The sequence below is a fragment of the Microbulbifer mixtoriginis (SeqCode) genome (assembly GCF_052466865.1).
Map to the genome: position 1 here is coordinate 3,374,546 of NZ_CP174293.1, position 115,343 is coordinate 3,489,888.

The window sequence follows — 115,343 nt, forward strand, 5'->3', positions numbered from 1 at the left end:
GTTATCGGTGGTAGTGAGCACGGCGATGTCGCCGATAAAGTGGCGGTATTGGGTTTCACCGCCGCCGGTAATCTTTTCGAACAACTTGTCGATATATAGGGTGGTCTTGCCGCTGGTTTGGTTCACCTGCTTGTAGCGCATCTGGTCGGCGCCGTAGTAGAAATACAGGTTGGCGCCGTTGCGGTTGATGCGGGTGGGCTTGTTAAAGGCGTTGTACCAGATCTGCTGCGCACCATTTTCATGGGTGCGGTTGCCGTTCTGGTCGTAGCCATAGGTCTTGGTGCCGCCGCCGATCAGGCTGACGCTCTTCACCGCGCTGGGGCCACCACTGCTGCCACCGGTGTAGCTAAAGCTGCTGGCGAAGTCATCTTTCTTCAGCAGGTTGCCGATAGCATCGTAGTCGTAATCGATACTGGGGCCGTCGGTACGGGTGCTGTAATCCAGGCGATTGAGGACATCGTAATAATGGCTGAGCCTTCAATTTCAGCACCGATGTAACCATTTTCCTTTAACTCATCCAGATCAAAGTAGTCATTTGGATTCACCGGATCAATCTTACCGACGATGGGCCAGACACCATTTTCCAGCAAGTCCGGTGTTGTAAACTGGACCGCAATCAACCGTGAGGGAATTGCCTCTGCTACATCGAAGTCCCTGCCAACCCGCAGGTCATAAAAACCACAAATCACGCTGTTGAGCGCCTCTTTAGTAATTTCTATCACCTGTCCAACACCGTAGGTTTCTTTGTCCTCCAGAGGGATTAAAAATACATCTCCTGAGTCGAACTTTACCGTTTTTTTTGCCAATTCAGCTGAGATCCAAAACCAAATCAAATTTATTTAAAAAATCTTTTATTTGCTCCAATAGAATAGAGTCCACATCAGACATCTCAACAGTATAAAACTTAATACCAAACCTATACGCTAGACATTCGCAGAACGATTCGCCATTAATCGATACAGAAAAAGAAAGTGCAGGCAAATTAAAATCACACTCTTCAATAATTTCCGTAAGAAATTTTTTGCTGAAAGAAGAAGATTCATTTAAAAGCTCTTCCTTTGCCCATTGGGCTCTCTTCGAGTAACGATCAACTTGGCTTATAGTTACATATGAAAAATGTATTTTTGCTTGCTCCACTACAGCCGCAGGGTTTATCTCTATCCCCTGGGCTCCAGAAAATTTTCCACTCCAGACATTTAGCTGCATCATTTACCTTAGCCTTTCATCCTCAAATACACCTGGACCGACTTTATCAAAGTCTTCTTGTTTTACTCTATGCTCTTGATCGTTATCAAATCTCTCCCCGGGCCTTGGATTTAAGCGAGAAGTTAATTCTGGCAAATTACTTCTCTCAGCCTTTAGAACAACCGGCTCCAGATCTGTCCTCCCTTGCTCCATATTACGCATCGCTGTTTTCCCTTCTGCAAACTCAATTGCATCCTGCTTATTAGTCGTTACAGAAAATCCTGCTTCATCATTAAGTGAATCTGCACTCCGATTTCGATCTACTCGCAATCCTTCCTCTTTGATACTTTTCGCGGATTCACTATCAGTGCCATGCCAGACAGTGTTTTTTGTTCTAGAAGATTGAGAGCCAATATCAGAAGCTTGCTGACTACTACCTTTGTCAGAAACAGAACCATTGCCATTGCCGTTTGACGACTGGGATCTTCCACCACCCTTCCGGCCTTTTTTGCCACTTTCAAGACGTTTTTGTATCGCCTTTTCCGCAGCGACTGCTGCTGCAGTCGTAACGCCAACTCCAGCAGCTACTTCTCTGATGAAAGTCTTTCCACTTTCAACAATAGCTTCCGTGCTGCTAGCACCTGCTTCAACCACTGCTCCATTGCAAGCTTGGCAGGCCAGCTCAGCAGCAATAACCAATTCCGCATTTTCCGGAGAGATAATACCTAAAGACTTCGCAATGCCGATACCAGCACCATAGGCACGATCACCGGGGGCATATCCACTTGGGTCTGTTCCCGCTAGCGGATTATTGAGGATGTAACTGTATGGGTTAAGTGCCTGCGAATCACCGGGCTGAACAATAATTGGGTCCACGCTCAAAAAGCGCCCAAGATTATAATCATAGGCCCGCCCATTCATATGGATCAACTCTACATCATCCAGATGCTCGTGATCCGTAAAGCCTCGGGTGCTGTATTCACTTTCCAGAATCGCGGTGTCTTTATCGAGAATATTGCCCTGTCTCGGCTTTCCGAAAGGATCAAAGCTGTGGCTTTCTTTTAGGTTACCGGCTTCGTCTCCCACGGCAGCAGCAGAGCCGAGGCGATCGCGGTGGCTGAAGCCGATTTTGTGGCTAATATCACTACCGTTATCGGTGGTAGTGAGCACGGCGATATCGCCGATAAAGTGGCGGTACTGGGTTTCACCGCCGCCGGTAATCTTTTCGAACAGCTTGTCGATATACAGGGTGGTTTTGCCGCTGGTTTGGTTGACCTGCTTGTAGCGCATCTGGTCGGCGCCGTAGTAGAAATACAGGTTGGCGCCGTTGCGGTTGATGCGGGTGGGCTTGTTAAAGGCGTTGTACCAGATCTGCTGCGCGCCGTTTTCATGGGTGCGGTTGCCGTTCTGGTCGTAGCCATAGGTTTTGGTGCCGCCGTTGATCAGGCTCACGCTCTTCACTGCGCTGGGGCCGCCACTGCTGCCACCGGTGTAGCTGTAACTGCTGGCAAAGTCGTCTTTCTTCAGCAGGTTGCCGATGGCATCGTAGTCGTAATCGATACTGGGGCCATCGGTACGAGAGCTGTAATCGAGACGGTTGAGGGCATCGTAGGTGTGATTTTCTACATTGAGTGCCGGAGTTTTTGAGGGCAGCTGCACAACCTGTTCTGTCAAGTTGCCGAAGCTGTCGTAACTGTAGGCAATGCCCTGGTGGTTTTGCACCAAGCTGTCAAAGGTGGTGCCGGCCATCTGCCCGGTTTCTGAATAGAAGCTACGGCCGATGGTGTAGTTTCCGGCGGCGATATTGGCAAACTCCCATTCACCCCAGGCATCCATCTGGGTGATTTCCCGATAGGTGTAGCCACTGGCGGCATTACTGATGCGGAACTGGTAACCGCTGCTGTTATAGCCGTATTTCAGGGTCAGCCCTGAGGGATAGCTGAGGCCTTTTAAACGGCCGAAATTACTGTCGTAGTGGTTGACTGTAATAAAGTCTTCGCCATCGATAGCCGTGGTGACTTTGTAGGGGCGGCTGAGCCCATCGTAGCTATAGTTGCGCGTATAGCTGGCATCGCTACGGCTCTCCCGAGCGAGCAGGCCTTTGCCGTTGGCGGCACTGTCGTATTTCCAGCTAGCTTCCTCTGTGCCGTTGACACTGCGGCTTTCCATGCGGCCAAGGCGATCATAGGTAAAGCTGGTGACATCCAGGTTGCCGTCAATCTCCGTTTCCACTTCGCCAAAACCGGTATAGGTAAACGATTTGGAACCCATATTGGGATCGTCCACCCATTCCTTTTGGCCGAGGGCGTTATACTTGGCGGTGATACGATTACTGTTGGCATCCTGTAAAACAATGGGATTACCGGCACCGTCATAGGCATAGCGGGTGGTGCCACTTAGAGCATCGACAGTTTCAGTGAGCTGCTGCAGGCCGTTGTAGGTGCGGCTCATGGTGCGGCCGTTCACCAGAATATCGGTGGTAAATCCACTGGCCTGCTCGTGGGTGTAGGTCACATCCAGCTGCTGGCCATTGGTCTGGTTTACCGTCTTGCGCAAGGCGCGGCCGAAGGTGTCGTAGTCCAGGTAGCGGGTGCCGTAGCTGGTGCCACTGCTGGCATAGTGCGGTACCGATTCGAAGGTGGTCTGGCCCAGAGCGTTATAGGTTACGGTTCGTGCAATCCAGTCGCTGCCGTCGAAGGCTTGCACTTCGGTGCGAATTACGCGGCCGAGCTGGTCGTGGTAGGTAATCTGCTCTGGCGTACCGGCCTGCTGCTGAATGGTTTTAAATACCGCGACGGGTGCGCGGCTACAGCCGGAATTACACCACTGCAGAGCAGTATGCCCATCCGGTGCAGCCTTGAGACCAAGCGCAGAAGGCGCAGTAACCTTAACGGCACGGCCAAAGGTATCGTAACTGTAACGAGTCGTTAAACCATTGGCATCGGTGACCGAGTCCGGTTGGCCGAACTTGGCGTTGGTCTCGGTAGTAACCGTATGGCCCTGGGCATTTTTGACCGTTTTGGGGAAGTAACCATCTGCACTAAACGCAGTAGTCTCTACCACCCGGGTCTTTGTCTCCCCCTCTGCAGAAGTAGTGATCTTGGTGGGCAGGCTGTAATTGTTGTAAACCGTATCCACTTGGGTCCACTTGCCATTAGACGGCGTGGTTTTTACCTGCTTGGGTTTGCGGGCGTTGCTGTCCCACTGCAGGAAATCCACCACTACGGATTGCTGGGTATCCGTATTCGCGGCAATAGCTACCCCTTTGCGGCTTTGGATGGATTTTTTGGTCACCGTCTGCTTTGAGGGTTTATTGATCCACCAGTTGGCCTCATCCCCAGCCGCATACTGGGTATCGGTAGTGGAAACCACAATATGAGAACTGTTGGCCTCCTCATAGCGGTTTTCCGCCAGTAACACATTGCCCCAGGCATCAAAGCTTGTGGTTTGGCTCTGGGTGTACAGATGCGTGCGGCTATTGCCTGACCTATTTAAAGTCCGATGAATCGAACTCTGCTTTTTAGGGCCAACAAAATAGGGGTCATTGGCTGAAACACTCCACGAATCCGTAAGGGCATCCACCACTTTCGGTGATGAATGCCCACCCTTCGCCCAGAACTGCCAGTGAAAACTGGATTCTTCAAAGGCATTCACACCACTGGTATCAGAAGAGCGATCCCCCAGCTCCCATTTACGCTGTTTATGCAGCTTACCGGCGAGTGGGAATATTTGGTGGAAGTCAGACTGGGTTTCGATATCTGCGGCCAGGTCTTCCTCAATAATGGTATGGAAACCCTGGAAACCACGGCCTTTATTATTAAATACCGCTCCCTTATATCGGTATTGCTTTTTGTTTAGGCCGCCCACACCATTGGATTGGCGATGCTCTGCCACCACGTACATGCTGGAGGTAAATTCAAAGTGATCATCCTGTACAGAGGAGGATAAGCTATCAAGGTAACCTCCGCGCTCGTAGAAAGGTTTTGCGCTGGAGTGATAGCGGTCATCGCGGGAGGATAAGGGGCGGTAGTGCCACTCATCGCGGGCACCGAAACCGTTTTCTACGGCAACAAGCATATCGGTGGGTTCGTATAGCTCGTTAGCCTGTGCTGATCCTCGGTTCCTTTGAATATATACCCCTTCCGAATGCCCTTGGGCATTGGGAACAGAGCAACTATCAGGATAATTGACACAACCGTAGGAATAGACAAAGTCCTGCAACCCATTGCCGAATGCATCTATGACCGCAGAGTTATAAGCTGTGCCTAAAATTTGAGGATCATATTGCTCTATCTTGTAGCTACCATCTGCCTGTTCAACAAATTGTAAGCCTTCAAAAGCGTATAGACTATTATCTACTTTGGAGACATCAAAGTTTTCAAAAATGGGATTGCCTGGAGTTGAGGAGTTAAACTTTCCATAGAGTTCATCACCACAAAACTCCGTTAAACTACCTCCGTCATAAGCCTTGTAGCAGCTCTCTACCAACCTCCTGGATGGGTAAATAAATCCAATTTTGCCGTTTGATCCCCTATCAAATTTCTTAAAGGCATTAACATACTTCAGCCCAGATAAAACCTCATAACTTCTATCACCATCAAGTTTTTTATTATAGAAATAACGCCTAGTAGGGAGAGAATTTCCTATAGAAGCAAACTCCCAATCGGTAAATGTTCCACCCTTATTCAGACGATAGTAAAGGCCGGACTCATCACCTCTCCAATTCACCCAGTCTTGAAGTCCATCTCCATTGATATCTAACAAATAATAGAAATATAAAGCGGTTGATTCATAAACTGGAACACCGACTAAAGAAGAAACAAAACTGACACCATTTGATGTGCGAGTAGTAAAGAGGTACTTAGAAGGGATTAATTGTGGCGAGCCAACATCACCAACACCACCCAAGTGCATGGTTGTGTTATAGACCAAGATATCTGGAAGCCCGTTACCGGTGATATCCCCAACAAACTCAACAGAGTTTCGGTGACTCCATTTATTTTTATCATATAAAAATGTAGTTACATATTGGCCATTATCTTTATAGGGTGACTGGGCATTACCCGTATGAAGGTATAAGTACAATTCATTATTGCTTAGAGAGTCGCCCCTGCGAATTTGTAAGTCTACCCAGCCATCCCCGTTGTAATCTCTTGCATCAAGAATATGATCCAAGCCTGGCAAAGCTATCGGCGTTGAAACCCAGGAGAAACTACCATCTCCGTTGCTAATACCGATCTGTAATTTTCCGGAAGCTATTCTCCAGGTATCGCTTTTACCATCACTATTTGCATCCAGTTCTACACAGCGAAGACTTCCAGGGTATGGTGTACAGCCTTCTGTATTGGCATTAAATGTGCCAGCCAACTGCCCTTCGGCACCAATGAAATACCCAGGCCAGTCTCTTACTCCATCCCCATTAAAATCTCCTCTCGGAGCTAACCGATCAATGCTCTTCGCCTCGGGGAAAAGCGCACCAATCGTTCGGCCACTATTCAAGTGGTTAGCTCCACTATACGTGGCTGACCCCAAAATTTCTGCTTGCTTGCTCGCTTCGGCATCAGCCCACTTGAAGGTGGTAGGTGCAAAACATACTCCACTTCCAGAGCAAAGGGTTACTACGTTTAGCAAACTACTTTTTGTGGCACCGCTCAACTTGTAATCAAAGCGGTATTCACGCACCTTTTCACCCTGAGAGTAAACAGCGATCTCACTAAGGCGCTTGGATAAGCGTGTTAGCCCTCCAGCCAAATAACCAGATTCAATATCCGGTCTTACGTCATTACCATACTCAAAACTGACACGGCGATCACCATTCTGCTGAGCGGCACCAGTGTAATAGATATCGGAGAGGTGATATTCCCCTCGCCCGAAATTCTTATATACATAGTTAATGGAATTGCTATTTGGAGCGGCGCGGTCCTGCTCGAAAGAGATACCCCACGATTTAATGGTGTTTACGCCCTGAGCAATATGGCGAGAATCAGCATTGTCCCCATACCGGCGAATCCGGCCATTTTTTAGCTCAACTTTAAACCAAGTGCTCCCACCATTAATGCCGCCGTATTGCGTAACCCTAGCTTGTGTATCTTGCTCAGTTTGATAGACAGCCCCTGAAGCCCCATAGCTTCCAGAGATCACAGCCAGCCTCTGGCCATCTAAACAAAGCCTGTCTGTGTTTGCGTAAAGAACAGGGATCGCCTGACCATCCTGCGCAAAAGTTTGTGGGCAGCGCGTTATTTGAGAGCCGGCAGCGAGTGACCAGCCTTTACCAAGCACACCATTCCCCGCACGGCTAGAATAACTTAAGGAGATTTCTGGCTGCATACCAGCACGGCCCGGTGGCAACTCGATGGGCAGCTGATAAGAAGCAGCCCCACCAGATGAGCCACCAGCACCCTTGATTACACCCAGCGTTTCTTGATGTGTACTTAACTGTACCGGGGAATAGCCAGCGTCTAGCAGAGCCAGGCTGCCAATCGGCTTGGCCCAACCAGGTGCAGTAGGATCTGGATCGGGAACCGTATAAGTGGTGGTTGTAAAGCTAGAGCACTTGCGATCACCAGGGGTATGGTTACATGCGCGAACATCAAAAGTATAAGGACCGTAGCTACCTATAGGCTGGGTAGCTGTTAATGAAGTATTTGCCGAGCGCCAGCCTTCCCCATTCAAACGAAATTCATATTCATCATCAAAACCACCTGTTACCTTATCCCAAGCCAACTGTATTTCCTGATTGACCCGCGTAGCGACAAGATTACTCGGAGCGGCTGGTGCCGGATGCTCAATGGTCAGCTTTTCCGATCTAACTGAATTACTGCAGCCACTGCTGTTGCACGCTTTGACTTCATACTCGTAGTTGCCATCTGGTTGCGGATCTGGCTTGTAGTTTTGAGAGGTCCCCCTATCCAACCATTCACCCCAGAAACCATTCTTACTTTCTCTTAGGGAATAGTGGTCAACTGTGCCGCTGGCAGGGGACCAATTGACACTGTAGCTTCCTTCATCAAAATCACCAGTAAAGGAAATACTGAAACTTGCCTGCGGGCTGTGCAATACCGATACAATGGCACCATTGCTCCAGTTATCACTACACCCGGCACTATTGCAATTTTTACTGCGGATTTCCCAGTTTCCATCTGTCAGACCGGTTACCTGGAAGTTACCATCCGTTGTCACGTATTCGGTAAAGCTGGTGTCTGCAGGCCAAGCGCTGCTACTAACTCGCTTCTGCCAACGCACCTTTTGAATAGGGTCTGCACTTGCAGAAGTAAATGCTGCAGAACCATCTGTGGAGTGGGTGTTACCGACCACTGATAGGCTCGGCTTGCTCGGCACAAGAACAATATCTACAGACGTACTTGTCGAGCCGATCGGATTCGGCTCGGTACACTTATCTGGGAAGCTTCCCTGAAGACAATCGTAACAATTGTAATAATAGTTGTAGCTGCCACTACTACTCACGGCATCTACAAAGGTGGCCCCATCGTTCACTGCAGCCTGATGAATCAGTGTGCCATTGCGTTTAAGCTCACAAGATATAGCCCCTTTCAAACCGGTATTAAACAGCAAAGTTACAGCCCCCTGCCCGGATACAGACTGCACTTTTAAGAGCGGCTGGCTCACCTGCACGGTTTTCTTGGCCGTGTAGGCGCTACAGGCATTAACTCCCTGGTACGCACTACAGGCTCGTACACGGTATGAATAAGAGCCGTTTAATGGCTTACTAAAACTCTTCGAGGTTCCCGTCAGCGTCCAGCTACCACTACCTGTACCCGTTTCCTCTAGAAAATACTGTTGTGCGCCGGATACGCTATTCCAGCTGACGGTATAAGAACCACTGGTAGTTGTAGCCGGCACAGAGAATCCACCCGGCATGGCCGGCGCACGGGAGACAGTGACATAGCTCGAATAGCGGTAGCTACCGGTCTGACCATTTTCTAATGCAGCAACCCGGTAACGATAAATACCGTTACCCCGCCCCGTGAGAGTTGTGTCAAGCTGTGCACCCCCATAAACCTGGGACCAGGATCCACTATTTTTTTGCTCCTGTACTACATAACTGGCCGCGCCAGAAACAGAGTTCCAAGAAACGGCTATGCTGCCATTAGTGGAAGTGCCTGGGACAGAAATAGATCCTGGTGTACGAACAACTGTGAGAGTTTTTTCGGCAGTGTAATAACTGCAGATGGTGTAACAGGCCCTAACACGATAACGATAGATGCCTGTGCTTTGAGCAGAGACAGATTTACTAAGAGCGGAACCATCATAAACAGTGATCCACCCTCCATTGTCTTTACGCTGCTGCAGTTGATACTTACTTGGTGAACCTGTAGCTGCCCCCCAACTAATGGTATAGCTACCTGTTGTATTTTTTGTGGAAAGAGAAATATTTCCAGGTTTTGGGATGGACACTGTTACAGAGAAGCTTCCTCTAGACCCCCATGGAATACCAGGCTCTGGCTCTGTACATCCAAAACGCCCCTGCTGTAGACAGCGAGCCTCTTTCATAGTCCAGTGCTCGATCCTATAAGTCCCAGGTGAACTTACAGTAATTGTTTTACTTCCACTCGAAGTTCCAACACTATATTTTTTTTCGAAGGTACCATTGCGATACACCCTTAACTCTGCCGTATCATGGAGGCTTGGTGCTGCGCTATATTTAGCTGTAAATTTCCCTGTGGAATTTGTGCTAGGACCGGATACCGAAGCCAGTGCTTGCAAGGAAATCGAGAGCCCCAAAATCAATCCAAAAAACCTGAGCACTAAAACTCCTCAACTCAATATAAAACCACAAAAAAATGATTCACTGCCTGTGCCACCAGAAGCAGGGCGCACGAGTATATCCATGCATTAGCACTTAGCCAATCACATTAAAAATATGGCTTTTCTCGATACCAAAAAGACAGGTTATAATAAATTGTCGAGGAGCTTAACTCGCAAAAGTTTATCCATCGCTTTCTATATTAATTTATTTAAATGAGCGATTTTCTCGCAATAAGTCAGCACACCGACTAAGCGGGCAATCAAACGGTATCAGACTAAAAAACAACCAACTCTTACGGACGCTTATCCATGAGGGGATAACCGCCCAAACCTTGAACATTTGTAGAGCTGACCTCCTGCACGGGGAATTACATTACAAAGAGGCAGGGAGAAAATCAGTCTTCAAAGGGGTTAACTTAAACCATCGGCTTCACACTCAATAATCTTACCTGAATCATACCCTAGCCCAATTGCACAAACGCCTGATACTGACTCAAAAACACCCGCCCAGAGAGCTTCTGTAAAAAACTACTTCTCTCCAGACAATCCATCACCGGCCCTTTAACTTCGGAGAGATGAAAACGAACACCTCTATCAGCCAGGTTCGCATTCATAGATTCCAGAACCTCCAAAGCACTCCAATCTATTTCATTCACTGCGCTGCACATCAGAATGACATGTTTTACCTGTGAGTTATTGGCAAGGCCGGTATAGATACGATCTTCCAATACGCCGATATTGGAGAAGATTAAGCGACCATCTACGCGGAAGGTGAGAATCTCGGGAACGGTCTTTACCTGGTGCCGGTGAATATTACGGAAGTGCTCGGTACCCTCCACCAGGCCCACTTCGGCGATATGGGGCTTGGAAGCACGATAAATAAATAATAATAAGGATGCGCCAACACCACAGGCCACACCGGGTTCGACGCCCATTAGCAGGGTAACGGCAATTGTTAGGGTAACGGCAATAAAGTCTGCTTTAGCAAAGTGCCAGGTTTTACGCAGGATGGAGAAATCCACCAGGGAGAGAACCGCAACAATAATGGTGGCGGCTAGTGTGGTTTTCGGTAAGTAATATAGAAAAGGAGTTAAAAAGAGTGCAGCCAGGGCGATACCCAATGCGGTAAACAGGCTGGCAAATTGTGTCTGCGCCCCCGCTGCATCATTCACCACCGAGCGGGAGAAACCACCGCTCACCGGGAAACCGCCAGAAATGCCTGAGCTTATATTGGCCATCCCTAGGGCAACCAATTCCTGGTTGCTATCAATTCTTTGCCTGCGCTTGGCGGCCAAGGTTTTGGCCACCGATATAGATTCTACATAGCCAATAATGGCAATCATTAGTGCGGGCACAAATAAAGATTGCAGCAGCGGCAGTGAGAGGTGCGGCAGTGATAGGGGCGGTAACCCAGCAGGAATAGCGCCTACCAAGGCCACTTGATGTGCTTCAAAATTTATGGAGATGGATAAGACGATAGTTACCAGTACACCCACTACTGGGGCCGCCTTGGCAAACAGCTCGGCATTGCTGCTAGACAAGCCCATTTTCTCCAGCCATTTTGCAGCAAGGGCCCTACTCCAGTAGAGAAAAATCAGCACCCCTACTCCGGTGATCAAAGCAAGGCTATTGATACTGTTCAGGTTCTGCCATAGTGATAGCAGCAGCTCCGGTGCGGTATCACCCTGGGCGGCCACCCCCAATAAATGCCGCAACTGGCTGAGGGCTATCAGTAATGCCGAAGCCGTAATAAAACCAGAGATCACCGGGTGGGAGAGAAAGTTCGCCAGCATGCCGAGGCGTAATGTACCCAGCAGAAAAAGTATTCCCCCGGAAAGCAGTGCCAGCGCGGCGGCAGCGCTCAGATAGTCCACCTCGCCCGTGGCGGTGACCTCTCCCAGGGCGGCGGCGCTCATCAGTGAGATCACCGCGACCGGCCCCACAGACAACGTACTACTGGAACCAAAAATACCGTAAACCACCAGCGGTACCATGCTCGCATAGAGGCCGACTTCCGCCGGCAGGCCCGCCAGCAGGGCATAGGCAAGAGATTGGGGAATCAGTAGCACTGTGACAATTGCGGCGGCGAGCAGATCGCGGTTTAAGGTGCGGCGGTTATAGGATTGAAAAGTAGTGAGGATGGGAAACCATCGGGAGAGTTGCTGCATAACCTTGGTTCACCTTCCACTCTGTTGTTTAACAACGCCGGTATCTCCCGCTTTATCACGGCACATCACGGGCATTTAACTGCGGCACACTTTCACAACTGTGCCGCAATTCTGGGTATGACCTAGCCGGCCATTGAAATGTCTTTATTAGGGCTCAATAGCAACCAGCGCGGCACTGACATCGAAGCCGGCCATCTGCGCTTGGCCGAACAAATGTTTTTTATCTGCGCCCATTAAAACTTTGGCGCCAGCCCACACCAGGCTGGAACGATTGCCGGTACGACAAAATGCATGGATTTTTTCGCCGCCCTGCAATACATCACGAAAGGCCTCACAGTGTTCCCGCGTCATTCGCCCACGGGTAAAAGGGATCGCAATAAAACGCAAGCCGGCGTCCTGGGCGGCCCGCTCCATAGCTTTGTAACTGGGGTGTACTTCACTCTCCCCCTCCGGGCAATTGCAAACCACCACCTGTACACCACTCTGTGCCAACGGTGCCATTGCCTCACAGGTAATATGTTCAGAAACACTCACCTGTTCATCTAACTTTTTAATATTCATAGTCGTCTCGAAATGACAGCAGTCCTCATTAAAATAGAACTACAGCGCTGGGATTAACTGGTTTTTTACAGCTGATTCAGCGGCACTTTTAAATAAACAGTGCCATTGGATTCCGCCGGGGGAAGTTGCCCTGCACGGATGTTGACCTGCACCGAGGGAATAATCAGCCGCGGCATAGGCAGACTGGCATCGCGCTTTTTACGGATTGCCACAAATTCGCTTTCACTAATGCCGTCGCGCAGGTGGATATTCTCGCGGCGCTGAGCACCCACCGTGGTTTCACACTGATAGTCCCGCTCGTCTTGCGGCGGGTAATCGTGACACATGAACATGCGGGTTTCGTCCGGCAGAGATAATATTTTTTTCACCGACAAATACAACTGCGCGGCATCGCCACCGGGAAAATCACAGCGGGCACTGCCCACGTCGGGCATAAACAGGGTGTCCCCCACAAATAGGGCATCGCCGATCAGCCAGGCCATATCCGCCGGCGTGTGGCCGGGACTATAAATCACCCGCGCCTCTAGTGCCCCCACCTGAAAAGTTTCACCATCTTTGAATAGGTGATCGAACTGACTGCCATCGGCAAGGAACTCCCGCTCCAAATTAAAGACCTCACGAAAAATCTTCTGTACCTGGCAAATCTGCTCACCAATGGCGATGCGCCCGCCCAATTGCTCCCGTAGGAAAGGGGCTGCAGAGAGATGGTCGGCATGGGCGTGGGTTTCCAGTATCCATTCCAGGGTGAGGTTCTTTTCGCGGATAAACGACACTATCGCCTGAGCACCCTTGCTGCTGGTGCGCCCAGATGCCGCGTTAAAGTTAAGCACGGCATCCACCACCGCGGCCGAGCCGCCGTCCCTGTCATACACCACATAACTCCAGGTTTCGGTCTCCTTGTCCAGGAATGGCTGCACCTGGGTGCCTTGCTCTAACTGCGACATTTTATGCCCTCCAAATTTCACTACCAGAACAATATACATTTTGATAATATATAAAACAATATATTATTGATCTGTAAATTATTGCCAGGCCAAGTTCATGCCCGATACCACAAACCTCGACTTAGACAAGATGCGTGATTCCGCCGGCCAAGCCGCGGCCATGCTGCGCTCCCTGGCCAACCAAGACCGCTTGCTGCTGCTGTGCCAGCTCAGCCAGGAAGAACTAAATGTAGGCGAACTTGAGGAGCGTCTGGGGCTTCGCCAACCCAGTCTTTCCCAACAGCTGGGGGTCCTGCGCCGCGAGGGGCTGGTAGATACCCGTCGGGAGGGCAAACACGTCTATTACCGGGTAGCCGATCCACGGGTACTGGCCCTTTTACAAACCCTCTACCAACTCTACTGCGCGGAGTAACCCCATGACCATCGACTGGACTGCTTTCACCCCAGCCACAGCACTCGCCGGCGGCGCTCTTATCGGCCTAGCCAGCATTCTGTTACTGATGTTTAACGGCCGCATCGCCGGTATCTCTGGCGTTTTGGGCGGCCTGCTGGAGGGCAACCCCGGTATCGGCTGGCGCCTGGCTTTTGTTATCGGATTGTTGGCTGCGCCGCTGGCCTGGCAATTATTTTTTGTCCTGCCACCCATAGAAATTGAAGCCGGCTACCCCACCCTAATCGCAGCCGGTCTACTGGTGGGCTTTGGCACTCGCTTGGGCTCCGGCTGCACCAGCGGCCACGGGGTTTGCGGTCTTTCCCGCCTCTCCCAGCGCTCTCTGGTCGCCACGCTGGTATTTATGGCTGCGGGTTTTGTCACTGTTTACGTTGTACGCCACCTGCTGGCCGCTTAAGCGAGGATCGAATTATGAAAACCACATTGACTGCACTGCTGGCGGGTTTGATCTTTGGCCTCGGGCTACTGTTATCTGGCATGGCCAACCCGGAAAAAGTCCTCGGATTTTTGGATATTGCCGGCGCTTGGGACCCCTCCCTGGCTTTGGTGATGGCTGGTGCCATCGCCGTGAGCCTGCCCGCTTTCCAATTATTTAAAGGCCGCAGCCAATCCCTGTTGAAGCAAACCATACAGCTGCCGACAAACAATCATATTGATCGCCGTCTGCTGATTGGCGGCCTGATGTTTGGTGCCGGCTGGGGGCTGGCGGGCTTCTGCCCCGGCCCGGCTATTGTGGCGAGTGGTGCCGGGCAGGAAAAAGCTCTGATATTCACCCTGGCTATGCTGGCCGGTATGGGGATTTTCAGACTCAGTGCCGGCAAGATGGTCCCGGCGCAAGGTTAAGGCCAAAGACTGTGGGCGGCGACTGCTACGAATAACCCGCGCCGCCGCAGCGGTCTATCTTGTTGTTTCAGGGCGCTCGCACAGCGGGTGCCGATACCCAAAAGATAAAGGTATGCGTGCGCACCAGCTGATCCCCTCCTGGCTGAAAAACTACCAGCCCAAGTGGCTGATAGGGGATGCCGTGGCCGCAATCCTCGCCAGCATGATGCTGGTTCCCCAGGCCCTGGCCTATGCGGCCCTGGCCGGCCTACCCCCCTACCTGGGCCTCTACGCAGGCCTGTTACCCCTGGTGGGCTATGCCCTGTTTGGCTCCAGCTCGGTACTCTCTGTAGGGCCCGTGGCAATACTGGCCCTGATGACCGCATCCGCCCTCACCCCCATCGCCACACCCGGCAGTGCCGAATATATCAACGGAGCCATACTGCTGGCCCTGCTCAGCGGGATCATGCTGCTACTGATGGGCTTTCTCGGCCTCGGCAGCCTCTCCAACCTGCTGAGCCTGCCGGTAGTCAACGGCTTCGTCTCCGGCGCCGCGGTGCTGATCATTGCAGGGCAAATAGCTCCCCTGCTCGGCACCAAGAGTGAGGGCCACACGGCCCTGGAGATACTATTGAGCACCATAGACAACAGCCCCATGAGCGACCCGGATGCAGCATTAATGGGGCTGATCGCTCTGTTCAGCCTGGTTGTCGCCCGCCTCGGGCTCCCCCTGTTACTGCGTACACTGGGCGTTGAGCGCACACGGGCAAAGCTTCTATCGCGCCTGGCGCCCATGCTGGTTGTACTGCTCTCCATCGCCCTTACCGCCATCTTTCACTGGGAGCAGGATTTACCCGTGGTGGGCGAAATTCCCGCGGGGCTACCGGACTTCACGCTGCCGGTTTTTAACCCCACCATGATTTATCAGCTGCTGCTGCCGGCCCTGATTATCGCCTTGATCGGCTTTGTCGAAAGCCTCTCGGTAGCCCATACCATCGCCCTGCGGCGGGGGGAGAAGCTCGACGCCAATGCAGAATTACGCGGCCTCGGCACCGCCAATCTCCTCAGCGCTTTTTCCGGTGGGTTTGCGGTAACTGGCAGCTTTGCCCGCACCGCGGTGAACGACGAGGCTGGGGCGAGATCACCACTGAGTGGCGTTATCGCCGCAATATTTATTGCCCTGGTACTGCTTTACGCCACCAAGGTATTCACCGAACTGCCGGTGTGCGTTTTGGCTGCAACGATTATTGTCGCGGCAGCCAATCTGATCGATTTGCGTGCGCTGGCGCACCACTGGCACTACGACCGCACCGATGGTCTGGCCATGGGTGGCACCCTGTTGGGCGTTATATTGTTTGGTGTTGAGGCCGGTATCGGCCTGGGTGTGGGGCTCTCTTTCGCCACCCTAATCTGGCGCGCTAGCCGCCCCCATATCGCCGTGGTGGGGCGCGTTCCCGGCACCGAGCACTTTCGCAATGTGCTGCGTTACACGGTAAAAACCCAACCAGATACCCTCTTCCTGCGCATCGATGAAAACTTGTTTTTCAGCAATATCAGCGCGATTGAAGACCGCCTGTTTGCGGAAGTTCAGCGGCAGAAAAGCCTGCACGACCTGGTATTGATCCTTTCTTCGGTCAACCGTATCGACAGCACCGCCATTGAGCGCCTGCAACAGGTCAACCAAGATCTGCTCGAGCGCAATATCCGCCTGCACCTGGCAGAAGTGAAGGGCCCTGTTCTGGACCGGTTGGGACGCTCCAAGCTGCTACAGGAATTAACCGGCCGGGTTTTTCTCTCCGCCTATATCGCCGAGCTGGCCCTGCGTCATCACAATATCCATGACGACGGCCAAGCCAGCACGCCACCCTCCCCCGCTGACCCCAGCTAACCCACAATTTGGTAAACTTGTCTGCCACCACTAAATACTGGCAAAATATCCAGTATTTGGGCGAAGGACACCATGGCTGGCGATACACTGACACAGGAACAGCAGGCCATTGCGGATCACTCCGGTGGCCATGCCAAAATTATTGCCGTGGCCGGCTCCGGCAAAACCACCGCCCTGCTGCACTATGTAAAAAATCGCCTGGATGCCGGCACGCCTGCCGCCCAGCTGCTGGTATTGATGTACAACCGCAGCGCGCGGGAAGATTTCGAACGCCGTATGGGCCAGCTGGCCAGCAACCATACCCCGGCAGCGCACACCTTTCACAGCATCGGCTACCGCCTCTACCAGCGCATGATTGCCAGCGGCCATATCGTCGCAGCGAATCTCAGCCCCCTGTCACAATCCAGTGTACAGCTACAAATCTGGAAGGCCATCGAGGAGTGTGCTCCCACCCATGAGCTGGAAGAAATTCGCGAGCGCAAACAATCGGAAATCGAGGCCGCAGAATTTTTTATCGACTACAGTAAAACCCTTCTCTGCGGCGAACACAGCGCGCTCAAGGAACTAAAACTCGGCGACGAATACGGTTATTTTTTACAGGTATTCCGCACCTTTGAAGATTGGCGCCGCAGCCAGGCGGCAGTGACCTACGCCGACTTAATTTACGACCCGGCAAAATTACTCCATGAAAAGCCGGAGCTGGCACAACAATACGGTGGAAATTTTGAAGATATCCTGGTGGACGAGTACCAGGACATCAATGAGATACAGCACTTTCTGTTGCGAGTGCTGCACGGCGGCAATGGCAATGTGATCGCCATTGGCGACCCCGACCAGACCATTTATGAGTGGCGCGGCTCCAAGCCGGAATTCCTACTCAAATTATTCGACCAAGATTTTCCACCGTCTCACATTTACCACTTGAGCCGTACTTTTCGCTACGGGCATCAGCTGTCCCTGGCCGCTAACCACTTTATTGAGAACAACCGCGACCGCGCCGAGATTTTTTGTATTTCCGCCGATGGTGAGCGGCAAACCCCTATTGAACTAGTAAACACCGACAAGGAAGGTCATTGGCTGGTAGAACACCTGCGCCGCTGCCAAAAGCAGGGCCAATCTTTGGCAGGCATCGCCGTACTGGTCCGCCTCTGGTCCATTGCCGCACCGCTGGAACTGGCGCTACTGGCCAACAGCATCCCCTACCATTCCGCCAGCCGCAACACGGTGCTGTCGCGCCGCGAACTGCGGCCACTGTTCTGGAGCCTGAATATCGCCTCGGGCCGCTTTAGCGAACTCCCGCCCAAGCGGCGCCAGCAAGGATTGTACGAATGGCTCACCGCCCCGCATGTGCGCATCCCGCGCAAAGTACTCGAACCCCTCTGCGCCGCCCTCGCCACTCGGGAGAAAGGCTGGGGCAAACAGCTGCTTGCGCAACTGCCCGAGAGTCTGAGCAAACCCCAAGCCAAACGCCTGCGCCAACGGGCAGAGCTTTTGATACAAATAGAGAGCTGGCGCGGCCACGCCGGCGAGCTGTTGCGCCGGCATATCGGTGAGCTGGAACTCCTCAGCGGTATCGCCGAAGACGCCTTCACCCGCCAGCAGGGTGAGGAGAGGCAGCAAACTATTCTGGCCTTCTGCCAATATCTGGATACCCTCAAGCAACCTCCAGCAGAAGCCTTGGCGCACCTGCAAGAACTACAACGGCAACACCGCGAAGGCGAGCAGACTGCCGCGGAGGCTATCCAAATTACCACCATGCACCAGGCCAAAGGGCTGGAGTGGGATCAGGTTATTATTCCCACCCTCACCCAGCACAATATGCCCTACCAGTCCCAGCGGGATTTCAGCACCCCCGCCTCCCTGGAAAGTGAGCGCCGCCTAATGTATGTGGCCATGACACGGGCAAAGTCCAAACTGTTTCTACTGGCCCCCACCGAGGAAGCCAAGCGCAAAGACCCCGATGCCGCACAGCCCTCGTTATTTATCGACGAAATGCAATTGCCCCTCAGCCAGCTGATGGCCCAGTGCCTGCGCGAACGCCCCGAGCATATCCATACCGATATCCCGGTCTCCCGCCAGGCCCTGCGCTACCTAGAAGCCTGCGACTACAACCCAACACTCAGCGCACCCGCCGCCCCCATACGCAAGCCCAGCCAAGGCGAGGCCCTGCGCCACAACAAGCTCGGCCAGGGGCGGGTTTTAAAATGGGAGGATCAGCGTGTGGAGGTGCAGTTCAGTGATGGTAAAACACGGCGCTTCGACTGGGACACCCTGGCCCGCTATTTGGTGTAGCGCTTGGCAAAATCAGTATGTATGGGGTAAGACAATGATTTGTAACGATTTTTTTAAGAAAAATAGTTGACTTGGGTAAATCGTCTCTATAATATCCGCACCCGTAACGCGCTCGTAGCTCAGCTGGATAGAGTACCTGGCTACGAACCAGGCGGTCGGAGGTTCGAATCCTCCCGAGCGCGCCATACAAAGCAAAGGGGCTGTAGGAAACTACAGCCCCTTTGTCGTTTCTGGAGATTGCTCTTCATAGACCTCCTTCCCTTACCAAGCCAAACAGCGGCCCCCTTCTACCCGCAAGCACCCCGACGCAATCAGCCAATACCCGAGCAGCTCCCTCCTCACTGCAACAAGTCCTCCCCTTGGGAATGCAAAAAGTAGCTGCTCCAAATAGAAATTTTCCCCAGCCAAGAAAAATCGCCACTTACGCCAAAAGAAGACCGTAAATAACCGAGCCTTAAAATAATTAATTTGAAAGTCACGCTGATAGAAACCAGAACTTAAAGCCACAAGTTTCGGAGCAGACCGCAAGCATAAAAACCTTACTGGATCGTGTAGTATAGCGTCATTATTAGCGATAGATTTCTACACGGAACCCTCTGCATGAGCCGAGCTGAGCCCCAATTTCCCGAGCAAAAAACACCCAACAATCTCGCCGCCTATTGCTGGTCCATTGCCGACCTTTTGCGCGGTGATTTTAAGCAGTCCCAGTACGGCCGTATTATCTTGCCCTTTACCCTGCTGCGCCGCCTGGAAGCGGTACTGGAGGAGACCAAGCCGGCGGTGCTGGCAAAGTACGAAGAAATTCGGGCGATGAACCTGCCCGAGGAGGCCCAGGAAAAACTGCTGCTGCGGGCAACCGGCGGTCTGAGCTTTTTTAACACCAGCAAGATGGATCTCTTTAAGCTGGGCGAGACTAATATCAAAGCCAACCTGGAAAGCTATATCCAAGGCTTTAGCAGAGATGCCCGCGAGATCTTTGAGCACTTCAAGTTTGCCGAGTTTATCGCCCAGCTCAACGATGCCAACCTGTTGTATAAAGTGGTACAGAAAGTCCGGATGACGGACTTAAGCCCCAAAAACATCAGCAATCACGATATGGGCCTGGCGTTTGAAGAGTTGATCCGCCGCTTTGCCGAGAGCAGTAACGAGACCGCCGGTGAACACTTTACGCCCCGAGATATCGTCGAACTGACTACCTCGCTGGCATTTATGGAGGACAACGACGCCCTCACCAAACCCGGCATTATCCGCACCATCTACGACCCCACCGCCGGTACCGGCGGCTTTCTGTCTTCGGGGATGGAGTATGTGCACGAGCTAAATCCCGCTGCGGTATTACGCGCTTTTGGCCAGGAGCTGAACCCGGAGAGCTACGCTATCTGCAAGGCGGATATGCTGATCAAAGGCCAGGATGTCAGCAATATCAAGCTGGGCAACACCCTCTCCAACGACCAGCTCTACGCCGATAAATTTGACTATATGCTGTCCAACCCACCCTTTGGTGTGGACTGGAAGAAAATCGAAGAGACCATCAAAGGCGAACACACCCAGAAAGGTTTCGATGGCCGTTTCGGCCCCGGCCTGCCGCGGGTTTCCGATGGCTCGCTGCTGTTTTTGCTGCACCTGCTCAGCAAGCTGAGAGATAGCGGCGACGGCGGTGGCCGTATCGGCATTATTCTGAATGGCTCACCGCTGTTTACCGGCGGTGCCGGCTCCGGTGAATCGGAGATCCGCCGCTATATCCTGGAGGCCGACCTGCTCGAAGCCATTGTCGCCCTGCCCACGGATATGTTTTACAACACCGGTATCGCCACTTATATCTGGATACTGTCGAACCACAAACTCTCCGACGAGGAAGCCGAGCGCCAGGGCCAACCCAAGCGCCGGGGCAAGGTGCAGCTGATCAACGGGGTAAACCTGTTTGGCAAGATGCGCAAATCCCTGGGTAGCAAGCGCAATATAATGAGCGCTGAGGATATCGCCACGATTACCCGCTGCTTCGGCAACTTTGCCGCAGTGGAGGCCGTAGAGCTCAATAAGCCCGCCGAGGCCAAGAGCAGCCGAGGGCGCCAGGCCGCCAACCCCAAGGCCGAAGCGCCCAAGACTTTCGCCAGCAAAATTTTTGCCACCCACCAGTTTGGCTACCGCCGCATTACCATCGAGCGCCCCCTGCGGGAGTCCTACCAATTCAGCGATAAGCGCATCGATGAACTGCGCTTTGCCAATAAGCCCCTCAAGGCGGCGATGCAGTGGGCTTACACACATTTTGGCAGTTCCAGCGAAAATCCCTGGTCTGACGACGAGGGCTGCGAAAATTACGGCAGCCTGGCCCCTTACGAGCCGGCGATTCGCAAGCATATTAAGAGCCATTTTGCCGAGCTTAAAGAAAAGCACATTAAAGACCTGCTCAACCCCAACACCTGGCTGGCACAAAAGCAACTGCTAAAGCAGGCCCGCCAGCTGCAAACGGTATTTGGCACCGAGCAGTGCAACGATAAAAACACCTACGAGCCCCGGTTAAAGGCGGCCTGTAAAACCCTGGGTATCAGTCTGGACACCAAGGCCAAGAAGGCGCTGGAAGCGGCGGTAAGCTGGAAAAACCCCGCCGCCGAGAAGGTGATTAAAAAAGTTCACAAAAATACCCAGCCCAATCCCGACTACGGCCTGTTCGCAATCGAAGACGACGCCAATAAGGCGGTGGAATATAAAACCGATGGCGACCTGCGCGACTTTGAGAATGTGGATCTCGACCCCAGCCGCCCGGTGAATACCATCAACGAAGCGTATTTCCAGCGCGAGGTCAAACCCCATGTGCCCGATGCCTGGATCGATGGCAGCAAGCGCGACCCCCAGGATGGCGAAGTGGGCATCGTGGGCTATGAAATCCCCTTTAACCGCCACTTCTACCAGTACCAACCGCCGCGAGCACTGGAAGCGATTGATGCAGATTTGGATGCGGTATCGGCGGAAATTATGCAGCTTTTGCAAGAGGTGCATTCGTGATGGGAGATAAATATCAGCCATACATAGAATATAAAGACACTGATTGTCGATGGATTAGAAAAATACCTAAACATTGGATGCTAACTGAACTAAAAAGATATTCATCTGTACAGGGCGGTTTTGCATTTAGCAGTGACAGCTTTCTCGACACAGGCAAAGCAGTCATTCGCATAGGAGACATTAAGCAAGATGGCAGCGTTTCTTTAGAGTCATGTAAGTACATAAAAGAAGAAAACTCTTCTCAATATGGACAATATGAAGTCCATAATGGGGCGCTCCTAATGGCAATGACTGGTGCAACTATAGGCAAGGCAGGTTGGTACAAAGAAAAAGAATCCGCTTTACTAAACCAACGTGTTGGCTCCTTTAAGTGCAATGAGAAATATTTAAACTATAAATTTTTTTGGTATGTACTTAATAGTACTGGCTACCAAGAATATATCACTTTAACTGCTTTTGGTGGTGCACAACCAAACATAAGTGATGCTGGTATGGTTGGCTATCATTCAGCATTTCCCCCAAAGCGAGAACAAGAAAAAATCGCTGACTTCCTCGACCACGAAACCGCAAAAATCGACACCCTAATCGAGAAGCAACAACAGCTGATCCGGCTGCTAAAAGAAAAGCGCCAGGCGGTGATCAGTCATGCCGTTACCAAGGGCCTCAACCCCGACGCCCCCATGCGCGACTCCGGTGTCGAATGGCTGGGTGAGGTGCCGGAGCATTGGGAGGTCTCTCAACTTAAATACATAGTAAAACCTGGAACTAGTATTACATACGGAATTGTACAAGCTGGCCCGCACATTGAAGAAGGAATTCCATATATTAAAACAAGTGACATGTCCGGTGATCGCCTTCCAATCGAAGGATATTCAAAGACATCTAAGACTATTGATGATTCATTTCAGCGCTCCAAAGTGTTTACCGGAGATATTGTCATGGCCATCAGGGCCACGGTTGGAAAATGTTTACCTGTTCCAAAGGAAATTTCAGGGGCAAACTTAACCCAGGGTACTGCAAAAATTTCTCCAGGAACTGAAATGGAAATGAGGTATTTATTAGCTTACTTATCATCAGAACAAGTTCAAAACTACCTCAACTCTAAAGCAAAAGGAGCAACTTTTAAGGAAATTACCCTTGACATGCTGAGACGAGTGGCAGCTTTAATCCCCCCAAAGGAGGAGCAACTCTTAATATCAGATAGAGTTGATATGTTAGGGCAGCGCTTCAAACAGCTTATTGATGCATCTGAAAAACAGGTAAAACTCCTCACTGAACGCCGCACCGCCCTAATCTCCGCCGCCGTTACCGGAAAAATCGATGTGAGAAACTGGCAGGCCCCTAAAGCCGGAGATCGGGAAGCCGCCGCATGAGTGATATCAAACTCTTTTCTTTTAGGGATAACCGGGTTGATGAACTGAGCGGCGCTATCGCGGTGCTGGAGCGCAAACTGCAACAGCAGATCGAAGCCCATATGCCCACTTTTCTCGGTGTGCGCTTTCTGGCCAGTGAATACAGTACCGGCAAAACCCACAAAGGGCGTATCGATTCCCTCGGCCTGGATGAGAACGGCTGCCCGGTGATTATCGAGTACAAGCGCGCCCAGAATGAAAATGTGATTAACCAGGGCCTGTTCTATCTGGATTGGCTGCTGGATCACCAGGCAGAATTTCAACTGCTGGTAATGAAGGTACTGGGGGTCGAAACGGCAGAGAATATTGAATGGGACGGCACCCGCCTAATCTGTATCGCCGCCGATTTTAATAAGTACGATGAGCACGCGGTACAGCAGATCAACCGCAATATTGAACTGATGCGCTATCGATATTTTGGTGAAGCGCTGCTGTTGCTGGAACTTGTCAATGCCCAAAGCGCCAACAGCCAGTTTAAAACGGATATGGCCGCTGCACAGAGCCTTCAAGGGCAACACACCCCAGTGCCGGCAAGCGTGGCCACTAAAGATAGAAAAAGCGCTGGCGATAAATCCCAGCAGGAGCGCCTGGCCGATGCCTCCCCGGAACTCACCGCCCTATTTGAGGAGCTGTGTCACTTTGCCGATCAGCTGGGGGACGAGGTGCAGCGCAAGGAGTTAAAACTCTACACCGCCTTTAAGCGCATTAAAAACTTCGCCTCTATCGTGATTATGTCCGGTAAAAAAGATCCCAAATTACAAATTTATTTAAAACTGCCGGGCAGCATGGCGGAGGGGGCGGAACTCTGCCGCGATGTCAGCAATATCGGCCACTGGGGCACGGGGGATCTGGAACTGAATGTGCGTCAGCCCAGCGAACTGGACAAGGCCAAGGAGCTGATCGCGCTCAGCTATGAGCGCAACTAATTACGCTTGGGCCGCGTATTCTTTCCGCCACCTTAAAAAAACAATATTCACAATGGATCGCGATTGACCGGATTCAGTCGCACAATGGACAGTAGAGAAATACCGCTGTGGAAAAAGCCAACGAACACACCTTTCAAAACGATATCATTCAACAACTGCTGGCCAACGGCTGGTTGCTGGGCCATTCGGAGCACTACAACCGCGAGCTGGCCCTCTACCCGCAGGATCTGCTGGCTTTTGTGCAGGAGACCCAGCCGCAGCAGTGGCAGAAGTACTGCGACTTGTACCCGAATGATACGGAAGAAAAGTTCCTGGCCCGCGTCGCCTCGCAGCTAAACAAAGCCGATCCCAATGCCGCCAATAAAGAGCTGCGCACCTTCGGCACCCTGGGCGTACTGCGCCACGAACTGCGCGATCGCGGCACCCGCTTTAGCCTCTGCCAATTCAAGCCCGATCACAATCTAAACCCGGATACCCTGGCCCGCTACCAGAAAAATCGCCTGCGCCTGGTGCCCGAGCTGGTGTACAGCCCCTGGGCGAGCAGTGAATATGAAAACGACAGCGGCGCTCGCGCTAAGCGCTGGCGTATCGACCTGGTACTGTTCGTCAACGGCCTGCCCATCGCCACCCTGGAACTTAAATCCGAGTTTAAGCAGGCGGTGCAAAATGCCATAAAACAGTACAAAACCACCCGCCTGGCCATAGATCCCGATACCAAAAAGCCGGAACCCCTGCTGAGCTTTAAGCGCGGTGCCCTGGTGCACTTTGCCGTGAGCCAGTACGAGGTCTATATGGCCACACGGCTGGAGGGGCAGAACACCATCTTCCTGCCTTTCAATAAGGGCACCAAAGCCGGCGGCGCCGGCAACGATGTACCCGCAGATATCAACCGCTACGCCACCGATTACCTGTGGAACCAGGTACTGCAGCCGGATAATTTACTGAATATTCTCGCGCGCTTTGTTCACCTGCAAATTGAGGAGAAGGAAGACTGGGAGGGGCGCAAGTACAAGAAAGAAACCATGATCTTCCCCCGCTACCACCAATGGGATGTGGTGAGCAAACTGGTGGCTGCGGCCCGTGAGGAGGGTCCCGGCCACAAGTACCTGATCCAACACAGCGCCGGCTCCGGCAAATCCAACTCTATTGCCTGGTGCGCCCACCAGTTGTCATCACTGCACGACGATCAGGGCCACAAGCAGTTCGATTCAGTGATTGTGGTTACCGATCGCACCGTGCTGGATGCCCAGCTACAGGACACTATCTACCAGTTTGAACACACCGATGGCGTGGTGGGGCGGATCAATAACAAGGAGGGCGACGGCAGTAAGTCGGAAAAACTGGCAGCTGCCCTGGAGGGTTCCCAACCGATTATTATCGTGACCATCCAGACCTTCCCCTATGTGCTAAAGGCAATCGAAAACAGTGTCAGCCTGAAAACGCGCAACTATGCCATTATCGCCGATGAAGCCCACAGCTCCCAAGCCGGCGCCACCGCGCGCCAGTTAAAAGAAGTGCTGATGATCGATGCCAAGGAGGACGGGGAAGAGGCGCTGAGCAGCGATGACCTCCTCGACGCCACCGTAGCCTCCCGCCGCGCGTCAAAAAACCTAAGCTATCTGGCCTTTACCGCAACCCCCAAGACCAAAACCCTGGAAATATTTGGCCGCCTGCCCCGCCCCAATGAGGCGCCGTCCAAAACCAATAAGCCCGAGGCCTACCATGTCTACAGCATGCGTCAGGCTATTGAGGAGGGCTTTATTCTCGACGTACTGAAAAACTACACCAACTACAAGGTGGCCTATAACCTGGCCATGAAAATTGAAGGCGGTGATCAGGAGGTCGAAAGTAAGAAAGCCAAGGTGAAGCTCAACCAGTGGGTGCGGCTGCACGATTACAATATCAGCCAGAAAGTACAGGTGATTGTTGAGCACTTTAAAGACAATATTATGGGGCTGCTGGGCGGCCAGGCCAAAGCCATGGTAGTAACCGGCTCGCGTAAGGAGGCGGTGCGCTACAAGCTGGCCTTTGACAAGTATATTGCCGATAGGGGCTACCAGAAAATCCGCGCTATGGTGGCCTTTTCCGGCGAGGTGGAGTTTAGCGAAACCGATCCCGGTTCGGCCGGCATTATCGGGGAGAAATTCACCGAGCACACCATGAATCCGGACCTCAAGGGCCGCGATATGCGCAAGGCTTTTGATAGCGTTGACTATCAGCTGATGATAGTGGCGAATAAATTCCAGACAGGTTTTGACCAGCCCAAGCTCTGCGCCATGTATGTGGACAAGAAGTTGGGCGGGGTGGAGTGCGTGCAGACCTTGTCCCGGCTCAACCGCACCTTCCCCGGCAAGGCCGAGAGCGGCACCTATGTGCTGGATTTCTACAATGATCCCGAAGATATTCTCACCGCGTTCCAGCCCTACTATCAGACCGCCGAACTGGCCAACGTTACCGACCCGGACCTGATTTTTGATCTGTTCGACAAGCTGCGGGCTGCGAGCATCTTTACCTGGCCGGAAGTAGAGCAGTTCTGCACGGCCTTTTTTATCAAGAGTAAGAGCAATGCGGCGATTGCCAATATCTGCAAGCCGGCGGTTGAGCGCTGGCAGAGATGCTATCAATCCGCCGTAGCCGAGTATAAGAAAGCCAGGGATAGGTTTGAGCGCAGCAAACGTGCGGGTGATGCGGTACTTATCGCCAATGAGGAAAACACTTTAAAGGCGTGCAAGCAGGAAAAGGACGCACTGGAGATTTTTAAGAAGGACCTGGGCAGCTTCGTACGCTTCTACGAGTTTATGTCACAGATTGTCGATTACGATGATAAAGACCTGGAAAAGCTCAATCTCTACGCCCGCAATCTGCGCCCCATGTTGCGCGAAGCGGTTACCGAAGAAGATAACATTGACCTCAGCAATATTGCTCTCAGCCACTATCGACTCTCCAAAATCCGCCAACAACACCTGGAGCTAAAACAGGATAGCCCCGAATACAAGCTGGTACCCGGCGATGGATTGGGCACTGCCAAACCCAAAGATCCCAAGGAGGAGTTTCTCTCCCAGCTGATCGAAAGGCTCAATGAATTATTTATCACCGATCAGCTCACCGATGGTGATCTGGTAAATTATGCCTATACCGTGAGAGACAAAGTCAGTGAGAACCAGCAGGTGATGGAGCAGCTGGCGAATAATACTGCCGAGCAGGCCCTGTTAGGGGGCTTCAGCAAAGCCGTGGACGACGCCATCCTGGAAAGCAATGATGCCCACCAGAATCAGATGATGCAGCTTCTATCTGATCCAGAAAAAATCAAGCAGTTTTCCCGGCTGGTGTTTGATTTGTTGAATAGGCCGGAGTGACTGTCACGAAAAATGGGTTAATGCCGATTAAAAATATATAGTGGGTATTGCCATAGCATGGCTCTCGGGCCTTGAGCTTTCCGCTTCCGCCCGCTTTAGCAACCCAGGCCATGCCAATCTATAGGTAAGGGGATGATCTCCTACCAGAAAAAACACATAAACGCCCCCGACTTTTAGGCATCTTGCAGGCTTGCAATTCTTTCAAGAGGAAGTACCTCAGTAGACAATTAGTGTTTTCGTTATGCCCATTGAGTACTTCCATCTAATGTCGTTCTTTCAGGGCGACTGGTTGGTATCAGCTCCCGTAAGATTCCCAGCTTACCCATGTTGAAAATAACTAGCCTGTAACCAATGGGCCCCTTTACTATTGCCAAGGGTAGCATTTGTTATAACAATCCAGGCATAAAATTGTGGGCATAATGGAGACATGAATACAATATAACTTTAAATCTCTTTTAAAAAAGAGCCGCGCAACCTGTATGGGGTCTTTACCAGCAGCTATCCTGGTACACTGAGCCTGCATTTAAATAGATTTTGACAACACATGGTTAATAGTGACTACTAGGGACCAAAAGATATTTTCAAGCGCCAACAAAGAGTAGCCTGACTCTTTTAAGCAGCCATAATACAGGATAACCCAAGGCTTTATTTTAACTGCACAAGCACAATCAAGAACAGCTTGAAGAACCCTCCACCTTAGAGCTCTGACATCAAAAAAAAGAATTTCCCCTGAAAAGGCAGAGTAAGGCTTAAGGTTGATAACGGGTGATTTGCACTGCACATAATATTGATAAGTTATTAAGTTATGGCAACATCCATTTAGCCCCACACAAAATTCAGATGTCGCCAAATCAACCAGAGGTTAACAAATCAATCTCGATTAATTGCCTAGAGCCAGATAACATTCTAAGTCGGAGATAATTAAACTTAGTCAACTCTAGACCAGAGCATCCCCTTAAAACTTGTTATGCAATCACATAAACCTTAGAGAATCATAAGAAAATGAACTTAGCTAAATATATTCTTCTAACACTCTGTTTTATGTCTAGCGCTTTATGCTCCGCAGACACAATTAAAGTAGAAAATATATCTTACTCTGCTTCCATACTTAAAGTTGGTGCCGGCCAACCTGCAATTGCAGTAACTGACCTTAATTCAGACGGAAATCAAGATGTAATTATTGCAAACAATTCGGACAACAACATAGTAACCTATCTTTCCAATGGCAATGGGACTTTGACACTAGCGGGAGATTTCCCCGCCGGTGACAGCCCTTCAGGTCTATCGACCTCTGACATCAATGGCGATGGGAACGTTGATGTTGTTATAGCCAACCACGAAACCTCATACGTCACCATGCTATTAGGAAATGGCAAAGGAGGTTTTTATCCTGCACCGAATTCACCATTAAACGTGCACGTAACACCTCACCCACATGCCGTCCGATTAAATGACCTTGATGGTGATAACAAAGTTGACCTGATTGTAGACAACCGTAATCACGAAGGTTTACTCGTTCTCAAAGGACACGGGAATGGTGATTTTAAACTGCCAGGAAAGACTATCAAAGTGGGAGGAGACCCCTACCGGGGGTTTGCCATCAAAGACTTAAATAAAGACGGATACTCCGATTTGGTGACACCCAATCAGAATGACATAGGCATATTAATAAATAATAAATCCGGCAAGGGTTCTTTCAGCTTAAGTAGTCTTGCGCAATCCGAAGTGCCATTTAGCGTTGAGGCGGCAGACATGAACGGAGACGGAAACATGGATTTACTTGTAGCGAACAATCGCAATATCATTACTATAATCCCAGGAGATGGTAGCGGTAGCTTTCTAAAAAAGAAACAAATCGAAATCCAGGCATCTAATGGCGCCAAACAGATTGCAGCGGGAGATCTCAATGGCGATGATATTGATGATGCTTTAATCAGCAGTTGGTCAGGTGAAATTCTCGTTTTAATTGGAGGCTCGACAATCAAGTCGATCAAATTTAAGAATACGAACACTCCCAACCCGTGGGAAGTCGCACTTTTAGATTTAAACAAAGACGGTAAAAGTGACTTTATTGTTGCGGATGGCAACAGCAATTTAGCAGCTGTGTATATAAGCCGGATAGAGTAACAGATGCCCTATTGGATGTAATCTAAAGTTACTCCTGCAGCGTATCGGAATTAATTACCAGAGCAACATGCCCACATAAATACAATCAACCTCTTAACTACTGTAAACCGCAGAAGGTTATCACCGTGAAAATAAAATCTCTTTTTGTTTTAGCTGCAACGACAACCGTAGCCTTCAACACAAATGCACTAGACAGTGGTGGCGCAGTATCAGATGAAGCCATTGCAAATCAACGCGCGAATTTAGAGAAGAACACCACAGGGAGAAGCTTTGGCCCGCAATCACCACGAGATATTGAATCAACTTCCGGAAACCATACGATTTTCTTCGCTGCCGCACCAGCGCATACAGTTATGAATTTGTGCAATATCCATTTTCATAAAAATGCTGAGCACAAAGGTGGAGAGTTTACCCAGTATGCGGGCAATGGTGATGGGCATGGCTTCCTGTCAGGCTTTAAATATTCCGGTACTCTTACCACGGCCGAGTTAGCTCCACCTAATCAAGAAGTGTGCCCAAGCGATCATGGGAGTCTTTATCCGGGAGATACCATTGAAGTCCATTACGTCCACTCATCCGCCAAAATCAAGCCGGGCCCAACCTTGGGTTCCTGCTTTAATGAAGAGATTAAGAATCCACAATTGCGTGTAGAAACGCAAGTTTATGTCTTGGTGAATGATTCCACTGCTTTAGACTTTGTAAAGCTAACTGCCCATGATGAAAAAAGTGGTTTTCAACAAGCCTTGGGCATTCCCAGCAATACTGGAAAGCCAATTCAGTATTCAGGTTCCACCACCGGTCCAGATTACAATGAACAAGGCTCCCCTTATCAAGTCACCTGGAGTGTCCGCCCCAACGTTGCCAAGGTCAACATTACTTCTGTGGGCAACTGGTGCAAGGACAATATCTTTAATGAAGATCATGCTCACGGTGTAAGGAATCTGATCCAGAACCCCAAGCTTCTCTCCGAGATTAAACACTAAACACCCATGGCAAGAATAAAACTACCAGCGTGATCCTATCCAACAACAACGGACACGCCACTAAGCGGCTAACGACCCCTCAAACAGCTCAAGACTACTAATGTATTGATGCCAAGTAATGCCATAGCTAAACCACCCCGCTTCTTGGTCAACCGGAGTAGGAGCTGACCACTACTCTCCTTTGCATGATGGTCAATATTTAACCTCAAGTACTCTTTTTCATAAAAGTACTTGACGCTCCATGGAGAAGTCTATATTGTGCGCACCCTCAACGACGCGCTCGTAGCTCAGCTGGATAGAGTACCTGGCTACGAACCAGGCGGTCGGAGGTTCGAATCCTCCCGAGCGCGCCATTTCAAAAGGGCTTGCATCTCCGGATGCAAGCCCTTTTTTTATTTCTTCAGTAGATAGATTCACAAGTAGCGATTGCAGGCATACGACCATACACTTCTCATTAGCCTAAGGTTATCTCGGCTTCGGCCCGGCAGCATTCACTAACTCTTTAAGTAAGAGTGGCCTGCAGTCTTATGCTTAAGCGTGCGATTTTAGCCCTACTCTGTATCCTTGTAATTTATATTGTTGCCGCTTACGTCTACAACAAGCACTTTACTCAGTCTGCCACCTTCAAAAGCTCCCCCTCCGAGCCCGAACGATCTGAAAGCCTGGATTACCTCAAAGAAAAAGACACCATCAAAATCTTGATTGTAGATGGCGGCGGTGTCCGGGGGCTCATCCCCTTATATGTGCTCAACTATATCGAGAACAAACTAAACAAACCTATTAGCGAAGTTTTTGATGTTTATAGTGGTGTATCCAGCGGTGCTATTGTAGCCAGCGGCATCAACATCCCTGAAAAATTTATTCCCAAAAACTACACCGGGCATGATTCAGCCACAGAGTACTTAATACAACTCTATAAAGAAGAAAGTGACTATTTGTTTTCCTCACCCTGGTATCACGATCTATTGACAGGCTGGGGGCTTTTTTCCCCCTCCTTCATGGGAGAACGGCTCCACCGTGTACTGGAAAACCACTATACAAAGTCGCTTTCTTTTACAGACTTAAATAACTTTGTCCTTATTCCTGCACTGGACATTCACAGTGGTGAAATACACCTTTTCAAAAATCGTGGGGATGCAATCAAACAATTACCTACCGACAGCTTATACCAACTTATCACGGCAGCAGTCAGTGCCGAGACCGCCTTTCCCCCGGTAGCCTTCAAAACACCAGAGCAAACCAGAGTGCCCCGTTATTTTGCCGATGCAGGTCTAGCCATGAATAATCCCACCAGTCTGGTGCTACTTGATATCCTTAAAGAGTTCCCAAATAAAAACTACTACGTTCTAATATTGGGGGCAGGTTCACCACCATTAGCCAGTAGCGAGGTAGATTATAGCGAGCTAAAAAACTGGGGGCGCATTCGCTGGATACGAGATGCTTTTTCTAATATCCAGAGATATATGGACCTTCAACAATTATACGCTCTTGATCTCGCCCAACATTTCTCCGATAGCGACCGCCTGGAATACGATTATCTCAATATCGAAATTGCTGATCCATTCGTCGATATCTTTGACTACGATTCCCTACATCATTTAAAAATTTATGCCGACCGCTTGATTGAAGAAAATCAACAGGACATACAAAGAATTATCGAGCGGCTCAGCCAGCCAGATGGAACATCTTCTCAATAGAAGCTCATTACAAGTTCGAACATTTGAGCATCTATGTTTTCGCTGATTACTAAATATTTTCCCCTGCCCTTAACTTTCGATAGTTCACCTGCAGTTTTTATGCCCTGAAGATCGCCTAGTTACTCAGAAAAACTGTACAGAATACGATTATCTCTATGATGATATTACCTGTCCTTTTGTTGACCTCCTCGATCATCAACGCCATTGCCCCTTGAAATGTCTCACTGTTAGACTGATTGGGCAGATAAAGATAATCCTAGGTTGTATTGTTAAGTTTTTAGACAAGGCACCCCGACAAATCCAACTCTCCCGGCTCCACAAGATCAATACTATTTGATTGACTATTTAATTTCACTTTACCATGCAGGAGCAGTTTCCCAGGCAATTCCTACTAGATATGAAACGTATCCAGGGCGTCAATCTACTGCACTTTATGATCTGGGTATGCCTGGTCCCCCCCATACCACTTTTTGTTCTCTCCTATTTCCTGGAGAGCCAAGAGCCGTTAACTCTAATCATTAGTGCCAATCAGAAAACCTGGCTATCCCTTGCCTTTGTCAGCTACATATCCACCCTAATTGCTTTCGCAATTTGAGGCAGGCTCCTTAGATCACATCCCGCTGCAGCGGTTACCCCTTTTGCTCTATTGATTCCAGTAGTAGGTATTATCACTTCTTGTATTATCCTGGACGAAAAGTTACAGACCATAGAAATTATAGGCTTTGCGCTGATTATGGCTGGGCTTATATGCAACTCCTTATATGGTAGATTATTAGGGCTAGAAAAGCCCCTGGGTAAACCGTTCAGGCTCCCAAAGATTGAGTAGACATAATCTCGATACTCTCAAAGAGAGCACCCTCAGAGAAAGATTAAACAATTTCATATTTAAAGGTGTAGGGCGCAAGCTGTTCCGTAAGGGCGCCCTCCAAGCTAGAGTTCCCTCCTGTGGTAACCCTGGCAATAGTGCCAAGTACCTTATCCTGCTCCACCTTTACCTGGTTGCTGGCAGTGGCCATGTCTGTTCCCCTCACCAACTGATCAATAATCCCCTGAACACACAAACGGATCTCTTCCATTTCTAAAGCGGGCTTGAAAATCTTGCCAACCGCTGTAGTAGGGAGTTCGGCACGGAGCACAATTCTTCTGGGAATGGCCGCTCGCTCAGTAATATTTTCTTTGGCATAGGTAGTAATTGCTTCAAGCAGGGCTTTGGCCAAATCATCCATTACAACCTCATGCCCTTTGATTATCAGGGGACTAATCGCTTCCTCTGATAACTTGACGTAGGCGACAGGAACCTCTCCCGCGTGGGCATCTGGTGTACCTACCGCTGCGGCCATGGCAACGGAAGGATGCTGGCAAAGCACCTCTTCTATCAATTTGGGTTCAATATTATGCCCTCCACGTACTATCAACTCTTTTTTTCGGCCTGTGAGCCAAAAATAGCCATCTTCATCCTGCCTGCCCAGGTCCCCGGTGTTAAACCAGCGCCGTCCTTGAGCATCTTCTACCCATATCCCCTGGTTATGCTCAGGGTTAAGGTAACCATTAAATACATTATTCCCATGAATCAGCAGATTACCGATTTCATTGGCCTGGCTATACCGAATGAAGTTACCTTGCTCATCCAGCTGGGCACTTCTCATCTCTTGCAGCGGTAAACGCAGCCCGATAGAACCCACCTTCTTCACGCCATGTGGTGGCGTGAGACTACTAGCGCAAGTACCTTCCGTTAAACCATATCCCTCTACGATTTGCACACCGGTTATACGCTCAAAAGCATTAAAAACCTCAACCGGCATAGGCGCCGCGCCGCACAAAGCCATTTGTAGGGAGGAGATATCGCACTGATTTACTGGCTGCTGCAGCAAAGTGGAATAAACTGTGGGCACAGCGCTGAAGCTGTTCACGCGGTAGAACTCAATAATTTTCCAGAAATTACTGAAAACACCCTCACCTCGGTAACCTTGAGGGGTCATTAATACCACTTCGCAACCATTAATAAAGGCTGCTAGCCCCGTCACAATTGCCGCATTCACATGAAAAAGTGGCAGGCCACACAAGATAACTTTTCCTGGCCCCATAATGTCGCCAGCTACCAGACCTATACTTTTTGCATTAGCCAGTTCATTCCCGTGTGTATGGGTAGCAATTTTTGGTAGACCTGTTGTGCCCCCGGTACAAAATAGAGAGGCGGTATCATCACTGTGGATGCTGCGTTTGAAATTCAAGTGGCTAGATGGTTGCTGCTTAAGTGCCGACTGGTAGGCTATCCGCTTTTTACCTTGCAGGGGGGGGAGCCGTCTGCGATATTGATACTGTATCGCACTAGCCGCAATACCTTTAAAACCACCTGCATGATAAGCTGGGTCCACATGGAAGATATTTTTAACCTCAGGCAAATTTGGCAAGATGCTTTCAATTTTTTCACAGATATCGGTACCAGGGAAAGGGCTCAAGGTAACGATAGCCTTTGTTTGGCTATGCCGAATCAGCTCTTCTATCTGCCTGGCCTCCAGTAGCGGATTAATGGCCAATACTTTAGCGGCCGCCTCTGCACCCCACAGTATATAGTGCGTTTCTGGTAAATTTGGCAACACAAACGCAACCGTATCATGTTCTTGAATGCCAACACTATTCAATAAATTAGCAGTTTGAATAATACGTTCAGCCAGTGTTTGATAGCTGATCTTTACTGGTTTTCTATGATCTTTGCCTGAGAGAAAAAAAGAAATCGCTGTTTGCTGGGAGTAACACTTGCACGCAGCCATTATTGCTTCAAAAGTATTGCCGCTGAACTTTTCAGTAAGCGCTTTAAGGTTGGAGAAATCTTCCCCCTCTGGTTGCTTGCCCGTTAGCAAGTAATTTTCCAAAGCCTCAATATCTTTCAAAGTTGAAGTGGACATAATATTACTCCCTGATAGCCAATCAGAATGTGGCTGTATTAAATTATTTTTTATTTTGATATATAGAAAGCAAAGCGAACCTAGCTGGATTGCTGTGCGAGCCACTCCTGCTCGTCTCCGGGCTCCGGCATAACTGCCCCGCCCTCAATCACCCAACTGGCGGGAACATCAATAAGATCCACCTCACAACGAGCTGATGAACAACCCAAAAGCTGAGAGGCCATTTTGATAAAGCTATTAGCTAGAGCTGACTTGATTTTATCGCTACGGCCTGAGCGAATGGAACCCAGAATATGAAGACTACTCTTTGAACGCAAATGAATGCCTCGACTAAAGACAACCTGTACAAATTGCGCGGGCGCGCCGGTTATTGTGCAGTGAGCTTCAGTGACCCCGGAGACAAGAGCTTGCTGCTCGGAGCCGGATAGTGGGCGCTGGGTGGAAATCGTGTAAAGCGGCATTTGCGGCCTCTTATAGATTGATATGAGTGTTGAAGTGCCCCATGGTGCTTTTGGATCTCACTAAACGCACCAGTGTTTTGGCTATGTAGGCAATTTGCCGCAGCGGCGGCATACGCTTGCGATTTGCACTTAGAAATTCTCTGCTGAGAGACTGGTCAGGTGCAGTAATAACGACCTCGTTTTTATTGATCCCAGTGGTGACACACCACTGCTCCAGCAGTTCGTATAAAAACGGGTGCCGCAGCTTGTTTGATGTCCCATCAGGCACGGGAGCCATCAGGGTAGCCACCGAAGATTTCTCTCCGTTCATAAAGGCCTGATCTGGCGGAACCTCCATCCACACCAGCCTGGGAGTGACGGACTGGTCCAGGTGACCCCGGTAAGCCCGCCGTATCACCTGCTCCAACGCAGCCTTGTTGAAACTTGCTTGCGAGCCCTCGACCAGGGCGCATAACACGATAGGTTTAAAATGCATTTCACCTCCAAATAAGTTTCATTTTGGAACTAATTTAATACCATTAAGTTCCAAAATACAACTAAAATTGACAGACTATCGGCCGATCTCTCAATAACCTATGGCAATATGACGGCCCGAAGCGGCTTCCAGGAAGTTTTGTTTTGGAACTGGCTTGTGAGACCATGGCGCCTTGAGCAACCCTGGGACTGCTATGAGCGAGAGTAAACCCGCTGTTCAATGTGGGATCGAAGAGGCACTTTCTGTAATCGGCGACCGCTGGAGCCTGCTTGTTGTCCGCGATGTACTGAGAGGCGTTAATCGGTTCGACTCACTTCAGGACAGCTTGCAGATATCCCGAAATATCCTCACACAAAGACTCTCCAACCTGGAAGAAGCCGGCATTCTGGTTAAGGCGCCCATTAAGCCCGGAGCACGGCGTATGCTGTACAGCCCTACCCCAAAATGTCTCGCGCTCGTTCCCGTTTTGGTCTCTCTGATTGACTGGAGCGCACACTGGTCTGAGAAAGCCAATGTGCGCTGGTCCCGTGTGATTGATAAAAGAACCGGGGAGCCTGTTCAGATAGATTTGGTGAGTAAAGATGGTAAGCCGGTATCCCTGCTGGATCTGGATTTGAAATACTAAAGGGCAACGGGTTAAGGCCCACCGAGGGGCCTGCTCTCTCCACATTCACCTATCTCGCTACCCTCCCCTTCCTCGTTCCCTCCCCTCGCTCACGGCCTATAGCTAGACTAGGTTTATCGATCGGTAACTAATCCTAACCACCCGATGCAACTTTATTGTGATCATTGCGGCCAACTCTGGAATATCGAGGATTCAGCGCTTATTTCAATACAGGAAATCCTCCGCGCTTTTCCCGATAGCAGAATTAGCGCGAAGCTAATCAAAACTTTAAAACCAACCATTGGCCTCCCCATGATGGCGGTGAAGCAATTCGCAGGCCACAAGACCTTAAAGAGCGGCCACTGTTTCTTTTGCAATACTCAGCTGGACAATATTCCAATTCTCTTCAAAAACTGCGGCAGCTGCGGAGCGCTAAATCTCGATATTCCGAAGCAGGGCCAGCGAGCCCCTTATTAAAAATACACCTTCTTAAACATGTACTAATGGCAGTGCCTCCCAGCGTGTGGTGTAGGCGGGTGAGCGATAGGCTTGGCGCATCTTCCAGTGCTTATGCACCCCCTCAGCCCCTAGAAAAAGAGTGCCGCGGCCAAAGCGCTGGTTGACTCTATCGAGGGCCTGCATCATCTCCGCGGCACGGGCCGGCTGGCCGGCGGTAAACATATCCCCCTGCCCCAGGGAGCTGGGCACCAGCTCCACCAGGCCCACACCGGCTTTCATAAAACGATGACCAGGGCGGTAAAGCTCGGTTATAGCCCCCTTGGCCAGGCTCGCAATCAAGCGGGTGTCATCGGTGGCATAGGGGCACTGTACCAGCGTACTGCGACTGTAATAGTGAGGCTCGTGGGGCGAGGTGTGCAGAAAGACATGTATCGAAGCCACCAGGCACTCCTGGCCGCGCAGCTTTTCTGCCGCCCGGCTGGCATAGAGACTAACTGCCTGCAGAATGGGCTGTAGTTCGCTCAATTTCTCGCCAAAAGAGCGCGTGCAATAAATCTGTTTTTTTGCCGGCGGCTGCTCCTCCAGACTCAGGCATGACACCCCATTTAATTCCTCAATGGTTCGTTCAATATTGATATTGGTGTGTCGGCGCAAGATTTTAGGATTGGCCTGGGCCAGGTCATAGGCGGTCTCTATACCCAAGCGCCCCAATCGCTTGGCAAGACGCCTGCCGACTCCCCAGACCTTATCGACCGCCATGCGTTTCTGCAGCCATTGCCATTTCTGTGGAGTATCCAGGGCACAAACCCCGTTGCACTTGGCAATTTTTTTCGCTGCCCGATTGGCGAGCTTGGCCAGGGTCTTACTCGGAGCAATCCCCACACTCACCGGCATACGCACATCGCGCCATAGGGTTGTGCGAATCCGCTGGCCGTAATCCAACCACTCCTCCTGTAAACCATACAGATTCAGAAACATCTCATCGATACTGTACACCTCCACCTCTGGGCTAAAGCCCTTCAGGGTCTCCATAACCCGGTGGGAAATATCGCCGTACAGTGGATAGTTGCTGGAGAAAATGGCCACATTGTGCCGCCGCAACAGATGTTCAATCTTGAAGAAGGGCTGCAAATCCCCAATTCCCAGTGCCTTGGCCTCTTTTGAGCGCGCCACCACAAAACCATCATTATTAGAGAGCACCACCACCGGCCTCCCCCTTAAGTCGGGCCGGAATATCTGATCACAGCTGGCGTAGCAGCTGTTGCAATCCACCAGTGCCAGCATTCAGAGAGGGCGGTGATAGCGAATGGAGGCTTTAACCACCCCTTCAACAATCAATTCCTGCCCTTCCCAAACCGGTATCGGCGGGTAACGATCGTTGGCCGACAGCAACCGCCCATGATGTCGATCCAGTACTTTGCAGGTGAGTTGACCATCCAAAGCCACCACCACCACATCGCCGTGTACTGGCGTTAGTGAACGGTCAACAACCAAAAGGTCGCGGTCGAAGATCCCCAAGCCCTGCATGGAATCGCCATTGGCACGAGCCATAAACGTGGCAGCCGGATGAGTGATCAAATGCTGATCGAGGCTGAGGCTTTTCTCTTTGTGGTCATCCGCCGGGGATGGAAAGCCCGCGGCCACACCGTGACTGTAGAGAGTCGCTAGTTTCATAGGATTTCACTCGATGCTGTATATACATACAGTTTAGGGGGAGTTCGCCAATTCCGGCAAGAACGATGACTGACCAACGAGCCGCCAGCCGTGCTCGCTACAGGTCCATAGCAAGGCCACAAAAGCACAGCACACACTAAAACCGGCACCCTGTAGCAGGGACCCACAAGGTGTAAATACCAGCTACGGGCTATTCGAGTATGTTGTGAACCCAGTGCCCTCTTGGGTAAAGCCAGCAACAGGCCACAACCTCCCTCCAAGTGGCCGCTTGGCAGCATAGCTGCCTGGGATTATGATCCGCGCAACAGGCGGGTAATGATCGATGACAAGGCCCGCCCTAAAAAAGCAACAGCCCCCACCCGAGTGAACACAGTACGGAGACGAGACAAAAAATGAATTTGGCTATAGCGGCACTGATCGTGGCCTCCTATTTTATCTGCATGAGGCTTAGCTCCTCCGCTATCAACCGGTTCGGGCAGGCCAGGGCGGTGAAGCCCTATCGCCTCAAATATATCTCCAAAACCATCAGTATTGCCGTCTTGGTATTCCATCTGGTACTGCTGATCAGTGCCCTGGGGTTTGAATACACCCAGGTTTCCATTTTTCTCTCCTCCGTGTTCGCAGTAATTGGCGTAGCACTTTTTGCTCAGTGGTCGATACTGAGTAATATTACCGCCAGCCTGATTATTTTCTTTGGCTTTCCCTACCGGGTTGGCGACCAGATTCGGGTGATAGACAAAGACGACGATATCTCCGGCACTATTGAGGAGATCACACTGTTCCATGTTCTCATCAGGCGCGGCGAAGAATTAATTACTTACCCAAACACTTTAATTCTGCAAAAAGGCGTAATCAAAAACCCCAGCAAGCAGCAGACTGAAGCACCTGCAAAGCTGCCGGAAGCCGGCCAGACTGAAGCGTAATAGCTCTCTACTTTCCCGCCCTCAATTCAGGGCGGGAAACCTGAAAGCGACAAGTCCTCTCTGGAACTTTTGTACCAACGCGCCCTTCTCTCCCATACAGAAAACCATGCCATCTGGCTGGCTACACCTAAATAACAAAAAACAGGCCCACAAAATCTCTACAAAAGGCACAAAAAAAGTTCTTACCACTTCCCATCTCCAGCGAAGTAATTTGCTTCAACCGTCTCAATAGTTAAAAATGCGCAAGATTCAATGAAATTGGCTTTAAGGGACTGCATGACCGATACCCTCAAAGATATACTCCACTTCGTACAGGAAATGGGCCTGAAAAATGGCTTGTTTGTCATTTTTTTCATCTTTGCACACTATTTATTGTTCTGGATGTACAGTGGGCGATTGAAAGATCGTCAAGTTGAAATTGATCGACTAGCGGCAGATAATAAGGAGTATCGGGATAGGTTCCTCAAGCTGATGGATAATGCCTTTTCCTATTCTCCGCCCACCAGAAAAGTGGCCCCAAAAAAGCCAGTTAATGAAAAGGAGTTTGAGTAGTGCTCTCCATATTGCTCGCGATCGCTCTTCTCTTCATTGCAATTCAGTTATACCGGCTTCATGAGATAAGAAAGCACGACCAACACCTGTTCGAGTTTTGTCAGCTGCGGAGAGATACGATCGCGTATCTCTCTAATTCCTATGAGAATCTCTCCAGAACAGATTATATTGCCCTCAGGAAGATCAATGATGCGCTGAGCAGCATCATAGCCGGCTACAAAGAACACAGAACCGTTGTCTTTAACTACCGCCTGTTTATCGAGTACCTGGATGAACTCAAAGCCTTTGAGAAAAAAGCCGAGAAAATATCCACCGGCAACAAAGATATTCAAGACCTGCTCAAAAGAATCCACTGCTCCATTTTCAAAGCCTTCCTGGCATTTACTCCCCACCTGAAATCAGAACTTGCATTTTCCCTCATGATGAAACTGATTTCCCTTGGCGTTAAGGCGGGGGTTAAATCTCTAAAAGACTACTTATTACGCCTCAAAGAGGCAAAGGTTATGGTGAATACCTTCAAAGGGTCTTCTACCCCCTGTTAGCCCCTAGTAGCAGATTTGGGGGCCTATGCCCCCGCCATCGCGTCCACTCCCCGCACTCAAACCCAACAGTCCCTCCTGAGGCGATATCCAGCAATTTTGGTCAAGTGCCAGACACACACAAGTCCTAGAATACTTTCATAAGAAGAGGTGACAGCTATGGCAGAGTATAGGAATAGGTTTGTGCAGGTACTGCACTATATTGAGGAAAACCTAGACTCCGAACTCGATATCGACAAACTCTGCCAATACAGCAACTTGTCTAAATATCATTTTCACCGGCAATGCTCCGCCTTTTTTGGGATGCCGGTAATAGCCCTAATCAGGCGATTGAGATTAAAAAGGGCGGCTTATCAACTCACCTATAGAGACAAAAAGGTGGTGGATATCGCCCTGGAGAGTGGCTACGACAGCCACGAGGCCTTTGCACGAGCCTTTAAGAAACTCTTTGGCAAGAGCCCCTCAGAATTTCACCGCGCCCCAGACTGGGAAGTTTGGCATAAGCGCTATGAACCAATTACAGTACTTAGGAGTCACTTTATGGGAAATACAGCGAAATACGAAGTAACCATTGTTGAATTCCCCGAGACTCAACTCGCCGCCATGGAACATAGAGGCCCAGCCCACCACCTGGGTGCTACTATCAAACAGTTTATCCAATGGCGGAAGGCTCAAGGGCTTTCACCACGTAATAGCAGAACTTTCAACCTGGTTTATGATGACCCAGTAACCACGCCCCCTGACCAATACAGATTTGATGTCTGCTGTACCGTGCAATACCCCATTGATGCCAGTGAAAGGAATATAGTCAACAAAGTAATTCCGGCAGGGAAATGCGCAGTCATAAGGCACTTAGGCAGTGACGATACCATTGGAGCGGCTGTTCAGCACCTATACTTTCATTGGTTGGATCATTCAGATTTTGGAATTCGTGATTTCCCGATCTTTTTTGAGCGGATAAATTTTTTTCCCGAAGTACCTGAGAGTAAAATCATTACAGATATATTTCTTCCCATAGAAGAAAATATCTAACAGTAAGGGTTGAGAAAATACAATAAATATGCAGCTAAGAAGCGCCCCATAAATCACTCAAAATAATAAAACTAATCCTACCACCTGCACTCTCTATGATATGGATTAAAGAGCACAGGTCGCCCCATGAAAATCAGCCACATATCGACCATTCTGGTCGTTGTTATCATTGCTTTTGTGGGGCTATTGTATATCTACAATTATCGTCTGACCCAGAGCATTAAATTTAACGCTTACCCGGTTACAGACGAGTTTATTAATAGCAATGACTCTCTCAAAGACAAAGATACTATTAAAATTCTGATTATAGACGGAGGGGGTATACGTGGATTAATACCACTCTATGTTATCCAATTTATAGAACAACAGACTGGCAAGCCTATTGATGAACTCTTTGATGTTTTTAGCGGAGTATCAACTGGCGCCATCATTGCCACAGGGCTCAATGTCACCCAGATACCAAATCAAGAAGGTATCCCAGAAAAAATAGACTCAAGAACTAAAACTGAGAAAGTAATCGATATTTATAAAAATGAAAGCAGATACCTATTTTCATCACCCTGGTATCACAAATTAATGAGTGGGAATGGTTTTTTCTCGCCTCGCTTTAGCGGAGAGCGCCTACGCAACACCATCGAGAAACACTATACCGATGAAATAAATTTTACTGATCTAAAAAATTACATCATTATACCTTCTTTCAATATACATACAGGCCAGTTACACCTATTCAAAAACCGTGGCGAAACGGTTAACAAACTGCCAACGGACACACTGTATCAACTGGTCACCGCCGCAGCTAGCGCAGAGACCCTATACCCTCCTGTCGATTTTATAACTACTGGGCGGGATATTCGTCACCGCTATTACGCTGATGCCGCTATATACGCAAACAACCCCACCAGTATTATATTACGCGATATCATTAAAGAATTTCCGGGGAAAAACTACTATGTGTTGATTCTCGGATCCGGCACATCACCATTGGCCACAATGGAGACCAATTACAGGAACCTAAAAAGTTGGGGGAAAATTAACTGGCTTCAAGATCTTATATCCGGTGTGCAAAGGTCCATGGATGACCAACAACTATATACTCTGGAGATTGCAAGCTCTCTAAGTCCTAAAGGAAGAATCAGTTATAACTATTTAAACGTGGAAATTATCGACCCATATGTCGATCCATTTGACTACAAATCAATCGATAAACTAAAAATTCTCGCCGATAGACTGATCAGCGAAAACCAAGTAGAGATTGATCAGGTAATCAGTAACCTCAAGCAGAATGGGTAATTATTACTCTAAAACACCTTCCACACAGGTATAGTTTGCTTTTCATCACGGTAAACATTACTGTTTCCCGGTGAGACATTCACAGGTGCGGCAATCAGTATGGCAACTGGAAAATTGACGCTGGTAACATGCATACTCCTAGTGTTTTTAGGAGCCTCCTCACTCTCCTTGGCGAGGAGCCTCAATGAGCAGGAGGCCCGCAAAAGATGCCTGAGAACCTGCAAGCATGTTTACTATCGGTGCCTTAAAAATAACCGGGAGATTCCAGCCGACTGTGTTAGCGATAAGAGATTCTGTGATTTTATTTGCTATGACGATGATCTCTATTATCGCGAGCGGGACTACCTAAAGCGACTCCATAGGCGCAACCGCTGGTATTAATAGTTGATTCTGGGGCAGACCTCAAGACATAGAGATAAGAGGGATTAAATAGAGAAATTAAAGAACCAACATTCTCAAACCCCTGATGCCTTACACTGCCCTTGCACACCCAGGCAATAAACCACTTTAAAATTGCAATATTCCAATCAGTTCTCCTGAAGCATTTTTAGAGTTCAACTTTTGGACAGAGCGCACAAAGTAACCAGAGTGGCTTTCTAACACATTAAGCCTTATAGTATCTCCCGCCTCAACCGAGTCAAAAAAACGTTGATTTACACATGTAGAGTAAGGCTGACCATAATCAATACTATAGCAAGTATGTCCCAAGCGACCTTTCCTCACCTCTTTACGGGTAACAACCTGCTCAAAGCTAGCCTCTTCGCCAAACGTATTTGTATAGTATGCGGGGATAGCATAATACACCGCTCCCCAAGTCAGCCCATAAGAAATTAAATACCACAGAACCCAGTAAATACCCCGAATAACAATATTCGAGTGGATTATCTTGTTTGAGGGGTGCTTATCCAGGAGAGCAGGTAGAACCCAAATCGCAGCCAAAAGCCCAACAATTACACCACCATAGCCTGGATTCTCATAGAACTGGTATCTACCAAAGCTGGCAGAACCCATCAATAAAAGCACTATCGTCATGGATACCAGGGTATAAACTTTTTCTTTGCCACTGGCCCCCTCACGAAAAACAAAACTCACAAGCTAAACCTTATCAAGAAGCAATAAAAAGTATAATCGGCAATCAAGACTACCTGTCCAACCCAACAAGCTGGCCGTAAGGAAAGCAATTTTTACAGCGCTATTAGTGCAGATATAAGAGAAAAATACAACTCTATTTTTAACAGCGGAACGGTAGGAAAATATAAAGCCGGGAAGCTAATAATTAAACATCAGCCTCCCTAAAAACGCTCTAAGCATCCAGAAAGCTATTAATGGCTGTAATACCTTTATAAGCCATAACCCCCGCCTGGCGTATAATCGTCTCTTTGTACTTGCTGAAGGTGGCACTTTCAGCCAAGCGATGATCTATACAGCTCATCATATTAATAACCTTAGCAGTGTGGCTCTTGTAGATCAGGGGACCCTGAACCACAGAATAACCGAAACTTTTCAGTCCGATTAGCTCTCTACCGGTTACCCTAAAAATACGATCCAGAGGGTCACCACTCTTAAAGTCTTTATTAGCGATAGTCGAGGAAGTCGGCCGGGAAACCAGCTCCACCTCAGCTTTGGCGTGTACGGCTCCCAATATCCATGCGTCATTCAAAATAATTGACCAGGTTTTTGTTCTCAACACCGAGCCGTTATCTCTTGAATTGGTTGGCCCAAAAACCTTTAATGCCTCATGCAAATCTTCAATACTACCAGCGACGATCTTTCCATCCTTAGTGGTGGCAGCATTATTGTAAACCTGCCAGCAAGCTTCGATATGTTGCGCGGTACGATCCGCCGGATTTAAAAGCCCCTCGATCTCTTTTTTGAAATCACTTTCGATATACATATATAGTCCTTTAAATCTATAAGGGAAAAATTCCAGATAGTGCGGCCACCTTATATATTAAATGCCGAGGCCAATAGTTTCCCGCCCCACAAGAGCCCATTCCTTTCATATGGGTTCTGCCACAAGAACCTGAACACCAGTACCAAATAATATTGCCCTGACCAATCACCAAGCCAGTAACTTTTGTGAAGAGCTAGGTATAGCCACAACATGTCAGAATTGACAAATGTAACCTTTTTCGAGGTTACTTGCTTGCCTTTGAATGTCAACATCCTTAATGATTTTTATTAGGGCAACTAGAAGAGGCTCACACTTTTTTCTATTGAACCCCTTCTCCCCCTAAAGCCTGCCATGTGGATTTTGATAAAATTTATGATCAGGCAAATCTCAGAAGCACAAACCAAAATCCTCAAGTACCATTTGTCTATGCAACACAAATAGCACAAGGATACCAAGTGGAAAATTGCTAACGAATATAGCCCCGCATCACTAATGACATTGGATCATAAAGTGGGCCCAGCCCCCAAAAAATTTATCGGCTGACATACAGGGAATATAAACTGAAAATGTAAAAGAAGCCCAGAAAAGCTGGGGACCAAAAATCTGAACCCTGGCAGGAATTAACAATGCACCCCATACTTCGCACTCCACTAAGTATGCTTTTCATAGCCAGCTATAATCGTTGTACTAAGAACCGACAACTCAAAATACTTTTTCTTTACAGCCGTATATTTAGGACTGGAGAAAAAGTCATTCATTATCTGCTCAGATGGAAACCTGATTGTAAACACACGATTTATTTTAAAATTACTCTCAGATTTCAACACCTCTGACACCCTAAAATCATAGCCAAACGAACCACCATAAGACGCCAATATAGGCCTCATAGCGTCACGATATACTTGGTAGACATCATCATTACTGACATCCAAACCTACTAGCATCTCATACATTTCAGCACTCCAAATCCAACCTTCGATTACTCTCTGGGTGATACATTTCTGCCTAGGAACTTGGCTAATGGATAACTAGTCTCTCCCCTAAACCAAAATCATAAACGTTTCGCTTTACACCAAGCATAATAGGATTTCGCATTGCGTCCCAAATACATACTGCTGCACCAACAAGCCAGAAAGCCCCCAGGAATTAATAAGAGGGTGGTATTCCCTTCCTGAGAACCCAGATATAGTAAAAACACTATACTAGCCAGCACAGAGAGAAGTGATACAGCTCTATACAAAGGATTATCAAAAGCCAGTAATAAAGCGGCCGCTAAATAACTAGCAGGTATGCCAATGAGCACCCAATGCTCCCACGAGGCCGCATAAAAATACACCATAGCGCTCCCGAGTACGGCAAGTAAGAACTGCAAAAACTCCCAAGCTACTAAATATTTCGGCTTCCGTATCAGCTCACCGGGTATATTTTTAATCCAGGGATACTGATCCTCTCCACGATTAAAATTTCGAAATCGGATTTTCATCAGTGTTGTGTATCAAAAATGCCAGTGGCTGGTTATACATAACATTCTTACAATAGTATCCAAATAGCGAGTTACAAATATGCCGCGCAATAAACTCAACTCAGAAACTCATCCTTTTACCTCCTATAGCCTCCTGCCAACCCTAAGCGCTACTTCTATTCTTCTGCAGATATAGAAGCTTCTATCCAATCCATAAAATAAGAAATACGAGCATTGTTTTACCCACCGTATAATCCCTCCATGATAGCTGAGCAAATCCCTTCCACTGGTATCCCAGCCACCAAACATCAATTCTTGTTTTTCATTGATATGAACCAAGCCCACACCCTCTCCATTGCCCGTCACCCCCACAAGTGGAGCCATGATTTTGTGGGATCAAAAGTGTAGGAGATACAACATCTGTCAACACTGGAAAGCTCTATGTAAAGAAATGCGATGTGAGCTATTAGGTTTCGCCTCTCTTTACCATTGTCGGTAACTCTCTTCCCGGCCAACTGGATATCCCTACCTACCCATCTCATCCCTGCCATGAGGGAGAGGTATCCGCTTCACAGTTTAATTAGCGACTCCCTGCACTACTCTAAAAGATGCTTTTACACCTAAAAAAAGGTTAGACTAAGCTTAAAAGGTATAAATGCACCTATTAATGACATGTTATCCAATCTTGCTATAATAGACAAAAAATCACCTATTAAAGTAGATTTTCACTTATAAAAGATTGAAAAACAGCTATTATGAACTTACATGGACAATCCGATAAGCAGATACTTGCGACACTGGGCGACCGGCTTAGAGAGTATCGCTTGCGCATGAATCTCACCCAGGATGATATGGCTGAACGCGCCGGCTTATCCACCTCCACCATCAAAGGTTTAGAGGCTGGTCGCGGCAGGCTAGACAGCCTGGTCGCCGCACTGAGAGTCCTACGCCGGTTGGATGCACTGGAAGCTTTTCTCCCGGCTCCAACAGTCAGCCCTATGCAACTTGCTCTTCACGGCAAACAACGAAAAAGAGCCAGAGCCTCTAACGCTGAGAAAGCACTTAAAGAGACCTCTGCAGAAAGCCCCCCCAAGACACGCACAAGCAAAAATAAAAAGAGAGGTAAACCAGAATGGTAAGCCAAACAAATACAGCAGTGGTGCAATTATGGGGAGAGATAGTTGGAGCCGTCCACTGGGATAGTACTGGGTATGGAGCCTTTGAGTACGCACCGGAATTTCTGCAGAGTGGATTGGATATTGCTCCAATTACCATGCCTATCGAAGCTTCAAAGGAGCCCTATACGTTCCGCACTCTCAGCCGGGACACCTTTAAGGGCTTACCGGGGCTCCTTGCAGACTGCCTGCCGGACAAATTCGGTAATGCCGTTATTGATGCCTGGCTCGCCCGGCAGGGGAGAACTCCGGAAAGCTTTAACCCTATTGAACGACTTTGCTATACCGGTACCCGTGGAATGGGCGCACTGGAATTTCAGCCTGCAGTAGATGGTAGTTTTAGGGATTCCGTCGATCTCAATATTGAAGAGCTGGTAAAACTAGCAGCAACAATCACTCATAAGCAGACGGACCTTAACGCCCAACTTGGCAACAGCGATGCGGAGAAATCCGGTGCACTGCTGGACATATTAAGAGTGGGCACTAGCGCTGGGGGCGCCAGAGCAAAAGCAGTTATTGCCATCAATAACAAAGGAGATATACGTTCAGGCCAAGTTCCCGCATCCCGTGATTACGATTATTGGCTACTAAAATTCGATGGTGCCGGAGACCTTGAGCTCGGTACAACCGATGGGTATGGACGCATTGAATATGCTTATCATCTGATGGCCATCGAAGCCGGTATTAACATGGCAGACTGCCAGCTCTTGCAAGAAAATGGCAGAGCGCACTTTATGACGCGGCGCTTCGATCGGGTGAATGGCAAGAAACTACATATGCAGTCTCTCTGCGGCATCGCGCACCTGGATTTCAACATGGCTGGTGCCCATTCATACGAACAAGCCTTTAGCGTTATGCGTGAACTTTACCTGCCCAAGAATGAGGCGATTCAGCAATATCGCCGAATGGTATTCAATGTTTTAGCCAGAAACCAGGATGATCATACAAAGAATATCGCGTTCCTGATGAACCCCGAAGGCGAATGGTCTCTATCGCCGGCATTCGATGTAACCTATGCCCACAATCCGGGCGGCGCCTGGACCAGCCAGCATCAGATGAGTATCAACGGCAAACGCGACCACTTCCAACTTGAGGATTTGCTTGCCGTGGGAAGAGCAATCAGTATTAAACGGCCCATGGATATTATTGAAGAGGTAGCAGCAGCCGTGAAGCAGTGGCAGGGCTTTGCTGAACGCGCTGGGGTTTCTGAAAGCTGGACAGTCGAAATCAGTCAAAACCTTCGACAACTCTGCTGATAGATAAGCAAAATAGTAAAGCCTGCAAGGAGCGCGGCCCTACAGAGGAGAAGCACAACTGTAGAAACCCTGTAACCCCTCTGCTTCTGTAGATACTCTTATCTGAGCTTCCCAGCTGCCATCTTAATTTGGATAGAGGCCCCGCAGCATTTGCCTAGGGGCCAAACATCTAGAGCCTTTTTGGCGCTAAGTTATTTCTTCACCTCAACTAGCAAACGGCTTGCTCGCGGCGCAACTCACTGCCCGCCGACTCTTTAGAGCCTCGCCGCAGATCAACCATGCGCGCGATAAACCAAATAAACGCTTCCACTTGGCCATTTAACACACAGCCTCCTTCGCAGATGCTCTTAAGCAGACTTTGTACATCGGAGGAGTGCAAGGCGGAAACAGCCCCGCTGCTTTTAAGAAGTATTGAACACGTGGGCAGACCGGAAATTTCATGATCGCTCAAAGTGATATTGCCGTCGTAATACAAAATCCTTACTGGCTCTGACTGGTCAGAAACACGAATGGATAAAGACAAGTTTGGCGTTGGACCAGAGCGCTTTGCCAGTGATCGTTTAAGATAGCTGGAAAAACTATGAGCCCAATATTCTACTTCGGACTGTGCAGAGTTTGAATCCATCGATTGCTCTTTACTAGCCACCAATGAGCTATCAACTTCCCGCTCCGCCTCAATCAAAGCTTCAACAGTTTTATCGACATCCTCTTTCGTGTGGGCTGCCGAGCAAATCAGTCGGAGTCGGCCACGCCCACTCTCCACTATGGGATAGGTAACCGCTGATGTCTGAACACCACGTTTATATAATTCCTGTACTATCGCAAACAGCTTGTCTTTGCTACTAAAGTGCGGCGTGACAATAGGCCCATCCCCTGTTCCCAAATCATAGCCAGCTTGTTCGAAGCGCTGCCGCATATAGCGTGTCGTATCCCAGAGCCGCTCCCGTAAACCATCATCAGTACTGAGCCTGCGCAAAGCAGTCAATGCCGCGGCAATATCTGCAGGACTGATCGAAGCCTGGAAAATGTAAGCTCTGGATGATGATCTCAAAAGATCTACATATTCTTCCTTCGCCGCAATAACGCCACCGAGGCTACCAAGTGCCTTACTAAGCGTTGTCATAATAAAGTCTACTTGATCGGTAACTCCCTGAGCGGCACAAATGCCCGCGCCACCTTCACCATAAAAACCGAAAGAATGTGCCTCATCTACCAAGACAAGCGCGTCATATTTCTTGGCCGCGCGGACAATTTTGGCTACCGGTGCGGCGCCCTCTCCCATGCTGTATACGCCCTCCAGAACAACCAGGACCGTTCGGTATGGGGATACTTCCGACTCAAGCACAGACTCCAGGTCGGCCACATCATTATGTTTGAAGGTCCTTATCGTGGCACCACAAAGACGAGCACCATCCACAATAGATGCATGACAAAGCTGGTCGATAACCACTACATCGTCTTTACCAAGAAGCCCTGCAACCACTCCAACATTAGCGGTATAACCTGTTGGGAACAGGCAAGCGCTCGGCTTTCCGACCAGCTGTGCAAACTCGGTCTCGAACTCCAGGTGAAGATCTGTAAGGCCTGATGCTGCCGCAGAGGTCCCCATACCAGTACCAAATTTTGCTACTGCGGAAGCGGCCTCCTGCATAACTTTCTTATCTCGATTCAGGCCAAGATATAGATTGGTGGTCCAGATTATTGCTTCCTGTTCTTCATCGTTGTAAACATCACTCACCGTGCCATGAGTGGCGCTACCTGTGCGCAGGACTTTGCTGTAGGGATTTCTGCGCTGGTCGTTCACCATATACATGACTTCCTGCACCAGCTTACTCTTATCCAGTGCAGACCAGGACGACGCTTTTGCAGCCTGGAATGTAGGATGGCTGGACTGGATATGCGATTGGAAGCTGGCAAGTGAATCCGATGCAGTGCGGTTCACTTTTTCGTCCGAACCCTTGGCTTCGCCATCACTCAAAATACCGAGGATGTAGTTCGCTAGGGCATTAGGAGTGGCGTAATTAATAATCGCCTGGGAAGCAACCGAGCGACCCAAGTTGTTGCTCAAACGTCTAGCCAATTCCAGAGTTGTGAGGGAATCGAGGCCAAGACCAGAGAAGGACTGTTCTGGAGAAACTTCTTTAGGATCAGGAAAATTCAGGAGAACGGCCACCTCTCTTTGAATAATCGATAATAAGATGGTTTGCTGCTCTGAGCTGGAACCAATCAGACGCTGCATCAAGTCACTGGAATTACTCACTGTATCAACACTTGATTCCAAACCAGCATAGCCCTCCTCTAGCTCCATAAGCTTTTTGCGATCGAGCTTATCGTTGGGGAGCATAGGTAATACCTCTAGGTGCCTCACAATTTGCGGGACCATATATTTTGGAAGTCGCTGTGCCAGGAACTCTTTAACGCCTGTATCTGTTACCGTTTTATCCTGGTTAACAATATAGACCGCGAGCATTTTCTGGCCAATACCACCATCTACAGCGGCCGCTGCAGCAGCATCAATACCCGGCATAGTCTCAAGCGTCGACTCTATCTCCCCAAGCTCAATGCGGAACCCCCTGACCTTAACCTGCTGGTCGATTCGGCCAAGAAATTCGATCTCTCCATTTTCCGCCCACTGACACAGGTCCCCAGTTTTATATAAGCGGCTATCTTGGATAAGGTCACTAGATTCTATTTCGATGAAACGTTCTATAGTGAGGGCTTCGTCATATAAATAACCTCTTGCCAGCTTACCTCCTGCAAGATACAACTCACCGGCTTCTCCTGAAGAAACGGGTTGCATGGACTCATTTAAAATATAGGCACTGGAGCCTGGTACTGATTTTCCAATTGTGATCGACTTAGTGCCAGGCTTAATTTCGGCAATGGTCGAGTACACGGTATCTTCGGTAGGACCATAGGCGTTAAACAACCGCAGCCCTGGCCTCAAGGTATAAACTTGATCAACCAGAGACCGCTTTAATGCCTCCCCACCAAATACAAGACACTGAAGTCCAGCTGGCAACTTCTCGGAAGCTAATAATGTCTGCATTGCAGAGGCGACAGATACGCAAGTTCTGACTTGATCTGCTGCCGGGTGGTTTGGTAACTCCAGAATATTCTTACCCAGTATTACTGTGCCCCCAAGTGACAAGGTACCGAAAATTTCCATTACAGAAGTATCGAAACAGATTGAGGCCCCTGCAAAGACCCCCCGGAGTTCTTCCTCACTGAACAATTCATCCATAGAGTGGCACATGGCCACAATACACCGATGCTCAACCGCAACACCTTTTGGCTTGCCGGTAGAACCAGAGGTATAGATCACATAGGCCAGGTCACTGGCTGATGGTCCCGCAGAATCAGCTGAAAATTCTTTGTCTTGATCACTCACTCTGTTGAGCCAGATTAATTCGCCCGCTTCGCGACATAGGTCCGCAGAGCTATCACTATCCACGATAGCTGCCACAGCACCTGAATGTTCCAGCATGTAACCCACACGATCTTGAGGGTAAGCTGGGTCCAAAGGTACATAGGCACACCCTGCTCGCATTACGCCAATTAAAGTTGCCACAAGCTCCCAGGAGCGCTTCATACATACCCCCACCAAGGCGCCGGGTTGAATATCCCGGCGCTCAAGCTCCGCCGCAATCGCGCCGGCCCGCTGCAGCAGGCACTCGTAGCTCACTCTGACCTCCCCATCAATAATCGCTATGCGATGAGGAGCTGCTTTCATTTGCTGTGCAATCAAGTGGCAGATTGAAATATTGAACTGGGATCTTATTTTGGAGTTTTTAACTGGACTACTCACAGAATCTTACCTTTTATCTTTATTAAAGATCTGGAAATTAACTTTCAATGCAAATTAATGTATTTCAAACTTGGTCAAGTTTCTTACTTTTTAGAGCTCCCCTAAATTTAAAACCAAACACACAAGTACAAATATTTATTTGACCCTTACAAAAAGTGTAACACTCAAACTGATACTAAATTCTCTATTTAGAGAAGTTTTTAGCTTACACCAAAGCTTCATCTTTTAAATAAGTACCTCCAAGAACTCTAAACCAACAAACAAACGCTACGCAGACAAAAGCTCTAGCAAGTAAATTATCGAGTTATCTTTCAGGGAAAAACTTGATAAACAAGCACCTAAAACCCTTCCCTCGCAACCCTGCAGCTCAACCTTAATATAACCATCTTATATTTATTTTTTATTGCCAAAGAAATCTATACGACTGCACCCACAGTTAAAAATTCACAAAAAAATGATTCCCTCTCATTGAGTATCCAAATAAATGGTACATGCATGCCTACCTGCATTTCGAAAATGTTCACAGAGAGGGATAACAACCATAAAAAAGGCACCTTAAGTGCCATCAAGATTAAGCGGCTTATTTACAACTTACTAAGAACAGATAAAGAAAATAAAGTCAGACCCTGCATATCGAAAAGTTTGAGAAGATCGCCATTGACCGCAATACCCTGCTGTTGACCCTAATAGCACCCCAATCCCTCCTATTACTCCCTGGACAGCACGATACGATACTTCGGATTGCCCGATTTCAAATGCTTAAAAGCTTCTTCTATCTGGCTCATAGGATAAATTTCCACCTGCGGCCTGATCTGATGGTGTGCGACAAAGTCGAGCATCGTTTCAATGGCTGCAGGGCTACCCACTGGAGAAGCGGAGATATCACGCTGGCCAAATATCATGGGGAAGAGGGTAAACTGGATTGGATCCACAACAGCACCGACAAAATGCAGGCGCCCTTTTGGTTTTAAAGCCTGAATATATAAATCCCAATCCAGATTGACATTGACCGTGGAGATTATGAAATCGAAACTCATGGAGGCTGATTTAATTTCCTCCGGATCACGTGAATTCAATGTCTTGTGAGCACCGAGAGACAAAGCTTCGGTGCGCTTATGCTCACTGGAAGTAAATGCCGTTACCTCACAACCCCAGGCATTCAAAAACATCAAGGCCAAATGCCCCAGGCCTCCTATACCAATCACCCCCACTTTAGCCGTCGGTTGAATATCAAACTGTATCAGAGGGTTAAATACCGTAATGCCGCCACACAGGAGAGGCCCAGCCGAAACTAGGTCTACTCCCTCTGGAATAACCACCAGGCTACCCATATCTGCACGAACTTTATCGGCAAAGCCCCCGCCGGTAAGAGTGGTAAAGCGAGCTTCGGCACACAAATTTTGATCGCCCCGCCGGCAGTAGTGGCAGGTCTCACAATAGCCGGAATTCCAACCCAGGCCGACAACCGTACCGGGCTTGAAGTGCCCGGCCTGCTCTCCCGCAGCCAACACCCGTCCAATCACTTCATGACCCGCAACTATGGGGAACTTGGACACCCCCCACTCATCCTCAATCATGCTGAGATCACTGTGGCAAATACCACAGTAGAGCACCTCCAACTCCACCTCTGTTGCTCCCAGATCCCCCACTTCTATCTGATACGGTTTAAAGGGCCCGCCGGCTTGCATAACCCCATAGGCATTGATGGTAGTCCCACTGGTCATAACCTACTCCCGTGGTATTCACTGAAGATCAACCCTGTGCATTCGGCCTAAAAAGCCGCGGCTAAGAAGAGTGAAAAAAAAGAGCCGGGGGTTTCCCGGCCCAAGCCAAGTCCTGTGAGGTTGCCGAATATCAGAGGACCCACGAGAAAACCTGGCTAACTCCTGTGAGGGGAATTAATTGAGCACGCGATATCCGCGCCCGCGCAGACAGTTCTTGATAATCTGCTGGGCTTCTGCACCGGCACTGCCAGCACCAGAGAGGCCACCCACCAGAGCGCCCGCTCCAGCACCTGCCGCCGCTGCGCGACTGCTATCACCAACAATAGCGCCCAGCGCGCCGCCCACTACAGCTCCGCCCGCAGCACCGGTTAACCCCCGGCGCCCCTGGTCGCTGTAGGTGGAATAAGCAATCCCCTTACACTCAGAGAGGTCGATTTGATACTGGTTCATATTGACGCCCCAGGTATCAATCACAATGCCACCGGCACCAGGTACCTGTTCCGGTTGAGCAGCACAGCCAGCTAATAGAGCTATGCAAAATCCTGCAGTTGCGCTAATACCAGTTTTCATCGGTCACCTCTTACAGCCTGAGCCTAGAGATTGCGTATATGTCACGCTTTTCATCTTTAGGTTTAGCTGTTGGTTGAAGATGGCGCCAGTCGACAGTGAGAAAAAGCGAAGAAAAGAGTGACCAAATAGCCTAACAATCGGAATTTGATATGGCTTTCGAACCTGCCAAAGCCATTGTGATTGCCTGGAGGAAAAAGTTAAGAGGTCTTTAGGGAGTCTTCAAGGAAAGGGGCCTACCTGCCAAGCAAAAGCTTAAAAACAAGCTCTCACATAAAAATTCACCCATGAACAGAGCTAAAACTCTTTACCGATAAGCGGGATTAATAGCGCGAGCCAGGTAACTAAATCCCGGCAATATCAATGCCCAAATTAGAGACAGGATCATCAGTGATTGCCACAGGGGCTGACCCAGCTCTACGGTGCCATTCAGAAAAGCGCCGGTGTAATAGCTAAAAGGACCAAAAAAACCACCCAGTAACACTGCCAACCACAAATTACGCTGCAAAAACACCAAGCTGTAACGCAACGTCATCGCAAAGTTTAACCATAAACACACCAGCCAAATGGGTGGCCAAGAAATACCGCTGAGATTTTGCAAGATACCTAAATGGAAGAGAACGGAATCCACCCCCACACCAAATAAAAAAACACCCCCCAACCACAAAGGCTCCCTACGCAGATTTACCACAAAAGTTAAGTGGATGAGCAAATTGATCAAGGTGAAGGGCACAACAATCCAGGGGCGTGCGACAATCACACAGAGAGGCCAGGCAATATCAAATAATAAAGCGTTGACTATCAACCGCCACATATCAGCCGATAAGAGCGCGTGGCTTGGCGAAGACGAACTGAGCAGTACTGATCACCCGCTGCATAAAGCCACCCTCGCAGTAACACAAATAGAATTCCCACATGCGGATAAAGCGATCGTCAAAGCCCAAATTGCGCACTTGCGGCAGCTGATTCAAAAATGCTTTGCGCCAATGTTGCAAGGTACGCGCATAGTCTGCAGTAATATCCTCTAACCCCACAATCTGCATATCGGTAGCCGTGGCAATCTGCTGAGCAATCACTTGATTGGATGGCAGACAGCCGCCGGGAAAAATATAGTGCTGGATAAAATCAATGTCTTTGCGATATTGATGGTAGCGTTGATCCGAAATGGTAATGGCCTGCATCAACATCAGGCCATCCTCTTTAAGCAGGCGCCCACAAATTGAGAAAAATTTGTGGTGGTATTCGTGCCCTACTGCCTCAACCATTTCAATAGAGACCAGTTTATCAAAGCGTCCCTCTAAATCCCGGTAGTCCTGTAGCAGCACGTGTACTTTATCTTGCAGTCCTTCACGCTCCACCCATTGGCGAGCGTATTGATATTGTTTTTCAGAAATAGTCGCAGTGGTTACCTGGCAGCCGTAGTGTTTTGCCGCATAAATGGCCATGCCCCCCCAACCAGTGCCTATTTCTAGCAAGTGGTCTCCGGGCTTTAATTGCAGTTTTTGGCAAATATGCTCTATTTTATGGATGGAAGCCTGGTACAAGGTTGTCTGCTCTGAGGGAAATATCGCCGAGGAGTAGAGCATGGTTTTATCGAGGAATAACTGAAAAAAATCATTTCCCTGATCGTAATGTGCAGCAATGTTTTTACGCGAGCCACGGCGGTTGTTACTGTTGAGACAATGCAGGGCACGCAGCAGCATACGGGGCAATTTACTCCAGCGGCTATCCATACTTTCAATCAGGGACATATTGTCAACCATCAGGCGAATGACATCCAATAAGCACGGGGAGTCCCAAACCTTTTCCATATAGGCTTCACCGGAACCAATAGTGCCGTTTAACAATACCTGTACATAGGCAATGGGATCCCGCACACGAATATGCGCCCGAACTTTTGCCTGTTCAATTGATTGACCAAAACGGTAATGGCTATCCCCTTCTTCAATCAATAGATGGCCGCGCTCTATCACTTGCATCTTGCCCAAAACCAGCTTGCGGGCGAGTCTGATCAACCAGGACTGGCTCTCTCCTTCGACAATAACCTGTGAAGATTCTTTTGCATTCATAAACGCTTCTCCCCTCCCTGGACTTCACCCCTGCCACCGGGATGGGCATAGACAGGTGTGCGCTTGAACCATAATTTCAGCGCCTGCCAATAAATTGTGGCAATCACTTTTACGGTCATAAATGGATACTGGATCAGGATACGATTGAGCAGGTCACCACTCAGCTCACTGCGGCGCAGGCTGAGAATGGCATCAAATAAGGGGCGCTCTTCCTGCTCCTCATCGCTTAAATCAAAATTCTGTAAATAAGCGGTTAGGCGATCGCCGGGAGTAATACTTCTCCAGCGATATCCCTGGGAAATCGGCATAAATGGGGAGACGTGAAAAGTCTTTGCAAAAGCTACTTTCTGTACACGAGCCCCAGAGCGGCAATCGAGTACATAGCTATGACGCTCCTTCCAGGGAGTATTATGAACATCCAGTAATAGCCAATGCACTTCCCTGCCCTCGGCATCAAAACAGTAATAAATACTGATGGGATTCATGTTATAGCCAAAGTAGCGCCAATTAGCGAGCACGCGTATGGGCCCTTGCGGGCGCTCTCCCGCAACCCCCTCAACCCTGAGACATACAGCCTCTTCGACACTGAGTTCCGGATCGCCAAAAAAATCCTCGCGACGAAATCGAGCCGGTGCCCAGGGCTTTTTGGACCACCAGCGCGATAACGAGCAAAAGTCATCCAGCTCCGCCAAGTCTAAATAAACCATAAACACTTTGTAGCGGAACTGATTTTGGCGGGGTGCAAAACGACGGTGCTGAACCCAGCCAGTATAAATAGCGCTCTTCATGGCCGCGCCCGCAACGATAGCCTTTGGCTTTTCCTTCACCAATCAACCCCAAGCCCTTTGGCAACCCGCAGCGCACTGCATACCCCATCTTCATGAAAGCCGTTGGCCCAGTAAGCGCCACAAAACCAGGTACGATTCACTCCGTTTATCCTCTCCCACTGCTGTTGGGCACGATTACCCGCTACAGAAAACTGGGGATGCGCGTATTCAAAGCGAGCGAGAATTTTTTTGGGGTTGATACGCTCCTCAGCATTCAGGGTGACACAATAAGTTTTATCCGTTGCCAATCCCTGCAGGATATTCATGTTGTAAGTGAGTACCGGCAGCTCATCGCTTTCGGCACGTAAGCGGTAATTCCAGCTGGACCAACTGCGCCTGTGCTGTGGTAATAAAGTGGAATCGGTATGTAGAGCCACACTATTGCACGCGTAGGGGATGGCACTCAGCAGTTGTCGCTCCAGATTAGAGGCATCTTTAAGGCATTCCAGCGCTTGATCCGAGTGGCAGGCAAGGATTACCTGATCAAACGTCAGCTGCTCGCCCTTACTGGTCACTAGCTCTACGCTTTGCTCCTTGCGCCAGAGGGATTCCACTTTAGTGGAGAGCCGAATCCTGTCGGCATAGGGCGCACTCAGCGCAGGAATATAAGAGCGAGAGCCCCCTTTAATCACGCGCCACTGTGGCCGCCGCAGCAGATTGAGCAGCCCGTGATTGAAAAAGAAGCGCACAAAAAAGCTCACCGAGAATTCCAGCATCTGCGACACACTGGCCGACCAAATTGCCGAACCCATGGGCACCAGATAACGGTTGGCAAATTCGGCCGAATAGCCATTTGCCGGTAAATACTCACCCAGGGTCAGGCCCTCGTGAAGACGCCCCTCGCGCCAATCTCGCATAGCAGTGCGATTAAACCGCACTATATCCCATAACATGCGCCAGTGGCCGGCACTGAGAAGATTGGAGCGCTGGGAAAATAATGTATTGAGATTGTTGCCGGCATACTCATAGCCCTCCCGATCACAGCGCACACTGAAACCCATAGAGGTTGGCTGGGATTCGACACCCAGCTCATTGAGTAAACGAATAAAGTTCGGGTAGGTCCAGTCGTTATACACGATAAAGCCGGTATCAATAGCCAGGGTTCGTTTGCCTTCTTCCTCTACATCAATAGTCGCAGTATGTCCCCCCAGGCGGTCCTGTGATTCAAACAAGGTAATCTCGTGCTTGCGGCTCAAAAGATAAGCCGCCGTCATGCCGGCAATTCCACTCCCGACGATGGCAATACGCATCAACTCTTCCTTAAGGTACGAATCCTACTTATTTTTGGTGTGCAAAAACGAAACCAAAGAGAACGGAAAAATCCGAGAAGACGCAGTGGCAGGCTCAAGCGCAGAGGAAAATCGATTATGGATTTTCTATGAGCCAACCCCACCTCAATATACTCCGCTGCTTGCTCCGCGCTAATCAAAAAAGGCATGTCAAAGTCGTTCTGCGCGGTGAGCGGTGTGTCGACAAAACCAGGGCGGATCAACACGACCTTGAGGTTGGTATGACAGACATCCCCACGTACCGATGCCAGAAAATAATCCAGCGCGGCTTTGGAGCTGCCATAAGCCTCTGCCCTGGGAAATGGCACTAGCGAAGATAAGCTGCCCAATGCGGCAAAAACCGGAAAAGCACTGACAGCCAGCAGCGGTAAAGCACAATGCAATGTATTCACTACACCAAAGAAATTGGCATCAAAAACCCGCCGGTACATTGTGGTATCAAGCTGTAAATCATCGTCGTACTCACAAGTGCCAGCACAGGCAATCACCGTATCCAGATGATCGGTTAAATCCTTGAGGCGCTCGAAGGTAGAGGCCATACCACTGTCGTCGGCCACATCGCAGTCGAGTATGCGAATATGTGTGGGAGCGAGCTGTTGCAGCTCTTCTAGCGCTTCACGCCGGCGCCCACTGGCAATTACAAAGTTATTATGCTCGGCAAGGCGCAAGACCAGGGCGCGGCCAATGCCGGAACTGGCTCCGGTAACCCATAGTGTCCTGTTGCGAATCTCCGTCACCAGTCAGCCCCGCTCCAGACGCAACTTAATCCTGCGCAACAGGGAGCCCAGCAGGGGCACCTGCTCGTACACCATTGCCCCCATGTCATAGAAATCTTCGTGATAAAACACTTTGTCAGAAAAACGCACCAAACTACAACCGCGTAAACGCAGCGGCCGGCCGCCCTTCAAAGACTGGTGTGCATAGTGCATATACCAGGGCAGGCAGGCACTATCACGGGTAATGGAAGCCTCCTCAAAGCGAAAGCGACACTGGGTAAGGCCGTGGCTCATATCAGAGAAATAGGCCTTGAGGGCGGGGAGCCCCTCGATTCGGTGGAGAGGATCGCGAAACACAATTTTGTCACTGTACATATTTGACAGTTCCGCCGGGTCTCTAACCAAAAAATCCCGATAATAAGACTGGACCTCTTTTACTAATGTGCGGCTGCTCATTTTCCCTTCCACTGTATTCCGCGGCGCTACCCCTCTGATTTACGTTAGCCTGCCAATGGCAGATCACAGCGCCAAAATAAAAATAACCCAATCCATTTAGTGCGCAGATGCGTAGTAAGGATCGACACAACATTAGAGAGCGCTAATATGGCGCATAGGCAAAGACAAAACGGCAATGGAATTGCGGTGAAAGCTTCCCAGGACTACAAGGATGACTGGAGCAGGCTGCTAACGCAGGTTGGCGCTCAGCGCGACCGCCAGGCGTTTGAGCGTGTTTTCCGACATTTTGCCCCGCTCATTAAGGGCTTCCACCACAGCCGCAGTACCCAGGCACTCAACGCCGAAGCGGCCGATGAACTGGTGCAGGAAGTTATGCTCAAGGTATGGCACAAAGCCCCCCGCTTTGACCAGGGCAAGGCCTCGGCCAGCACTTGGATATTCACTATTATGCGCAATTGCCGTATTGACATGCTGCGCCGCAACCAGCGCCATCAAAATCGCGACAACGATGTTGATGTGGCCGATATTTGGGATGAGAACCTGGAAAGCCAGCCGCTGCTGTTCTTACAACACAAGCGCAACGAGCGCGATATTGCCGATGGCCTCAGCGCCCTGCCCGCTGAACAGTGCCACATTTTGGAAAAGGCCTATATGGAGGGAAAATCCCACAGCGAGATCTCCGAAGAATTGCGCCTCCCCTTGGGCACGGTCAAATCCAGGGTGCGCCTGGCCATGAAGAAATTGCAAGCTCGGTTCGTCAGGTAAACATCCAATGATTCGCCATCACCCGGATGAAAACCTTCTGTTGGAATACGCCTCAGGCAGCTTGGCCAGGGGCCCCAGCCTGGTTGTTGCAGCCCATGTGCAGATGTGTGCTGATTGCCGATCCCAATTGCATACCCTGAACAATCTCGGTGGCTCCCTCCTAAATGGGAGCCCGGCGCAGCCATTGCAAGCCAACGCCTTCGAGCGCCTGATGGAACGCATCAGCCAGATCCCGGAGAAAATCCTCCACAAAAATGAAGAAAGCTCCACCCCGGCCCCGGTCAGCAGGGAACCGGCTATGGACCACTTACCCAAAGTGTTAAATAAATTATTGGCCAGCAATCCAAACAGGCGCTGGAAGACCCTGACTCGCAACCTACAAATATGCCGGCTCAAGTCTGGACAGAGAGAGTATGAAGTGGCTTTTCACAGCCTGCGCAGCGGCAGCGGACTACCGAAACACGATCACCGTGGGCGGGAATTCGCCCTGGTACTGCACGGCAGCTTTTCCGATCACAACGGTATCTATGGGCGGGGGGATTTTGTCCTGCGCGAGCCGGGGCAGGTACACAGGCCCATCGCCACTCAGGACATGGACTGCCTGTGTTTTTCCGCAGTAGAAGCTCCGGTTTCACTCACTGGAGTCCGCGGTCTGTTTCTCAATCCGCTGATCCCCTTTCGGCCGGGTTAGACCCGATAGATTTTGCCTCCAGGTACACGGTAAGAAATATCACTGGCGTCCCTGCCATACATCCATTCCTTACTTATTTCCGATGCACTCTTTCCGTTGCTTACCCAGGGGCTCAGGAAACCGCCACCGGCGCCTGCTCCTTGTTCCCCGCGGTAAACTGGGTGAATAACTGCTGCCAGCGCTCCTGTACCTGGGCAAATTTCTGCTCACGCACATGCCCGTAACCGCGCACTTGCATAGGAATTGCCAGCAATTCCTGGGCTTCGGCAAGATTGTCAGCGCTTAGCTGAGCCGCCACCGACTTCACCGCCTGTGCCACCTGGCGCGCCCAGTCCCGTTCGGCGCGGCGCTCTTCGGTGTAGCCAAACACATCCAGCACGGAACCACGCAACGCTTTACCACGTGCCAACAATGGCATTAAGCGGCCCATCCAAGGGCCAAACTGCATCTTGCGCACCCGGCCACTGGCATCGGGGCGTGCTAGCAATGGCGGGGCCATATGGAACTTGAGGGAGTAATCACCGCTAAAAGTCTCGCGCAACTGACGTTGGAAGTCCTCGCCGCTGTACAGGCGCGCTACCTCGTACTCATCTTTATAGGCCATGGCTTTGAACAAGCTGTTGGCTGCAGTGCGGGTCAATTCCCCCGTCGTGCCGGCAAGAGCCAGCTCCGCTCGGTATAAATGCTCGATACCCTGTGTGAACTGGTGAGCGTAAGCGGCATTTTGATATTCAACCAGCTCGCGGCTCAAACGCGCGATCAGTTGCTCCACAGATTCCTGCGGCTCGATCATCTTTACGGGCTGCGCCGGTACCGCCAGCTTTTCTATCGCCCTCGGGTCCGTCGCCAACAAGCGCCCCGCACGGAATGCGCGCAGGTTATTTTCCACTGCCACACCATTCAGTTCGATGGCCCGCTCCAGTGCCGCCTCACCAATTGGCAGCAGTCCCTTCTGACAGGCGAAGCCCATAATCATCAGGTTGCTGGCAACCGTATCGCCAAACAGCGCCTGTGCGTACTTATTCGCATCGAAGGCGAAATACTCGGCACAGAGGGACTCAATGCTCTGTTGGGTGGCATCCGCCGGGAAAGCTAATTCGTTGTCTCGTACGAAGGCCGCCACCGGCACCTCCGCCGTATTCACCAGCGCACGCATTTTGCCCGTGGCAAATTTCGGGCGCTGGCCCGCAGCGGTGACCATATCGCAACCGAGCAGCAGCTCAGCGGCGCCATCGCGGATACGTGCAGTAGTGATGGCTTCCGGGCGCGCACCCACTTTTACGTGGGCGACCACCGCACCATTTTTCTGTGATAGGCCGGTGAAATACAGCGTGGTACTGCCCTTGTCTTCCAGGTGCGCGGCCATACCCAAAAGTGCCGCCACAGTGAGTACACCGCTGCCGCCGATACCGGCCACCAAGATGCTAATAGGTTGTTCCAGGGCTGCCACCGGCGCTGGCGGCAAATCGACGATGGCAGAATCCAGGGACTCAGCCAGAGACTGAACCGGCGGTTTCTTCAGCTCACCACCCTCGATGGTGACAAAACTGGGACAGAAGCCATCGGCACAGCGCATATCTTTGTTACAGCTGGACTGATTGATCTGACGCTTGCGGCCATAGGGGGTTTCCAGGGGCTCCACGGCGATACAGCTCGACTGCACACTGCAATCACCACAACCCTCACACACGCGCTGGTTAATCAGTAGGCGCTTGGGCGGATCCACCATCAGTTTTTTCTTGCGGCGCCGGCGTTTTTCTGCGGCGCACACCTGCTCGTAAATAATGGCGGTAACACCCGGCGTTTCACGCAGACGGCGCTGGACGGCATCCAGCTCTGAACGGTCTAACACTTCCACTTTCGCCGGCAACTGGCCGCGGTGCTGATGCCAGTGATCGGGGTTTTCACTGAGCAGAACCACCACCCCAACGCCTTCTGCCAGCAGCTGCGCGGCCAGACTTGGAGCGTTTACCTCGCCATCGGCAGGCTGGCCACCGGTCATAGCCACCGCATCGTTGAGAAGGATTTTGTAGGTGATATTGACCTTACTGGCGACTGCCTGGCGAATCGCCAATAAACCGGAGTGGTTATAGGTACCATCTCCCATATTTTGGAAAATATGCTCGGCATTCGAGAAGCGGTGCAACCCCACCCAATGGGCGCCTTCACCGCCCATATGGGAGTAAGTATCGGTGCGCAGCCCCTTGCCCAGCGCCATGATATGACAGCCAATGCCGGCACTGCCGAGGCTGCCCTCCGGTAGTTTGGTGGAAGTATTGTGGGGGCAGCCAGCACAGAAAATTGGCTCCCGCGCCAACAGGCCTTGTGCTCGCTGAGGCACATTGCCTCCCAATTTTTCTGCCAGGGGGATCAAACGCTGTGCGAGGTCAGTATCTGCCAGCCAGCGGGTAATCGCCTTGGCCACCTGATCTGGTCCAAAACCCCAGATCGCCGGCAGCAGATCTTCACCATTGAGGTCCTTCTTACCGACTACTTTCGGGCGGCGGTTGTCCTCCCAGCCATACAGCAGTTTCTTCAACTGGTCTTCCACCAGCGGGCGTTTTTCCTCCACCACCAGCAGTCGTTCCATGCCGTCGGCAAACTCACTGATACCGCGAGGCTCCAGGGGCCATGACATCGCCACCTTATAAATGGCAATGCCCGCCTGGCGCAGATCTTCCTCGCTCAGGTTGAGCAGTTGTAACGCTTCCAGCAGGTCCCCATGGGCCTTGCCCACAGTCACGATTCCAAAGCGCTTGCGCTCGCTTTCATGCGTTGTTTTATCCAGGCGATTGACATAGGCAAAGGCCTGCGCCGCCGGCAAGCGCTCCTCCAGCATACGGCGCTCGTACTCCAGGCGCTCAGCGGGCCAATTCAGGTGCGGGTCATAATTCAAGCCATGGGCAGGAATGGGGAAGTCCGCCGGAATAGTGAACTGTGGCAAGCTTGGAACCACCAGAGAGGCACCGGCCTCTACCGTTTCGGTAATGGCCTTGAACCCTACCCACAGACCGGAAAAGCGCGAAAGTGCAATACCAGCGAGACCGAGAGTGAGATACTCGTCGATACTGGTGGGAAACAGCAACGGCATCATTACCGATTCAAAAATCTGATCGGTGTTGTGGGAAAACATGGAGGACTCAGCGGTGTGGTCATCGCCACACAATGCCAGCACACCGCCGAGTTTGGCGGTGCCCTGGATATTCGCCTGGCGAAATACATCTGCGGTGCGATCCACCCCGTGGCCCTTGCCATACCAAATGGAAAAGACCCCATCGCGGGTAGCCTGCTCTCGGTAGTGATCGACTAGCTGGGTACCCCAAATGTTGGTGGCCCCAAGGTCTTCGTTAATACCCGGTTCAAAGTGGATATCGTGCCCAGCGAGTAGCTTCTTATGACGCCAGAGCGCTTGGTCGTAACCGCCGAGAGGGGAGCCCCGATAGCCGGAAATAAAGCCCGCAGTATTCAGGCCAGCCAGCTCATCCATACGTTTCTGCATGAGCGGCAGGCGCACCAGCGCATCAATACCAGTCAGAAAGACTCGGCCAGAATCACGGGTAAATGCGGCTTTGAGAGAATACTCGGTATCAAAGCCCAGCTCCTGATCGCCTTCGACCATTGCCATGGGTACCACCTATTAATTCATTATTGCTTTTCTTTTGCCCGGTTTGATGACGATAGCCACGGTGCCACATTTCTCTCGGCACCTACTGAAACAGCTCAAAGCCAAACCGAAGCATCTGCTTACTAGCCGCTAAAATTAACACCGCCCGGCCGGGCAGGTCATACCAAAATAAGCCTGGCTAGGGCATAATACGGACACAACTCGCTAAAGATCACAAACTACCAGCAACAATTCACTCAAAAAGTCAGTTTTTTAGGGATTCATCGAATAGGCCCTACGCGGGGGCGCCACTGTGAGAGACGCAGAATCTACCCCTACACGTAACCACCTTCCTAGTTTGCAAGTCGGTTACAGGAAAGCTGAGTGAACGAGTAGGTGGTGGCTGGTCACTCAGCACAGATCTAGTGAGCGGATATTGATAACAAAGAATAAACGGTTTCACGGCGCAGTCATAAAACAGGATAATTGCCCAGAAAGGACTCAACCGGGATGTTTTGTCATGCCGGCATGGCAGTGAAGCAGCCGGATAATCCGGTGTTCGTTCAGAGAGAAGAGATACGGAAAAAACCATGGCCTATTTACTGGATGCCATCGATAAAAAAATCCTGGAGATCCTCCAGGAGGATGCCACTATTCCCAATATTGAGCTGGCAGAAAAAGTCTGCCTTTCCCCCTCGCCATGCTCGCGGCGGGTAAAAAATCTCAATGAACAGGGATTTATCAAGCGCGCCGTGACCCTTTTGGAGCCCGAAAAAGTAGGCCTTCCAGTTAGTGTCTTTATTCAGGTAACCCTCAACCACCAAGTGAAAAAAGAGCTACAGGATTTTGAATCTGTTATCGGCCAATGGCCGGAGGTTATGGAATGTTACTTAATGACCGGTGACTTCGACTACCTGCTCCGCGTGGTTGTTCCCAACCTACAGGCCTACCAGGAATTTCTCGATAAAAAACTGACGGAGTTACCGGGTATTGATCATATTAAGAGTAGCTTTTCCCTAAAACAGGTACGTTACCGCACTGAATTACCGTTGGATCAGTTGTTGGAAAAATAAATTAGACAGAAATACCCTCCTGCCACTGTCCTGATAAATTTTTAAGGCAATCCTCCAGTTTAAAGCGCCTGAGTTATACCCGGGCGCTCTCGCTATGCAGATCGTTTATTAATCTTGCTCTTGTTAATGGGGTCCATCAGGCTAACTCATTGAGAGACAGGCTCTCATAGATCATTGAATTATCAATATACTTGATCTGGGAAAAGCTATCCGCAAAAAAGAATATGAATAATTGGTGTTTTAAGGGAAGTCATTGAAAGCAATAATCAGAAAGATCTTACTGGCCACGTCAATTGCAGGCGGCTCTATTGGAAGCATTATGGTTGCAGCAGATACCATGATTTCACGAGAATTAACATTCAATAAAGCAATTGGTAGCAGCCTAGTATTTGCCTTTTTTGTATACTCAGTATACGCGGGCATAAAATTTTTGAGATTCCCTTCAAACATTAAGCACCTTGAGCGGGTTTTTATCGTACAGATCCCCTGGATTACATCTCCTATTCTGAGTTTTAAACTTGCCACCGGAGTAGGCGCATCCTTTTTATTGATATATCCACCCTTCAGTGATACATATCGCCTGAGCATCGGTGCTGAATACTCACTCTCCCTATTAAGCGAACAAACTTGGGGGATTGGAGTAAACTTGGCCCCTATCAGCTTCTTGGCCCTTATCAGACTTTACAAAGAGTAAAACTTTAAGGCATAGAAGCGCAAACCCAAGCTATTAGCGCTCTCTAATTCAGAGAGTGAAAAGTTAGAAATAGAAATAAAGTTAGAAATAAATAATAAAGCTTATATACCAAAGATGAAGCACTCACTAGAAAAACCTAAAGAAACTGTCCTCTTTCTTCATGGTGCACTTGCCGATGAAAGAATGTGGGAACCACACCATCGTATACTCGCAAAAGAATACAGGGTTGTTTCTCTCACCCAAAGACATTTTGGTGTTGATAATAAAGGCTCGAGTGGAAGTTTTGGCATTGAAACTCATGCCGATGATTTAATTAGTTTCTCAGCCACGCTTGGCGATGGCCCCATTCACTTGATCGCCTGGTCTTATGGTGCTGATGTTGCCTTAAGCGCAGCAATAAAAGCCCCCAAATTGTTCAAAAGCTTATTTATCTATGAGCCTGGCTATCCAGGACATCTGGATGCCAAGAAAATGGAGGCGTTTATGCAGGATGCCGAAGCCATGTTTGGCAAGGTATTCGAAGCGGTTGACAATGGTAAGCTTGAGGAGGCTGTGGCGTTTCTTATTGATGGTTCCGGGAACAGAGCTGGCTATTTCTCTTCACAAGCACCAGTACTTCGGGCCCAGCAACTGGAGAATGCTCACACCCTGCCCTTACAACTCTCTCAAACTGAAAAGCCCTGCCTGGATAAAGAGCACCTGTCGAAAATCCAAATCCCCACTACGATTGGATACGGCAGTAATACCAGAAATCTCTTTCAGATAGTATCCAAATCTGCTGCCAGTCACACTCCTTCATCTAAATTATTGCAAGCGGCTTCAGAAAATCACATGTTGCCAATAGAAAATCCAGAAAAGTTTTGCCTGTATATTAAAGAGCACCTTTCAAAGAATTAACACTCAATCATCAATAAAATAAAAAAGAGTGGTGAAACCACCACTCCTTTTGTATCAATACAAGCCTAATCTTTCTTACATATCCGCGCCTCGGAATACCAATTACCTGCTTGGCAAGTTGCCCCTTGCTCACAATGTGCATCGGTTCTGCAATAGCACTGCCCGTCAGCATTACATTGGGGCGTTAGATAATTCTCAAGAGGGTCTTGGCCACTAACCCGCTGCCAGAATGGATTGGTAAAGACATTCTCAGGATCCAATTCCGCCTTGGCATCAAGGAACTGAGACCATTTCGGGAAGCGCGAGGGCATATCCTCAAAAATAGCCACCGAATTCTTACCCCAGTGCGGTCTGGCGCCATATTTGCGTAGCGACATCTGCTCAATTTCCAGGTTTACAAAGTAGTTTTTAGGCACCGCCTCACCGCGCTGGCGCAGAGTATACTCAATACCTACAAAAGCGGTGTCGCGCCCAGCACTCATTCCCAGATAGCTATCGGAGGCCTTACCAAAGCGGAAGTAAATACCGTTCAAGGGGAAGCAGGTGCGCTCACTGTGGGCAATAATCTGGCGCACATCGGCAATCCAGTTGGGCAGCTCCTCAAAAGGTATGGCCACTTCCTGCAAGGCAATCGGCAACTTATCCCAGACACAATTGTTCGGCTCTTTACAGACAAAATGCTGCATCAGATCCGCGTGCCCCGTGGGCTTGATGAATTTCTTTAGACCGGTATTTACATCGCGGAAATAAGAACTGGAGCGGGCCGTATAGCGCAGAGATGCGGCAAAGCACTGCAGGGCAGCACTGTCGGCTTCATGCAAGCTATCAAAAATCAGGCCAAAGAGATATTCGGAAAAATCCGAGACATCAGCTTGAGCGTTATAAGCATTGCCCCGGGTGTCCAAAGGAACCTTATTATAAGTAGTAACCGTATAGCGGCCGAGACCTGGGAACCAGGCAATATTTGCGGAGTGGTTATCCCGAGCCAAGCCCAAAATGACATTCTCCAGATCGCTGTCATCCCGGTGTCCCTTCACTTTGGCTTGTACCTTGTAGCCGGGTTCGGCTTCAATAGTCACTTCAACCACAACCCCCAAAACACCAAGGTTAACCCGCGCAGCATTGAGTAGTTCACCAGTGATTACACGCAGATTCCCCTTGCCATCAACGAGCTTTATCTCGGTGACATAGTCAGAAATCATATTGCTTTTCTGAGTAAAGGTGGATCCATGAGTGCCGCTGCCGAGCATCCCGCCAATCGAGAAGATCGCCAGCTCAGTAACCATCGGTACACTGAGTTCATGCTCACGCAAATAGGCTGCTAGATCATTAAAACGCATACCAGCTTGAACAGTTACCAAGCGGTTTTCTTTATCCAGGCTAACCACCTGGTTCATATTTTCCAGAGTGATTTGCACTTCGCCGTTGCCCGCACAAGCCGCGTCTATCTGGCTGTTAAAACGCCGGGTGCCGGTCATGACCTTGCGCCCCTGAGCGGCAGCATCGCGCACTATCGACTGTACCTCAGCGATTGTTGAAGGGTCATGAATAACACCGGGAAAACAATCCTGGGTGTCCTGATAGTTTTTCAAAACCTCAGGTACATCAATGGGGGGAGGTAACTGCTCCGCCGAAGCCCCCGCAGCAAAAAACAAACCTGCCGCACACAAGAAATTGGTAGCCCGGCGCAACAAATGACTTCGCCCGGAGAGAAGTGGATGGTACATGCCTTTGCTTCCTTGTTGTTGCATTACTGAGTTGTTGTATTTCAATTAATGAAAAAATTAACCAAATCTAGGTAATAGCTCCCGATCGATTATTTCCTGAACATTGCGACTGTGATCAGGCGCTTTACTGCGCAGGAAATCCCCGTATCCAGAACGGTAAGCCATAGCTGGACGGCGACCGATAGAGGGCACCCACAGGGCATGGTTGGTGGTAGCAAATTCCAAAGACTCACTGGCGAGGATACAGAGTGGCCCCCGGCTGAGTGCGGCAGCATCAAATATCCAGAACTCTTTGCCATTGGATTGCGCACTACTCGGATTTTTCCGAACAACCGCAGCAATTAGATAACCATCATTCTGCGCGGTGGATCCAGGCCGCGCCATAAACTGCGGAGTCCGCATCACACAGTCATCGGGGAACTGATAAGCATCGGCAATTTGCATACGGGTGCAATCCATATGCACCAAAGCAGATGGCTTACTTTGCTCGGGCATATCCCAATAACTATAAAAACGTTCTGGGTAATTGCGGTATGCCCAGGAAACGCGCATAGAAACCAAATCTGGGCGGTAGCCCACCGCAGCCCAATACAGATGCTCAAATGTCTCTGGAAACTGAAAGTGCCCTCGATAAGCTGGGTCATTCATATCCCAAAGGAGGTTTTCATCGCGGATAACCCGGTAATCGTCTTTGATCTCCCGTGCAAAGTCAGACGTTACCTGAATTCTAGCCCGCACCAGACCTCCAACATCCACAGGCGCCGCCGGATAGCCGGACAACCACTTGGGCACTAGCCCGCCCTCTTGGAATATTTCATAGCGGAACAGCTGTTCAGACTTGTCCATGGCTCCCATATACTGGCCATAGAGAGTGATTTCACCGGCACTGTCGTCATAGTTGCAAACGATATCGGAGGTATCAAAGCCCAGCTCCAGGTAGTCAGCAATAATATCCTCACGCCCAGGTACCATATCCGACTTGCGTATCACCCAACAGCGAGTTTTGTGCTCCTGCGGAAGCACAATATGGGTACCGAGAATACGAGTGGATTCGACCCTCGCCGCGGTCTCAAAAATAATGACATGGTTACGAGTAACTCCCAGGGAGTGGGAACTGGCCGCGATATAAGCGTTATTTCCCTGGCGGTCACGAATATTCCAGCTTTTGAAAGCCCCCCGCTGATCCCAGGAAATCAAGCGAATAAAGCCCGAGCGGCCGGAGTCACCCATATTGCCACCATAATTGATGGTAATGCACTCACCGGACTCCAAATCAAAGAAGGGGTGACCAGTAGTGCGAATTTGTGGGAACAACCACTTCTTTGGCGTTAGGTTATCCAACAGAGGAGGAAGACTGGATTCCCACTCTCCCACCTCACCAATAGGGGTTATCATTTCCAGAGTGGTAGCATCGAACTCATAGGGCACCCCCCCCTCATAGCTCATCGCAAAGCGGTTTTCCCCCATATAATTGGGGGCCGTATTGCAATAATTCATAAAGCCAAGATTTGGGCTGGAATAGATGGTTCCCCCCAGCAAATTAAACTTATCGAAACCACTCAAATCTTGCTCCTGCATAATTGCAGAAGCGGTTCTGATCATTTTTCGCGTATAAGCCACACTGCCATTACTGGCTCTACCACTGAAATCCAACCGGGTAAGCGCACCTTTTCCATTTGGAGTCAAATGGTTAGGAGCGAGAGGAATCCCCTCGGCCATCAACAAATGGCCGGTAACATCATCAGGCAAGTTACCTTGAACCACCTTAAGGAAACCGGAAGAATCCTGCAGGCTGCCATGCATAATTGACTTTGGGAAGGTGGAATCCTCTAGGCGATTACTTGCCTGAGCTGTAGAACTGGTCATACCAGCCAGTGGCAGTGCCGATAGAGCACCTGCGGCTTTCAGAAGATCGCGACGTTTCATTATTTTCCTTGTAATAAAAACGGCCGACTGCTTTAACTGACCTTATGTTTATAAATTTAGTGCAATGTATTCATATTTGATTTTTAACACCCTTTTCACCAAGCGAAATATATTTATTATTTCCCAGCTTGGCGAGCACACCAAAGGTGAAAATATTTAAACCCGAGCGGCAGTTAATTATATTAAACCGCAAAAATCAAGAACGAGATGATGACACTGTTAACCAGTTTTTCCATGAAACATAAGCGCCCTACAGGACTAAACAGTCAGGCAAAATAATATCAATAAAACATCTACTAAATCATATTTCCGAGCGTTAACTCAGACGGAAATGAGAATCTTTTTCAGTACTTATTGTAATTCCGAACGTCTAGGCTAGAAAATCTCAAAGAGCCAAACTCTATTTTTATTACAACCACCATAACCCCCTAAATATTCACCATTAAAAAATCGTGCAACTTAATGACGCCACAACGATTCATTCAACCTTAATGGCTAAAACAGGGAGTTTTTCACCACCAAACAAATAGTTACACTAATCGGCATAGCATATATTTCCCGTCCACTCTCAACGCTCAATGTTATAGAAGTATTATTTGTAGAAAGCTTGTTGAGGCACCCTTACAAAGTCCTAAATTTAAAGGATGAGAGCGAATTAATATAAACCTTCCCACCTTAATACACATCGATTTCTCAGCCTATATAGGGCCCGATACAATCAATAAAAACCGCAAGGAAAATAGGCATACAGAACGTACCGAACCTTATAGGAATATAAGGACTATAATTCCAGCTTCAACCTCTCCCCATTAGAGTTATCTGAAAATCCTTCCCGACGATAAAAATCTGCTGTCCTGCTCCACTTGTCCTTCTCTGGTGTACTCACCTCCAAACGTGGCCACCCCTGCTCTCTTGCAAAATGAACCACTCGGTCCAGCATTTTTTTTCCAATCGACTGACTTCGGTATTCAGGCTCTACGTAAAACTCTTCAATTACGCCATAATACCCCCCAGCATAAATAGCTGCAGACCTGGAAACGGTAATAACAGCAATAATCTCACCCTCAACTCTATAAAGAAAAGCATTATAAGCACTCTGATCTTGCCCCGATAAAACGGACACACTACTTTTCATACTGCTATTCGCTCATATTCCATTGGTGATTGATAGCCTAGAGCTGAATGCAGCCGCCTACGGTTGTAAAAATCATTAATATATCGAGCCAAAGCATACTTTAGATGGCTCATTGTCTGGAATCTAGTTTCTCTAATCAGTTCAGCTTTTAAGCTATGGAAGAACGACTCCATATGGGCATTATCCGTACATTTACCCGCTCTACTCAAGCTATGCTGGATTCCATATTTTCTCAACTCTTTTTGATACTCGGACCCTCTGTACTCTACACCTCTGTCAGTGTGTAATATTAATCCCGGCTGTGATCCTCTTTTCCTTACAGCATTCATCAGGGTTCTTCGGGTTAATTCTGTTGTTCTTTTCGTATCTAAACTCCAACCGATTACTCGGCGAGAATACAAATCCATCACCACTGACAAGTACTGCCATTGACCATTAACCTTTAGGTAGGTTATGTCAGCAACCCAAACTTGATTCTTGCTTTTAGGCACAGCTCCATCCGGTCTAAGATTCTCCCCAGAGGCTAGGAAACGCTTTATGCCTGGTGCCCTACGTGTCACTCTCGTAACTCTGGCTACGACTCCTAATTCTTGCATCAGCCGGGCTACGCGCTTACGGCTAACTTCATATCCCTTGGTCAGCAGGGCTTTCCAAATTCTTGGACTACCATAGCGCCCTGCAGAGTCATCCGAAATCTTTTGAATCTGAATCTTTAGATCATCATCTTGGTGTTTTCGATGCGATCGTTGCCTCTTCAGCCAATCATAATAACCACTGCGCGATACTCCCAGCCACTGACAAGTTCTTTTGATACCTAGTTCTGATCCGAACCTCTGGATAAATCGATATCTTGCTGATGTTCCTCCGCAAGAAACCGTTGCCACTTTTTTAACAAATCAAGCTCCTGCTTTAATTTACGATTCTCCGCCTCTAAACGCTTTACCCTAGAAAGTTCTTTCTCTGCTTTAGAGACTACACCAGTAAGCTTTCTTCGTTTATCTGCCACAATCTTCCCCTCCTGAAACTCTTTTCGCCATCGTGACAGCATGCAAGGGTGAATGTCGAGAGTTTCGGCCACTTCCTTAACTTGAACACCCTCTATCAAGCTAAGCATTACCGCTTTCACTTTGAATTCGTTTGAATACTGCCAAGTCTTTCTAGGTTTGTTGTATTTCGGCATAAGACCCCTCGTCTGTTTGACTTTGGTGTCCGTTAAAACGGGGCAAGATCACTCTCCCTTACCAGCAGCTTGTTACTTGCCTCAATGAGTTGATCAGGTTTGATTTCACGCTTATGCCCCACCAAAGCCATTAATAGCTTGGCAACTAGATGCGCTACTATATCGGCATGCCTTGGAGTGGCAGTTATTATTTCACCCTGCATACTTCTACTCCCAAATTTTTCCGTACTAAAGGGGCTAGTTGGGCTCCCTGGCCCATATAAATGTGATCACATTTTTAGGCTATCAGCCTGTAGGAGTTATAGCAAGACCAATCGAATGCTTACCCTTAAACCTACCACCAATGAAAGGGAGTATTTTTTCAGACGGATGTAAAGACAGCAATCAAAGCTTAACAGGAACTATATTTACAGTAAGCAGTAGAAAATGAGTGTAGTACTGCCCCTGCTACTTTTGGAATGTGGTAAAAATAAACAAATAATTGCAGCCAGGATTGAAAAGATCAGGGATCCCTTACCCGTGGTTATTTTGAAGTTAAAACATAGGCTCAAATTAATAGATTCCATAAATGTTATTACAAGTTATCACATTGTGATTCTAATTTATTAGATGATAATTTACACTAAACAATTGGTCGCAGGGAGTTAAACGGTACTAACTTTGCTGTTTTTAACGAAATCAAGCATCTAAGTATTTTGAGGCAATCTTACGTACCACTTATATCGACCTGTGCCAACTTATCAATTGTTAATTATAGAAGGAACTAAGGGTGATTTTGCATTGGGATCAAATTGTACATCACTATGGGCATGGAGAGATTACGAGACCCAAACGTGGGACTAGGCAAGTAGAATGGAGTGCCGTTGAATTCTGGTCTGAATACAAGAAAATGTATCTAAAGGCGGAAAATCCGACTTATAGCTTTTTATTTTCTCCTTCCAGCATTGAAGAAGTATTTACATCAACAAGTGGAAACGGTTCTCACGCTGAAGAAAAACTCATGAAATCTTTAACATGGAAGGTTTGGATTCCTTCAGCAATTGACAACTCTATTTCAGGACTCAGCCAGAAATTCAACGTAATCCTTGGTGTAAGCCGAACTCCCTGCTCAAACTGCACCGACCTATTAGTGAGTCAAATTCAGAATATTCAACGACGCTACCCATTAAGATATGAAAATGCTCGCTTTATACTGGCCTCTTTAGGTGCATATAAGCCAGGCGAGACAAATTCTGATAATATGCGCACATCAATTAAAGATCTCACTAGGCTAGATAGATCTGGATGGGAACTGTGTGTTCTACAAACTAAGAATACTTTGACTAGAAATGGAAAAATTTTACAATGTGCACTTGAAAATATTGGTCGAAAAGGAATTCTTCGCCTGGAAAACTGATGCTCAAATAAATTATTATTCTTCCTGTCTAAATATTTAGTTTTTCTTCACATTCTAGTGCGCTTGGCCTCCGATAATAAGTACAATTTACAAGGGAGGATTCAGCTGGTAGAGCCGGCATCTTTCCCGACCAAGAAAAAGACACTCATGAGCTACTACTAACTGAGCGAAAACGAACGATACCAGACCTACAATCTGAACACTCTCAGAAAACAATTGCGGAATTTTTGGAAAGGCATCTCTCGACGAACAGTCGGGAGCTACAACACAATACTGGCTTGCGAGGAGATCACTCTGGGCAAGCCTATAGGACATAGAAAGTGACCGATGGCATGTTACAACAATATGGGTCTGCAAGTTGATGTGCTTGCAGCACATGAGAATTGTAGTTATTACTTGCAACAAAGGTTAATTATTCTGGCGGAAGAGAAAAAATTTGAAGTAGTACTAGGCAGGGTCAAGTGTATTGGAGAACAATAAGCCTACTCTATCAGAAAACGAAAAGCTGGAAACCACTATAAGGATACAAAAAAGCTCCCACTTGAGGAGCTTTCACAACCATCAATACTTATCAGTCCCAGCGATTAAATACCACATGCATTCCGTGGTTGTCATCACTAACAAATACAAAATAACCTGCATTGGTATGCCTGGAAGCACATATTTTTGTACCGCCAGAGGTCTCAGAACACTCCATTTTATTGGCTTCAATACCTATCGTTTCATAGGCACATTGATTAGATTGTCCAGCCAGATTTTGCACCAGATCACGTGTAGTTCTAGCCAACACAAATCGGTAATCACCAAAGTAACGGTAATTATAGGCATCCAGGTAATACGCCTGGGAATCCACACCAGACTTTAGAAGGTCGGAGTAACACTTTGCAGGATTGGCCATCCACAGCATGTCCATGTCATTAGAGGAGTGAACTGCAGGCCAGTTTTGCTGGTCATGCTTGGAAAGGACTACATTGGTGGAATCAACGTAGTCTTTTACAACAACATAGTCACCTTCATCACTTTCTATACGGCAAACTGGCGCACCGCCGATAAAATCATCACACTGTACATCATCTAATGTGATTTGAGTGGTGGAAGTGATACAGCTAGAGGCAAAGTTTTTTGCCCAGTTTTTCACCGCGGTAACGGCATACTCGCGCTTATCTTCAATTTCATAGTAGAAATCTGAAAAAATGCGATACACCTCACGGTCATTTGTATTGCTCTGGGTCGCAGCCTCGGAGCATTGGCTAAAATTCGGCAAATCAAACGTTGTGTTGGCCTGTGCAGGAATAGCAGCAGCAACAGCCATAGCTACTACAGATAAGGATGCAATGGTTTTCATTCGAAATCCTCCATGAACTTACTCTCTCAAAATCGTCGCGGATTCTAGCAAAGGGAAGCCATCGAATGAAACATTTTTGTAATATGGTGACAGAGCAGCCATTGCTAACTAAAGTTGATCCCTCTGAAGTCAGTAGCTACTTGGTGCAGGCACATAACAATAAACTTACGGATGCCTTCCGGACTAAGCTGTATAGCTTATGCAGCAACACTTCGATTGATCAGTTCGACCAACTGCTCCAGCTGTTTTTTTGCCTGGGAATACTCACCATTATTATCCCTCAATGGAAAACCACAATTAATCCTCAAGCAGTCTTTATAGTAATTCAAGGTACTAAAGCATACTCCGGTTCGGATATCCAAGAGTTGCCTCTTTAAAAGAATCGCGAATTCATCCTCATTTAACCCGGGAACTTGAAGCCATAAAACCAATCCTCCTGTTGGCATGCTAATCCGCACCTTTGGGATGAGATGGTCGGCCAGGAAATTACGATACTGATCAACTTGCTCCCGCAACAGGGGTCTCAATGTCGCCAGGTGCTTAGCATATTGCCCACTACTGATAAAATCAGCCAAGCTCAATTGGAGTGGTGAATTTACCCCCAAGCTCTCGAGTTGACGTTGCTGCCTGTAATCATTTAAATATCGTCCAGGCAAACACCAACCCAGTCGATAACCAGCACTCAGTGTTTTTGATATAGATCCACACCATAATAAGTATCCCCCGGTATCCCAATGATATGCAGGGAGTGGAGGGGCTCCCCGGTGATCTAACTCATGGTAGACGTCGTCCTCGATAATCGGGATTCGGTATTTATTCGCTAACCCAGCCAGCTGCTGTTTCTGTTCGACACTGAGACTAATACCGGTTGGGTTCATATGGCTAGAGGTAAAAAGCCCAGCCCGAACACCGCCTTTTTGCATCTGTAACTCCATCTGTCGCAAATCTAAACCATCCATTGTGGATGGTATCTCTACGACAGTCCGCCCCATTCCCCCGAGGAGCTGAAGTAAACCGCTATAGCAAGGAGAGCTGACCGCTACTGCATCCCCAGGTTTTGTCGTTACTTCCAGTGCTGTACGTACAGCATCAAGACAGCCATTGGTTATCACCAGATCAGAAGCTTGGAAATGGAAACCCGAAGCGCCAAAGTGCTCACTGAGAGAACGACGCAAAGGCAATTCTCCTTGCACATTAGGATAAAGACACACCCGGCTCCCCTGGCTACGTGAAGCGTGGCGTAAGCTTCGCTCTAACTTAGAAACAGGCTGCAACTCTACAGATAGCTGAGTTATTCCCAGTGGGCCTGGCTCCTCCGAATGAAAGAAATGATCCGCAATCGGTGTCGTAGTCTGGCAAGAAAAAGCGGGCATCTCAGGAGGCCCAGAAACATCCAAAGGTTTTCTTACATAAAAACCTGACTGCGGTAAAGCCTGAATCCATCCCGTCTCCTCCAGATGACGATAACAATTCAATGCGGTAGTCAGGCTAACCTCATTCACCCTAGCAAGCTGACGTAGAGAAGGAAGCTTTTGTCCTGGCTGCACCTTTCCCTGGCGAATATCTTCCACTAAATGATCAGCCATTTTCTTGTACCGCATCATACTCCCTAAACTCAATTAACCTTCCAGCCCCTTATTGGGCAGAAAGTAACAAACTGTATACTTTTTTTAATTGAAATCTGTATCTGTCCCTAACCTCAGAATGCACAGAAACTATCCCGATATCAATGGGACAGTAGTTATGAGATACAAAGATTTGAGCCTTGGAATTTTCGTGATGGCTATTTGGGGAGTCAACTTTATTGCCATTAAAGTGAGTACGACAAATCTCAATCCACTACTAGTTACCGCGCTGCGCTTCACTCTTGCAGCAATACCGGCCATTTTCTTTATTCCCAAGCCGCCCGTTGCCTGGCGCTATATCCTCAGCTATAGCTTGGTCTTTGGCACAGGTATCTGGGGACTTGCTACTTGCTCGCTTACTGCTGGGCTCTCTCCAGGTATGGCATCACTGCTGCTCCAGCTCAATGCAGCAATTAGCGTATTACTTGGCTGGCTGATCCTTAAAGAGACGGTCAGTACACAAAAAATATTGGGAGCCAGCCTGGCAATCTTAGGATTATGGATTGCTTTCCTTATTGAAGATGGCAGTGTCAGCCCCCTCGGTGTGGTGCTAGTGATTCTGGCAGCAACTTGCTGGGGTATCAGTGGGCTGATTGTCAAAGCGGCCAATACCAAGGAGGTTTTCGCTTTTATTGTCTGGAGCCTTCTGTTTGCTCCCATCCCTTTACTGGTTCTTGCGTTGGCTCTGGAAGGTAAAGAGGTTTTAAACAACCTTATTGAAATTGATAAGCTTACCCTAGCCTCAATTCTATTTCAGGCTTGGCCCACCACCTTACTAGGCTATTGGATTTGGAATCGTTTGGTTGTCACTTACCCTTTATCAACTATCGCTCCTCTTACCTTACTGGTACCAATTTTTGGTCTCCTAGCTAGCTGGCTTGTTTATCAAGAGCCTCTGGGGATAGTGAAAATCTGTTCAAGCTTATTGATCATTTCTGGGCTCATTGCGGGAGTCATAAAGTGGGATAAAGTGAGATTGAGCAAAAAGAAGCAAGCAAATGTGCCCATAAATATTCAATAAGGTTTTAGAGTAAGTGCGGATTGGGCCTCCCAACCCGCCCTCACCTCCGCCACCTAGGGCAAACAAGAAGGCGTAGTAAAGAAGTATTTTACCTCGTAATCACTACAATTCTCTGTTGCACAGAAGAAACGATAATTAGAACCGAGATTCCCCACTAATATACTCTCTCCTGTAAACCTGCTGCATGCCACCTGAAACTGTCTCCCCTGTACTGGAAGTCAGTTTTAAATAATAAATACTACCGGAACTGTACTTTTCATCATCCCAGCAGATTTTAACATCATCGAGATATTCACCACTGGCGGAGTCAAAACTAAGGACAGAGCCCATTGAGCCACCATCTCCGTCACCATACTCAATGCAAAGTTCACGATCACTCGCATTTGCATGGCTAACAGCCTGCTGGAATTCATAACAAGCCTTTAACCCATCAATACGACCTCCAGAACGAATTTGTACCGATTTCAAATTCATAGTGCCGCTACCAAGCAGTTTACGCTTGATTAAATCGATGGAATCAAATGCAGCACCACCAGTGCCACCAATCGCATCCTTTTTGAGGTAACCATAATCAGAGTAAGCATCCTGGCTGGCAAGCCAAAAATCCTCAAATACCTTATAATAATTTACCCAAACCGAAGTTGTTATGCCCTTAGTATTTCTTTCAGCATAGAGTTCAGTACTTTCAAGGGCATTATAAGGCATACCGTATTGATAGCCCTCTGCAGCACAAGCGCTATAGCCATCAATCCAGGCACCGGTGGACTCACTGATGTGCCAATTTCTATTAGCATCTACACACGCAAATACACGGATCGTAGAGCAATCATAATCTCTAATCTCCCCATCATTAGTTAGCCAACTACAACTGTGCTCGGTACCCGGTGAGTCATCTCGCCAAGACCAAAGGAAATCTTCAATTTGTGGAGCTTTGGATGCTTCAATGGTTGTTGCATTGGCTTCAACTAAAGCCAACTCTATCAGCTGGTAACCTGCCTGTGCTTTTTCTTGGACGGTATCACCATAAATTTTGATATCGTTCTTACTGTACTCCGTAGTCGCATCCAGTGCGACACTGAAATTTCCATTTTTATAGTGGGTGATAGCGCTGCTATTACCATCAGAATCCGCTGTCAACTGGCTGGAATTTTGAGCCAAAGGTTCATTGGAGGTTAGATTGCCAGCAGCATCCATTTCATCTACGCCAATCCAGACATTCCTTAAATACTTGCTTGTTTTGGATTCATCATGATAATCGCAAAGATTATTATCCCCTGTGTGCGGATACTCTCTAGGTACCTGAGTAAAAAGAATAATGTTTCGCCCTGTATCCAGCACATCTTGCTTGCTTAAAGTTTGCACTGGCAATGAAGCGCAATCCCCTTCCGCGTAACCCCAGTCAGTTGGCTTGAAAACATAGTCCCCCAGGCGACTCTCAATCTTTTCACCAATTTTGTTCCTAAAATTCTGATGATAATCTGAATCATAAGCTTCGAATTTTATAAATAACACTTCATCCTGATTATCCTCAAGAAAATCCGTGATCTCATCAAAGCCATCCCCGAGAGTTGCCGCTGTGCCTGCCATGTATATGCACATAGTGGCCTCTTCAAGTCCCATATGACACATGTGTGGAGTAGAGCTAAACGTGGATGAAGGGTAGGTATCGTACTCCACTAGGCGGATACCACGATGGAACAGCTTCTCAGGGGCATACCATTGATTAACATCGGTATATACTCCTTGATCCCACTGGAAAGAAGCATAGGCATTATGTGCCCCTGCCCATAGCGTTTTTGACAACGGTGCCCTAGTATCAATTTGTCCCTGCAAATCCAACCGATGCACCTTTGCATCCCCTGAATCAATTTCTCCAGCAGCCATCATCGATACTGAGATTCCCAGTAAAAAAATAGATAACGGGTTAATTATTCTTAGCATTATTTATCCCTGACAGATCGTTTGATAGTGAAAACACAAAATACAGAGTGTCACTCCAGTTTTTCGGGGGTTGACTAGCGCTGGCGATTCAATAGGAAAATTACCCTAAAAGACCGCAGTAAAAGTGAATCCTTAACGTTACTTAACCATTCCATAATGCGTACACATTTTTGGATAGGAGGGTTGAGAGGTAATTTGAGAATTATTACTCTGGATCTTTCTTATTTTTTAACTATTACTTCACACACCTAGTAGCTGCTCACAGTCAATCTATAAAGCTATTTTTCATAAAACTTCACAATAGGCACAAATGAATTAGCGCTGAACGCTGTCATTTAGGTATGATTGTAAAGTTTCACTTTTACTTCTGAACGTCCCACCTGGATGAATGTTACCCCCCGAGGCAACACTGGATTCAGGCAGCATTTCCAACACATGGATGAAAAAATAGACGAAGCTATAAGCGTCCAACTTTTTCCAATGGAAATACCCTACCGTCAGTACCAAGCCATAAGATACGGAAAAATCATGGCCTATACCCTTGACAGCCAATTCAGCCAAGCAATCGAGCAATTTAGGGCTTTACTGGAATCCATAGAGCCAATAGCAGTAGGTGATGTGGCCACAAGACGTGAGGTTGGTGAGCATGTTCTCAGAGAGGTATTTCAAACCCATCCCATGCCAACCGATGTATCAATAGAAGATTTTCTGGTAAAGCTGCCCGATGAATCCAGCATCATATTGCGATGGTACTGTAAACAAAACTCAACGCCGGGGTCAGCGGTACTCTACTTACATGGTGGGGGCTTGATCTTCAATGATGTAGGAATATACGACCGATTAGTCGCAAACTATGTCTCAAAGAGTGGGGTGCCATTTCTCTCAGTGGATTACCGCAAAGCGCCAGAATATCCTTTTCCAACCCCCATTGAGGATTGTTACTCGGCATTGTGCTGGCTCCATAAGAATGCCAAATTGCTGCAAGTAGACCCCAACAGGTTAGCTGTTATGGGCGATAGTGCTGGTGGAGGGCTGTCTGCGGCACTGACCATCTTAGCAAGGGACAGGAATGGCCCTTCTTTAGCAAAACAAATTCTTATATATCCAATGCTTGATGACCGGAATACTGTTGAGGACCCAAAGCTGGCTCCCTATGTACTTTGGACTAATGATGACAACCTTACCGCTTGGCAGGCTTATCTCGGAGAAACAATGGGTACAAGTAAAGTAACCGCTGTTGCCGCTCCAGCTCACTTAAAAAACGCGGAAGGATTGCCCTCCGCATATATTGAAATTGGGGAATTGGACATTTTTCGCAATGAAAATATTGAATATGCACGCTTACTCGCCAATGACGAGGTAAGTACAGAGTTCCACTTGCGTCCAGGCGTTAATCACGCATGGGAGGTATTTGCACCTACAATCCCAATCTCCATTAGAGCCATGAATGACCGTATTCGGGTTATTCAATCTGTTTGAACTCAATAGATTTTGCTGGGGAAATTAAAGGCTTTTCTCTTTATCTTTAGCTTGAAACCAAAACTCGATTTCATCTGTATCCTCTTCAAATGAGGCAGCATGTTCAGTATTTGCTGGAACATGGTACCAATCGCCAATTCCAAAGCGCTGAACAGCACCATTCATACTTAGTATCAACTCGCCTTTCGTAATCACCCCATAATTATCAGTCGCATGCGTATGATCTGGAATAACCGTGCCCGCCGGATATGATGCAAAAAGGACATCACTTCCTTTTGCCTCCAACTTGTAGGCATCAAACCGACCATCATAAAGAGGTAGCTGCTTAATTCTATCTGGATAACTTCCTGACATTCTGGAGACACTCCTTGTATTAAACTTTGAGCCCCGCTCCTGCAAATAAAATATTAGCCCAGGATGATAAAAAGCGCACTATTCGAAACAAAATAACACAAGACATTAGTGGTTGTATCTAACCTATGGAGAAAAAATAGTTAATCAAAGAGAGGCAAAAGCTTGATAAAGCAAAACCCAAACAAACACTAGAGAACCAATTATATTGACATATTACAGCAACCACCTTAGATGCAGCGAATTGCCTTTCTATTTTATTCTATCGTGTTTTAATTTCTATTGAGAATTCCACCCCCTCCAATGACTGAAGGTAATCAGGATTTTCAGGATCGTTTATTAGCTTACCACTAAAAGAGACATTCTCAGCCTTTTGCTGCGTCTCAAAAAGATTAGGCAATGTGCTTTTTCTGGAGAAATCATACCTCTCAACTGAAGATACGCCCTTCTCGAAAGCTGCACTGATATCTATCGGCCTAGCGCTTTTTTCAGTGGCGAGAGCGCTTTGAGGGCCATGTTGGTTATCAGGAGTTTCAGTGTGATCTTCTACACTTGAAATATCATCTTTAGATAGCTCAGTGGAACTAACAAAGTCCTGTAATTGTTTTTCCTGCTCCAGCGTCTCCTCAACGACCTCTTCAGTACCAAGCCTAGCTTCTCCCCCAGATTCAACTGAAAGTGACTCGGGCCTGCCACATGAAGCCAAAATCAACAGCAAAAGGGCCACAAAAAAATATTTAAACATAATTATTAGCCTAGAGCTCACAGCTTAGAATTCTTTACAAAACCAGTGGGTCTATATCTAGGGTTCGGTACACATCTATAATGACTCCATCTTACCATAAGTCATAATTCGATCAGCAGAATACAGTGAATCTAGGAGGTTATCCTAAATATCATCTTTTTGAAAGGTAGTTGTTCTCAATACCTGTGCAATACGTTAACAGACAATCATGATATTGACTATGTAGATATCACAAGACTAAACAGCTTATATACTCTTCTGCAATATATGCATTTCTATAGAATTCCAGAGGGAATAGCCATCTCAGCCACTCCGACCAAAACACCAACAACCCTACCAACAATATAATTTATGAATAAGAAAAATAAAAATTAAATCAAAAACTTCGCTAAAAGCCACTTGGAAATAAATATTATTTCTCAAATTATGCCTGAATTATTGGCAGGCTACTTGGGTGACACAATGAAGACCTGGCAACTTACATTCTTTACACTTCTATTGTTAGCCACAATTGGCATCACAATTTATATCTACAATCACCGCTTTACTGAAAAAACTAAGTTCCATAGGATACCGGTTACTGAAGAAGCCATTATCTATGAAGCCCCCCTCAAGGATAAAGAAACCATCAACATCCTAATTTTGGATGGTGGAGGGGTTCGAGGTCTTATCCCACTATATGTTCTTCAATATATTGAACGTCAAGTAGGCAAGCCTATAAATGAAATATTTGATGTTTTCAGTGGAGTATCCACCGGAGCTATTATTGCTACAGGAATCAACATTCCCATGAAACAACTACGTGAACAATATGGTGACTACGGCTCAAAAATAGACCTACTGATAAAACTTTACAAATCTGAAAGTAAATATTTATTCTCAACACCCTGGTATCATAAAATATTGACTGGAGCTGGAATGCTTTCACCGAGATTCATGGGAGATCGACTCCATCAAGTTTTAAAATTTCATTATTCAGAAAGCTTAAAATTTACTGATTTAGAAAAACCAGTCATAGTGCCTTCTCTTGACATCTACACTGGAAGGGTACATCTTTTTAAAAATTATGGTGAAGAAATTGCTGAGCTCCCTTCAAACAGTGTCTATCAGCTAGTGGTTGCTGCATCCAGCGCGGAAGGGGTATTCCCTCCTGTAGACTTTATAACATCAAGCAGGGACCTCAGTCATCGATATTTTGCAGATGCCGCGGTATCAGAAAATGATCCGACCAGCATGATATTACTGGATATTATTGAAAAATACCCAAATAAAAATTATTACATACTTATAATGGGATCGGGTACCCCGCCTCTGCGTAGCGCAAAGGATAGTTATCAAGACATAAAAAACTGGGGACGACTGCAATGGTTTCCTGACCTTATCACAGATGTACAACGATCTATGGATACGCAGCAGCTCTACGCTCTAAGAATTGCAAAATTATTATCTCCAAAAGGGAGGATAGAATTTGACTACTTAAACGTAAAAGTAAACAATCCCAAAGTCGGGATTTTTGACTACGAATCAATCGATTCATTAAAAATTCATGCAGATAGATTAATAGAAGAAAATAAGCCGGAAATTGATCAAGCCATTGAACACCTAAAGGAGAGATCAGAATAGAATGGGCTAAACGCCTATACTTTCGATCCCGTTTGAGCCAACAGCCTACCTGTTTATACTTTCTTACCACTAAAATTATGGCTGTCCCTTACGAGGAGCAACAGGATTTTCCATCTTTTTGAACCGGTGGGCATGCAACCGTTCCATAAGAGCAAAATACACAGCAATCGCCTTTCTTGGGACTTAATAGCTCTCCACAATTCTTACACTGATAGAACCATTGGCATGCATCAATCGGCATAGTTTCCGTATGATCATGACCACATAAAGGGCAGGTGATCCTAGAAGTTAAAACCTGCGTACTCTTTGTCATATCAATCCCTATAACGCTTATGACTTAGGCTATAAAGACAAGTCCAGAGTTTCTCAAGTAGCAATTTGATAAGAATATTTAAATAGAGGCTATTAGTATCTGCGTTAATTCCTCAGGCTTATCAATCATTACATCATGTCCACATTGAATAGAGTTGGACTGCCATCCGCTATCCCGCTGTACCATTTCATAAAATGGCTTACCAATTCCCGGAGTCCACCCTGTTGCATAGATATAAATGCGATCAGGAATTAGTTTCCAAGCCCCCTCCAAAAAGATTGGTTGCTCAAAGGTCTTGAGGGGCTGGTCTACACAGCGCCTATTAACCCAGGCCTGATCATGAATATTTACTCCAAAGTTTTTAGCCTGATCAGGGGCTACCAGAAAGCCTTTATCTGTAGACCTAGCACTTTCAAGCAAGGTAGAGCCTATTTCCTTAGGTAAGAGTTCTAAAGTGCATAGCCCGCTCTCCGGCACCAAAGCATCAAGATAAACAAGGGTGCGGACATTACTGGGTACCTTATCAGCAACACCGGTAATGACCATTCCCCCATAGCTATGACCACATAAAATGATGTTAGAGAGTTCTTCCGATTCAATGACACCAAGAACATCCTGAATATGTGTGTCCAGGTCAATCTTATCATTTAAAAGATGAACTCTCTCTCCTAGACCTGTTAATGTGGGAGCAAATACTAAATGGCCAAAATTACGCAAGCGATCCGCAACCCGCCGCCAACACCAACCTCCCTGCCAAGCGCCATGTACCAAAACGAAGGTTGCCATCCGTTGCCACCTTTATGTACGTAATGAATTTATATGTAATAACCGACCAAAGAGGCTGGTAAGAAATGACTTGAAAAGTAGCATTTCACGCTGTCAATACTAAGGAAATGGGCCACCTATATTCAACCGCCTCCCTCTCATTATATGGAAGCGGTTGAGAATGTTTAAGTTACTCACATGAGCTCTGCTCCCAGTACTGGGGTGCAGCAGTGGGAGACCACCAGTTTGGCCCGTAGGTGGAAGTATATACCTGGCCCTCAAAAGTTACACGATCACCAGACTGATAGGCCTCATCGCCTGCGTAGGGCTGCTGAAATTCCGGACAGGAAGCTGCCGAGTCGCCCTCTGTACTGGTATTGTCATCAGAATTGTTATTAGAGGTATTACCTGATCCCGTATCAGAATCGCTGTTTGATTCACCCCCTGCCGTTTCACAAGTGGTTTCAATCCAAAGTGATGGCGCCGAGCTTGGAGACCACCAATTGGGCTCGTGTTTGGATTCGTAAGCGATACCATCAAAAATAACGATATCCCCAATCGCGTAACCCGGATCACCAGCGTAGGGCTGCTCAAATACTGCACAAGAGGCAGTCCCAGTATTCCCACTACCTTCGGTGTTTCCAGTATCATCTGAATCATTGTCATTGGTATCTGAAGTACCATCCCCCTGATCAGCACTAAGTTCGTACCCAATCTCAACGTTTCTCAGGCCACTATTTTCTAGCAGATAAATACTATTAATACCGTACAAGGGTTCAAAGCTACTGCTACCATCATAATCACCAGCTCTAATACTGGTTTGCTCTCGGTTAATCAATTCAGCCAAGTCGTGAGACCAATTTTCTGCGATCCCTTGCTCGCTTGAGGCAATCTCCAGAAGTGTAGAATAAGAGCTATTTTCACCGGAGCTATCAAACACACGGGTATATACCTTGTCTCCAATATTTAAGTCTTGTGTTGGATTAATTGTGCCTACAGCACTCCACGCAGTATTGGTAACATTATCACCATCAAACTCAACATCGATAACGTTATAAAAAGCATTCACTGTATCACCAACATCCCAAACAGCGAGGATGACATGGTAACCCTCACGATCTGGGACCTGACACTCATGTGTCATATTTGTTGGAGGTTGCTCATAGTTTCCATCCACTTCACAAAAGGGATTAAGATCAAACTGATCACGGGTTAAGGACGCGTTTGGATTCCAGTTCTCTTTGGTAATATAGTATTTCCAATCCCTGGTTACATGGTTCGCAGTGAAGTGCCATTTAAAGGTTTGCCAACCAGAACTGATATAATTCTTAACCCAGCGATCAGAAGACTGTTCATTTAGCTCTGACCAAGAGCTATTCCCCGCACTGGCAATCTGCCCATCAGCGGGTCCACTTTCCGGGAAGCCTTCATTACCCTCTACACTTTGTGGCTCCCACTGAACTGCACCGCAGTTTATATTCATCTCTCCAGAGTCGAGAGGATATTTACATAGTGTCCCACGTGCGGATGCAACCCCGCCATCAGTAGCTTCTACATAACCATGGCCAAGTACATTAGAGCTAATTCCAGTTAAAACTACAGCCATTAATGTATGACTAAAAAAAGGTTGTTTAAATACAGAAGCTAATTTGGTTTTTCGGTAAATCATATCTTTGCCTGTTATTCAATCTTGTCCGATGTCCTTCCCCAGTTAAGCTAGATCCTTCACTTACCGAAGCAGGTTTTACTTCAGAAGTAGCGTAAGCGACAAAGCTATGGACCGCCACTGATTAACACGGTTCCTAGAAACCAAGCAAAAAACCATTTAGATTGAAAATAGAACCCTGCTCTCACTAAAATTCATTAAAAGCAATATAAAACTACTTAAAAAAGCCAAGAGAGCATAAAAAACTGAAATTATGATTCGAATTCACAATACCTTGATAAAATTAATGAACACTAACGAGAATTACGGCCAGATTTTTGGCGCAAAAAAACAAGCCAATAAAAAACAAGGAGCAGTAGCCATGTTTTCCATATTTCCTGCACAATTACGCTGTAAAATATCCAATTGTGGAGGCCCTTCAATAGTTATCTTCTACCCGCAAGCACAATAAATCTTAGTGACTGACAGGCAAACCGCGCACAAAAAGATATTTCACAACTCTACTTTGATCCAATTCGAACCGGGATATAAATAAAATCTGAGCGAGCGCATCTATGTATAGTTGAAAGTCTGCAAGTGTAAATAAATAGAGCTATATAACGTCAATTGCACTCTGAAAACTCTGCCTTCTAAGTGAAGGACCCAAAACCACTAACCGAAACCACACGCCTATACTTTCGAACAGGAAGGACATTATCTCCACCTTAAAAAACTGAAAGAACTCACCAATAAAATCCCAAGCAATATTTCTCTTTCAATTTGTAATTAACTGATATTGATCAAGGTCACTGTGTGATGTACGGTTATATTGTTTCTGACCAATCAGTCAAATAATTGATAATTATCCGATAAGGAGGCAATGTTATGGCAGTTCAGCTAGGTGGTAATTATGCTGCTTATCGATTCAGACCGGAATGTACCTGGGTGACAGGCACCAATGCAGGAGAGCTGCGTTCTGATGGTTATGGTTCCTGTGTGGGGCTAGTACTCTATAGCGGCGCCCCTAGAAAGATTGGTGTAGTCGCTCATTTTTCAGGATCAATGCAAGCTCCGCAGGTAAGAAATGATGCCCTTGAGATAATGGCAGCAGTCTGCCCTATTGCGCCGGGAAGAAAGTGGCGGGGATGGGTTTTTGGTGGCGTATCACTCAATGGTAGCTCTTCACATCAAACCATGCTTGGAAATGGATCCAGCTTGACACACACACGAGCGTTAGTTGATACCGTACGTGGCGTGTTGGAATTTAATCGCATGTTTGATGTTAATTTTAATATTACGAATATGGAAAGATTTAATTTCACTACCCAGGGAGTTTTCACTGAGATGACTTTACGTCAAGGTGGAAATTATGTTGGACATCAGGGTGTTAAGTTAGATCTTGCCAGCGGAAGAGTAACCTGGGATGATCTCAATCATGGTTCAGGTAACTCGAAGGCCAACAAGATGATTAATTCTATGTTTTGACCTTCAAAATTTGACCTGGCAGATATCTCACCACTGCTGTCAGGTCAAACCTTTCTGGCCCAATTTTTATGAAGATACCCACTTTATGAGAACATCTTTTACCCTCAATCTCTTGCCTTATAACTTTTGCAGAATTCAACATAATAACGCGAAGATATCAACAGATAAAAAGCTGCAGATGCGCTTATTATCAACCAAATATTTGATATAAAGTACAAGCTCCATAAGTATGCCAAAAATGGAAAAGTAAATATAATTAGCTTATGAAAACCAGCTTTTGTTATATGAAGCCCTGCATATATAGAGACCAAAACTGATAAAGATGCACATACTAAAAGCAGCGAAGAAGACTGTAATGTCTGCATTAATAAACCCAGTAGGATAAAAACTATCAGCCCAAACCAACGGGTGCTAGGCTCAAGGGCTCCCATACTGATAGGCGCAGCCATATAACTAACAATATGGTACCCTGTTACTATTACCATAAGTGCTGCCCAACTATCCGCATTAGCCAAAACAATAGCTGCCAATACCCAGTTAACTAAAATGGATCGTCTGGAAATATTGTGCACTGGATCTAGCACCGCTAGCCAGCGAGGCATTTGCCCTACCTTGGCCATCGCAAATAAAATCCTTGATGAAGCTCCAAGGTACGTATATCCAGAAGCTGAGGGGCTAGTGATACTATCTGCAAGTAATATTAACGCCAAAAAGTGAAGGCCAAGCAGAGTGGCTAGATCTAACAGTGGTGAAGCAAAGTTCAACCCCTGCCAGCCACCATTCTCTATCAACACCTGATGTGGAACGGCCTCCATAAAAGCAAATTGCAATGACAAATAAACCAAAGTAATGATTACTATCGATAGTGTTATCGCCAAAGGGATATTGCGTTTAGGATTTTTGATTTCACTAGCAAAAGCAACACTTACTTGAAATCCATTGTAGGAATAGATCAAACCTGCACCAATGATGGCTGAAAAGGCACTATGGAACTCAAATTCCTGACTGGAAGGAAGAGAAAAATTTGAACCTATGTGATTTCGGGTAAAAACTACAATGAGTAATACTGTCAGAGCAAATAGTGGAGTAAAAATTTTGAGTACAGTTACAATATTATTGACTTTAGTTAGCCAACGAATACCATAAAAATTAATCAGTAGATATAGCGCTAAGATGCTAAGGGCAAGTAACTTTCCCCAAATGGTAAGACTATGACTTTCAATCAATAAAGAAGAGCCAATAGCAGATGAAAGATATTGTGTAGTAGCCTGAGCCTCCGTTGCAACTACCATTAGAATGCCAAACCAATTGGCAAAGGAAAAAGGCATACCAAAGATACTGTTATAAGAAAAAGCACAGGCTTGAGCTAGTGCACCTCGGACCGGATAAATCGACACGACACGCGCAAGACACAAACCTACCATCAAAACTAAAACTGCTGCGAGTATCCATGCTACAAATGCCCAGTTACCCGCATATCTAGCCGTTAATTGGGCGCTAAACAGCCAGCCCGAGCCTATCATGCAAGTTGCACTGAGCAATGTTGCGCTTAACAGCGTCGCTTTTTTCTTACCACCCTTCTTATGATGCATGTTTGGTAGATTTTTATAATTTATATTTTGAGTAGATCACCATTTTACCAATCGAAGCATATCAATAATTCTTATTCACCTGCCTGACTAAAAAACACACATAAGCTTTTGCAACTACTTATCTACAGTTCGCAGCATCCAATAGTTTTTTCGAACTTATATAAAATTCCCAGATTCATAACCTCTAAGAAGTTTTGAAGCCTAATGTTTAACTATTGATCCTAGATATTCTGTGGTTAACAAATTCAATACCGATCAATTGAAGCATCTAGTATACTGTTTAACTATCAACCGACATCAAATAAGAATCATTCGTCGTGTAATGCCTCTAAAAGGCATAAAATTCGTCATTTTATCTACTGATATATCTATATTTTCTATCTGCCTTTAGCCCACCCAAAAAAAATATATTTGATTAATCGATCTATACCAGTACGAACATATTGCAAGTGCATTAGAGTCACAATTGATAGCAAATAGATTTTGGGGAACTCACCTGCATTGGCCTACGTTGGACTGAAGGCTATAAGTAAGCACCAACAAAAATAAAGCCATCATCTTAATAGTTATAAAACTATAAAAACTGGCAGCTCATATAGCAATGAAATACTATTTATTTAACTACCTGCAACTGTTTCAATAGATCGCTATACAAGTTTATCTTTTTTTTAAAAGATTGTGCGATCACCACCTTAAATTGATTATGCAAGACAGTGAAGTATTGTAAGGTTTCCTCTGAAAAATTATTAAGTTTTTCAACCAATTAATATTAATCAAGGATTTATTTAACTTCCATTCAAACATCTTCCCTAGCTTAATATTTCAAGGAAATTAAATACCTATACACACAAACTAAAAAAACAGACCCCCTTACTTTTGTTGAGCATTAGATTTCAAACATTATTAAAAAATCTAAAACTACAGCTATCGAGAAATTTATTAAGATAAATGGGCATACCAACAAATAATTATGTAAAATCTTGCACAGAAGCAGTACATTTTATTGCTAAATGGCACATCCCCAAAAAATTATTGGAGAAGAAGAGGATTTCCTATCAAAAGCATAAACACGATATTGCCAACCAACAGATAGACTTCGAAGCTATCTAATAACTTCTGAGCTTTTCACCATCCTGTCTTGTGCTCCTTCCTATTTCTCCTCTGCCGGCAAGTGAGATACAATCCATAACTCACTAAATAATCTCGACGAAAGTTATGGTCGGTCACTTTAAAATTTAAAAAGCGACCAATTTCTGTACATCAATGCGTAATATTAATTATTGGATGCAATAAATTTACTTCAGCTAATGAGGTAACGGTAATTTGTAATAAAATGTCTTCGCTGGCGACTACTACCATCTACTTTATACCCTAACTCCGAATAGTTTCCCAACTTCACCCCTCATTTTCTTGCTGTAGAAAAGTTGTAATCGGGAATGATACCCCATTTCAAACAGAAACCTTTGATTAAGTTGTCCCAGAAACTTTCATCGACTCCTTAACAAGTACCTTGCTCTTCCTATAGTTAGTGCCTTTTCCAGCAAGTGCTCGATGGGGATAGTTTAAAAGAAGATGTTTCCATTGGGATCAGGAGGGAAAAATTCATAACATGCTTTCTAGCCGATCAGTGGGCTTTGGCCTCTTTTAAGCGCAGAAGTGCAAGGTTTTATCATTGCCAATGATCACCTGTTAATCCTGACTTGAATCGACTCTCAATTGTCGGTCTTATTTTTTTGTGATTACGTGAGACCAATCAATTTCAAATTATGTAATAGCTTTCAATAATCAAAGGTATCACTAAAAATAACTAAAAGAGATTTAAGACGCGTGGAAATAGCTTTTTGGAATAAGTGTTATAGACACCTCTTTAAACACAACATCTGACACACAGCCTAAATGAAATACTCGATGGAATTTTTTCCACATTGAATGTTATAGATTTAATAATGATCTATAAGAAGACCTCCAATCTTCTAATGACAAACTAAGCTTATTTTGAGCTTTAAGATATGGTTTTCTTATAACTGAGATATTGGCTCGCACTCGCAGAGAGATCTAATGCAACTTTTCACCAAAATATTGATCAATCTATTTACTCCAGTAAAAACTCCAAAAAGTTTTGTACAGCAGTTTTTAAAAGAGAATGATACTGTAACAACATTAATGGTTTATCGCTTTAAAAAATATGGAAAGGAAGAAGTTACGAGTTGCTTGAGTATACTTTATGATCTAGTAGAGCTCACCTCTGCTCCTCACTCTAAGCCTTATTATCTTTCTCAAATAAAAGAATTACAAAATCAGGCAACCAAAAATTCAAGTAGAAATTTTGTTTATAGAAGCCTAGAAAAGATGAGGACTCCAATTTACATTCATTTCACCGAGGACAGTACCTACTTCATTATTAATCACGAATTCTTCTCAGGATATACGGGGCTGCTGGTTGTTAAATATGCAAAACATATATTGCAAGGAGAAAAAGCCAGATCCGAAAAATATTATTTAAAGTTAAAAAGACTCTACCATGGGAGTAGAAATCGCTCTCTTTTGAACTACTCAATACATTTTCTCAAGGCCTTATTTCTCATTGCTGGACTAATTTTGTACAACAGGAGGGACCCTAAAAAAAATCCTTTTCATTTGAAGGGGTATAGAAACACAAAAGGAGACGTTAACGATATTGTAATGATATCGGCTAAAGTGAGAGCTGAAGAACCTTCTCTTGAGGATATCACTGAAAAGTTTATCGTTTGTTTTACAGAATTTATGGGCAGAAAAAAAGCAAATATAATAATAACACAGGAATTTACACAAAATTTACCTAAACAACACATCATTCAGAAAAGAATTGGTAATACTGCTTGCGGGTTTAAATTTTCCTTCAGCACACTAAATAAATCTGCGCGTCAGCAGATTCATTTATTGCAGAAATATGATATAGCCTACTACGGAATGGTTTTACTTGATGTTCTTGGAGTGAAGAAAAGATCTGACCAGCCGGAAAAAGTAGATTTTATGCTGAGTTACTTACCCATTGACGATGATGACTGCATTGCAGTCTATGCAGTCGCTAGAGATACCTTGAATTTTACTATAAGCAAATATGACAAGGGCTATTGGATATACACCACTGCCAATAAAGCGGCCTTTGACATAAAAAAGATAACTTTTTTCTTAAGAAAATTCTCAGTTGAATGCAATGTAACGGGCATCTAATGGCTGAAGGCTAATTTCTTCACGAATATTGTGAATCATATCTTATTAAGAACCAGTAAATTGCTATTTTGATCTAGCACTATCCCCCAATAGACACAAAATAACTCAGAAAAATTTTAGCAACTTCAGTCAATTAAAAACCTGTTAAACCAAAACGCCTGAATTCACGAGTACTAAATTCATAGTATCCGTTAATTTTCTTGCAAATGTACTGATAATTTGGGTTATTTAGCTTTTCAGTCTTTGAGACTGACTTGTCAATTTTCTCAGCCGGTGCAACCTCATCTTGATGATAAACAACGGCTTTATCTGCAAAAATTGGTTCAACCTTTAATTCACTGATAACCCTGTAAGCCATATCAATATCATCATACCCCCATGTACCATCATAAAATTCGTCAAACATTCCCACTTTGATAATATCTTCTTTTTTATAGATCATATTACAACCATAGAAATGACCCCAGGGTTGCTCCGTATCAGGTAAGTCTTCTATCTTACCGATCCTTCTATCTTTTGTTAACCCATAATTCGATGGGCTTTTAAATCTGGGGCAGGCACTTAGATGTGTATCAGTGCCGTCGATCATATCAACCTCAACGTCCTTGAAGTGAATGAACTCCCTCAACCCTGTCATACAGATATTCTTCCCCTTGTTATTAATTATATTATTAATCAGCATTAGGTAATTGGAGGATGGAATGCAGTCGCTATCTGTAAAAACACACCAGTCATATTCAGAAATCCTTACCCCTAAATTTCGAGCAGAATTAAGGGAAAAAGGATTATCTAAAATCTGGCGATAAAGTAAGGTTAAATTCAACTTGTCTTTGTATTCCTTATAGCAAGAATAAATACCTGAATCACTTGAATTGTTGTCGACAACAATAACTTCGAAATCTTCTTTTGGATAATTTTGGACAGAGAACCCTTTCAGCATGTTGCGCAAGAGACCCGAATTATTATAACAAGGGGCGATTATGCTAAATCTAGACTTCATAATATTAATCGTTCCCTTGCTACCATTAAGTTCACTTTCACTACATAATGCTCAATAAAATATTTAAGCAAATTTAACTTCCTCCCTGTGGCTGCAATTCAGAGATTTACCTTGAGGGTAAGCTCCCATTCTCGCCTATCATCCATGTACGCCTAATGATTATCAAGGTGTCAACTTCCTAAAGAATATTATTCATTGGAATCTTACTTGTGCAGTCGTATAAACATAATAATTGCCTCCTCAAGATGAAATCCATGCAGCTTGACAGCTAGCGATCTACAATAGAGTCGGTCTTGTACACAGATCAATTCAGATCACAACCTATAGATATTCACTAGTGTTATATCCATGAATACAGAAACCATCATTTCGTCTTTCAACTATAGGTTGCATCTCAAGAATTTAGGGGTTAATATTCTTACCCCTTAAAAGACAAGCCAGCATATACCAAGAGGATGTTGATTTTTTACATCAAAATTATTATGAAATATTAAGTTATCGTAATCAAACTTGCCCTAATACACAAAGGGTGGCTAAGGCCACGGTTGTTATTAGTAATGAAACCAATATTTAACATTAGCATTCATACCTATGATTCGAGATTACTTATGAGTAGTCGCACTCTAAATAAGTGTTAAAATTCACGCAATAAAGAGCCTACACTTCATTATTCGAAACCAGGCTTTAACATGTATTTCCCTCTTTTGTATTGTATCAAATCTACTTTTTTGGGGAAGTGGCTAGCGCCATGAACTGCAGACTTCCCACAAACAATAAGTTAGCAAAATCGAACATATCCATGCGCTTAGTGTTTCTTAATGGCAAAATAAATTCTTACTTTGGCGTCAACATTCCCCTTTGCTCCACACTTATTCTGCCTACTCTACACGACTTTACTTACGTTTAATGCGCCTTAGTTTCTTTACTGTGTGCCACTTTACATCTTTAGATTCTAATTCATTGTATTTTTATATACTGGTGGGGCCAGAATCTTCCTAGTTAGGGTTTACCTGATCATACAGAAATTTAAATCTCGCACTTATTGGCATCTATTGTATCGGCACTATGTGTTAGCCCGCCAGAATCCTATGAATCAACATCCAACTTTACTCCAATATACCTGATTTTTTTTGTATTCCGTTGTTTAGGATCACGCTTCTTCTATTTTCTTTATGGAAGTGGATAGCAATAAATCGGATATCTAGTATTTTAAAAAATGCATTTAGTGACAATACAACTCACAGTGGATACACAGATAGCGTCACTCTGGCCCGGTTATTAACAAGTAAACAACCAAATTTCAGCTCCTTCTATAAAGTGGGAACATTCAACTGAGAAAGAAAAATCCCCCACGAGCTTTAACTTATACTTTGATTAGCCAAATCTGACTTAATGTATAAATCATACATACCCCAGCAGAAAGACAAACAATACCCCATCAGAATCAAATCATTCAAAGAACTCAAGTATAGGTTCGAGCAGGTTGAAAAATATTTTAGGGGTTGTAAGGGCACATAGGTTATAGGCAGTATTTCGCAAATAGCCACAACCCTTCGAAAAATCTTTAATACCGGAATTATGCCGTTCAGAGTTTGTTACACCGATCTTTCAGGAAGATTCGTATACACCATTATGAATTTAAAGACTTAGGTAGCCCTGCAAAGCCATACCTTGGTTACAAATTATTAGAGACAGAAATCTAAATAAAGTAACCAGAATTCCTCGAAATTACTTTACATGTAAAATATAATGCGAGCTTTCCGGTCAGAGCTCTTTCAGTTGAGTAGGTTGTAGAGTATGATTTATTCAAGTGTTCTTGACAAGGTCCCTAAGTGTATTGATAAATTTTTCCGCGAAGTTCAAAACATTATCTTTCTTAGTAAGGGGAGAACAGTAAGAGAAAATAAATACTGAGTTCCTAACCGTTGAATAGGTTAACAATGATATTGGGTGAGCGCCATGTGTCTGGAAAGGAATAGCTGTCACAATTTCAAAAGAGTTCATGTACGTGCCCAAAGCTTTCATACTTCCAACATTTGAAATACATAACCCTTCAGAAAAAACTGGTTTATTATTTTCATATTCTTGAGCCCAACCGATAATATCCCCTAGGGTATAATCTTTAGGAAAGCCAAACTTACATGATTCTCCCTCCGCGGCTTGGCGATCAAGCTCAACCTGCAAGTATCTTGCTAGCTGCCAAATATTCCTGATATCAATATTAGGTATTACTTCTAAAGTGGTTACTGCAGAAAACGCACCTCACGCACTTAAACCGATTTCCGATCCACATAAATCTCTAACATCTAAAGGTAAGAGGATTTTAATCCAGTCTCTATGATTAGGTAAAATTTTTGAGGCCTGAATAGCAACAGCACAAAAAAGTGCACTAGGCCTAACTTTGTAGCTCTTCCCCTGCTTTACAATACTTGAAAGGTCCTCCATAGGAAATTGTCTATAAATAGCGTGCCCCTCACGCTCTGCAGCAAAGGCTGACTCTTCAACTGGCCATTTAAATAAATCATCTTTAGCGTTATATGACTCCTGTCTTGCGAAGTATTTGGAGGAGCTAAAGTAGCTCTCAACCGCTTCATATAAGGGTTGCCTTCCTAATCTAAATGTCTCAGGCTCCCTAAAATACATATCTAAAACACAAAAAAGAGTCATTACTGACCGGCCATCCAGGGCTGCATGGCTGCTTACCAGGGATATCCAGTCAACTTTATCCTGGGAATTTATATAGAACGAGAGCGTATAAGTACATCTTTCAACATCAAGCCCAGACTCGCCTCTACGCGTAAACTCCTGTTCAAAATCAAGAGGCCCATCTAATTTCACAACTTCGAAAGGGATAGAACCGAATGATACATCACAACGCCAACGTAGTTGCTCACTAGACTCTACACGTGCTTGTAATAGAGGGTAAATTTTATGAATCGATGCAAACCCAGTCTTTAATTGCTCAACGCTTAGTTGCGTAAGAACTTTAATGAAGGAAATAACTAAAGTACCCCCACAGGTCCTCCTGGCTAATTCTGTGAATATTACTTCTTGAGCACCTAACACTCTGGAAAGGTTTTCACTGGACACGAAATATCATCTCTATAGGCATGTCTATGCTAACTAAAGTAATTACTAGAGGAGACAATAACAAAGAAAATTTAGTATTGAAGAGCAAGCTTTTTCATGCCTTTCACAATTAATAGCTGCAGTATTTTTTTCCCTTTTTAGGGTCAACCAGGAAGTTAATCTACAAGACTAAACTCCTGCTTCTTGCGTGTTGATTTAAACTCAACTTAGCTTCAGCCTACTAAATCGACAGGGTAATTTAAAACTCGATATGAGTCTTCGTCATAGATGATTGCCTACAGGTTTCTGAAAACACCAACATATATGATGGTAGTACGCGCCATTAATTCCAGAGAAAACCAATAAGAAGTGATATAGATCAACCTTCACCATTAATAGTGCCGAACCCCCTCCTTTAAGCTACTTGAATACCCCATATTTAACTGGCCAGTTTTTGAAACTGCATAGCTTTAATCAAAAATGTAGTTAATATGCACTTTGCACTCAAGCGAAAATAATTTAGAGTTATGTACCGGTATTTCTCCCCCCCCTTAATTTATCTTAAAATTTTAGACCCATCATTAGACAAAATGGTATCGATAATAATCTGGTTCTAGACTCTTTATTTTTCTGCTGTTTTTGACGACAATTGATCCTAACCTTTTCCTACTCAGAGAATAATAATGAAGGATTTTTTGATTATAGGCGGTGGCCATAATGGCCTTGTCTGTGCCTGCTATTTGGCTAAAGCTGGAAAAAATGTAACGATTCTTGAGCGCCGGTCGATTGTTGGTGGGGCTGCAGTTACTGAAGAATTCCACCCAGGCTTCCAAAACTCTGTGGCAAGCTACACCGTGAGTCTGCTTAACCCCAAGATCATCAAAGACCTCCATCTACGAGAGCATGGCCTGGAAATCAAATTACGGCCGCAATCAAACTTCTTCCCACTTTCAGAAGCCAACAGTCTTTCCTTCCACAAGAATCTTGTAGATACACAAGCAGAGGTAGCACGTTTCTCAGAGAGAGACGCAGCTACTTTACCTGACTTTTATGCCATGCTAGAAACCGTTGCGGATATTTTACGCGAAGAGCTACTGCGCGCTCCCCCCAACGTGGGTGGCGGCCTTATAGACCTGGTTCGCGCTGGTGGATTTGGGCTTAGAGCGAAAAAGTTAAGTATGGCATCACGCCGAGACGCTCTGGACCTGTTCACCAAGAGTGCTACCAACGTGCTGGATGCCTGGTTCGAAAATGACCATGTAAAAGCTGCGTTCGCCTTTGACTCTATTGTCGGCAACTATGCCGCTCCCAACACTCCCGGTTCCGCCTATGTGCTCTTGCACCATGTGTTTGGCGAGGTAAACGGTGAGAAAGGCGCTTGGGGCCATGCTATGGGTGGTATGGGTGCTATCACGCAGGCCATGCGTAGAGAGGCAGAGTGCCTTGGGGTCTCTATTCGCACAGACGCTGAAGTTAAAGAGGTGCTTATCGATGGTGGTCGCGCTACCGGAGCACGGCTAAGTAGCGGGGAAACCATTGCAGCTAGTAAAGTAATCGCTAATGTCGGCCCTAAACTGCTCTATTCCCAGATGATCGACGAACAACATCTGGAGCCGGAATTTCACCGCAGGGTACGTGGTTTTAGAGTGGGGTCCGGCACCTTCCGTATGAATATCGCACTGTCTGAACTGCCAGACTTTACATGTAAGCCCGGTACTCACGTACAACCGCACCACAAGTCGGGAATCGTCATTGGCCCTACCATGGATTACCTGGAGCAGGCCTATATAGATGCGGCTCAATACGGCTGGTCAAAGCAACCCATAGTAGAGATATTGATCCCCTCCACCATCGATCCCTCCCTGGCCCCCGAGGGACAACATGTGGCCAGCCTATTCTGCCAACAATTTGCTCCAGAACTGCCGGAGGGTAAGAGCTGGGACAACTACCGTGAGCAGGCAGCTCAGACCATTATCAATACCGTCAACAACTATGCACCCAATTTCCGTGATTCCATCATCGCCCAACAAATCCACTCACCGCTGGATTTAGAGCGCAAGTTTGGCTTGATGGGTGGCGATATCTTCCATGGTGCCTTAGGCCTGGACCAACTGTGGAGCAACCGGCCCTTTATGGGCTTTGCCGATTACCGCACGCCGATTCAAGGGCTATATCTCTGTGGTTCCGGTAGCCACCCGGGAGGTGGCGTTACTGGGGTGCCTGGGCATAATGCTGCGATGGAGATTCTGAGAGATAAATAAGAGAGGTTCATATTGATCTTATGGAACCCAGTATGGCCACTATTCATAATGGTGTTCCGACCAAGATTAACCACTCAAGATACCAGCTGGTATATACGTTATTTGAATGAGTCCCTGCACTTACTGACTAGTGCAGGGGGCAAATTGGGAGGGCGCAGACAGCCGGTATGGTCTATATAGATCTTAATCCTCTCCAGACTAATATTGCCAAAACCCGGAAAAGTCTATTTTACTTCGATTCGGCAGCGAATTCCCGTAGCAGCTGCTCACAATCAACCTCTAAGTCTTCAGCTGATACTTAACCATAAACCCAAGAGCCTAAATTTTAACTGAAGCACTATCTCGAACTGGTAAATTGGAAAGGTTGAGGAAAGTTTGAAGATACCACCACCGATAAAATTTAAGGTACCTCGCCAATTGACATTGACCCTAGAGCTATGACAAATAGAATTGGAAAAGTAAATTCTTACTTCATATTTTTATTCAGATGACCAGATAATAAAAATTAGCACCATAATAATAGACAGGGTACAGCCAGTCTTTTAAACCTTAGGCTACTTCAAACTAGCAAATACTAATGGCATGGGGGTTGCCCCACCATACCATCAGTAGTCTCAGTAAACTGAACCAAATTAAAGGTTCAGTTACTGTAGCGAAATAGCAGTCAATTCAGAGCCAGCGATATACAGGGTTCCGTCATCACCAAGACTTAAGTGCCCGGAAGATTCAAAACTCCAATCCAACTTCTGAGTACCTATATTAATGGCATAAGTATGTGATGAATCTCCAACAAAAATATGCGTTCGGGTTACCACAATATTTGAAGTTAACGACTTTGACGCCTCCCAGGCCCATACTTCGCTGCCATTTTCTTCATCAGTAGCTTTTAAAATACCAGACTGCAAAGCATAAATAACTCCACCACTAGAAGCTGGCTGCCCTGAAAATCCAACTGAATTTTTTTCCCATAAAATGTTGCGTTTATCGAGATCAAATACAACTAAAGAGCCCGATTGAATTGCCACAATATGATTATACCTAGTCAAAACTGTGGCCAAATTTACATCGTACCCTCTCCAGTCAAAATTAGGATATTCAATGCTATAGGCCAATTCACCAGAATCACGATGAAAAACTTGCAGGTCAGTTATAAATGCATATACATACTGTTCATCTACAGCTGGGGTAAATTCTTGATACTGCGCAGTTGATGCAAACCAAGACTCCGACCCATCACTCAGATCAAATGAGTAAAGTCCTCCGTAATACCCCCCGGCAGTATAAATCCCTCCATCATATACAGTTGGAGACATGTAGGTTGACCACTGATTTCCATATTCAGTAGCAAACAATAGCGAGCCGTCATCTATATCAAGCCCTCGTATAAAGGAATCTTCATGACCACCAGTTTGAAAAATGACTTTTCCACGGTCATAAGCTGGGGGATTTATAGAATGTATACCATCATAAATGCGCTCCCATGCCAAATCTCCCGTGCTTGCATCCAAGGCAACAATTCTCTGCTCAGCAAAATAGGAATCATTAGATGCGAAGACCTTACCATCAGCCACCACTACCGGGTGTAACTTCGTCATATTAGGTAATGTCACGGACCAATGGTGAGAGAAATTATCTACATCCAGCTGTAGCGGTGTAAAACCAGTATGCGCAGCTCCCCCTTGATATGTCGCCCATACTACGGGTAGGGGGTAACTATTTCTATCAATAGGTGAGGTGTCTGAGAAGAACTCTTCAACATTTGTAAAAGAATCAAAATCTTCATCATTTGCTGCATCGTCAGCATCGATCGGGTCTAGCGCATATAGTACTTCCCATCCATCCCGCATACGATCGCCATCAGTATCAGCAACTATTGGAGATGTACCATAGGTATTCGACTCTTCAAAATCCGAAAGGAAATCACCATCTGTATCTACATTTCTCGGAGACGACCCTAAAGCATATTCTTGCAAATTGGTCAGGCCATCAGCATCAATATCATCCGCGCTATCATCTACTAACAAATCCAAACCATACTCGAACTCATACATATCTCCCATACCATCACTATCCGAGTCTTCAAGTAAGGGATTTGAGCCTAGTTCCTTTACCTCTGTAAAATCAGTAAGCCCATCGTTGTCGCTATCTTGCGCCAATAAATTTGTACCTAATTCCGCTTCCACCCCATCGGACAAGCCATCGGCATCCGTATCTGCAATAAAAGGATCAGAACCATAAATTAAAAGCTCATCGCCATCGTTAACGCCGTCATTGTCAATATCAGGGTTGTCCGCATGAGTACCAAAGGTGTACTCCAGCAAAGCAGATAAGCCATCCCCGTCCAAGTCGGAGCCCGCGTCACCTACATTCTTAGGATCTAATCCAAAGGCATACTCCCACCAATCAGGGAGTCCATCATTGTCAGAGTCCCAATCTGGCATAAGATCTACAAATTTACCTCGCGTATCTAGCTTGGTAAAACTACTTAAGTCCGCCGCGACACGATATAGCCCATCATATGCTGTAGCAGCGACTAACTCTCCATTTCTACGAATATTAATATCATTAAAGCTCTGGCCAACGAATAAAGTTTTTTGCAGAACCCCACCAGCCGTAAACTGGTGTATCTCACCGTCCCAGGTAGCTGAAAAAATATTACCAACCTCATCAACGGCAATTGCCCGTGAAGTTTCAATTGGTATATTGGAGAGTAAAACTCCGGACACAGGATCGAACTGAGAAATCTGACTGCCACTTAATGCGTAGAGATAACCATCTTCGCCAACTGTCAGATCTATAAATGGGCCTGCATCTATATAATTCACAGAGCCACTTGCTAAGTCAAACTTTACATACCCTTGACTAGGACTGCCACTAGTTGACTGGTTGGTAACGAAAACTTCTTCACCAACAGCATCTATGCCGCCATAACTCAAATTATTAACGGTACTCCATCCAGGCGCTGGATAGTGCTCCCAAAGGTTTAACTCTAGCGTATACACACTTAAATAAGGTTCAAATGTCCCATTGAAAATCGCTACTCTTCCATCATCCAAAATAACCGCATCTCGTGCATATGCGTTATTACTCCCTTTTGGATCAGGGATATCGAAGCTTTTTATTTCACGACCATCAACATCAAGTAAGTAAAGCTTATTGTCAAAAATAGAAATTCCAGAGGCGCCCAATTCAAAAAGTGTAGGAGGAGAAGTGCCTGCTAATTCATCAATCAAAATACCACAATCGTCAGCAAAGGATTCAACCCTCACAACCAATGTATGATAACCCTCAGCAATGGGAACAGAGAGCTTTTCCCATGATGTTTGGGAGACTGGACTATCTAATAATTTTTCTCCATTTAGCTCAATAACCAATTGGGCATCATAGATAGAGTGACAGGTAGACCGCGCTCGAAGAGAAAGCTCTACAGGTAAAAAGTAATTAGTTGTCGAAATACCCCAACTACCCTCGGCAAATAGACTAACGACCCCATCACTAGCTGATTGAGTTACAAATTTTGGGCTACCTTGTGAAACCCAACCATCCGGCAACTCTTGATCCTCAAAAGAAAAATAGAATTCATCTATTGGAGAGGGTAAGGATAACTCCTCAGTTGGGTCAAAGCCCAAAAGGAACTCGATTAGATTAGAAAACGTATCATTATCCAAATCACTATCGGCATCAGAAACATCTAACGGATTCAGTCCATATAGCACTTCCCAGCCATCTGGCATACCGTCTTCATCCGTATCACTGTTAGATGGATCAGTAAAATAAGTGATAACCTCGTCAAAGTCTGACAACCCATCCTGATCCGTATCTGCCATCAAAGGCGAACTGCCGGCTACGAACTCCTCAAGATTGTTTAGACCATCTGCATCCGAATCCTTCAAGGCATCTAGTTTGTCAGTGTCATCCAAACCGTGGGCCAACTCCCACCACATTGGCAAGCCATCGTTATCGGCATCAGATTCATACCGATAATTTACTATATGCAACCTATTGCCAATTGACTGATCAATTAGTATTACACCATTTTCATCAGCAATAAGGTTTATATAGGTATCGATATCGAGATATTGTTTAAATAGAATCTCACTAAGGTCATAACTGAAAACAGCTAAAAGATATTCCCTATCTACCTTAACCAGACCAACAGCGACACTCTCGCTCCAGGTGAAACCCAGTAGCTGTATCTCCTCGCTCATACCCTCAGATAAAGAGCTCAAATCAAGTGGGCTAACAAGAGGGTTAGCGGGGTATCCTTGGATAACACTCCCCTCACCAGTCACAAACAATTTACCATCCGGTGATTGCGACAGCCAAGCACCTAAAGACTCTCCGAAATAATAATTTTGATACCCGGAAAACGCCTTTCTATCATTATCAATATTAAAACTATTTAAATCTCCATAAGAAGAATAATAATAAAATCGGCCGGTTTCCTTACCGTAAAAGAGTCCCTTTGGTCTATTTACCCAACTGTAACTATCCCTAACCACATAATTTCTATCAAGCAAGTGATAGTTAAAATAAGAGCTATCTAGACCACTTCCAGCAACTGCCACATAGAAATCACCAGCACTTATTAATGCCTCCAGACGTCCCTCAAACGAGGCCACCTCCTGGCTTTTTATAGGTAAAGTTTCACTAAACTCAAGAAGTTTACCATTTTCAAAACTAACCAATATCGAGGATGGATTGGCGACATTTATAGACATCGCCTTACCGTTACTTTCAAAGTGCCCTAACTGTAAAGGATTTAGATATTTACCAGCTGCCGTATCCCACTTCCAGATTGAGCTAGAATTGTCATCCAGCAAATAAAGTACGTTTCCTCTTCGAGCAATCTCATCGACATTTTTAACCTGGACCTGCCCTTGAATATCACAAACACCATTTATGCCATGCTCTGCAAGGTAGCAGGCTGAATCCAGAGGAAATAAATCGAGGCTTAAACTAGATTCTCCCACAGACGGATCATACCCATCATTCCATGAGTCGGGCGCACCATCGAGGTCAGAATCAACTGATGCAGCGCTATCGTTTGGAAATGCATCCTCTCTATTCGGAACTCCATCACCATCTATATCATCCAATAGCTCAACCAGCTGATACTTTCGGCCATGATTCTCAGTATAAGTAATGACTAAGGCTGCTTCATCTAACTGTACTAAGCCCTCAGGAAGTCCGGTATAGGAAGCAGAAAAAAATGCTTCAAAATTGTTGTTGTAAGCTACTAAAGAGCTGTTATTAGTAAAAGACGCTGATAAGGTTACAACCGCACTATTATCGGAAAACCCATAATCAAAACTAGTTACTGGAGAGCCAATTAAACTCAAGTCACTGGCTTTGTAATAATCACCACTACCAAGCAGCACTCCGTTACCACTATTAACGAGCAGAATCGGACCTCTGATAGTGTAATCACCATGATAGGGAGATTCCCCTTGGGCACCTATAGCACCACTCGACTGAGAGATTTCCTCAAAATGTATATCATTAGGTGACGTGCCATCTCTAAAATGATAAAGCCGATTATTTACATCGTTCCAAGCATAATAATGAGAATACCTATTCCAATCCTTACTATCTAATAAATTCCCATCCTTAGACAAGACATGATGTGAACTCCAGGCGCCCTGACCATCTTGAACCAATAGATAGCGACCCGCTTCCGCCAGTCCGGTTGCACCCACAGGCATTTGAATGAGGTTAACTAGTTTTTCAGGTGTATCAATTGAAAAATATCGGATCCAGCCGTCACTATAAGCAAGATATACTCTCTTATGCTCATCATGGTAACGTACAACCTGGGGACTTTGATCTTCAACTACTAGATCAAGTTTTCCAGTGAAGTTTTGGGTCTCTGAACTCCACTGGTAAAAATCGTAAATCCCATTTTCAGAAAACCCGAGATATATAACACCATTCGCATCAGAAAATGCTTCATCCAGTGCAAGTGTATCGGTCAGTGTGGCGAAACAGGTCTCCCCATCACCTTCATTTATCCGAAAGCACGACGCTTCAAGTTCGTAATAGTCAGCATTATCACCTACTCCGTCACCATCCTGATCTGATGACTCTGTTTTATCCCAAGGGAATGCGTCGTTCTCGTTTTCTACGCCATCATTGTCAATATCGTTGTCAACTTCATTGGGGGTACCATCCCCATCTAAATCGGCTCCGATAGCGTTGATAATGGAGTATTTTGGTTTACCCCCCCAGGCTGAGATCTCTCTTGAGCTGTCATATTGACGTGTTTCATGTATAAGGAGCTTAACTAAACCACCAACTTTGAGAGGAGTTTCAGCGTCTGAAGACTCTGGATCAAAGGTGTTGGGTATATGTAGCTCACCAATGTTCAGCCTGGACACAAAGTCGTAATTATCTTGTACTACCTGCGTGGTATTTGTATCAAGACCTTCGGCAAGGCCATCTAACACCCCATCTGTTAGATCTAAAACTAACAACTCCAGTACTGTAGAAGTGCTTATATCTGTCTCGTTTGTAAGAGCCCACACAAGAGACGCGGTAGCTTCAGAAGCGGTACGGTAGCTCAAAATATCATCAAGGTCGGCCTCATTCCCAAAGGCCACTGGTGGCGTATGAAAAAGGTCTACCTTATCTAGCAGGCCAAAGCCTAACTGACTTTTAACAACCAGGGATTGGGAGCTTATAGCATCGCTCAACCCAGGTTTATCGACTACATTTCTCTGCCGGATCAGATCAACAACGATGGTTGTTAGAGGTGTTGCGAAGATATCTTTAGATTTCTCGAGCGCTTCAGCTTCAACAATTGTTGATAAGCTAGGAAGGATTGGGGCCATTCCCGTCGTTAGGTCTATCGTGGCATCACCAGCCAAAAATTCAATTAGATAGTAGCCATTGTCCGGAAGGTCTAAGCCTTCCTCTGTAAATTTACCCAACTCGGTGGTTTCGCCTCTCGCGACAACCTCTCCCTTTAAGTCCTCCGACTCAAAAGAAACTTTATGAATCTTATAGGTAGCAAAACTTAGTGGCCCCTTAACGGCGGCCCCAGAAAGCGAATATGTGACGGCTGGGATAGGGGTAGGCTCGGGTTCAGGTGAAGAGTCACTGCCTCCCCCCCCTCCTGAGCAACCTATTAAGACCGCAGTGAGACCTGCCAGTACAAGCTTTAAATTAAATACCGTTGTTCGCGATCCCATATCACAATCCTTTTCACTCACCAAGCCTGTATACTTAGTGCGATAGTACTTGAGCTGCATAAATCAGGGCCTTTTCGCCACTTTGCAATTCTTTACAAAAACGGGCGCGATCATATACGGCTATTAAATGAACTGCAAAACCCAACCTAGAATTCGATACCTTATTATCACTATATCTCCCGCTGTGTACGGAGGGTATTCCTCTGCGGTAGGGATGCGGGAAGAACTGTGAATACCAGCCCCAGCCCCAGCCCCAGCCCCAGCCCCAGCCCCAGCCCCAGCGGATTGAAGAGAAGATACAAAAAATGGCTAAGATCTTTGATCTCGATATCGCAGCTCCAATTACACTTCATTACAGCAACGTATTTACGCTGCAATCACTACCGAGCAGCTCACCTCTCACCTCTCACCTCTCACCTCTCACCTCTGGTAGGCAAGGATCACTGAGATATGCCCAAAGGCTTTCCTATTTAAAGCCGGTACACTGGAATGGCCAACAACTGTCTCCTAATAAACCCGAGGTTTGCGGGTTAAGGGTTGCCAGTGCTTTCTTTCTCTCCCACATCAGATTCAACAGAGACTACCACCGTGCTATACGGCTCTGATTATGTGTTATTGCACCATATATTTGGTGAGGTAAATGATGAGAAAGGCCCTTAGGGTCTTGCATTAGTTTGTATGAGTCTTATCACCCAGACCATGCGTTAATAGGTGGAGCATCTCGGGGTCACTATTCGCATAAACGCTGAATTTAAGGAGGTATTGATTGATGGTGGTCGTATGACCAGGGTGCACCTGGGCAGGGGGGACTTTTGCTGGCGCTAAGGTAATCACCAATATCGGCCCTGCACTGCTTTATTCCTAGGTAATTCACAAACAACATCTAGAGCCGGAGTTCCACTGCCATATGCGTGGTTTTAGGGTGGGGCCCGGAATCATCATTGGTCCCACCATAGGTTACCTTGAGCAGGACTATATAAATAGGACCCAATACGACTGGTCGAAGTAATTCATTGAAGAGATATTGACCCCTTCAACCATCACTCCCCCCTGATATGGCCAGCATGTCGCCAACGATTTGCTCCGGACTGTCGGAGCGCAAAAGCTGAGACGACTACAGTGAGTAGGCACCGCAAACCATTATCGATATCGTCACTAACCTTGCACCCAATTTTCGCTACTCCATCATCGCTCAGCAAATTCATTCACCTCTGGATTTAGAATGCAAATTTGGTTTGATGGGGGGGGGATATCTTCCAAGGTGCCTTAGGATTGGACCAATTGTGGAGTAACCGGCCCTTATAGGCTTTGCGCATTTCTGCACGCCTACTCTAGGGTTGTATCTCTGTGGTTCCGGTAAACACCTGGGAGGCGGCCGTTATTGGAGTGGTTGAGCATAATACTGCGATGGAAATTTTGACTAACAAGTAAACTTTACCTCCCCCTTGAACATAGAGATAAAACTCAAAAGAAAACTCACCCAACGAAACATGATAGAAGCTTTTAGCTCTTTAGAAGAGCTAGTGGAGAATCTTATTAACCTTCAGATTTCTGGGAGGCATAAATTTATAGAGAAGTAACGGATTTTTCTAACCACAAACTTTCGACTAGGATGCTAGTTCCGAATCACTTAATCACTTAATCACTTAATCACTTAATCACTTAATCACTTAATCACTTAATCACTTAATCACTTAATCACTTCTTCGAGGGTAGATTTAACAAGAAAAAGAGACTCGAAATCATTACCCCACCTTTACTGATAAATGGCATATCAATCAGTTGAGGAGGATATTATGAATGTTACAATACTAGCAGCAGTCTCACCACCTCGAATTTATCTGAAAGCTAACTTTCTTGACATCCTTACCTTTAGCCCAACAAACAATCAGCCGCTACTACTATAAGGGGAAACGAACAAACAATAAAATAGCACTATAATAAATTCACCGCATAAGGAGAGCCACCTCATCAATTAAACCCCCATTAATTTATATATTCCATGAATATATCTGCGCGCTAAAATTTCAAATTTTTAGCTTATCTAAAATACCATTCATATTTTTTTAAAATACCTGAAAGGTATGTAATGAAAAAAAACACACGGGAAAAATAGCACTTTCATCTAACACCAAACGATGGCACCCCCCCTGGTGACCCCCAATTTTTCAGCAATGAGTATGTCTTCAGAGCTTTCTTCCATCCTGCTCACGGCTTTTCCTATTAATCTTGAATGGTCAGATAATATCGATTCCACAACTCAACAGTTTATCTCGAAAAAGATTTGGGTCCGCCGCTTTGTCATACACTAAACGATGAGTTTTGTATTTATATACGTAGCATCAAGTAAAGAGCGTAATAACTTTATATTTGCTGATAAGGAAAATCTAATGGTGCCTCCCAACGGAATACCCTCATCACCGACCATAACTACCCACTTTAAGACCTTGCTTAGCTTGGTTTTCTCAACTTCAGAGCTCCTTTTTTACTGGCGTGAAGCCACTACCAGAACGATCTTTTCCCAGTTAAGAAAAGATCGTTGACTCTCTTACTCAAAAAATCCTCTTCAGGCGCACAACCAAGCTACTCACTACTCACAAAATTAAAGAGGCTCGATCCAGACCCACTAATCGTTGCTATATCAGATTAGAATCGGCTAACTAATTAGCCCCGATGCTGCCGCCATAGTCATAGCTACTCCCAAACGGATATTATAGTGCTGTGAATACTGAGGCCCTCATCAAACCAGTCTCATTTCAGTAATCCAGCATACAATCAGTATTAATCTAAATGCTCTCAGATCAGATTTTTGAGATTTCTCTATGTACTTCGTCAGCTTACCAATTCTGAACCATGTCGCCTCACATTTAGATGGGCTATATTTGATACCCTGACTATATTCAGGCTTGGATCTAATCGATAAGCATTGGCGAGCACCTACCAATTATCTACGATAATTGTTGAGACCTCACTTTGCCATGATTTCACCAAACTAAATGAATGAGACGCCTACAGGGTTTAAATAATTTATTAAACCCTAAACTAGCTCTTTTGAAGTACAAATTAAAAAGGAGAAATTAACTATGACCGATTTTATTAAAGCAGCCAAAATGGCAAGTCCAGCCTATGCCAATGAGCCAAAAGCAGCACGCTCACATGCTGTAGCGACAGCACTTGAGATAATCCGTGCAAGAGCATCATCAGCAAGCACTTCTGTTAATTTGGAGTCTGAATTCAAAAACCTATCGAAATTCGCAGACCAAATTCAATCGGCGATGGAGAGCGGTAGTAAGTAACTTACTCTTCTCTCTAATCGATAGCTCCAGTGTACTACCTGTACACTGGAGCAGGATTTCAATATTATCTCTGACTTAGACCATGTATTTTTGCTTTAATGCTCAACACTCTCGACTCGGCATGCGAGCTATTACTGGTTAATAGTGAGAAAGACGTTTGACGCCATGAGTACTATCACCCCAGCCATGCGTAAGGAAGCAGAACGTCTTGAGGTCGCTATTCATGCAGGGGTTAAAGTAACAGAAGTACTGTTCAATGGTCGTCGTGCAACCGGAGTACGGTTAAGTAGTGGGGAAACCATCAGAAGCAAAAGTAATCGCCATGTCGGTCCTAAACTACTCTATTCTCCGATGATTAACGAACAACATCTAGAGACGGTGCTCCGCCGCCGTGTACATGGTTTTAGAGTGGAGCCCGGCACCTTCCGTCACACTGCTTGAACTATTAGACTTTACCTGTAATTCTGGCACACACGTACAACCGCACTACAAGTCTGGAATCGTCATTGGCCCTACCATGGATTACCTGGAGCAGGCCTATATAGATGCGGCTCAATACGGCTGGTCAAAGCAACCCATTGTCGAGATATTGATCCCCTCCACCATCGATCCCTCCCTGGCCCCCGAGGGCCAACATGTGGCCAGCCTATTCTGCCAGCAATTTGCTCCAGAACAGCCGGAGGGTAAGAGCTGGGACAACTACCGTGAGCAGGCAGCTCAGACCATTATCGATACCGTCAACAACTATGCACCCAATTTCCGTGATTCCATCATCGCCCAACAAATCCACTCACCGCTAGATTTAGAGCGCAAGTTTGGCTTGATGGGTGGCGATATCTTCCATGGTGCCTTAGGCCTGGACCAACTGTGGAGCAACCGCCCTTTTATGGGCTTTGCGGATTACCGCACGCCGATTCAGGGCCTGTATCTCTGCGGTTCCGGTAGTCACCCGGGAGGTGGCGTTACTGGAGTGCCTGGGCATAATGCGGCGATGGAGATTCTAAGGGATAAATAAAAAATGACCCGCAGAAAGCAGGCCATTATCTGTTTGGATTCAGTAGTGGGGTATGAGTCGAACTCAACCCCCTTTCAGACGCTACAATGATCTTGTTGATCGCTATTACAATTAACGCGAGCTCACTCTTAATAGCAAATGATACTGCTTAAAATGCCTCTTTATTAACTCTCCTAGGCTTTCTTAGTGGCAATCCAGTGGTCAACAAGTTGCTCTAACACCATCAGCGGTACGGCACCATTAGTTAGTACCACATCATGGAATTCACGTATATCAAATTTATTCCCTAACTTTTGACGAGCACGTTCTCGCAACTCCAATATCTTCAACATACCAGTTTTATAAGCTACAGCCTGACCCGGCATCACAAAGTAGCGCTCAACCTCAGTGGTGACTTCAGTTCTCGGAAAACCGGTCGTATTCACCATATATTCAATCGCCTCTTCTCGACTCCAGCGCTTGTGATGTATACCGGTATCTACCACTAAACGAACAGCACGAAGCATCTCATCTTGTAATCGCCCAAGATCATCATAGGGATCATCTTGAAAACCAATCTCCTTGGCTAGCTTCTCTGTATAAAGAGCCCAGCCGTCCGCATAAGCTGTATTTGACACGGCTTTAAGAAAAGTTGGCAATCCCTCTAAATCTTTTGCAATTGCCCCTTGAAAATGGTGCCCTGGAATTGCCTCATGATAAGCCAAGGTTCGCATGGTAAATTTCTTTGTTTCATGGACATCGCGCAGGTTTACATAAAATACCCCTCCGCGAGACCCATCAATTGCCGGGGGCATATAGTATGCTTTCGGTGCGCCTTGTTCTTTGAACTCTGCAATTCGCTTAACTTCAACGCCCGCAGTTGGTTTTATATTAAAATAATCGTCAATACCTGCGTTAATCTCATCGATAATCAATTGATAGTCTTTGATAATCTGCTCACGGCCCTTATCTGAATTTTCATAAAGAAACCGAGGATCATTATTTATAGCAGAGAAACGGGTATTAATGCTTCCCGTATCAAGACCAACAGAAGCAAAAATCTGCTTCATTTCATCTTCTATGCGCTCTACTTCCATCAAGCCCGTATTGTGCAGTTCATCGGGAGTCAGATTTGTAGTGGTATGAATACGTATTTGATATGCATAAAATTCATCACCTTCCGGGAGAGCCCAAACGCCATTATTCTCTGAAACCTTATACTGTAATTCTTGATAGTAAGCGATCAAGCTTGCGTACGCAGGATAGACATCTGTTTCAATTAATATTTTTCCTCTATCAAGGATACGTGTACGCTCTTGATCTGGTAAAGTTTCAAGAGTATCCAAGCGATTTTCCAGAGAGGTATAAAGTATGTTTTCATGCGCCGGAACGTTAATAAACCCTTGCATTTCGCTTAACACACGATCAATTACAAAGCGTGGAGGCAGGATCTTTTTCTGTTCCCGAATTTTCAACCCATCCAATACTTGAGAAAATTTTCTATCTACTTCACTTAAGCGGGAGAGATAATAATCCGCTTCTTTGACATTGTTAATTTGATGCAACTCAACAAGAAACTCCGGAAGAGTATTTTGCACACCAAACATTTGATTGAGAGGGTAATTATGATGCCTCCAGCGCTCCCCTTCTACTAGACTTTCCAGGTAGTACTCCAGAATATCATAGGAAATTGCCTGCCGGTCATTGAGACTAGATCTGTCATAGCTCCTTAAAGTAGATAGTTCATCCTTAACTATCTGTATCTCATGTTGCTTCATCTTTTCAGAAACATCATCAAGATGGGCATTATGGCCATCAATCCCAAATCGTTCCAGTATGCGGAAAATTGAAAGTGTTTCCGGGCTGGTACTTTGAATTTTTATAAAGGCTCGCTCAAAATATACATTGATAGACCATGGTTTAAAATAAATTGCATTGACGGCAAAGACCGAGATTGCAACCATCCCAAGCAATAGTATCCCGCCAACCCACTTGGCTGTTGTTTTTATCATTATTAGATCCTCCTAATTTGTGCCACTATTTTCACTATGCCCTTAAACAAAGCACAACCATTTAATCTAGATAATGCGTCAAACAAACCGAATAAAGCGATAAGATGCACATTGTAGATAGATCATGACAGAACAATGGCTTTCAGAGAGACTTGAAGATCAAAGTAGCTCAAATATTACCAAGTAAGAATCTTTCACCATCCTTTCGATTCCAGCTGAGAAAACCACCATATCACCACGCTATTCTGCCAACAAATCACTCAAGAACTGCTGGAGGTCAAAAACTAGAGAACTATCGTGATTGGTCAGCGAAAACTATTACTGGTACCATCATTAACTACAATTCGAATATTCGTAATGCCATCATCGCCCAGAAAATTCACTCTCCCCGGATTTAGAACATAGGTTTTATTTGATCTATTGTGATATCTACCTTAATACTTTGGGGTTGTATCAAGCGTGGAGTAACCGGCTCTTTATTTACTTTGCGGATTGGCGCATCCTGTCCAAGACCTGTATATTTGTGGCTCCGGTAATCTCGATAAGTG

79 protein-coding genes, 2 tRNA genes and 1 pseudogene (1 of these 82 cut by a window edge) are annotated in these 115,343 nt (G+C 46.6%); 38 read left to right on the forward strand and 44 right to left on the reverse strand.

Features of this window, described 5'->3' with window-relative positions:
- The 7 genes from ACJJJA_RS15320 to ACJJJA_RS15350 all read right to left on the reverse strand — a co-directional run.
- Positions 1–312, reverse strand: partial view of an RHS repeat-associated core domain-containing protein gene (locus ACJJJA_RS15320; RefSeq protein ID WP_444905220.1) — the start only. The gene continues 1,254 nt to the left of window position 1, outside the view; the window shows 312 of its 1,566 coding nt (coding positions 1–312); the start codon lies at positions 310–312; its stop codon lies beyond the left edge, outside the window.
- A 62-nt stretch (positions 313–374) separates the two neighbouring features.
- Positions 375–806: an Imm26 family immunity protein gene (locus ACJJJA_RS15325; RefSeq protein ID WP_444905221.1), complete on the reverse strand. Its 432-nt coding sequence runs from the start codon at positions 804–806 to the stop codon at positions 375–377.
- A gap of 1 nt (position 807) precedes the next feature.
- A complete protein-coding gene (locus tag ACJJJA_RS15330) occupies positions 808–1,209 on the reverse strand; it encodes a hypothetical protein (protein ID WP_444905222.1) in 402 nt (133 codons plus the stop codon).
- Positions 1,210–9,696 carry an RHS repeat-associated core domain-containing protein gene (locus tag ACJJJA_RS15335; RefSeq protein WP_444925245.1) on the reverse strand — a complete coding sequence of 2,829 codons (8,487 nt, stop codon included), beginning with the start codon at positions 9,694–9,696 and terminating at the stop codon, positions 1,210–1,212.
- 716 nt (positions 9,697–10,412) lie between these two features.
- Positions 10,413–12,119, reverse strand: a complete 1,707-nt coding sequence (locus tag ACJJJA_RS15340; protein ID WP_444902658.1) for a SulP family inorganic anion transporter — start codon at positions 12,117–12,119, stop codon at positions 10,413–10,415.
- Between the two features lie 147 nt (positions 12,120–12,266).
- Positions 12,267–12,680: a protein tyrosine phosphatase family protein gene (locus ACJJJA_RS15345; protein ID WP_444902659.1), complete on the reverse strand. Its 414-nt coding sequence runs from the start codon at positions 12,678–12,680 to the stop codon at positions 12,267–12,269.
- 65 nt (positions 12,681–12,745) lie between these two features.
- Positions 12,746–13,624, reverse strand: coding sequence for an MBL fold metallo-hydrolase (locus tag ACJJJA_RS15350; RefSeq protein ID WP_252082219.1), 879 nt, complete (start codon positions 13,622–13,624; stop codon positions 12,746–12,748).
- Positions 13,625–13,721: 97 nt separating this feature from the next.
- Here ACJJJA_RS15350 and ACJJJA_RS15355 point away from each other — a divergent pair, with 97 nt between their 5' ends.
- The 15 genes and pseudogenes from ACJJJA_RS15355 to ACJJJA_RS15425 all read left to right on the forward strand — a co-directional run.
- A complete protein-coding gene (locus ACJJJA_RS15355; RefSeq protein WP_444884373.1) occupies positions 13,722–14,036 on the forward strand; it encodes an ArsR/SmtB family transcription factor in 315 nt (104 codons plus the stop codon).
- A 4-nt stretch (positions 14,037–14,040) separates the two neighbouring features.
- Positions 14,041–14,472 (forward strand): YeeE/YedE family protein, encoded by a 432-nt coding sequence (locus tag ACJJJA_RS15360; RefSeq protein WP_252082222.1) that lies wholly within the window; start codon positions 14,041–14,043, stop codon positions 14,470–14,472.
- Between the two features lie 14 nt (positions 14,473–14,486).
- The gene (locus tag ACJJJA_RS15365; RefSeq protein ID WP_444902660.1) at positions 14,487–14,918 is read left to right on the forward strand and encodes a DUF6691 family protein; all 432 of its coding nucleotides are present in this window, start codon (positions 14,487–14,489) and stop codon (positions 14,916–14,918) included.
- A 112-nt stretch (positions 14,919–15,030) separates the two neighbouring features.
- The gene (locus tag ACJJJA_RS15370) at positions 15,031–16,785 is read left to right on the forward strand and encodes a SulP family inorganic anion transporter (RefSeq protein ID WP_444902661.1); all 1,755 of its coding nucleotides are present in this window, start codon (positions 15,031–15,033) and stop codon (positions 16,783–16,785) included.
- A gap of 72 nt (positions 16,786–16,857) precedes the next feature.
- Complete coding sequence (locus ACJJJA_RS15375; protein ID WP_444902662.1) at positions 16,858–19,077, forward strand: ATP-dependent helicase; 2,220 nt, start codon at positions 16,858–16,860, stop codon at positions 19,075–19,077.
- Positions 19,078–19,185: 108 nt separating this feature from the next.
- Positions 19,186–19,262, forward strand: a tRNA-Arg gene (locus tag ACJJJA_RS15380).
- Between the two features lie 415 nt (positions 19,263–19,677).
- Positions 19,678–22,080: a type I restriction-modification system subunit M gene (locus tag ACJJJA_RS15385; protein WP_444902663.1), complete on the forward strand. Its 2,403-nt coding sequence runs from the start codon at positions 19,678–19,680 to the stop codon at positions 22,078–22,080.
- Positions 22,080–23,453, forward strand: a complete 1,374-nt coding sequence (locus ACJJJA_RS15390) for a restriction endonuclease subunit S (RefSeq protein WP_444905253.1) — start codon at positions 22,080–22,082, stop codon at positions 23,451–23,453. The genes ACJJJA_RS15385 and ACJJJA_RS15390 overlap by 1 nt, the downstream gene beginning before the upstream one ends.
- The gene (locus tag ACJJJA_RS15395; RefSeq protein ID WP_444902664.1) at positions 23,450–24,418 is read left to right on the forward strand and encodes a DUF5655 domain-containing protein; all 969 of its coding nucleotides are present in this window, start codon (positions 23,450–23,452) and stop codon (positions 24,416–24,418) included. The genes ACJJJA_RS15390 and ACJJJA_RS15395 overlap by 4 nt, the downstream gene beginning before the upstream one ends.
- 107 nt (positions 24,419–24,525) lie before the next feature.
- Positions 24,526–27,774 carry a type I restriction endonuclease subunit R gene (locus ACJJJA_RS15400; protein ID WP_444902665.1) on the forward strand — a complete coding sequence of 1,083 codons (3,249 nt, stop codon included), beginning with the start codon at positions 24,526–24,528 and terminating at the stop codon, positions 27,772–27,774.
- Between the two features lie 1,002 nt (positions 27,775–28,776).
- Positions 28,777–29,901, forward strand: a complete 1,125-nt coding sequence (locus tag ACJJJA_RS15405; protein ID WP_444902666.1) for an FG-GAP repeat domain-containing protein — start codon at positions 28,777–28,779, stop codon at positions 29,899–29,901.
- A gap of 125 nt (positions 29,902–30,026) precedes the next feature.
- A complete protein-coding gene (locus ACJJJA_RS15410; protein ID WP_444902667.1) occupies positions 30,027–30,884 on the forward strand; it encodes a delta-class carbonic anhydrase in 858 nt (285 codons plus the stop codon).
- 276 nt (positions 30,885–31,160) lie between these two features.
- Positions 31,161–31,237 (forward strand) — tRNA-Arg (locus tag ACJJJA_RS15415).
- Positions 31,238–31,411: 174 nt separating this feature from the next.
- On the forward strand, positions 31,412–32,581 hold the full coding sequence (locus ACJJJA_RS15420) for a patatin-like phospholipase family protein (RefSeq protein WP_444902668.1): 1,170 nt from the start codon (positions 31,412–31,414) through the stop codon (positions 32,579–32,581).
- Between the two features lie 616 nt (positions 32,582–33,197).
- Positions 33,198–33,407 (forward strand): annotated as a pseudogene (locus ACJJJA_RS15425) (hypothetical protein); the annotation flags it as partial.
- A 43-nt stretch (positions 33,408–33,450) separates the two neighbouring features.
- On the opposite strand, the gene ACJJJA_RS15430 reads toward ACJJJA_RS15425, so the two are convergent.
- The 3 genes from ACJJJA_RS15430 to ACJJJA_RS15440 form a co-directional block, all read right to left on the reverse strand.
- Entirely contained in the window at positions 33,451–35,487 is a 2,037-nt protein-coding gene (locus ACJJJA_RS15430) for an acyl-CoA synthetase (RefSeq protein WP_444902669.1), read from the reverse strand.
- Positions 35,488–35,567: 80 nt separating this feature from the next.
- The gene (locus ACJJJA_RS15435) at positions 35,568–35,948 is read right to left on the reverse strand and encodes a tautomerase family protein (RefSeq protein ID WP_444886631.1); all 381 of its coding nucleotides are present in this window, start codon (positions 35,946–35,948) and stop codon (positions 35,568–35,570) included.
- A gap of 10 nt (positions 35,949–35,958) precedes the next feature.
- Positions 35,959–36,423 carry a hypothetical protein gene (locus tag ACJJJA_RS15440; protein ID WP_444902670.1) on the reverse strand — a complete coding sequence of 155 codons (465 nt, stop codon included), beginning with the start codon at positions 36,421–36,423 and terminating at the stop codon, positions 35,959–35,961.
- 193 nt (positions 36,424–36,616) lie between these two features.
- Between ACJJJA_RS15440 and ACJJJA_RS15445 the strand changes: the two genes are divergently transcribed.
- Positions 36,617–37,048, forward strand: coding sequence for a winged helix-turn-helix transcriptional regulator (locus ACJJJA_RS15445; protein ID WP_444886633.1), 432 nt, complete (start codon positions 36,617–36,619; stop codon positions 37,046–37,048).
- Positions 37,049–37,516: 468 nt separating this feature from the next.
- On the opposite strand, the gene ACJJJA_RS15450 is transcribed toward ACJJJA_RS15445, so the two are convergent.
- Both ACJJJA_RS15450 and ACJJJA_RS15455 read right to left on the reverse strand, forming a co-directional pair.
- Positions 37,517–38,770: a Y-family DNA polymerase gene (locus ACJJJA_RS15450; RefSeq protein WP_444902671.1), complete on the reverse strand. Its 1,254-nt coding sequence runs from the start codon at positions 38,768–38,770 to the stop codon at positions 37,517–37,519.
- Positions 38,771–39,160, reverse strand: coding sequence for a LexA family protein (locus ACJJJA_RS15455; protein WP_252082261.1), 390 nt, complete (start codon positions 39,158–39,160; stop codon positions 38,771–38,773).
- Between the two features lie 392 nt (positions 39,161–39,552).
- Between ACJJJA_RS15455 and ACJJJA_RS15460 the strand changes: the two genes are divergently transcribed.
- From ACJJJA_RS15460 to ACJJJA_RS15480, 5 genes are all read left to right on the forward strand, one after another.
- Positions 39,553–40,083 carry a mechanosensitive ion channel family protein gene (locus tag ACJJJA_RS15460; RefSeq protein WP_444902672.1) on the forward strand — a complete coding sequence of 177 codons (531 nt, stop codon included), beginning with the start codon at positions 39,553–39,555 and terminating at the stop codon, positions 40,081–40,083.
- Between the two features lie 276 nt (positions 40,084–40,359).
- On the forward strand, positions 40,360–40,635 hold the full coding sequence (locus ACJJJA_RS15465) for a hypothetical protein (RefSeq protein WP_252082264.1): 276 nt from the start codon (positions 40,360–40,362) through the stop codon (positions 40,633–40,635).
- Positions 40,635–41,177, forward strand: coding sequence for a hypothetical protein (locus ACJJJA_RS15470; RefSeq protein WP_444900346.1), 543 nt, complete (start codon positions 40,635–40,637; stop codon positions 41,175–41,177). Before ACJJJA_RS15465 ends, ACJJJA_RS15470 begins: the two co-directional genes overlap by 1 nt.
- Before the next feature lie 156 nt (positions 41,178–41,333).
- Positions 41,334–42,206, forward strand: coding sequence for an AraC family transcriptional regulator (locus tag ACJJJA_RS15475; RefSeq protein ID WP_444902673.1), 873 nt, complete (start codon positions 41,334–41,336; stop codon positions 42,204–42,206).
- 126 nt (positions 42,207–42,332) lie between these two features.
- The gene (locus ACJJJA_RS15480; protein WP_444886637.1) at positions 42,333–43,499 is read left to right on the forward strand and encodes a patatin-like phospholipase family protein; all 1,167 of its coding nucleotides are present in this window, start codon (positions 42,333–42,335) and stop codon (positions 43,497–43,499) included.
- Between the two features lie 507 nt (positions 43,500–44,006).
- On the opposite strand, the gene ACJJJA_RS15485 is transcribed toward ACJJJA_RS15480, so the two are convergent.
- The 3 genes from ACJJJA_RS15485 to ACJJJA_RS15495 all read right to left on the reverse strand — a co-directional run bounded on the left by ACJJJA_RS15485 (position 44,007) and on the right by ACJJJA_RS15495 (position 46,346).
- Positions 44,007–44,591, reverse strand: a complete 585-nt coding sequence (locus tag ACJJJA_RS15485) for a hypothetical protein (protein WP_444902674.1) — start codon at positions 44,589–44,591, stop codon at positions 44,007–44,009.
- Positions 44,592–44,802: 211 nt separating this feature from the next.
- The gene (locus tag ACJJJA_RS15490) at positions 44,803–45,393 is read right to left on the reverse strand and encodes a hypothetical protein (protein ID WP_444900343.1); all 591 of its coding nucleotides are present in this window, start codon (positions 45,391–45,393) and stop codon (positions 44,803–44,805) included.
- Positions 45,394–46,043: 650 nt separating this feature from the next.
- Positions 46,044–46,346, reverse strand: a complete 303-nt coding sequence (locus ACJJJA_RS15495) for a DUF1330 domain-containing protein (protein WP_444902675.1) — start codon at positions 46,344–46,346, stop codon at positions 46,044–46,046.
- Between the two features lie 1,264 nt (positions 46,347–47,610).
- On the opposite strand from ACJJJA_RS15495, the gene ACJJJA_RS15500 reads away from it, so the two are divergent.
- Positions 47,611–47,994 carry a helix-turn-helix transcriptional regulator gene (locus tag ACJJJA_RS15500; RefSeq protein WP_444902676.1) on the forward strand — a complete coding sequence of 128 codons (384 nt, stop codon included), beginning with the start codon at positions 47,611–47,613 and terminating at the stop codon, positions 47,992–47,994.
- Positions 47,988–49,286: a type II toxin-antitoxin system HipA family toxin gene (locus ACJJJA_RS15505; protein ID WP_444900340.1), complete on the forward strand. Its 1,299-nt coding sequence runs from the start codon at positions 47,988–47,990 to the stop codon at positions 49,284–49,286. Before ACJJJA_RS15500 ends, ACJJJA_RS15505 begins: the two co-directional genes overlap by 7 nt.
- Positions 49,287–49,494: 208 nt before the next feature.
- Here the strand turns inward: ACJJJA_RS15505 and ACJJJA_RS15510 are convergent, their stop codons facing one another.
- The 9 genes from ACJJJA_RS15510 to ACJJJA_RS15550 all read right to left on the reverse strand — a co-directional run bounded on the left by ACJJJA_RS15510 (position 49,495) and on the right by ACJJJA_RS15550 (position 60,742).
- On the reverse strand, positions 49,495–53,019 hold the full coding sequence (locus tag ACJJJA_RS15510; protein WP_444902677.1) for an amino acid adenylation domain-containing protein: 3,525 nt from the start codon (positions 53,017–53,019) through the stop codon (positions 49,495–49,497).
- Positions 53,020–53,801: 782 nt separating this feature from the next.
- Positions 53,802–54,818 carry an NADPH-dependent aldehyde reductase Ahr gene (gene ahr / locus ACJJJA_RS15515; RefSeq protein ID WP_444902678.1) on the reverse strand — a complete coding sequence of 339 codons (1,017 nt, stop codon included), beginning with the start codon at positions 54,816–54,818 and terminating at the stop codon, positions 53,802–53,804.
- A 174-nt stretch (positions 54,819–54,992) separates the two neighbouring features.
- Positions 54,993–55,388, reverse strand: a complete 396-nt coding sequence (locus tag ACJJJA_RS15520; protein WP_252082282.1) for a YMGG-like glycine zipper-containing protein — start codon at positions 55,386–55,388, stop codon at positions 54,993–54,995.
- A gap of 304 nt (positions 55,389–55,692) precedes the next feature.
- Complete coding sequence (locus ACJJJA_RS15525; protein ID WP_444902679.1) at positions 55,693–56,199, reverse strand: DUF2878 domain-containing protein; 507 nt, start codon at positions 56,197–56,199, stop codon at positions 55,693–55,695.
- Between the two features lies 1 nt (position 56,200).
- Positions 56,201–57,454 carry a class I SAM-dependent methyltransferase gene (locus ACJJJA_RS15530; RefSeq protein ID WP_444902680.1) on the reverse strand — a complete coding sequence of 418 codons (1,254 nt, stop codon included), beginning with the start codon at positions 57,452–57,454 and terminating at the stop codon, positions 56,201–56,203.
- The gene (locus tag ACJJJA_RS15535) at positions 57,451–58,281 is read right to left on the reverse strand and encodes a DUF1365 domain-containing protein (RefSeq protein WP_444886649.1); all 831 of its coding nucleotides are present in this window, start codon (positions 58,279–58,281) and stop codon (positions 57,451–57,453) included. Before ACJJJA_RS15535 ends, ACJJJA_RS15530 begins: the two co-directional genes overlap by 4 nt.
- Positions 58,278–59,531, reverse strand: a complete 1,254-nt coding sequence (locus tag ACJJJA_RS15540; protein WP_444902681.1) for an NAD(P)/FAD-dependent oxidoreductase — start codon at positions 59,529–59,531, stop codon at positions 58,278–58,280. Before ACJJJA_RS15540 ends, ACJJJA_RS15535 begins: the two co-directional genes overlap by 4 nt.
- Positions 59,531–60,307, reverse strand: a complete 777-nt coding sequence (locus ACJJJA_RS15545) for an SDR family NAD(P)-dependent oxidoreductase (protein ID WP_444902682.1) — start codon at positions 60,305–60,307, stop codon at positions 59,531–59,533. The genes ACJJJA_RS15540 and ACJJJA_RS15545 overlap by 1 nt, the downstream gene beginning before the upstream one ends.
- Before the next feature lie 3 nt (positions 60,308–60,310).
- Positions 60,311–60,742 (reverse strand): nuclear transport factor 2 family protein, encoded by a 432-nt coding sequence (locus ACJJJA_RS15550; RefSeq protein ID WP_252082292.1) that lies wholly within the window; start codon positions 60,740–60,742, stop codon positions 60,311–60,313.
- Positions 60,743–60,889: 147 nt separating this feature from the next.
- On the opposite strand from ACJJJA_RS15550, the gene ACJJJA_RS15555 reads away from it, so the two are divergent.
- Both ACJJJA_RS15555 and ACJJJA_RS15560 read left to right on the forward strand, forming a co-directional pair.
- Positions 60,890–61,507: a sigma-70 family RNA polymerase sigma factor gene (locus tag ACJJJA_RS15555; protein WP_252082293.1), complete on the forward strand. Its 618-nt coding sequence runs from the start codon at positions 60,890–60,892 to the stop codon at positions 61,505–61,507.
- A gap of 7 nt (positions 61,508–61,514) precedes the next feature.
- A complete protein-coding gene (locus tag ACJJJA_RS15560) occupies positions 61,515–62,198 on the forward strand; it encodes a ChrR family anti-sigma-E factor (RefSeq protein WP_444902683.1) in 684 nt (227 codons plus the stop codon).
- A 112-nt stretch (positions 62,199–62,310) separates the two neighbouring features.
- Here ACJJJA_RS15560 and ACJJJA_RS15565 read toward each other — a convergent pair whose 3' ends face one another.
- Positions 62,311–65,823 carry an indolepyruvate ferredoxin oxidoreductase family protein gene (locus tag ACJJJA_RS15565; RefSeq protein ID WP_444902684.1) on the reverse strand — a complete coding sequence of 1,171 codons (3,513 nt, stop codon included), beginning with the start codon at positions 65,821–65,823 and terminating at the stop codon, positions 62,311–62,313.
- A gap of 569 nt (positions 65,824–66,392) precedes the next feature.
- On the opposite strand from ACJJJA_RS15565, the gene ACJJJA_RS15570 reads away from it, so the two are divergent.
- From ACJJJA_RS15570 to ACJJJA_RS15580, 3 genes are all read left to right on the forward strand, one after another.
- Entirely contained in the window at positions 66,393–66,875 is a 483-nt protein-coding gene (locus ACJJJA_RS15570) for an Lrp/AsnC family transcriptional regulator (RefSeq protein ID WP_152456185.1), read from the forward strand.
- A gap of 253 nt (positions 66,876–67,128) precedes the next feature.
- A complete protein-coding gene (locus ACJJJA_RS15575; RefSeq protein ID WP_444902685.1) occupies positions 67,129–67,569 on the forward strand; it encodes a hypothetical protein in 441 nt (146 codons plus the stop codon).
- 114 nt (positions 67,570–67,683) lie between these two features.
- A complete protein-coding gene (locus ACJJJA_RS15580; protein WP_444902686.1) occupies positions 67,684–68,466 on the forward strand; it encodes an alpha/beta fold hydrolase in 783 nt (260 codons plus the stop codon).
- Positions 68,467–68,531: 65 nt separating this feature from the next.
- On the opposite strand, the gene ACJJJA_RS15585 is transcribed toward ACJJJA_RS15580, so the two are convergent.
- The 5 genes from ACJJJA_RS15585 to ACJJJA_RS15605 all read right to left on the reverse strand — a co-directional run bounded on the left by ACJJJA_RS15585 (position 68,532) and on the right by ACJJJA_RS15605 (position 74,637).
- Positions 68,532–70,193 (reverse strand): D-arabinono-1,4-lactone oxidase, encoded by a 1,662-nt coding sequence (locus ACJJJA_RS15585; RefSeq protein ID WP_252082302.1) that lies wholly within the window; start codon positions 70,191–70,193, stop codon positions 68,532–68,534.
- A gap of 57 nt (positions 70,194–70,250) precedes the next feature.
- Entirely contained in the window at positions 70,251–72,119 is a 1,869-nt protein-coding gene (locus ACJJJA_RS15590; RefSeq protein ID WP_444902687.1) for a carotenoid oxygenase family protein, read from the reverse strand.
- 781 nt (positions 72,120–72,900) lie between these two features.
- Positions 72,901–73,254 (reverse strand): GNAT family N-acetyltransferase, encoded by a 354-nt coding sequence (locus ACJJJA_RS15595; RefSeq protein WP_444902688.1) that lies wholly within the window; start codon positions 73,252–73,254, stop codon positions 72,901–72,903.
- Positions 73,251–74,434 (reverse strand): IS3 family transposase gene (locus tag ACJJJA_RS15600; protein WP_444902689.1). Its coding sequence is split into 2 segments (ribosomal slippage): positions 73,251–74,152 and positions 74,152–74,434, totalling 1,185 coding nucleotides; the frame shifts between segments, so codons are not numbered across the junction. The genes ACJJJA_RS15595 and ACJJJA_RS15600 overlap by 4 nt, the downstream gene beginning before the upstream one ends.
- A 32-nt stretch (positions 74,435–74,466) precedes the next feature.
- Positions 74,467–74,637, reverse strand: a complete 171-nt coding sequence (locus tag ACJJJA_RS15605; RefSeq protein WP_444902690.1) for a hypothetical protein — start codon at positions 74,635–74,637, stop codon at positions 74,467–74,469.
- 566 nt (positions 74,638–75,203) lie between these two features.
- On the opposite strand from ACJJJA_RS15605, the gene ACJJJA_RS15610 reads away from it, so the two are divergent.
- Positions 75,204–75,830, forward strand: a complete 627-nt coding sequence (locus ACJJJA_RS15610; RefSeq protein WP_444886660.1) for a hypothetical protein — start codon at positions 75,204–75,206, stop codon at positions 75,828–75,830.
- A gap of 571 nt (positions 75,831–76,401) precedes the next feature.
- Here the strand turns inward: ACJJJA_RS15610 and ACJJJA_RS15615 are convergent.
- Positions 76,402–77,175, reverse strand: a complete 774-nt coding sequence (locus tag ACJJJA_RS15615) for a hypothetical protein (protein ID WP_444902691.1) — start codon at positions 77,173–77,175, stop codon at positions 76,402–76,404.
- 197 nt (positions 77,176–77,372) lie between these two features.
- Positions 77,373–78,761: an aminotransferase-like domain-containing protein gene (locus tag ACJJJA_RS15620; protein ID WP_444902692.1), complete on the reverse strand. Its 1,389-nt coding sequence runs from the start codon at positions 78,759–78,761 to the stop codon at positions 77,373–77,375.
- 157 nt (positions 78,762–78,918) lie between these two features.
- Between ACJJJA_RS15620 and ACJJJA_RS15625 the strand changes: the two genes are divergently transcribed.
- The gene (locus ACJJJA_RS15625; RefSeq protein ID WP_444902693.1) at positions 78,919–79,821 is read left to right on the forward strand and encodes an EamA family transporter; all 903 of its coding nucleotides are present in this window, start codon (positions 78,919–78,921) and stop codon (positions 79,819–79,821) included.
- A 135-nt stretch (positions 79,822–79,956) separates the two neighbouring features.
- Here the strand turns inward: ACJJJA_RS15625 and ACJJJA_RS15630 are convergent, their stop codons facing one another.
- Positions 79,957–81,762: a jacalin-like lectin gene (locus ACJJJA_RS15630; protein WP_444902694.1), complete on the reverse strand. Its 1,806-nt coding sequence runs from the start codon at positions 81,760–81,762 to the stop codon at positions 79,957–79,959.
- Positions 81,763–82,197: 435 nt separating this feature from the next.
- Between ACJJJA_RS15630 and ACJJJA_RS15635 the strand changes: the two genes are divergently transcribed.
- The gene (locus tag ACJJJA_RS15635; RefSeq protein ID WP_444902695.1) at positions 82,198–83,241 is read left to right on the forward strand and encodes an alpha/beta hydrolase; all 1,044 of its coding nucleotides are present in this window, start codon (positions 82,198–82,200) and stop codon (positions 83,239–83,241) included.
- Between the two features lie 24 nt (positions 83,242–83,265).
- Here ACJJJA_RS15635 and ACJJJA_RS15640 read toward each other — a convergent pair whose 3' ends face one another.
- Both ACJJJA_RS15640 and ACJJJA_RS15645 read right to left on the reverse strand, forming a co-directional pair.
- Positions 83,266–83,595 (reverse strand): cupin domain-containing protein, encoded by a 330-nt coding sequence (locus tag ACJJJA_RS15640; protein WP_444902696.1) that lies wholly within the window; start codon positions 83,593–83,595, stop codon positions 83,266–83,268.
- Between the two features lie 259 nt (positions 83,596–83,854).
- On the reverse strand, positions 83,855–84,337 hold the full coding sequence (locus ACJJJA_RS15645; RefSeq protein ID WP_444902697.1) for a hypothetical protein: 483 nt from the start codon (positions 84,335–84,337) through the stop codon (positions 83,855–83,857).
- Between the two features lie 462 nt (positions 84,338–84,799).
- On the opposite strand from ACJJJA_RS15645, the gene ACJJJA_RS15650 reads away from it, so the two are divergent.
- On the forward strand, positions 84,800–85,960 hold the full coding sequence (locus ACJJJA_RS15650; protein ID WP_444902698.1) for a patatin-like phospholipase family protein: 1,161 nt from the start codon (positions 84,800–84,802) through the stop codon (positions 85,958–85,960).
- 88 nt (positions 85,961–86,048) lie between these two features.
- On the opposite strand, the gene ACJJJA_RS15655 is transcribed toward ACJJJA_RS15650, so the two are convergent.
- From ACJJJA_RS15655 to ACJJJA_RS15665, 3 genes are all read right to left on the reverse strand, one after another.
- Positions 86,049–86,273 (reverse strand): GDCCVxC domain-containing (seleno)protein, encoded by a 225-nt coding sequence (locus tag ACJJJA_RS15655; protein WP_444884319.1) that lies wholly within the window; start codon positions 86,271–86,273, stop codon positions 86,049–86,051.
- A gap of 78 nt (positions 86,274–86,351) precedes the next feature.
- Entirely contained in the window at positions 86,352–87,059 is a 708-nt protein-coding gene (locus ACJJJA_RS15660; protein ID WP_444902699.1) for an alpha/beta fold hydrolase, read from the reverse strand.
- 169 nt (positions 87,060–87,228) lie between these two features.
- Positions 87,229–88,644, reverse strand: coding sequence for a lytic polysaccharide monooxygenase (locus ACJJJA_RS15665; RefSeq protein ID WP_444925246.1), 1,416 nt, complete (start codon positions 88,642–88,644; stop codon positions 87,229–87,231).
- Positions 88,645–89,568: 924 nt separating this feature from the next.
- Here ACJJJA_RS15665 and ACJJJA_RS15670 point away from each other — a divergent pair.
- Positions 89,569–90,168 carry a hypothetical protein gene (locus tag ACJJJA_RS15670; RefSeq protein WP_444902701.1) on the forward strand — a complete coding sequence of 200 codons (600 nt, stop codon included), beginning with the start codon at positions 89,569–89,571 and terminating at the stop codon, positions 90,166–90,168.
- Between the two features lie 104 nt (positions 90,169–90,272).
- Here the strand turns inward: ACJJJA_RS15670 and ACJJJA_RS15675 are convergent, their stop codons facing one another.
- Positions 90,273–91,760: an APC family permease gene (locus ACJJJA_RS15675; protein WP_444902702.1), complete on the reverse strand. Its 1,488-nt coding sequence runs from the start codon at positions 91,758–91,760 to the stop codon at positions 90,273–90,275.
- Between the two features lie 2,058 nt (positions 91,761–93,818).
- Between ACJJJA_RS15675 and ACJJJA_RS15680 the strand changes: the two genes are divergently transcribed.
- Positions 93,819–94,973, forward strand: coding sequence for a hypothetical protein (locus ACJJJA_RS15680; RefSeq protein ID WP_444902703.1), 1,155 nt, complete (start codon positions 93,819–93,821; stop codon positions 94,971–94,973).
- A 133-nt stretch (positions 94,974–95,106) separates the two neighbouring features.
- Here the strand turns inward: ACJJJA_RS15680 and ACJJJA_RS15685 are convergent, their stop codons facing one another.
- The 3 genes from ACJJJA_RS15685 to ACJJJA_RS15695 form a co-directional block, all read right to left on the reverse strand.
- Entirely contained in the window at positions 95,107–95,973 is an 867-nt protein-coding gene (locus ACJJJA_RS15685) for a glycosyltransferase family 2 protein (RefSeq protein ID WP_444902704.1), read from the reverse strand.
- Between the two features lie 1,806 nt (positions 95,974–97,779).
- Complete coding sequence (locus tag ACJJJA_RS15690) at positions 97,780–98,157, reverse strand: hypothetical protein (RefSeq protein WP_444902705.1); 378 nt, start codon at positions 98,155–98,157, stop codon at positions 97,780–97,782.
- A gap of 78 nt (positions 98,158–98,235) precedes the next feature.
- On the reverse strand, positions 98,236–99,063 hold the full coding sequence (locus tag ACJJJA_RS15695; protein WP_444902706.1) for a hypothetical protein: 828 nt from the start codon (positions 99,061–99,063) through the stop codon (positions 98,236–98,238).
- 662 nt (positions 99,064–99,725) lie between these two features.
- On the opposite strand from ACJJJA_RS15695, the gene ACJJJA_RS15700 reads away from it, so the two are divergent.
- Positions 99,726–101,303 (forward strand): phytoene desaturase family protein, encoded by a 1,578-nt coding sequence (locus ACJJJA_RS15700; protein ID WP_444902707.1) that lies wholly within the window; start codon positions 99,726–99,728, stop codon positions 101,301–101,303.
- A gap of 644 nt (positions 101,304–101,947) precedes the next feature.
- Here ACJJJA_RS15700 and ACJJJA_RS15705 read toward each other — a convergent pair.
- Positions 101,948–108,232: a BamB-related PQQ repeat family beta-propellar protein gene (locus ACJJJA_RS15705; protein WP_444902708.1), complete on the reverse strand. Its 6,285-nt coding sequence runs from the start codon at positions 108,230–108,232 to the stop codon at positions 101,948–101,950.
- Between the two features lie 3,344 nt (positions 108,233–111,576).
- On the opposite strand from ACJJJA_RS15705, the gene ACJJJA_RS15710 reads away from it, so the two are divergent.
- From ACJJJA_RS15710 to ACJJJA_RS15720, 3 genes are all read left to right on the forward strand, one after another.
- Complete coding sequence (locus tag ACJJJA_RS15710) at positions 111,577–111,789, forward strand: hypothetical protein (protein WP_444902709.1); 213 nt, start codon at positions 111,577–111,579, stop codon at positions 111,787–111,789.
- A 165-nt stretch (positions 111,790–111,954) separates the two neighbouring features.
- A complete protein-coding gene (locus ACJJJA_RS15715) occupies positions 111,955–112,230 on the forward strand; it encodes a hypothetical protein (RefSeq protein ID WP_444902710.1) in 276 nt (91 codons plus the stop codon).
- On the forward strand, positions 112,181–112,804 hold the full coding sequence (locus tag ACJJJA_RS15720; RefSeq protein ID WP_444902711.1) for a phytoene desaturase family protein: 624 nt from the start codon (positions 112,181–112,183) through the stop codon (positions 112,802–112,804). The genes ACJJJA_RS15715 and ACJJJA_RS15720 overlap by 50 nt, the downstream gene beginning before the upstream one ends.
- Before the next feature lie 173 nt (positions 112,805–112,977).
- On the opposite strand, the gene ACJJJA_RS15725 is transcribed toward ACJJJA_RS15720, so the two are convergent.
- Entirely contained in the window at positions 112,978–114,795 is a 1,818-nt protein-coding gene (locus ACJJJA_RS15725) for a DUF885 domain-containing protein (protein ID WP_444902712.1), read from the reverse strand.
- Between the last annotated feature and the right edge of the window lie 548 nt (positions 114,796–115,343).

Coding starts and splice junctions, on each gene's coding strand:
- ACJJJA_RS15330 (WP_444905222.1), bottom strand. CDS start 1,209: ATGATGCAGCTAAATGTCTGGAGTGGAAAATTTTCTGGAGCCCAGGGG.
- ACJJJA_RS15335 (WP_444925245.1), bottom strand. CDS start 9,696: ATGAAAGAGGCTCGCTGTCTACAGCAGGGGCGTTTTGGATGTACAGAG.
- ACJJJA_RS15340 (WP_444902658.1), bottom strand. CDS start 12,119: ATGCAGCAACTCTCCCGATGGTTTCCCATCCTCACTACTTTTCAATCC.
- ACJJJA_RS15345 (WP_444902659.1), bottom strand. CDS start 12,680: ATGAATATTAAAAAGTTAGATGAACAGGTGAGTGTTTCTGAACATATT.
- ACJJJA_RS15350 (WP_252082219.1), bottom strand. CDS start 13,624: ATGTCGCAGTTAGAGCAAGGCACCCAGGTGCAGCCATTCCTGGACAAG.
- ACJJJA_RS15355 (WP_444884373.1), top strand. CDS start 13,722: ATGCCCGATACCACAAACCTCGACTTAGACAAGATGCGTGATTCCGCC.
- ACJJJA_RS15360 (WP_252082222.1), top strand. CDS start 14,041: ATGACCATCGACTGGACTGCTTTCACCCCAGCCACAGCACTCGCCGGC.
- ACJJJA_RS15365 (WP_444902660.1), top strand. CDS start 14,487: ATGAAAACCACATTGACTGCACTGCTGGCGGGTTTGATCTTTGGCCTC.
- ACJJJA_RS15370 (WP_444902661.1), top strand. CDS start 15,031: ATGCGTGCGCACCAGCTGATCCCCTCCTGGCTGAAAAACTACCAGCCC.
- ACJJJA_RS15375 (WP_444902662.1), top strand. CDS start 16,858: ATGGCTGGCGATACACTGACACAGGAACAGCAGGCCATTGCGGATCAC.
- ACJJJA_RS15385 (WP_444902663.1), top strand. CDS start 19,678: ATGAGCCGAGCTGAGCCCCAATTTCCCGAGCAAAAAACACCCAACAAT.
- ACJJJA_RS15390 (WP_444905253.1), top strand. CDS start 22,080: ATGGGAGATAAATATCAGCCATACATAGAATATAAAGACACTGATTGT.
- ACJJJA_RS15395 (WP_444902664.1), top strand. CDS start 23,450: ATGAGTGATATCAAACTCTTTTCTTTTAGGGATAACCGGGTTGATGAA.
- ACJJJA_RS15405 (WP_444902666.1), top strand. CDS start 28,777: ATGAACTTAGCTAAATATATTCTTCTAACACTCTGTTTTATGTCTAGC.
- ACJJJA_RS15420 (WP_444902668.1), top strand. CDS start 31,412: ATGCTTAAGCGTGCGATTTTAGCCCTACTCTGTATCCTTGTAATTTAT.
- ACJJJA_RS15430 (WP_444902669.1), bottom strand. CDS start 35,487: ATGTCCACTTCAACTTTGAAAGATATTGAGGCTTTGGAAAATTACTTG.
- ACJJJA_RS15435 (WP_444886631.1), bottom strand. CDS start 35,948: ATGCCGCTTTACACGATTTCCACCCAGCGCCCACTATCCGGCTCCGAG.
- ACJJJA_RS15440 (WP_444902670.1), bottom strand. CDS start 36,423: ATGCATTTTAAACCTATCGTGTTATGCGCCCTGGTCGAGGGCTCGCAA.
- ACJJJA_RS15445 (WP_444886633.1), top strand. CDS start 36,617: ATGAGCGAGAGTAAACCCGCTGTTCAATGTGGGATCGAAGAGGCACTT.
- ACJJJA_RS15450 (WP_444902671.1), bottom strand. CDS start 38,770: ATGCTGGCACTGGTGGATTGCAACAGCTGCTACGCCAGCTGTGATCAG.
- ACJJJA_RS15455 (WP_252082261.1), bottom strand. CDS start 39,160: ATGAAACTAGCGACTCTCTACAGTCACGGTGTGGCCGCGGGCTTTCCA.
- ACJJJA_RS15460 (WP_444902672.1), top strand. CDS start 39,553: ATGAATTTGGCTATAGCGGCACTGATCGTGGCCTCCTATTTTATCTGC.
- ACJJJA_RS15465 (WP_252082264.1), top strand. CDS start 40,360: ATGACCGATACCCTCAAAGATATACTCCACTTCGTACAGGAAATGGGC.
- ACJJJA_RS15475 (WP_444902673.1), top strand. CDS start 41,334: ATGGCAGAGTATAGGAATAGGTTTGTGCAGGTACTGCACTATATTGAG.
- ACJJJA_RS15480 (WP_444886637.1), top strand. CDS start 42,333: ATGAAAATCAGCCACATATCGACCATTCTGGTCGTTGTTATCATTGCT.
- ACJJJA_RS15490 (WP_444900343.1), bottom strand. CDS start 45,393: ATGTATATCGAAAGTGATTTCAAAAAAGAGATCGAGGGGCTTTTAAAT.
- ACJJJA_RS15495 (WP_444902675.1), bottom strand. CDS start 46,346: ATGTATGAGATGCTAGTAGGTTTGGATGTCAGTAATGATGATGTCTAC.
- ACJJJA_RS15500 (WP_444902676.1), top strand. CDS start 47,611: ATGAACTTACATGGACAATCCGATAAGCAGATACTTGCGACACTGGGC.
- ACJJJA_RS15505 (WP_444900340.1), top strand. CDS start 47,988: ATGGTAAGCCAAACAAATACAGCAGTGGTGCAATTATGGGGAGAGATA.
- ACJJJA_RS15510 (WP_444902677.1), bottom strand. CDS start 53,019: ATGAAAGCAGCTCCTCATCGCATAGCGATTATTGATGGGGAGGTCAGA.
- ahr (WP_444902678.1), bottom strand. CDS start 54,818: ATGACCAGTGGGACTACCATCAATGCCTATGGGGTTATGCAAGCCGGC.
- ACJJJA_RS15520 (WP_252082282.1), bottom strand. CDS start 55,388: ATGAAAACTGGTATTAGCGCAACTGCAGGATTTTGCATAGCTCTATTA.
- ACJJJA_RS15525 (WP_444902679.1), bottom strand. CDS start 56,199: ATGTGGCGGTTGATAGTCAACGCTTTATTATTTGATATTGCCTGGCCT.
- ACJJJA_RS15530 (WP_444902680.1), bottom strand. CDS start 57,454: ATGAATGCAAAAGAATCTTCACAGGTTATTGTCGAAGGAGAGAGCCAG.
- ACJJJA_RS15540 (WP_444902681.1), bottom strand. CDS start 59,531: ATGCGTATTGCCATCGTCGGGAGTGGAATTGCCGGCATGACGGCGGCT.
- ACJJJA_RS15550 (WP_252082292.1), bottom strand. CDS start 60,742: ATGAGCAGCCGCACATTAGTAAAAGAGGTCCAGTCTTATTATCGGGAT.
- ACJJJA_RS15555 (WP_252082293.1), top strand. CDS start 60,890: ATGGCGCATAGGCAAAGACAAAACGGCAATGGAATTGCGGTGAAAGCT.
- ACJJJA_RS15560 (WP_444902683.1), top strand. CDS start 61,515: ATGATTCGCCATCACCCGGATGAAAACCTTCTGTTGGAATACGCCTCA.
- ACJJJA_RS15565 (WP_444902684.1), bottom strand. CDS start 65,823: ATGGCAATGGTCGAAGGCGATCAGGAGCTGGGCTTTGATACCGAGTAT.
- ACJJJA_RS15570 (WP_152456185.1), top strand. CDS start 66,393: ATGGCCTATTTACTGGATGCCATCGATAAAAAAATCCTGGAGATCCTC.
- ACJJJA_RS15580 (WP_444902686.1), top strand. CDS start 67,684: ATGAAGCACTCACTAGAAAAACCTAAAGAAACTGTCCTCTTTCTTCAT.
- ACJJJA_RS15585 (WP_252082302.1), bottom strand. CDS start 70,193: ATGTACCATCCACTTCTCTCCGGGCGAAGTCATTTGTTGCGCCGGGCT.
- ACJJJA_RS15590 (WP_444902687.1), bottom strand. CDS start 72,119: ATGAAACGTCGCGATCTTCTGAAAGCCGCAGGTGCTCTATCGGCACTG.
- ACJJJA_RS15595 (WP_444902688.1), bottom strand. CDS start 73,254: ATGAAAAGTAGTGTGTCCGTTTTATCGGGGCAAGATCAGAGTGCTTAT.
- ACJJJA_RS15605 (WP_444902690.1), bottom strand. CDS start 74,637: ATGCAGGGTGAAATAATAACTGCCACTCCAAGGCATGCCGATATAGTA.
- ACJJJA_RS15615 (WP_444902691.1), bottom strand. CDS start 77,175: ATGAAAACCATTGCATCCTTATCTGTAGTAGCTATGGCTGTTGCTGCT.
- ACJJJA_RS15620 (WP_444902692.1), bottom strand. CDS start 78,761: ATGGCTGATCATTTAGTGGAAGATATTCGCCAGGGAAAGGTGCAGCCA.
- ACJJJA_RS15625 (WP_444902693.1), top strand. CDS start 78,919: ATGAGATACAAAGATTTGAGCCTTGGAATTTTCGTGATGGCTATTTGG.
- ACJJJA_RS15630 (WP_444902694.1), bottom strand. CDS start 81,762: ATGCTAAGAATAATTAACCCGTTATCTATTTTTTTACTGGGAATCTCA.
- ACJJJA_RS15635 (WP_444902695.1), top strand. CDS start 82,198: ATGGATGAAAAAATAGACGAAGCTATAAGCGTCCAACTTTTTCCAATG.
- ACJJJA_RS15640 (WP_444902696.1), bottom strand. CDS start 83,595: ATGTCAGGAAGTTATCCAGATAGAATTAAGCAGCTACCTCTTTATGAT.
- ACJJJA_RS15645 (WP_444902697.1), bottom strand. CDS start 84,337: ATGTTTAAATATTTTTTTGTGGCCCTTTTGCTGTTGATTTTGGCTTCA.
- ACJJJA_RS15650 (WP_444902698.1), top strand. CDS start 84,800: ATGAAGACCTGGCAACTTACATTCTTTACACTTCTATTGTTAGCCACA.
- ACJJJA_RS15655 (WP_444884319.1), bottom strand. CDS start 86,273: ATGACAAAGAGTACGCAGGTTTTAACTTCTAGGATCACCTGCCCTTTA.
- ACJJJA_RS15660 (WP_444902699.1), bottom strand. CDS start 87,059: ATGGCAACCTTCGTTTTGGTACATGGCGCTTGGCAGGGAGGTTGGTGT.
- ACJJJA_RS15665 (WP_444925246.1), bottom strand. CDS start 88,644: ATGGCTGTAGTTTTAACTGGAATTAGCTCTAATGTACTTGGCCATGGT.
- ACJJJA_RS15670 (WP_444902701.1), top strand. CDS start 89,569: ATGGCAGTTCAGCTAGGTGGTAATTATGCTGCTTATCGATTCAGACCG.
- ACJJJA_RS15675 (WP_444902702.1), bottom strand. CDS start 91,760: ATGCATCATAAGAAGGGTGGTAAGAAAAAAGCGACGCTGTTAAGCGCA.
- ACJJJA_RS15680 (WP_444902703.1), top strand. CDS start 93,819: ATGCAACTTTTCACCAAAATATTGATCAATCTATTTACTCCAGTAAAA.
- ACJJJA_RS15685 (WP_444902704.1), bottom strand. CDS start 95,973: ATGAAGTCTAGATTTAGCATAATCGCCCCTTGTTATAATAATTCGGGT.
- ACJJJA_RS15700 (WP_444902707.1), top strand. CDS start 99,726: ATGAAGGATTTTTTGATTATAGGCGGTGGCCATAATGGCCTTGTCTGT.
- ACJJJA_RS15710 (WP_444902709.1), top strand. CDS start 111,577: ATGACCGATTTTATTAAAGCAGCCAAAATGGCAAGTCCAGCCTATGCC.
- ACJJJA_RS15715 (WP_444902710.1), top strand. CDS start 111,955: ATGAGTACTATCACCCCAGCCATGCGTAAGGAAGCAGAACGTCTTGAG.
- ACJJJA_RS15725 (WP_444902712.1), bottom strand. CDS start 114,795: ATGATAAAAACAACAGCCAAGTGGGTTGGCGGGATACTATTGCTTGGG.